The 110,858-nt window shown below is 68.1% G+C and carries 112 protein-coding genes and 1 tRNA gene (2 of these 113 running past the window's edge); 67 read left to right on the forward strand and 46 right to left on the reverse strand.

The window, feature by feature from the left end; all coding sequences use genetic code 11:
* The 4 genes from ACWPOC_RS05780 to ACWPOC_RS05795 form a co-directional block, all read left to right on the forward strand.
* Window positions 1-1,449: the 3' portion of a sodium/solute symporter gene (locus tag ACWPOC_RS05780; RefSeq protein WP_455408180.1), read on the forward strand. The gene continues 348 nt to the left of window position 1, outside the view; only the last 1,449 of its 1,797 coding nucleotides appear in the window; the start codon falls outside the window, past its left edge; the stop codon is at window positions 1,447-1,449.
* Between the two features lie 124 nt (window positions 1,450-1,573).
* A complete protein-coding gene (locus ACWPOC_RS05785; RefSeq protein WP_455408181.1) occupies window positions 1,574-1,939 on the forward strand; it encodes a DUF485 domain-containing protein in 366 nt (121 codons plus the stop codon).
* Window positions 1,936-3,570, forward strand: coding sequence for a solute symporter family protein (locus ACWPOC_RS05790; RefSeq protein WP_455408182.1), 1,635 nt, complete (start codon window positions 1,936-1,938; stop codon window positions 3,568-3,570). The genes ACWPOC_RS05785 and ACWPOC_RS05790 overlap by 4 nt, the downstream gene beginning before the upstream one ends.
* 96 nt (window positions 3,571-3,666) lie before the next feature.
* On the forward strand, window positions 3,667-4,104 hold the full coding sequence (locus tag ACWPOC_RS05795; protein WP_120283979.1) for a type II toxin-antitoxin system Rv0910 family toxin: 438 nt from the start codon (window positions 3,667-3,669) through the stop codon (window positions 4,102-4,104).
* 33 nt (window positions 4,105-4,137) lie between these two features.
* Here the strand turns inward: ACWPOC_RS05795 and ACWPOC_RS05800 are convergent, their stop codons facing one another.
* Both ACWPOC_RS05800 and ACWPOC_RS05805 read right to left on the reverse strand, forming a co-directional pair.
* Window positions 4,138-5,538, reverse strand: a complete 1,401-nt coding sequence (locus ACWPOC_RS05800) for an MFS transporter (protein ID WP_120281594.1) — start codon at window positions 5,536-5,538, stop codon at window positions 4,138-4,140.
* Between the two features lie 182 nt (window positions 5,539-5,720).
* Window positions 5,721-6,731, reverse strand: a complete 1,011-nt coding sequence (locus ACWPOC_RS05805) for an AraC family transcriptional regulator (RefSeq protein WP_120281595.1) — start codon at window positions 6,729-6,731, stop codon at window positions 5,721-5,723.
* A 166-nt stretch (window positions 6,732-6,897) separates the two neighbouring features.
* Here ACWPOC_RS05805 and ACWPOC_RS05810 point away from each other — a divergent pair, with 166 nt between their 5' ends.
* The 8 genes from ACWPOC_RS05810 to ACWPOC_RS05845 all read left to right on the forward strand — a co-directional run bounded on the left by ACWPOC_RS05810 (window position 6,898) and on the right by ACWPOC_RS05845 (window position 15,654).
* Window positions 6,898-7,872 carry a quinone oxidoreductase family protein gene (locus ACWPOC_RS05810; protein ID WP_120281596.1) on the forward strand — a complete coding sequence of 325 codons (975 nt, stop codon included), beginning with the start codon at window positions 6,898-6,900 and terminating at the stop codon, window positions 7,870-7,872.
* A gap of 94 nt (window positions 7,873-7,966) precedes the next feature.
* Entirely contained in the window at window positions 7,967-8,815 is an 849-nt protein-coding gene (locus tag ACWPOC_RS05815) for a TauD/TfdA family dioxygenase (RefSeq protein WP_120281597.1), read from the forward strand.
* Window positions 8,816-8,869: 54 nt separating this feature from the next.
* Entirely contained in the window at window positions 8,870-9,922 is a 1,053-nt protein-coding gene (locus ACWPOC_RS05820; RefSeq protein WP_120281598.1) for a BKACE family enzyme, read from the forward strand.
* Window positions 9,923-9,974: 52 nt separating this feature from the next.
* Window positions 9,975-10,586: an alpha/beta hydrolase gene (locus ACWPOC_RS05825; protein ID WP_120281599.1), complete on the forward strand. Its 612-nt coding sequence runs from the start codon at window positions 9,975-9,977 to the stop codon at window positions 10,584-10,586.
* Between the two features lie 11 nt (window positions 10,587-10,597).
* The gene (locus tag ACWPOC_RS05830; protein ID WP_120281600.1) at window positions 10,598-12,196 is read left to right on the forward strand and encodes a long-chain-fatty-acid--CoA ligase; all 1,599 of its coding nucleotides are present in this window, start codon (window positions 10,598-10,600) and stop codon (window positions 12,194-12,196) included.
* A complete protein-coding gene (locus tag ACWPOC_RS05835; RefSeq protein WP_120281601.1) occupies window positions 12,186-13,250 on the forward strand; it encodes a putative sulfate exporter family transporter in 1,065 nt (354 codons plus the stop codon). The genes ACWPOC_RS05830 and ACWPOC_RS05835 overlap by 11 nt, the downstream gene beginning before the upstream one ends.
* A 190-nt stretch (window positions 13,251-13,440) precedes the next feature.
* Window positions 13,441-14,763, forward strand: a complete 1,323-nt coding sequence (locus ACWPOC_RS05840) for a diacylglycerol kinase family protein (protein ID WP_120283981.1) — start codon at window positions 13,441-13,443, stop codon at window positions 14,761-14,763.
* Between the two features lie 60 nt (window positions 14,764-14,823).
* Window positions 14,824-15,654, forward strand: coding sequence for a class II glutamine amidotransferase (locus ACWPOC_RS05845; RefSeq protein ID WP_120281602.1), 831 nt, complete (start codon window positions 14,824-14,826; stop codon window positions 15,652-15,654).
* A gap of 28 nt (window positions 15,655-15,682) precedes the next feature.
* Here the strand turns inward: ACWPOC_RS05845 and ACWPOC_RS05850 are convergent, their stop codons facing one another.
* The 6 genes from ACWPOC_RS05850 to ACWPOC_RS05875 form a co-directional block, all read right to left on the reverse strand.
* Window positions 15,683-16,303: an Rv1733c family protein gene (locus ACWPOC_RS05850; protein WP_147414380.1), complete on the reverse strand. Its 621-nt coding sequence runs from the start codon at window positions 16,301-16,303 to the stop codon at window positions 15,683-15,685.
* Window positions 16,300-16,713: a PLD nuclease N-terminal domain-containing protein gene (locus ACWPOC_RS05855; RefSeq protein ID WP_120281604.1), complete on the reverse strand. Its 414-nt coding sequence runs from the start codon at window positions 16,711-16,713 to the stop codon at window positions 16,300-16,302. Before ACWPOC_RS05855 ends, ACWPOC_RS05850 begins: the two co-directional genes overlap by 4 nt.
* 101 nt (window positions 16,714-16,814) lie before the next feature.
* Window positions 16,815-17,033 (reverse strand): hypothetical protein, encoded by a 219-nt coding sequence (locus tag ACWPOC_RS05860; RefSeq protein ID WP_060652050.1) that lies wholly within the window; start codon window positions 17,031-17,033, stop codon window positions 16,815-16,817.
* Between the two features lie 568 nt (window positions 17,034-17,601).
* Window positions 17,602-19,203, reverse strand: a complete 1,602-nt coding sequence (locus ACWPOC_RS05865) for an MFS transporter (protein WP_120281605.1) — start codon at window positions 19,201-19,203, stop codon at window positions 17,602-17,604.
* A gap of 132 nt (window positions 19,204-19,335) precedes the next feature.
* Complete coding sequence (locus ACWPOC_RS05870; RefSeq protein ID WP_120281606.1) at window positions 19,336-19,599, reverse strand: hypothetical protein; 264 nt, start codon at window positions 19,597-19,599, stop codon at window positions 19,336-19,338.
* 3 nt (window positions 19,600-19,602) lie between these two features.
* On the reverse strand, window positions 19,603-19,845 hold the full coding sequence (locus tag ACWPOC_RS05875; RefSeq protein ID WP_120281607.1) for a three-helix bundle dimerization domain-containing protein: 243 nt from the start codon (window positions 19,843-19,845) through the stop codon (window positions 19,603-19,605).
* 189 nt (window positions 19,846-20,034) lie between these two features.
* Between ACWPOC_RS05875 and ppk2 the strand changes: the two genes are divergently transcribed.
* The 3 genes from ppk2 to ACWPOC_RS05890 are packed head-to-tail and all read left to right on the forward strand — an operon-like array spanning window position 20,035 to window position 25,470.
* On the forward strand, window positions 20,035-20,934 hold the full coding sequence (ppk2, locus tag ACWPOC_RS05880; protein WP_455408183.1) for a polyphosphate kinase 2: 900 nt from the start codon (window positions 20,035-20,037) through the stop codon (window positions 20,932-20,934).
* Window positions 20,935-20,964: 30 nt separating this feature from the next.
* Window positions 20,965-23,745: a cation-translocating P-type ATPase gene (locus ACWPOC_RS05885; protein ID WP_455408184.1), complete on the forward strand. Its 2,781-nt coding sequence runs from the start codon at window positions 20,965-20,967 to the stop codon at window positions 23,743-23,745.
* A 9-nt stretch (window positions 23,746-23,754) separates the two neighbouring features.
* The gene (locus ACWPOC_RS05890; RefSeq protein ID WP_120281610.1) at window positions 23,755-25,470 is read left to right on the forward strand and encodes a SulP family inorganic anion transporter; all 1,716 of its coding nucleotides are present in this window, start codon (window positions 23,755-23,757) and stop codon (window positions 25,468-25,470) included.
* Here the strand turns inward: ACWPOC_RS05890 and ACWPOC_RS05895 are convergent.
* A complete protein-coding gene (locus ACWPOC_RS05895) occupies window positions 25,455-26,864 on the reverse strand; it encodes a hypothetical protein (protein ID WP_120281611.1) in 1,410 nt (469 codons plus the stop codon). The genes ACWPOC_RS05890 and ACWPOC_RS05895 overlap by 16 nt on opposite strands.
* A gap of 197 nt (window positions 26,865-27,061) precedes the next feature.
* On the opposite strand from ACWPOC_RS05895, the gene ACWPOC_RS05900 reads away from it, so the two are divergent.
* From ACWPOC_RS05900 to ACWPOC_RS05910, 3 genes are all read left to right on the forward strand, one after another.
* Entirely contained in the window at window positions 27,062-27,511 is a 450-nt protein-coding gene (locus ACWPOC_RS05900) for a DUF6325 family protein (protein WP_120283983.1), read from the forward strand.
* A 32-nt stretch (window positions 27,512-27,543) separates the two neighbouring features.
* A complete protein-coding gene (locus tag ACWPOC_RS05905) occupies window positions 27,544-27,834 on the forward strand; it encodes an SHOCT domain-containing protein (RefSeq protein WP_120283985.1) in 291 nt (96 codons plus the stop codon).
* 74 nt (window positions 27,835-27,908) lie between these two features.
* Window positions 27,909-28,118: a hypothetical protein gene (locus tag ACWPOC_RS05910; RefSeq protein WP_120281612.1), complete on the forward strand. Its 210-nt coding sequence runs from the start codon at window positions 27,909-27,911 to the stop codon at window positions 28,116-28,118.
* A 90-nt stretch (window positions 28,119-28,208) separates the two neighbouring features.
* On the opposite strand, the gene ACWPOC_RS05915 is transcribed toward ACWPOC_RS05910, so the two are convergent.
* Window positions 28,209-29,567, reverse strand: coding sequence for an MFS transporter (locus ACWPOC_RS05915; protein WP_455408185.1), 1,359 nt, complete (start codon window positions 29,565-29,567; stop codon window positions 28,209-28,211).
* 208 nt (window positions 29,568-29,775) lie between these two features.
* Here ACWPOC_RS05915 and ACWPOC_RS05920 point away from each other — a divergent pair, with 208 nt between their 5' ends.
* The 3 genes from ACWPOC_RS05920 to ACWPOC_RS05930 all read left to right on the forward strand — a co-directional run bounded on the left by ACWPOC_RS05920 (window position 29,776) and on the right by ACWPOC_RS05930 (window position 32,738).
* Window positions 29,776-31,578: a glycoside hydrolase family 15 protein gene (locus ACWPOC_RS05920; RefSeq protein WP_120281613.1), complete on the forward strand. Its 1,803-nt coding sequence runs from the start codon at window positions 29,776-29,778 to the stop codon at window positions 31,576-31,578.
* A 330-nt stretch (window positions 31,579-31,908) separates the two neighbouring features.
* Window positions 31,909-32,109, forward strand: a complete 201-nt coding sequence (locus tag ACWPOC_RS05925; RefSeq protein WP_120281614.1) for a cold shock domain-containing protein — start codon at window positions 31,909-31,911, stop codon at window positions 32,107-32,109.
* Between the two features lie 32 nt (window positions 32,110-32,141).
* Window positions 32,142-32,738 (forward strand): helix-turn-helix domain-containing protein, encoded by a 597-nt coding sequence (locus ACWPOC_RS05930; RefSeq protein ID WP_120281615.1) that lies wholly within the window; start codon window positions 32,142-32,144, stop codon window positions 32,736-32,738.
* 735 nt (window positions 32,739-33,473) lie between these two features.
* Here ACWPOC_RS05930 and ACWPOC_RS05935 read toward each other — a convergent pair.
* Window positions 33,474-34,196: a GAF and ANTAR domain-containing protein gene (locus tag ACWPOC_RS05935; protein ID WP_120281616.1), complete on the reverse strand. Its 723-nt coding sequence runs from the start codon at window positions 34,194-34,196 to the stop codon at window positions 33,474-33,476.
* A 144-nt stretch (window positions 34,197-34,340) separates the two neighbouring features.
* Here ACWPOC_RS05935 and ACWPOC_RS05940 point away from each other — a divergent pair, with 144 nt between their 5' ends.
* From ACWPOC_RS05940 to ACWPOC_RS05975, 8 genes are all read left to right on the forward strand, one after another.
* On the forward strand, window positions 34,341-36,716 hold the full coding sequence (locus ACWPOC_RS05940; protein WP_455408186.1) for an ATP-dependent DNA ligase: 2,376 nt from the start codon (window positions 34,341-34,343) through the stop codon (window positions 36,714-36,716).
* Window positions 36,717-36,759: 43 nt separating this feature from the next.
* Complete coding sequence (locus ACWPOC_RS05945) at window positions 36,760-37,437, forward strand: response regulator transcription factor (RefSeq protein WP_085469313.1); 678 nt, start codon at window positions 36,760-36,762, stop codon at window positions 37,435-37,437.
* Window positions 37,421-38,644: a sensor histidine kinase gene (locus ACWPOC_RS05950; RefSeq protein ID WP_455408187.1), complete on the forward strand. Its 1,224-nt coding sequence runs from the start codon at window positions 37,421-37,423 to the stop codon at window positions 38,642-38,644. The genes ACWPOC_RS05945 and ACWPOC_RS05950 overlap by 17 nt, the downstream gene beginning before the upstream one ends.
* Entirely contained in the window at window positions 38,641-39,663 is a 1,023-nt protein-coding gene (locus ACWPOC_RS05955) for a hypothetical protein (RefSeq protein WP_120281618.1), read from the forward strand. Before ACWPOC_RS05950 ends, ACWPOC_RS05955 begins: the two co-directional genes overlap by 4 nt.
* Window positions 39,664-39,811: 148 nt before the next feature.
* The gene (locus tag ACWPOC_RS05960; protein ID WP_016692216.1) at window positions 39,812-40,084 is read left to right on the forward strand and encodes a LuxR C-terminal-related transcriptional regulator; all 273 of its coding nucleotides are present in this window, start codon (window positions 39,812-39,814) and stop codon (window positions 40,082-40,084) included.
* The gene (locus tag ACWPOC_RS05965) at window positions 40,081-41,295 is read left to right on the forward strand and encodes an ATP-binding protein (RefSeq protein WP_120281619.1); all 1,215 of its coding nucleotides are present in this window, start codon (window positions 40,081-40,083) and stop codon (window positions 41,293-41,295) included. The genes ACWPOC_RS05960 and ACWPOC_RS05965 overlap by 4 nt, the downstream gene beginning before the upstream one ends.
* Window positions 41,292-42,308 (forward strand): hypothetical protein, encoded by a 1,017-nt coding sequence (locus ACWPOC_RS05970; RefSeq protein ID WP_306297741.1) that lies wholly within the window; start codon window positions 41,292-41,294, stop codon window positions 42,306-42,308. Before ACWPOC_RS05965 ends, ACWPOC_RS05970 begins: the two co-directional genes overlap by 4 nt.
* Window positions 42,309-42,319: 11 nt before the next feature.
* The gene (locus ACWPOC_RS05975) at window positions 42,320-42,649 is read left to right on the forward strand and encodes a YnfA family protein (protein ID WP_006551592.1); all 330 of its coding nucleotides are present in this window, start codon (window positions 42,320-42,322) and stop codon (window positions 42,647-42,649) included.
* Window positions 42,650-42,691: 42 nt separating this feature from the next.
* Here ACWPOC_RS05975 and ACWPOC_RS05980 read toward each other — a convergent pair whose 3' ends face one another.
* From ACWPOC_RS05980 to ACWPOC_RS05990, 3 genes are all read right to left on the reverse strand, one after another.
* A complete protein-coding gene (locus ACWPOC_RS05980) occupies window positions 42,692-43,144 on the reverse strand; it encodes a hypothetical protein (RefSeq protein ID WP_085469317.1) in 453 nt (150 codons plus the stop codon).
* Between the two features lie 94 nt (window positions 43,145-43,238).
* Complete coding sequence (locus tag ACWPOC_RS05985) at window positions 43,239-44,012, reverse strand: amidohydrolase family protein (RefSeq protein WP_120281621.1); 774 nt, start codon at window positions 44,010-44,012, stop codon at window positions 43,239-43,241.
* 55 nt (window positions 44,013-44,067) lie between these two features.
* Window positions 44,068-45,051 carry a helix-turn-helix transcriptional regulator gene (locus ACWPOC_RS05990; RefSeq protein ID WP_455408188.1) on the reverse strand — a complete coding sequence of 328 codons (984 nt, stop codon included), beginning with the start codon at window positions 45,049-45,051 and terminating at the stop codon, window positions 44,068-44,070.
* A gap of 99 nt (window positions 45,052-45,150) precedes the next feature.
* Here ACWPOC_RS05990 and ACWPOC_RS05995 point away from each other — a divergent pair, with 99 nt between their 5' ends.
* Entirely contained in the window at window positions 45,151-45,522 is a 372-nt protein-coding gene (locus ACWPOC_RS05995; protein ID WP_455408189.1) for a VOC family protein, read from the forward strand.
* Between the two features lie 21 nt (window positions 45,523-45,543).
* Here ACWPOC_RS05995 and ACWPOC_RS06000 read toward each other — a convergent pair whose 3' ends face one another.
* Window positions 45,544-46,359: a DUF5602 domain-containing protein gene (locus ACWPOC_RS06000; RefSeq protein ID WP_120281623.1), complete on the reverse strand. Its 816-nt coding sequence runs from the start codon at window positions 46,357-46,359 to the stop codon at window positions 45,544-45,546.
* Window positions 46,360-46,530: 171 nt separating this feature from the next.
* A tRNA-Arg gene (locus ACWPOC_RS06005) sits at window positions 46,531-46,603 on the reverse strand.
* A 235-nt stretch (window positions 46,604-46,838) separates the two neighbouring features.
* On the opposite strand from ACWPOC_RS06005, the gene ACWPOC_RS06010 reads away from it, so the two are divergent.
* Window positions 46,839-47,660: a M23 family metallopeptidase gene (locus tag ACWPOC_RS06010; protein WP_120281624.1), complete on the forward strand. Its 822-nt coding sequence runs from the start codon at window positions 46,839-46,841 to the stop codon at window positions 47,658-47,660.
* A 92-nt stretch (window positions 47,661-47,752) separates the two neighbouring features.
* Entirely contained in the window at window positions 47,753-49,261 is a 1,509-nt protein-coding gene (locus tag ACWPOC_RS06015) for a glutamate-cysteine ligase family protein (protein WP_159416515.1), read from the forward strand.
* A 5-nt stretch (window positions 49,262-49,266) separates the two neighbouring features.
* Here the strand turns inward: ACWPOC_RS06015 and ACWPOC_RS06020 are convergent, their stop codons facing one another.
* From ACWPOC_RS06020 to ACWPOC_RS06030, 3 genes are all read right to left on the reverse strand, one after another.
* The gene (locus ACWPOC_RS06020) at window positions 49,267-51,579 is read right to left on the reverse strand and encodes a M28 family peptidase (protein ID WP_455408190.1); all 2,313 of its coding nucleotides are present in this window, start codon (window positions 51,577-51,579) and stop codon (window positions 49,267-49,269) included.
* Between the two features lie 74 nt (window positions 51,580-51,653).
* A complete protein-coding gene (locus tag ACWPOC_RS06025) occupies window positions 51,654-52,877 on the reverse strand; it encodes a globin domain-containing protein (protein ID WP_120281627.1) in 1,224 nt (407 codons plus the stop codon).
* 54 nt (window positions 52,878-52,931) lie between these two features.
* Entirely contained in the window at window positions 52,932-53,375 is a 444-nt protein-coding gene (locus ACWPOC_RS06030; protein ID WP_159416512.1) for an RrF2 family transcriptional regulator, read from the reverse strand.
* A gap of 146 nt (window positions 53,376-53,521) precedes the next feature.
* On the opposite strand from ACWPOC_RS06030, the gene ACWPOC_RS06035 reads away from it, so the two are divergent.
* The 3 genes from ACWPOC_RS06035 (at window position 53,522) to ACWPOC_RS06045 (ending at window position 56,479) form a co-directional block, all read left to right on the forward strand.
* Entirely contained in the window at window positions 53,522-54,430 is a 909-nt protein-coding gene (locus tag ACWPOC_RS06035) for a universal stress protein (RefSeq protein ID WP_455408191.1), read from the forward strand.
* Window positions 54,431-54,501: 71 nt separating this feature from the next.
* Complete coding sequence (locus ACWPOC_RS06040) at window positions 54,502-55,542, forward strand: LLM class F420-dependent oxidoreductase (protein WP_120281630.1); 1,041 nt, start codon at window positions 54,502-54,504, stop codon at window positions 55,540-55,542.
* Between the two features lie 25 nt (window positions 55,543-55,567).
* Window positions 55,568-56,479, forward strand: coding sequence for a universal stress protein (locus ACWPOC_RS06045; RefSeq protein ID WP_120281631.1), 912 nt, complete (start codon window positions 55,568-55,570; stop codon window positions 56,477-56,479).
* 27 nt (window positions 56,480-56,506) lie between these two features.
* Here ACWPOC_RS06045 and ACWPOC_RS06050 read toward each other — a convergent pair whose 3' ends face one another.
* Both ACWPOC_RS06050 and ACWPOC_RS06055 read right to left on the reverse strand, forming a co-directional pair.
* Window positions 56,507-56,776 (reverse strand): hypothetical protein, encoded by a 270-nt coding sequence (locus ACWPOC_RS06050; protein ID WP_006551566.1) that lies wholly within the window; start codon window positions 56,774-56,776, stop codon window positions 56,507-56,509.
* A gap of 17 nt (window positions 56,777-56,793) precedes the next feature.
* Complete coding sequence (locus ACWPOC_RS06055; RefSeq protein WP_455408192.1) at window positions 56,794-57,750, reverse strand: nitroreductase family protein; 957 nt, start codon at window positions 57,748-57,750, stop codon at window positions 56,794-56,796.
* A 151-nt stretch (window positions 57,751-57,901) separates the two neighbouring features.
* On the opposite strand from ACWPOC_RS06055, the gene ACWPOC_RS06060 reads away from it, so the two are divergent.
* On the forward strand, window positions 57,902-58,549 hold the full coding sequence (locus ACWPOC_RS06060; RefSeq protein WP_033096942.1) for a response regulator transcription factor: 648 nt from the start codon (window positions 57,902-57,904) through the stop codon (window positions 58,547-58,549).
* Between the two features lie 25 nt (window positions 58,550-58,574).
* Here ACWPOC_RS06060 and ACWPOC_RS06065 read toward each other — a convergent pair whose 3' ends face one another.
* From ACWPOC_RS06065 to ACWPOC_RS06075, 3 genes are all read right to left on the reverse strand, one after another.
* Entirely contained in the window at window positions 58,575-60,233 is a 1,659-nt protein-coding gene (locus ACWPOC_RS06065; protein WP_230791958.1) for a sensor histidine kinase, read from the reverse strand.
* A complete protein-coding gene (locus ACWPOC_RS06070) occupies window positions 60,230-60,877 on the reverse strand; it encodes an alpha/beta hydrolase family protein (RefSeq protein ID WP_230791956.1) in 648 nt (215 codons plus the stop codon). The genes ACWPOC_RS06065 and ACWPOC_RS06070 overlap by 4 nt, the downstream gene beginning before the upstream one ends.
* Window positions 60,878-60,979: 102 nt before the next feature.
* Window positions 60,980-61,513, reverse strand: coding sequence for a hypothetical protein (locus ACWPOC_RS06075; RefSeq protein WP_016692195.1), 534 nt, complete (start codon window positions 61,511-61,513; stop codon window positions 60,980-60,982).
* 107 nt (window positions 61,514-61,620) lie between these two features.
* On the opposite strand from ACWPOC_RS06075, the gene ACWPOC_RS06080 reads away from it, so the two are divergent.
* A complete protein-coding gene (locus ACWPOC_RS06080) occupies window positions 61,621-62,115 on the forward strand; it encodes a DUF2243 domain-containing protein (protein WP_120281635.1) in 495 nt (164 codons plus the stop codon).
* A 9-nt stretch (window positions 62,116-62,124) separates the two neighbouring features.
* Complete coding sequence (locus ACWPOC_RS06085; RefSeq protein ID WP_120281636.1) at window positions 62,125-62,931, forward strand: cytochrome c oxidase assembly protein; 807 nt, start codon at window positions 62,125-62,127, stop codon at window positions 62,929-62,931.
* On the opposite strand, the gene ACWPOC_RS06090 is transcribed toward ACWPOC_RS06085, so the two are convergent.
* Window positions 62,900-63,961, reverse strand: a complete 1,062-nt coding sequence (locus ACWPOC_RS06090) for a tellurite resistance/C4-dicarboxylate transporter family protein (RefSeq protein ID WP_183070649.1) — start codon at window positions 63,959-63,961, stop codon at window positions 62,900-62,902. The genes ACWPOC_RS06085 and ACWPOC_RS06090 overlap by 32 nt on opposite strands.
* 1 nt (window position 63,962) lies before the next feature.
* Entirely contained in the window at window positions 63,963-64,829 is an 867-nt protein-coding gene (locus tag ACWPOC_RS06095; RefSeq protein WP_230791948.1) for an Fpg/Nei family DNA glycosylase, read from the reverse strand.
* 73 nt (window positions 64,830-64,902) lie between these two features.
* On the opposite strand from ACWPOC_RS06095, the gene ACWPOC_RS06100 reads away from it, so the two are divergent.
* Genes ACWPOC_RS06100 through ACWPOC_RS06110 form a run of 3 tightly spaced genes read left to right on the forward strand, consistent with a single transcriptional unit; the run spans window position 64,903 to window position 66,550 of the window.
* Window positions 64,903-65,703, forward strand: coding sequence for a thymidylate synthase (locus ACWPOC_RS06100; RefSeq protein ID WP_159416502.1), 801 nt, complete (start codon window positions 64,903-64,905; stop codon window positions 65,701-65,703).
* Window positions 65,703-66,188 (forward strand): dihydrofolate reductase, encoded by a 486-nt coding sequence (locus tag ACWPOC_RS06105; RefSeq protein ID WP_455408193.1) that lies wholly within the window; start codon window positions 65,703-65,705, stop codon window positions 66,186-66,188. Before ACWPOC_RS06100 ends, ACWPOC_RS06105 begins: the two co-directional genes overlap by 1 nt.
* A 35-nt stretch (window positions 66,189-66,223) precedes the next feature.
* On the forward strand, window positions 66,224-66,550 hold the full coding sequence (locus ACWPOC_RS06110; protein WP_059381704.1) for a cupin domain-containing protein: 327 nt from the start codon (window positions 66,224-66,226) through the stop codon (window positions 66,548-66,550).
* An 84-nt stretch (window positions 66,551-66,634) separates the two neighbouring features.
* On the opposite strand, the gene ACWPOC_RS06115 is transcribed toward ACWPOC_RS06110, so the two are convergent.
* Together ACWPOC_RS06115 and ACWPOC_RS06120 are read right to left on the reverse strand one after the other, a co-directional pair.
* Entirely contained in the window at window positions 66,635-68,161 is a 1,527-nt protein-coding gene (locus ACWPOC_RS06115) for a carboxylesterase/lipase family protein (RefSeq protein ID WP_455408194.1), read from the reverse strand.
* A gap of 55 nt (window positions 68,162-68,216) precedes the next feature.
* Window positions 68,217-69,440 (reverse strand): hypothetical protein, encoded by a 1,224-nt coding sequence (locus ACWPOC_RS06120; protein WP_120281641.1) that lies wholly within the window; start codon window positions 69,438-69,440, stop codon window positions 68,217-68,219.
* 59 nt (window positions 69,441-69,499) lie between these two features.
* Between ACWPOC_RS06120 and ACWPOC_RS06125 the strand changes: the two genes are divergently transcribed.
* From ACWPOC_RS06125 to ACWPOC_RS06135, 3 genes are all read left to right on the forward strand, one after another.
* Window positions 69,500-70,135, forward strand: a complete 636-nt coding sequence (locus ACWPOC_RS06125; protein WP_120281642.1) for a TetR/AcrR family transcriptional regulator — start codon at window positions 69,500-69,502, stop codon at window positions 70,133-70,135.
* A gap of 4 nt (window positions 70,136-70,139) precedes the next feature.
* Window positions 70,140-71,762 carry an acyl-CoA dehydrogenase family protein gene (locus ACWPOC_RS06130; RefSeq protein WP_455408195.1) on the forward strand — a complete coding sequence of 541 codons (1,623 nt, stop codon included), beginning with the start codon at window positions 70,140-70,142 and terminating at the stop codon, window positions 71,760-71,762.
* Window positions 71,763-71,858: 96 nt separating this feature from the next.
* On the forward strand, window positions 71,859-72,650 hold the full coding sequence (locus ACWPOC_RS06135) for an FAD:protein FMN transferase (protein ID WP_174246926.1): 792 nt from the start codon (window positions 71,859-71,861) through the stop codon (window positions 72,648-72,650).
* A gap of 19 nt (window positions 72,651-72,669) precedes the next feature.
* On the opposite strand, the gene pgi is transcribed toward ACWPOC_RS06135, so the two are convergent.
* Window positions 72,670-74,307 carry a glucose-6-phosphate isomerase gene (pgi, locus tag ACWPOC_RS06140; RefSeq protein ID WP_455408196.1) on the reverse strand — a complete coding sequence of 546 codons (1,638 nt, stop codon included), beginning with the start codon at window positions 74,305-74,307 and terminating at the stop codon, window positions 72,670-72,672.
* 121 nt (window positions 74,308-74,428) lie between these two features.
* Between pgi and ACWPOC_RS06145 the strand changes: the two genes are divergently transcribed.
* The gene (locus ACWPOC_RS06145) at window positions 74,429-75,880 is read left to right on the forward strand and encodes an NAD-dependent succinate-semialdehyde dehydrogenase (RefSeq protein WP_026061403.1); all 1,452 of its coding nucleotides are present in this window, start codon (window positions 74,429-74,431) and stop codon (window positions 75,878-75,880) included.
* A 36-nt stretch (window positions 75,881-75,916) separates the two neighbouring features.
* On the opposite strand, the gene ACWPOC_RS06150 is transcribed toward ACWPOC_RS06145, so the two are convergent.
* On the reverse strand, window positions 75,917-76,252 hold the full coding sequence (locus ACWPOC_RS06150; protein WP_120281645.1) for a chorismate mutase: 336 nt from the start codon (window positions 76,250-76,252) through the stop codon (window positions 75,917-75,919).
* A gap of 234 nt (window positions 76,253-76,486) precedes the next feature.
* On the opposite strand from ACWPOC_RS06150, the gene pcrA reads away from it, so the two are divergent.
* Window positions 76,487-78,865 carry a DNA helicase PcrA gene (pcrA, locus tag ACWPOC_RS06155; RefSeq protein WP_455408197.1) on the forward strand — a complete coding sequence of 793 codons (2,379 nt, stop codon included), beginning with the start codon at window positions 76,487-76,489 and terminating at the stop codon, window positions 78,863-78,865.
* Window positions 78,866-78,976: 111 nt separating this feature from the next.
* On the opposite strand, the gene ACWPOC_RS06160 is transcribed toward pcrA, so the two are convergent.
* Window positions 78,977-79,966 carry a M23 family metallopeptidase gene (locus tag ACWPOC_RS06160; protein ID WP_420714477.1) on the reverse strand — a complete coding sequence of 330 codons (990 nt, stop codon included), beginning with the start codon at window positions 79,964-79,966 and terminating at the stop codon, window positions 78,977-78,979.
* A 442-nt stretch (window positions 79,967-80,408) separates the two neighbouring features.
* Between ACWPOC_RS06160 and sucC the strand changes: the two genes are divergently transcribed.
* Window positions 80,409-81,578, forward strand: a complete 1,170-nt coding sequence (gene sucC, locus ACWPOC_RS06165; RefSeq protein WP_447815654.1) for an ADP-forming succinate--CoA ligase subunit beta — start codon at window positions 80,409-80,411, stop codon at window positions 81,576-81,578.
* Window positions 81,579-81,594: 16 nt separating this feature from the next.
* Window positions 81,595-82,497: a succinate--CoA ligase subunit alpha gene (gene sucD, locus ACWPOC_RS06170; RefSeq protein WP_006553762.1), complete on the forward strand. Its 903-nt coding sequence runs from the start codon at window positions 81,595-81,597 to the stop codon at window positions 82,495-82,497.
* Between the two features lie 83 nt (window positions 82,498-82,580).
* Here sucD and ACWPOC_RS06175 read toward each other — a convergent pair whose 3' ends face one another.
* Window positions 82,581-83,204, reverse strand: coding sequence for an IMPACT family protein (locus ACWPOC_RS06175; RefSeq protein ID WP_455408198.1), 624 nt, complete (start codon window positions 83,202-83,204; stop codon window positions 82,581-82,583).
* An 83-nt stretch (window positions 83,205-83,287) separates the two neighbouring features.
* On the opposite strand from ACWPOC_RS06175, the gene ACWPOC_RS06180 reads away from it, so the two are divergent.
* The 4 genes from ACWPOC_RS06180 to purH are packed head-to-tail and all read left to right on the forward strand — an operon-like array spanning window position 83,288 to window position 88,321.
* Window positions 83,288-84,385 carry a DUF5336 domain-containing protein gene (locus ACWPOC_RS06180; RefSeq protein WP_455408199.1) on the forward strand — a complete coding sequence of 366 codons (1,098 nt, stop codon included), beginning with the start codon at window positions 83,288-83,290 and terminating at the stop codon, window positions 84,383-84,385.
* Window positions 84,386-84,434: 49 nt separating this feature from the next.
* Complete coding sequence (locus tag ACWPOC_RS06185) at window positions 84,435-86,069, forward strand: cell division protein PerM (protein ID WP_120281650.1); 1,635 nt, start codon at window positions 84,435-84,437, stop codon at window positions 86,067-86,069.
* A 55-nt stretch (window positions 86,070-86,124) separates the two neighbouring features.
* The gene (gene purN / locus ACWPOC_RS06190; protein WP_225623810.1) at window positions 86,125-86,772 is read left to right on the forward strand and encodes a phosphoribosylglycinamide formyltransferase; all 648 of its coding nucleotides are present in this window, start codon (window positions 86,125-86,127) and stop codon (window positions 86,770-86,772) included.
* Entirely contained in the window at window positions 86,759-88,321 is a 1,563-nt protein-coding gene (gene purH, locus ACWPOC_RS06195; protein WP_447815650.1) for a bifunctional phosphoribosylaminoimidazolecarboxamide formyltransferase/IMP cyclohydrolase, read from the forward strand. The genes purN and purH overlap by 14 nt, the downstream gene beginning before the upstream one ends.
* 38 nt (window positions 88,322-88,359) lie before the next feature.
* On the opposite strand, the gene ACWPOC_RS06200 is transcribed toward purH, so the two are convergent.
* The 3 genes from ACWPOC_RS06200 to ACWPOC_RS06210 form a co-directional block, all read right to left on the reverse strand.
* Window positions 88,360-88,602: a hypothetical protein gene (locus ACWPOC_RS06200; RefSeq protein ID WP_006553768.1), complete on the reverse strand. Its 243-nt coding sequence runs from the start codon at window positions 88,600-88,602 to the stop codon at window positions 88,360-88,362.
* A 308-nt stretch (window positions 88,603-88,910) separates the two neighbouring features.
* Entirely contained in the window at window positions 88,911-89,876 is a 966-nt protein-coding gene (locus ACWPOC_RS06205) for an alpha/beta hydrolase (protein ID WP_120281651.1), read from the reverse strand.
* Window positions 89,877-89,888: 12 nt separating this feature from the next.
* Entirely contained in the window at window positions 89,889-90,518 is a 630-nt protein-coding gene (locus tag ACWPOC_RS06210) for a DUF4126 domain-containing protein (RefSeq protein ID WP_120281652.1), read from the reverse strand.
* A gap of 72 nt (window positions 90,519-90,590) precedes the next feature.
* Between ACWPOC_RS06210 and ACWPOC_RS06215 the strand changes: the two genes are divergently transcribed.
* On the forward strand, window positions 90,591-91,979 hold the full coding sequence (locus ACWPOC_RS06215) for an ATP-binding protein (RefSeq protein ID WP_088899247.1): 1,389 nt from the start codon (window positions 90,591-90,593) through the stop codon (window positions 91,977-91,979).
* Complete coding sequence (locus ACWPOC_RS06220; RefSeq protein WP_455408200.1) at window positions 91,976-93,913, forward strand: VWA domain-containing protein; 1,938 nt, start codon at window positions 91,976-91,978, stop codon at window positions 93,911-93,913. The genes ACWPOC_RS06215 and ACWPOC_RS06220 overlap by 4 nt, the downstream gene beginning before the upstream one ends.
* Window positions 93,914-93,917: 4 nt before the next feature.
* On the opposite strand, the gene ACWPOC_RS06225 is transcribed toward ACWPOC_RS06220, so the two are convergent.
* From ACWPOC_RS06225 to rpmB, 7 genes are all read right to left on the reverse strand, one after another.
* Window positions 93,918-95,090 (reverse strand): MFS transporter, encoded by a 1,173-nt coding sequence (locus ACWPOC_RS06225; protein ID WP_455408201.1) that lies wholly within the window; start codon window positions 95,088-95,090, stop codon window positions 93,918-93,920.
* Window positions 95,091-95,093: 3 nt separating this feature from the next.
* Window positions 95,094-95,516 (reverse strand): hypothetical protein, encoded by a 423-nt coding sequence (locus ACWPOC_RS06230; RefSeq protein WP_455408202.1) that lies wholly within the window; start codon window positions 95,514-95,516, stop codon window positions 95,094-95,096.
* A 32-nt stretch (window positions 95,517-95,548) separates the two neighbouring features.
* The gene (locus tag ACWPOC_RS06235; protein ID WP_026061586.1) at window positions 95,549-96,475 is read right to left on the reverse strand and encodes an AEC family transporter; all 927 of its coding nucleotides are present in this window, start codon (window positions 96,473-96,475) and stop codon (window positions 95,549-95,551) included.
* 173 nt (window positions 96,476-96,648) lie between these two features.
* The gene (gene rpsR, locus ACWPOC_RS06240; protein WP_006553776.1) at window positions 96,649-96,906 is read right to left on the reverse strand and encodes a 30S ribosomal protein S18; all 258 of its coding nucleotides are present in this window, start codon (window positions 96,904-96,906) and stop codon (window positions 96,649-96,651) included.
* 10 nt (window positions 96,907-96,916) lie between these two features.
* Window positions 96,917-97,222 (reverse strand): 30S ribosomal protein S14, encoded by a 306-nt coding sequence (gene rpsN / locus ACWPOC_RS06245; protein WP_455408203.1) that lies wholly within the window; start codon window positions 97,220-97,222, stop codon window positions 96,917-96,919.
* Between the two features lie 2 nt (window positions 97,223-97,224).
* Complete coding sequence (gene rpmG, locus ACWPOC_RS06250; protein WP_455408204.1) at window positions 97,225-97,392, reverse strand: 50S ribosomal protein L33; 168 nt, start codon at window positions 97,390-97,392, stop codon at window positions 97,225-97,227.
* Window positions 97,392-97,628 (reverse strand): 50S ribosomal protein L28, encoded by a 237-nt coding sequence (gene rpmB / locus ACWPOC_RS06255; RefSeq protein WP_258259763.1) that lies wholly within the window; start codon window positions 97,626-97,628, stop codon window positions 97,392-97,394. The genes rpmG and rpmB overlap by 1 nt, the downstream gene beginning before the upstream one ends.
* Before the next feature lie 101 nt (window positions 97,629-97,729).
* Here rpmB and mrf point away from each other — a divergent pair, with 101 nt between their 5' ends.
* The 10 genes from mrf to ACWPOC_RS06305 all read left to right on the forward strand — a co-directional run bounded on the left by mrf (window position 97,730) and on the right by ACWPOC_RS06305 (window position 105,799).
* Window positions 97,730-98,947, forward strand: a complete 1,218-nt coding sequence (mrf, locus tag ACWPOC_RS06260) for a ribosome hibernation factor-recruiting GTPase MRF (RefSeq protein ID WP_455408205.1) — start codon at window positions 97,730-97,732, stop codon at window positions 98,945-98,947.
* Window positions 98,944-99,195, forward strand: a complete 252-nt coding sequence (locus tag ACWPOC_RS06265) for a type B 50S ribosomal protein L31 (RefSeq protein WP_120281660.1) — start codon at window positions 98,944-98,946, stop codon at window positions 99,193-99,195. Before mrf ends, ACWPOC_RS06265 begins: the two co-directional genes overlap by 4 nt.
* 33 nt (window positions 99,196-99,228) lie before the next feature.
* The gene (gene rpmF / locus ACWPOC_RS06270; RefSeq protein ID WP_016694296.1) at window positions 99,229-99,402 is read left to right on the forward strand and encodes a 50S ribosomal protein L32; all 174 of its coding nucleotides are present in this window, start codon (window positions 99,229-99,231) and stop codon (window positions 99,400-99,402) included.
* Window positions 99,403-99,471: 69 nt separating this feature from the next.
* Complete coding sequence (locus tag ACWPOC_RS06275) at window positions 99,472-100,161, forward strand: response regulator transcription factor (RefSeq protein ID WP_088899223.1); 690 nt, start codon at window positions 99,472-99,474, stop codon at window positions 100,159-100,161.
* A gap of 8 nt (window positions 100,162-100,169) precedes the next feature.
* Complete coding sequence (locus ACWPOC_RS06280) at window positions 100,170-101,573, forward strand: ATP-binding protein (RefSeq protein WP_455408246.1); 1,404 nt, start codon at window positions 100,170-100,172, stop codon at window positions 101,571-101,573.
* Between the two features lie 167 nt (window positions 101,574-101,740).
* Window positions 101,741-102,985 carry a S1C family serine protease gene (locus ACWPOC_RS06285; RefSeq protein WP_455408206.1) on the forward strand — a complete coding sequence of 415 codons (1,245 nt, stop codon included), beginning with the start codon at window positions 101,741-101,743 and terminating at the stop codon, window positions 102,983-102,985.
* 74 nt (window positions 102,986-103,059) lie between these two features.
* On the forward strand, window positions 103,060-103,557 hold the full coding sequence (locus ACWPOC_RS06290; RefSeq protein ID WP_006553786.1) for a MogA/MoaB family molybdenum cofactor biosynthesis protein: 498 nt from the start codon (window positions 103,060-103,062) through the stop codon (window positions 103,555-103,557).
* Window positions 103,558-103,561: 4 nt separating this feature from the next.
* Window positions 103,562-103,774, forward strand: coding sequence for a hypothetical protein (locus ACWPOC_RS06295; protein WP_106200509.1), 213 nt, complete (start codon window positions 103,562-103,564; stop codon window positions 103,772-103,774).
* Between the two features lie 577 nt (window positions 103,775-104,351).
* Window positions 104,352-105,101 carry an MspA family porin gene (locus ACWPOC_RS06300; RefSeq protein ID WP_455408207.1) on the forward strand — a complete coding sequence of 250 codons (750 nt, stop codon included), beginning with the start codon at window positions 104,352-104,354 and terminating at the stop codon, window positions 105,099-105,101.
* Window positions 105,102-105,154: 53 nt separating this feature from the next.
* Complete coding sequence (locus tag ACWPOC_RS06305; RefSeq protein WP_455408208.1) at window positions 105,155-105,799, forward strand: MspA family porin; 645 nt, start codon at window positions 105,155-105,157, stop codon at window positions 105,797-105,799.
* 91 nt (window positions 105,800-105,890) lie between these two features.
* Here the strand turns inward: ACWPOC_RS06305 and mscL are convergent, their stop codons facing one another.
* From mscL to ACWPOC_RS06325, 4 genes are all read right to left on the reverse strand, one after another.
* Window positions 105,891-106,325 (reverse strand): large-conductance mechanosensitive channel protein MscL, encoded by a 435-nt coding sequence (mscL, locus tag ACWPOC_RS06310; protein WP_455408209.1) that lies wholly within the window; start codon window positions 106,323-106,325, stop codon window positions 105,891-105,893.
* A gap of 145 nt (window positions 106,326-106,470) precedes the next feature.
* A complete protein-coding gene (locus ACWPOC_RS06315; protein WP_455408210.1) occupies window positions 106,471-107,196 on the reverse strand; it encodes an SAF domain-containing protein in 726 nt (241 codons plus the stop codon).
* Window positions 107,197-107,300: 104 nt separating this feature from the next.
* On the reverse strand, window positions 107,301-107,591 hold the full coding sequence (locus ACWPOC_RS06320) for an FmdB family zinc ribbon protein (RefSeq protein WP_106200504.1): 291 nt from the start codon (window positions 107,589-107,591) through the stop codon (window positions 107,301-107,303).
* A gap of 84 nt (window positions 107,592-107,675) precedes the next feature.
* Entirely contained in the window at window positions 107,676-108,278 is a 603-nt protein-coding gene (locus ACWPOC_RS06325) for a 5-formyltetrahydrofolate cyclo-ligase (protein WP_455408211.1), read from the reverse strand.
* A gap of 61 nt (window positions 108,279-108,339) precedes the next feature.
* On the opposite strand from ACWPOC_RS06325, the gene ACWPOC_RS06330 reads away from it, so the two are divergent.
* The 3 genes in view from ACWPOC_RS06330 to ACWPOC_RS06340 are tightly spaced (at most 31 nt apart) and all read left to right on the forward strand, a layout consistent with a single transcriptional unit that may run on beyond the window.
* On the forward strand, window positions 108,340-109,251 hold the full coding sequence (locus tag ACWPOC_RS06330) for a UTP--glucose-1-phosphate uridylyltransferase (protein ID WP_016692916.1): 912 nt from the start codon (window positions 108,340-108,342) through the stop codon (window positions 109,249-109,251).
* 31 nt (window positions 109,252-109,282) lie between these two features.
* Entirely contained in the window at window positions 109,283-110,536 is a 1,254-nt protein-coding gene (gene glp, locus ACWPOC_RS06335; protein ID WP_120281669.1) for a molybdotransferase-like divisome protein Glp, read from the forward strand.
* Window positions 110,536-110,858 carry the 5' portion of a GNAT family N-acetyltransferase gene (locus tag ACWPOC_RS06340; protein WP_120281670.1) on the forward strand. Its footprint extends 313 nt past the window's final position, so the window shows 323 of its 636 coding nt (coding positions 1-323); its start codon is at window positions 110,536-110,538; the stop codon falls past the right edge of the window. The genes glp and ACWPOC_RS06340 overlap by 1 nt, the downstream gene beginning before the upstream one ends.

The raw sequence follows: 110,858 nt of genomic DNA on the forward strand, positions 1-110,858 counted from the left end.
GAGAAGTGGCTGCGCACGCTGTCGATGATGGTCGTGGCGATCATCTGCATCCTGTATCTGGTGCCGCAGTTCCAGGGCGCGGGACTCACGCTCAACATCCTTCTGGGAGTGCCCGACTGGGTGGGCGTCGCCGTGGTCGGGGTGATCGTCGTGGCCAACGTGGTCGGTGGCGGGATGCGGTCGATCACCTTCGTGCAGGCCTTCCAGTACTGGCTCAAACTCACCGCGGTCGCTCTGCCCGCCCTGGTCCTCACATTGCACTTCGTCGGCGACGACCGGGGTGTCGACGAACCCGTGCCACCCACCGTCACCGAGACCACCACCGTCGACGTGACGATCGACGTGGTCGTGCAGGTCGCTGAGACGCTCCCCGTCGTGGCGACCGGGGAGATCGACGGCCGGCCTGTCGCGGGTGTCTTCGAACTCGAACCGGGGGAGCACGTCCTCGGGGCCGGAACCGAACTGGTCCTCGATGCCGGGTCACCGGTGCCGGTGGTCGCCGGTGCGCCGACCGACAACGACACCTGGGCGTCGCCGGGGGCGGGGCTGGGGGCGAGCAGTGAACATCCGCTGTTCCAGGTGTATTCGCTGATGCTCGCGACCTTCCTGGGCACGATGGGACTGCCCCACGTGCTCGTGCGCTTCTACACCAACCCCGACGGACGGGCGGCGCGCATGACGTCGTTCGCCGTCATCGGCCTGCTCGGGCTGTTCTATCTGTTCCCCACGCTGCTCGGGGTGTTCGCGCGCCTGTACGTCCCGCAGCTGCTCATCACCGGACGCTCCGATGCGGCAGTGCTGTTGCTGCCGGGGTCGGTGCTGTCGGGATGGGGAGGGCAATTGCTCGCGGCGCTGGTCGCCTCGGGTGCGATCGCGGCCTTCCTGTCGACGTCCTCCGGACTGCTGGTGAGTGTCGCCGGCGTGTTGTCCACGGACGTGCTGCGCGGCCGGGTGCGCGACTTCCGGGTGGCCGCGGTGCTCGCCGGGGTGGTGCCGCTCGTGCTCGCTCTGTCGGTGACCTCCCTCGACCTGTCGCGTTCGGTCGGGCAGGTCTTCGCGATCGCCGCGTCGACGCTGTGTCCGCTGCTGGTGCTGGGAATCTGGTGGCGCGGCCTCACCGCGATCGGCGCCGCGGCGGGGATGGTCGTCGGTGGTCTCGTCGCGGGCGGTGCAGCCCTGGCGACCGTGCTGCTGCCGATCGATCCGTCGGTGGCAGCCGGGTGGCCGACGGTGCTCTCCGCCTATCCGGCGGCGTTGAGCGTGCCGCTGGCGTTCCTCACGATGATCACGGTGAGTCTGCTGACCCGTCGGCGGATCCCGCGCGACGTCGGCAGGACGTTCTCCCGCATGCACGTGCCCGAGCGGCTCGGGATGGGCCGCGACCGTGAACTCGGTGCGTTCGGCGACCGTGGACGGGGACCCGGGGAGAGGCGCCGTTCGTCGCGGTGATGCGACCGTTCGTCGCACGAGGACACCCCTCGTCGTTCCACCTCTTGTCTCCTCTGTTCGTGTGACAGTCGTCTCATTAGCGTTGTGATCATCCTCACCTCACACGACGACCAAGGAGTCGGCAGTGACCACAGCACCACTCAGCGAGAGTGGCGTACCCCAGCAGCGGCGGATACCGACGCCGCAGGAGTTCGTCACGATGCAGGAGAGCCCGGAGTTCCAGGAACTGCGCAGCCGTCTGCGCCGTTTCGTGTTCCCGGTGACGGCGTTCTTCCTGGCCTGGTACGCCCTGTACGTCCTGCTCGCCACCTACGCGGACGAGTTCATGGCGACGAAGGTCATCGGCAACATCAACGTCGGGCTGATCCTGGGTCTCGGCCAGTTCGTCACGACCTTCGTGATCACCGCTGTCTACGTGAAGTTCGCCGGCCGTGAGCTGGATCCGCGTTCCGCCGCGATCCGCGAGGAACTGGAAGGACCCATGCAGTGACCGTTCTCGCGCAGAGTGGGGCCGACGTCGGCAACCCGATCCTCAACATCGCCATCTTCGTCGCGTTCGTCGTCGTGACGATGGGCCTGGTCATCAAGGCCAGCCGCACGACGAAGAAGGCCTCCGACTTCTACACCGGCGGCGGCCAGTTCTCCGGCCCGCAGAACGGCTTCGCCATCGCCGGCGACTACCTGTCGGCCGCCTCGTTCCTCGGTATCGCCGGTGCGATCGCCGTCTACGGATACGACGGCTTCCTGTACTCGATCGGCTTCCTCGTCGCATGGCTCGTCGCCCTGCTGCTCGTCGCCGAACTGCTCCGCAACACCGGCCGGTTCACGATGGCCGACGTGCTGAGCTTCCGGCTCAAGGAACGTCCCGTCCGCATGGCGGCGGCGCTCTCGACCCTCGCGGTGTCGTTGTTCTATCTGCTCGCACAGATGGCCGGCGCCGGCGGACTCGTCGCGCTGCTGCTCGACATCGAGGGCAAGGCCGGCCAGGCCATCGTCGTCGCGGTCGTCGGTGTGCTCATGATCGTGTACGTGCTGATCGGTGGCATGAAGGGCACGACCTACGTGCAGATGGTCAAGGCCGTGCTGCTCATCGCCGGCGCCGGCCTGATGTTCGTGCTCGTCCTGTTCGCGGTACGGGGCAACTTCTCGCAGCTGCTCGCCGACGCCCAGGCGATGGTGTCGAGCTCGTCGAACGAGGCCGTCGCCCAGCGTGACGTGCTCGCCCCCGGTGCCAAGTACGGCATCAGCAACATGTCGCAGATCGACTTCCTCTCGCTCGGCATCGCACTGGTCCTCGGCACCGCCGGTCTGCCGCACGTGCTGATGCGCTTCTACACCGTGCCCACCGCCAAGGAAGCGCGTCGTTCGGTCACCTGGGCCATCGCCCTCATCGGCGCCTTCTACCTGTTCACCCTGGTGCTCGGTTACGGTGCCGCGAAGATGGTCGGCCCCGACGCGATCCTCGGCGCTCCCGGCAAGGAGAACGCGGCGGCCCCGCTGCTGGCCTTCGAACTCGGCGGAACGCTGTTCCTCGCGATCATCTCGGCCGTCGCCTTCGCCACGATCCTCGCGGTCGTCGCCGGCCTGGCCATCACCGCCTCGGCGTCGTTCGCCCACGACATCTACGCCAGTGTCATCAAGCGTGGCAACGCCACCGAGGACGAGCAGGTGCGGGTCTCGCGGATCACTGTCGTCGTGATCGGTCTGGTGGCGATCGTCCTCGGCATCCTCGCCATGGGACAGAACATCGCCTTCCTCGTGGCTCTGGCCTTCGCGGTCGCCGCCTCGGCGAACCTGCCCACCCTGCTGTACTCGCTGTTCTGGCGGAAGTTCAACACGACCGGCGCCTTGTTCAGCATCTACGGTGGTCTGATCAGCTGCCTCGTCCTCATCGTGTTCTCCCCGGCGGTATCCGGTGCACCCTCGGCGATGTTCCCGAACGTGGACTTCTCCTGGTTCCCCTTGTCGAACCCGGGCATCGTGTCCATCCCGCTCGCGTTCGCCCTCGGCATCGTCGGCACCTACGTCGGACGCCGCAAGCAGGAGGATCGGTACAAGCAGGCGGAGATGGAGGTCCGCTCGCTCACCGGTGTCGGTGTGGAGAAGGCCGTCTCCCACTGATCCTCTGCGCCGCGTGGCCCGCTCCCGATCCGGGGGCGGGCCACCGTCGTGTCGCGGGGCCCCGCCCTCGGAGCCGACCGTCTACTGTTGCGGACCATGGCGAAACTCGAAGTGTCCACCGACCTTCCGCTCGACCCGCACGCAGCGTGGGAGCACGCCTCCCGCCTCGAGTCGTTCGGGGAGTGGCTGAGCATCCACGACGGGTGGCGCAGCGACCTGCCGGACACCCTCGCCGAGGGCACCACCCTGCAGTCGGTGGTATCCGTCAAGGGCATGCGCAACCGCGTCACGTGGACCATCGTCGAGCTGGACGCGCCGCACCACGTGGTGCTGAAGGGAAACGGCAAGGGCGGCACGAAGTTCTCGATGCGGCTCGCCGTCGCCGCTCGCGGGGACGGTTCGACGCTGTCGATGAAGATCGACCTCGGTGGTGCACCCCTGTTCGGTCCGATCGGGTCGGGGGTGGCGCGTGCCCTGCACGGCGACCTGCAGTCGTCGCTCGACACCTTCGCGCGCCGTTACGGCGGGAACTGACGCCCCGGCGCAGCGTGACATGACGCCCCGGTCTCATCGAACAGGTAGGTGAGAATCCGATGCGGCCGTGCTCCGACGGTGCAGCCGTTCCACGCCGCTTGCATACCAACGCTTACCGAAGAGCAGCGCCACGATCGCGAGTGCGTACACGAGCGGGGTCAGTTGTAGTGCGGCGAGCAGGCCGAGACGGTCGGCGAGGATCCCGACGACGAACGGTCCGGTCGCCAGCCCCAGGACATTGTTGGCGACGGTGAGAGTGCCCAGCGCGGAGGCCCGCACCGACTCGTGGGTCAGTCGTGCCACCATGGCCGCCGTGGGACCTGAGGACCCGGCGGCGAAGAAGGCGCCGATCCCGATCAGGGTCAATTGCGCCGGGCCGGGTGCCAGCTGGAATCCGATTCCGAGGGACACGAGCGAGACGATGCAGAACGCGACGGCGCTGGTCCACTTCGCCGACGGGTTCGTGCGGCTGACCCGGTCGGTGATCATCCCGCACACCACCATGCCTGTGCCGATCAGCAGTACGAAGATCGACGCGACCATCCCGGCCTTGTCGGGGGCGAGGCCGTACTCGCGGTTGAAGAAGCTGGGCGTCCAGGCCAGCAACACGGCAGCGGTGAACATCTGCAGGCCGCCCCCGAGGTAGGCGCACCACACGGCGGGGCTGGTGAACAGTGTGGAGATCGGGACCCGGATCGGGGGTGACGAATCCGGACGAGGAGACGATCCGGTCGGTACCGTGTCCTGACCGGCCTTGTGCGTTGCCAACCTGCCTTCGGTGACGAGGGCGCGGAACAGGGCGACGAGGATCAGGCCCAGCACCGCCATGGCTGCGAACGACCACCGCCAGCTCAGGTGCACCGCGATGACGCCACCGAGCGCAACGCCGATGACCGAACCGAACGAGCCGCCGGCCATGAAGGCGCCGCTGAGTGCGGAATGGACCCGTGGGACGAAGACACTCAGGATCACGGCGATTCCGACGCTGCCGTAGGCGGCCTCGCCGACCCCGACCAGGAAGCGGGCGACGAGAAGCTGTTCGTAGTTGGCTGCCACGGCGCAGAACAGCGTCGCGATACTCCAGATCACCGCCATCAGGGTGAGGCTCCGTACCCGGCCCCACCGATCGGCGAGGAGCGACAGTGGGAAGGTCAGCAGGCCGACCATCAGGGCGACGATGCTGGTGAGCGACGCGAGTTGCGAATCCGACAGTGCCCAGTCCGCTTTCAGGAACGGGAAGACCGCGCTGAGTACCTGGCGCGACATGTAGTCCGAGAGCAGCAGTGCGAAGGTCAGCGCGAAGACCAACCAGGGGTATGCGATCCGACGGCGTGGACGCTTCTCGTGCGCCGGATCGACGAAATCCGTTGTATCGTCCGGAGATTCGAGGGAGAGTGCGGCGGAGGTGTCGATCGGGGTGGGGAGAATTCCCATAGGAGCTCCTCGGAGGAAAGGGGGGTGGGGCAGGACCCGAGCAGTTCCACGACTCTCACGCGGAGAAGGGGGCGGCGGGGCGTGCACGCCGGTTTGCCATCGTCGTGGTGCACATCACAGTAGTGGGTGTGCGAGGTGTTCACTTATCCCGACGGGACACAGCTCTGTCCAATTCGGGACACTCAGGCTTCGGAGCGTTTGCGCCACTCTCGGGGAGTCATGCCGAATCGGCGGGTGAACCAGCGTGAGAACCCGCTCGGGGCCGAGAACGACAACATCTCGGAGATCTCGGCGAAGGTGTGACGCCCGCTCGCCACCAGTCGCTGGGCGAGTTCGGCCCGGGTGTCGTCGACGACCCGGGTGAAGGTCTGCCCCGACCTGGCCAGGTGCCGGTGAACGGTGCGGCGATCCACACCGAGGCTTGCCGACACCTGGTCGACCGAACAGCGCCCGGTCGGTAACAGCAGTTCGACGAGTTCCCGGACCCGCCGCTCGAGCACGGGGGTCTCGGATGCCGAGAGGTCGTCGAGGACCTGTTGCGAATAACTGCGGAGGACGGGATCGGAGAGGCGATTGGGTAGATTCAGATCGCCGGTGTACACGACGATTCCGGAATAGTTGCCGTCGAAGACGAGGGGCGCATCGAAGACGCGACGGTGCATGCTGTCGTCGCCGGGCCGGCCATGTTCGAAACACACCGACACGGGACGCCAGCGGTCACCGAGCAGGTACTGCAGAAGTTGGTGGATGACGGCTACCGCGAGTTCCGTGGCTTGGCGCACGGGCATGGGTTCGCCCGGTTCGACGCGTAGGGCGATCGTCGACAGTCCGTCACGTTCGGTGATGTCGATGAACAGCGCCTCGTTGTACGTGTGCTGAAAGCGGATCAGCATGCGCAGGGCGCTGCGGGCGTTCGGCTCGTCGCGGATGGCCACGCTCAAGGGTCCGAGGGTCGACAGGCGTCGCCGTTCGGCGAGTCTCAGCGCGAAATCCTGGTGGGCGGTAACCGCAGCGGACAGTTCCAGCAAGCGGACGATCGACGCTGCCGGTACCCATCGGTCCTGCAGGTCGAGTCCGGACGGATCCAACTCGACGCTGCGCAACAGTTCGATCGGGTCGACCGAGAGCGAGCGGGTCAACTCCACGAATCCCGTCAGTGTTGCGTAGCGCGCCAAGGGTTTCGGCAGCGTCATCGCGCGTCTCCTGGATCTCTCGGCGATCGGGGAACGGTTGTCCCCGAATGGCAACGAATATGTCCCGTAGGGATAAGTATTTCGGATACCCGCTCGTTAATGTCGTGTTATCGGCGTCACACCCTCCCCGCGGTAGCAGAACGCCCGACATCCAAGGAGAACACAGATGGCACACGCGATCCGCTTCCACGAGACGGGCGGACCCGACGTCCTCGAATGGGAAACCGTCGAGGTCGGCGACCCCGGCCCCGACGAGGTGCGGATCCGGCACGAAGCCGTCGGCCTGAATTTCGCGGACACCTACTTCCGCACCGGGCTGTACCCGGCACCGTTGCCGGCGGGAATGGGTGTCGAGGCAGCCGGCGTGATCGAGGCGGTCGGTCACGGTGTCACCGACTTCCGCGAAGGCGACCGCGTCACCTACACCGGAAGTCCGCTCGGGGCATACAGCACCGAACGGATCATGCCGGCCGAACACCTCATCGCACTGCCGGACGCGATTCCCTTCGACACCGCGGCCGCGATGACCATGCGCGGCCTGACCGCGGCGTACCTCCTGCGCCGCATCCACCCACTCGAAGCCGGCGACACGGTCCTACTGCACGCCGCAGCCGGGGGCGTCGGCCTGATCTTCTGCCAATGGGCGAAACGGTTGGGAATCAACGTCATCGGAACCACGTCCACTGACGAGAAGGCGGAGGTCGCTCGGTCCTACGGTTGTGCCGAGGTCATCGTCCACACCCGTGAGGACATCGCAGAACGAGTGCGCGAGCTGACCGACGGAGCGGGTGTGCCGGTCGTGTTCGACAGCGTCGGGGCCTCGACCCATCGTTCCTCGCTCGATTCCCTCGCCCGCCGAGGCCTGCTCGTCGCGTTCGGAACGGCCTCCGGCCCGATCCCACCGATCAGCGCCATGGACCTCGCGGTCAAGGGCTCGCTGTTCGTCACCCGGCCCGCGCTTGCGGACTACATCGCCGATCCCGTCGAGCGAGCCGAACTGGCGAACGAGCTGTTCGCGCAGGTCGCGGCCGGAGACATCGATATCGAGATCAACCAGAGATACGCACTCGCCGACGCCGAACGAGCACACCGCGACCTCGAAGCCGGCATCAGCGTCGGCTCGTCGGTGTTCTCACTCTGACCTTCGGCCCGATCCACCCCCTCACGCCCAGGAGACCGTCATGACCACCACCCACCACGCTCATGTCCGGGACGAGGCACGTCGCCGATTCCCAATGGACGCACAACCGCTGACCGGCAGTATCGGCGCAGAACTGCACGGCGTAGACCTCGCCGAGGTGACTCGCGACGACGAACGATTCGCAGAACTGAAGGCGCTGCTGCTCGAACACAAGGTGTTGTTCTTCCGGAACCAGGAGATGAGCAGGGCCGAGCACGTCGCCCTCGCCGAGCGTTTCGGCTCGCTCGAGGACCATCCGGTACTCGGCAGCGATCCGGAACATCCCGGCCTGGTCCGCATCTACAAGGACCTCGACAGCCCACCCGAGGCGTTCGAGAACTCCTACCACTGCGATGCCACCTGGCGGGAGAACCCGCCCATGGGATCGGTGCTCCGATGCGTCGAAGGTCCCGCCGTCGGTGGCGACACGATCTGGGTGAACATGGCACTCGCCTACGAGCAACTCCCGGGGCACGTGAAGGAACAGATCGCCGGGCTGCGCGCGCGTCACAGCATCGAGGCGTCGTTCGGTGCGCGAATGCCGATCGACAAGCGACTCGCGCTGAAGGACCGGTTCCCGGACGCGGAGCACCCCGTCGTCCGCACCCATCCCGAAACGGGGGAGAAGGTCCTCTTCGTCAACAGCTTCACCACACACTTCACGAATTTCCATACGGCACAAAACGTCCGCTGCGGTATCGACTACGCCCCCGGGGCGGGCGAGCTGCTCCGGTACCTGCAGAGCCGGGTGACGATCCCCGAGTACCAGGTCCGGTGGCGATGGACGCCGAACAGCGTGGCGATCTGGGACAACCGGTCCACCCAGCACTACGCGGTCCAGGACTACTGGCCTGCCGTCCGGAGGATGGAGCGCGCCGGAATCGCCGGCGATCGTCCCTTCTGACCTTCGAGAACTTCCTTCCCTCATCACGCACGACCCGATCCACAGGAGACCACGATGCACTTCCACGACGATGCCTTGTTCCCCGAATGCCAGGAGAAGCTGGTCATCACCGCGGCCCCGTACGGACCCGAATGGGAACCGGAGGATTTCCCGGAAGACCTGCCGCTGACGATGGACGACCACGTCCAGCAGGCGGTGGACTGCTACGAGGCCGGAGCCACGGTGCTGCACATCCACGTTCGCGAACTCGACGGCAAGGGCAGCAAGCGACTGTCGAAGTTCAACGAACTGCTCTCCCGCCTGCGCGAAGCGGTGCCGGACATGATCCTGCAGGTCGGCGGATCGATCTCCTTCGCGCCGGAAGGCGAAGGTGCCGAAGCGAAGTGGCTCTCGGACGATGTGCGGCACATGCTCGCCGAACTCGATCCCAAGCCGGACCAGGTGACCATCGCAATCAACACGAGCCAGATGAACATCATGGAGCTCATGACCGCGGACGACGTCGCCGGCACGTCCATGGAGCGTCCGGAACTCGCGGTGACCTACCGGGAGATGACCGTGCCCGCTGGGCCGGAATGGGTCGAGGAGCACCTGCGTCGCCTGCAGGCCGCCGGCATCCAACCGCACTTCCAGCTGTCGTCCATCCCGCAGCTCGAGACCGTCGAACGCCTGATCCGCCGCGGCGTCTACACCGGTCCGCTGAATCTGACCTGGGTGGGGATCGGCGGCGGTTTCGACGGACCGAACCCCTACAACATCATGAACTTCATCCAGCGTGTCCCGGACGGTGCCTGCCTGACGCTCGAAACCCTCATGCGTTCGGTGCTGCCGGTCAACACCATGGCCATCGCCATGGGGCTGCACACCCGCTGCGGCAACGAGGACACTCTCTGGGGGCGCAAGGGCCAGAGGATGACCTCGGTCGAGCAGATCCGGCAACTGGTTCGGCTCGCCGACGAACTCGGCCGGGAAGTCGCCACCGGTAAGGAAGCCCGCGAGATCTATCGGATCGGCGAAACCTACCGCGACGCCGACGAGACGCTCGCCAAGCTCGGCTACGCCCCCAACCGCCGCCCCGGTCAGGTCGGCTTCACCCACCACAGCTGACACCCGGCGGCCCCCGCTCGGAAATGCACTGCGCCAAGAAAGTTTCGGAGAGATGAACGACGACACCGAACCGACCGTGATCATCGTGCCCGGTCTGCGCGACCACGTCGCCGACCACTGGCAGACACTGCTCGCCGATCGGCTCGACCGGGTGCGCACCGTACCCCCGCTCGACTACGACCGGCTGAGCCTGGACGCACGGATCGCCGCTCTCGACGCGGTTGTGAGCGACGTGGACGGACCGATCGTGCTGGTCGCGCACAGCGCCGGGGTCCTGATCACCGCGCACTGGGCGCACATATCGGCCAGGCCGGTCCTCGGTGCGTTGCTCGCAACCCCGGCCGATATCGAACAGCCGCTCCCCGCAGGCTATCCGAGTACGGACGACCTCGATCGAGGCGGTTGGCTCCCGATATCACGTCACCGTCTTCCCTTTCCGAGCATCCTCGCGGCGAGCAGCAACGATCCACTCGCGGACCGGCGCCGGGTCGCGGGATTGGCAGAGGCGTGGGGCAGCCGGTTCGTCGACCTCGGTGCGGTGGGACATCTGAATCCTGCCTCCGGCTTCGGCGACTGGCCTGCCGCCGACGTCCTCCTGCGGGAGCTACTCGGGCGTCCTGCGGCAGCACCGTCCGAGATCACCTCTGTACCGTCCGAACTCTGAAAGCGAGCACGATGCTCAATCTGTCCGTTCTCCTGGAAGATTCCGCCCGCCGGTATCCCGACCGGGACGCCTTGGTGCTGGGGAACACCCGGATCGGCTACGGCGAACTCGACGCCCGAGCGAACCGGGTGGCCAACCTGTTGATCGCGCGTGGAATCGCGCCGGGCGACACCGTGGCGATGTCGATCCCCAACGTGCCGGAGTTCGTGATCGTCTACTACGGCATCCTCAAGGCCGGCGCCGTCGTGGTGCCGTTGAACATCATGCTCAAGGGACATGAAATCGCCTACCATCTGCAGGATTCCGGCGCCCGGGCGTTCTTCTGCTCCGAAGGTGGACCCGACCTGCCTATCGGTGAATACGGTCGTGCCGGTTTCGCCGCAGCACCGAAGTGTCGCGACATGTTCGTCGTCGGCGGACTCGATGGTGCGGACAGTCTCGATACTGCGCTGGGGGAAGTATCGGATGTCCGTTCGTCGGTGGTACGTGATCCGCAGGACACGGCGGTGATCCTCTACACCAGCGGAACCACAGGAAAACCGAAGGGAGCCTGCCTTTCCCACTCGAACATGGTGACGAACGCGCTCACCGCGAACCGTCTGTTCGACAGCAGTCCGATGTGTACCGACACGTACCTGGTGACCTTGCCGCTGTTCCACTCCTTCGGTCAGACCGTGACCATGAATGCGGGACTGTCGGTGGGAGCCACGCTGGTTCTCCTACCGCGTTTCGATGCCCGCACCGCACTGACATTGATGATCGAGCAGGACATCACCGTCTTCGCCGGGGTCCCGACGATGTACTGGGCTCTGCTCGATGCGGTGGACGAGACGGTCGACGTGCAGCGGATCGCCGCGACGATGCGCCGGGCGATCTCCGGTGGCGCCGCCCTGCCCGTCGACATCCTCACCCGCTTCTCCGAGCGCTTCGGTGTCCGGATCCTCGAGGGCTATGGGCTGTCCGAGACGTCTCCGCTCGCGTTGTTCAGCGATCCGGAACGTGACCCACGTCCCGGATCGATCGGAGTCCCGGTGTGGGGAGTCGAGGCCCGCCTCGTCGACGCCGACTGGAACACCGTCACAGCTACCGACACGATCGGGGAACTCGCCCTGCGCGGACACAATGTCATGTCCGGATATCACGGCCGGCCGGATGCCACCGCCGAAGTGATGCGGGACGGCTGGCTGCGTACAGGCGACCTCGCTCGCAGGGACGCGGACGGCTTCTACTACATCGTCGATCGAGCGAAGGATCTGATCGTGCGCGGGGGCTTCAACGTCTACCCCCGCGAGATCGAGGAAGTACTGATCACCCACGAGGCAGTGTCGCTCGCAGCGGTCGTCGGCGTCCCCCACGAGGTGTACGGCGAGGAGGTCGGCGCATTCGTCATCCTCGAGGCAGGGGAGCAGACCACGGAAGAAGAGTTGATCTCCTGGTGTCGAGACCGGATGGCAGGATACAAATATCCGCGCTCGATCGAGATCGTCACGACGCTTCCGACGACCGCGACGGGAAAGATCCTGAAGCGCGAACTCGTCACCACGGTACGGACAGGCGCGGTATCGACGGGCACGGTGTCGACGAGTCAGGGTTCGCCGGATGTCGGGTGAGGTGACGTCGGCGCCGCAGGACGTCGTGCGGCCGGAGTCGACGCCGAGGGGTGCGCGTCCCCGCGCGGCTGCCCTCGTCGCGGGTATCGGGGTGTGCGCGGCCGGCGCTGCAATCGCGATCGTGCTCGGCCGACTGCTCCCCGCCGTGAACCCGATGCTGATCTCGATCGTGCTCGGAGCGCTGGTGGCCAATCTGATCCCCGTCCCGGCGTGGATCGGCCCCGGCGTGGACTTCTCGGCCAAGCGGCTACTGCGCCTCGGCATCGCCGTGCTCGGCCTCCAACTGGTCTTCCACGACATCCTCGCCCTCGGGTGGGGTGTCATCGCCCTCGTCGTGATCATCGTCGCGGCAGGGATCACGGGGACGATGTACCTGGGCCGGGTCCTCGGGTTGTCGTGGACGCAACGTGTCCTCATCTCGTGCGGATTCTCGATCTGCGGCGCCGCGGCGGTGGCTGCCGCAGACGGAGTCGTCGACGCGAAGCGCAAGGAGGTGATCACCTCGATCGCGTTGGTCGTCGTCTTCGGCACACTGATGATCCCGGGGATTCCGCTGCTGGTGGGAGTTCTGGGGATGGACGACCTGCAGTCCGGCATCCTCGCCGGTGGGTCGATCCACGAGGTCGCGCAGGTGGTCGCTGCCGGAGGCATGATCGGCGGCGGAACTCTCGCGGTCGCCACCGTGGTCAAGCTTGCCCGTGTCCTGATGCTGGCCCCGGTGATGGCATATCTGGGCGTGGTCCGCCGACGGCGCAGTCGCGAGACGGGCGTCCACGAGGACACGGTCGGCCGGCAGCCGCCTCTGGTGCCGGTGTTCGTGATCGGATTCCTGGCAGCGGTGGCGGTGCGGTCCTCCGGCGTGCTGCCCGACGTCGTGCTCGAACAGGCCGCGCTCGTGCAATCAGCGCTGTTGACCACGGCCATGTTCGGGTTGGGTCTCGGGGTCCGGGTCGGACTGCTGCGCTCGATCGGGCTGCGACCGTTCGTGCTCGCTGCTGCCTCCACGCTGTGGGTGGTGCTGATCGCCCTCGTCGGCGCCCTCCTGCTGAGCTGAACGGTCCGCGCCCGGCTTGCCGGCACAGCGGAACGTTCGGTGTCGCAGAGTTCTCTACCGGCAAAACACCTCTCACCCGCGCACGATCGTGCCAAGCTCGGAAGTGGTGGTCGGTCCTCGACCCGAGAAGTCCGTCCGGCCCGCGAGGTCGGCTGCCCGGGCGCGCAGGAACGATTGCGAGGTCGAGTCGATGGCCGAGGAACACGAATCGCACCGGGGCCCGGTATCCGCCGACTCCCGCTGGTGGGCGTGGACCGCTGTCGTGGTGCTGATCGTTGCCATCGTGCTTCCGATCGCCGAAGCCGGTCTGCGTGGTGTCCTCGCGCTGCTGCTGGTCGCGGTGGCCGGTGCAGCCCTGGCCGTTGCCGGGGCCTACTGGTTCCTCACCCACCGGGGGGTGGTCCGCGCGGTGGCTCTGACCGTGACCGTCCTCGTGCCGGTGGTCGTGGTGGTCGTCTTCGCAGTGTCGGGTCACCTGTGGGTCGCTGTTGTGTCGGTGCTGCTCGTCGCCGTGGCGGTCGCATGCGGACGCCGCGCCCTACGAGGCGATCGCGTGAATCCGCAGCCGGAATTCCCGGCCGTTTCCGTGCACCATCCGTTCTTCGTGATGAATCCACGCTCGGGCGGGGGCAAGGTCGTCCGTTACGACCTGCAGCGCAAGGCCGAGGAACTCGGCGCCGAAGTGGTGTTGCTGAGCGGACCGCAGCAACTCGACGTCACCGAACTGGCGGAGAAGGCCGTCGAACGAGGGGCGGACCTGCTCGGCGTCGCGGGTGGCGACGGAACACAGGCCCTCGTCGCGGCGGTCGCAGCGGAACACCGACTTCCGTTCGTGGTGATCAGCGCCGGAACCCGGAATCATTTCGCTCTCGACCTCGGGCTCGACCGGGAGGATCCCGCTGCGGGTCTGGACGCCCTCCGTGACGGGGTCGAACTGCGCGTCGATCTCGGCCGTATCAACGAGCGGCCGTTCGTCAACAATGCGTCCTTCGGGGTCTACGCAGAGGTGGTGCGGAGCCCTCAGTACCGTGCCGACAAGACGGCGACGGTGCTGCAGATGCTGCCCGATCTGCTCGGTGAGCAGGGCAGGCCGGGTCTGCGGGCGCACATCGACACCGAGACCGTCGAGGGACCTCAGGCGGTGTTGGTCAGCAACGGTCCGTACGCCTTCGACGACCTGGCAGGAATGGGCCGCCGGCCCCGCCTGGACAGCGGCCGGCTCGGTGTCGTCGCGATCTCGGTCTCGAACGCACGCCAGGCGGTCGGCCTGTTCCGTCGCACCCACAACCGAGGCCTGTTGCAGCGCACCGCCGCAGAAGTGGTCGTCGATGCGGATGTACCGGAGATTCCGGTCGGAGTCGACGGTGAGTCGGTGATGCTGTCGACACCCGTCCGATGCACGATCTCCACCGGAGCGCTACGAGTTCGTGTTCCCCGCAACCGTCCGGGAGCGCGTGTGCCGCCCCCGCACCTCGATTCCGTTCGGTTGCGGAAGATATTGTGGCCGAATTGAACTCTTCGGATCTCACATTCCGGCGCATCCTACGACTTCAATGAAGGGATGTGCAGATGGATGGCGTATACCGGTGATCCCGTCCTGATGGACGACCTCCTGTTCCGGCCGGTGCACTCCCTGATCGACCAGAGCCTGCATTCCAAGATGGGCGCAACTACCACGAACGGGGACGGCTTCGGCATCGGCTGGTACGGAGAGGGCCCGAGGCCCGCATTGTTCAAGTGCATCGAACCCGCCTGGAACGAGAGCAACCTCCGCGAGCTCGCCACGCAGATCCGTACGCCGTTGATGTTCGCGCATGTCCGCGCCTCGACCGGAACTCCGGTGCAGCGCACCAATTGCCATCCCTTCCGCTACGAGAACAGGTTGTGGATGCACAACGGGGCGGTGCACGGATTCCATCTCATGAAACGGGACCTGGCGATGGCCGTCGACGCGAGCCTCTACGACGCGATCCGGGGGTCGACGGATTCCGAGATGCTGTTCTACCTCGCGCTGACCTTCGGCCTCGCCGACGACCCGTTCACCGGCGTGGCGAAGGCCGTCGGTTTCGTGGAGGATATCGGAGCACGCATGGGCATCGAGAATCCCATGCAGGGAACGATCGCCACCACCGACGGCAGCAGCGTCTGGGTGTTCCGGTATTCGACGGAGCGGAAGACACGCTCGTTGTTCTACTCGGCCGACATCAAGGCGATACGGGCGCAGCATCCCGAAGTGGAAGTGCTGTACCAGCTGGGAGACGACACCCGCTTCGTGGTGTCCGAACCCCTTCGGGATCTCGAAGGGGCCTGGCTGGAGGTTCCCGAGTCGAGCGCGGGTGTCGTTCGGGGGAGCGACCAGGAGTTCCGGCCGTTCGCGCCGATCTCACCCGTGCGCTCGATGTGATCACGACGAATTTCTCGCTACCGGTCGGTCAACCGACGGACCACCCGGGGGTGTGGTGCGCCCGGCGCCATTCATGTTCCCATTCCTGCATTCGGTGGTGCTCGTTGTACCGATGTATGCCGTACCAGAACCCGACCCCGCCCACCAACGCGGCCGCCCACACGGCTATCGCTGTGAGCACGGCCGTAGTGGCGCTGTCCGTCCCGCTGTGGGGAGCATCGACCGGGACGCCGCTGGGGTCCACCCACAGGTCGATCGTCGCGCCGGGTTGCGCGTCGAGCGGCCGACTCAGCCGGCCGGTGTGGGTGTGCCCGTCCACATTCCACCGCACCCACCGGAGTTCGGTCTGGTCGACGGCCGGCGGGAGCGGTGGGGCGGTCTCCGGCGCCGCGGCAACGGTGGGGGCGCTGTCCAGAACGGTTGCTTCGACCTGACGGTGGGTGTGGATGTCCTGGCGGGCCTGCTCGACCAGCGTGCCGTAGGTGACGGTGCCGACGGTGGCTGCCAAAGGCACCATCATCACCACGAAGACGACCACCACGAGAGCTGCCGTCGACTCGAGCCGGTCGCGACGGCGCAGCAGCGGGCTCCGGTGCCAGGGCGCGCGCCGCCACAATCGCACGGAGCACGACGGCCCGGTGGTCATCATCGGCTCGGCATCTCGCCGCGCCCCGGGGTGTCTTGTTCCAGGGCACGAGTCTGGAGCTGCTCGAATTCGACTGCGGTGATCGCCCCGGACTCGTGCAGCGCCTTCGCGTCGGCGATCTGATCGACGGCGGATCTGCCGGCTGCCTGCCGGATGTACTGGTCGGTGGCGTGTCGGGCCTCGAGTTGAGCCTCTCGGGCCCGGATGGCCATGTCCTGTCCGCGCACGATCAGGTAGAGCAGAGCGCTGAAGAAAGGAATCAGGATCAGGGCGATCACCCAGACGGCTTTGCCCAGCCCGGACACAGTGTGGTCGCGGAACAGATCCGTCAGGATCAGGAAGAACACGAGCAGGTACGCCACGAAGGCGAACACGATGATCGTGTACCACAGGAGATCCCAGAACGAGTCCATGATGTGCACCTCCGGTGAAGGGACCGGCGAGACAGGCCGAGAAGTTCGGAGCGGTCTGGCCGCGGGGGAGAGTACGTCTTTCTGCCACCGCACCGCCGTAGCTAGGGCACCGCGGCTTTCGGCTTTTCGACCAGGTCGAGCAGACGTTGGCGGGCGAGGCGTTCGCCCAGCTCCGGCAGAGCCGGCGCCGGAATTCCTCGCAGGTCCTCCAGGCAGCTCGCAACCACTGCCTCGATCCGATACCGCGGGAGGTGGCCCTCGAACTCGGCGGCAAGCCGATCCGCGATCTGACTGTCGGGTGTGGCGCGCACAGTGCTCATCTCGAGTCCTGCGTTCTCTGGTCGCCGAAGTCGAGAACGACGGTGTCACCGCGTTCGATCGTCCGGTCACCGACCTCGTGGTACGGGGCAGCGCTGTCGGTCCGGACTCGACGACGGTGAATCGTCCTGCTCGTGCCCGAATCGGCGTGACAACGCTGCCGGCTCCGCTGCAATCACAATTCTGCGAGGGCGTCGCGCAAGGGCTCGCCGCTCGATCGGTCCCCCAGCATCGATATCATCGACACGGTCACTTCCCACACGGGGCGCTCATCGCCCTCTTTTGCCGAATTGTGCGCCTGCTCGGTCGGACACCGCAACATATTCCGGTAAATTCGATCGTCGATTCAGCAACGAGCGGGGGCCTCCGCACGATGGACGGGTTCCGGACCCTGCGACGGTCTCACCTGCCGCTGGCTACGGCGTGGGCCCGCATTGCCCGGTCCATCCACTATCCGCCGGTGGCGGACATCGTGACGCGTGTGGCACCGATCTTCTTTGCCTATCCCGGGTCTCGCGGAACGGCTTTCCTTGTCACGCCGGCGCCGACGGGTGCAGTGCGGAAGCGGTGTCAGAGCAGTCCTGGTGCGGCTCCCGGTGCCGCGGGCGGTGCGTCGGGTTCACGCATCATCCGGAAGGAGTTCAGCAGTCCGAGCAGTCCCGTGAGGATGGGCACGAGCAGCGCGGCCTGCAGCGCGACGGGCCGGGCGTCGGTGTTGATGCGGATGATCTCGTCGCGGATCTCGGGTGGCCGGCCGGCGAGCAGGTTCTGGAGTTGCGTATTGCTCATGACTTCGGCGTCCTCCTCGAGGACCTGCGCGATGTGTTGCTTCTCGTCGGGCGGCAGGACGGTGCTCGACTGCGTCATGGCGGTGAACGTGAGGGACAAGGTGGCCAGCATGACGGCCCCGGCGAAGGCCAGTCCGAACGACAGCCCGAACGACCCGGCCGCGGAATTGGTGCCCGCGGCCTCACTGACTCGCTCCTCCGATATCGGGGCGAGGGTGTAGTTGTTCAGTTGCGAGACCAGCAGCCCCAGCCCGGCACCGGCAACGACGAGTGGTGCCAGCAGCGCCCACCCGAAGTCCGCGCGGGGTACCAACGGGAGCAGCACGGCGACGCCGACGGTGACGAGCGCGAACCCCCACCGAATGATGACTGCGGGACGGCGATTGCCTGCCTTGTTCCCCGCGAGCAGAGCGACGGCGAACATGCTCAGCGACAGCGGTGCGAGTGAGAGACCGGCCTGCATGGCGTTGTACTCGAGCACCATCTGCAGATAGATGGGCAGCGCGATCATCGTCCCGCCCAACGCGATCTGCTGAAGCATCTGCCCGGTGACGCCGAGCCGGAACACCTTCGACCGGAACAGACCCGGGTCCAGCAGGGCAGGCTCGCCGCGCCGTGTGCGGCGGATCAACCAGTAGGTGAGAGCGGTGAGCGCGGCAGCTCCTGTGAGCAGCAGTGCCGCGACCGCGTCGCCGCCCTCCTGCCACACCAGGATCCCGAGCACGATCCCACCCATGCCGACGACCGACAGCACGGCTCCGATCGGGTCCACGCCGCGCGGCCCGGTGTACGGCACGTCCCGGACGAGCCCGATGCCGGCCAGTACCACCGCGATGATCACCACTTCCAGGGCGAACCCGACCCGCCACGACAGATAGGTGGTGACGAAGCCGCCGAGTAATGGGCCGACTGCAGCGGCGATCGCAGCTGCCGCGCCGACGAGTGCGTAGACCTTCTTCTGAGCGGCGCCGTGGAAGTTGCCGTGTACCAGTGACTGCATGGCAGGCAGCAGCAGTGATGCGCCGATCCCACCGACCACCGCCCACAGGAGGATCACCACGGTCAGTCCCTGGGCGAGGGTCATCGCCGCAGCGCCCGTCGCGTAGCCGAGCAGTCCCAGCACGTATGCGCGTTTGCGACCGATCAGGTCACCGATCTTGCTGCCGATCAGAATGAACGCCGCCGAGACCAGCGCTTCGAGCGCGATCGCGGACTGCACACCGCTGACGGTGGTGCCGAGGTCGCGCACCACCGCCGAGATCGACACGTTCATCAGTGACGTGTCGACGACAAGGACGAACATCGCCATCGCGAGAAGCACGGCGAGCAACCGACGTCGGCCGGAGAGCTGACCTTCTTCGGCGGAAGAGATCCCGTCGGCCATGGCAGATCACCACCTCACTGTCGTGGACCGGCGGCGATCCGACCGGTCGACCAGTGCTGATCAGACAGTAGGCCACCCGAGCGCCCCTCACATCGGGAAGTCGACAGCGCGGCAAACTTGAAAATGCAGCGCCTACAGCAGATCGGACGTACAACCCTTTACGGTGCGCCGCGTCGCGTCGGCAACCACCTCGGTGAAGGAACCCTGCTCTCGAGAATGCGACGTTGTCTGATCGCGCCATTGCCCGAGCAGTGCTCCGAGCGCCGTTCCGCCGGCCGTGGGGCCGACGAGGCCGATGCCCACCGGCGGGAAGAGTGCGGCCACCACTCCCGCAGACAGACCCCAGCCGAGACCGACCGCCGCGCCCTGACGGGTGGGGTGCTCGTGCTTGCTCACGTCCTACCTTCGGACCTCCGGAATCGTGGGCGGAAGAACGGAATCGAGAAGCGTAGGTTCGGAAAGTTCACGTTTCACCGCCTTCTCGACGAGGAGCGGAACGAAGTCTCGTACCCTGCTCGTGGCGAATCGGCGATAGACGCCGTGCACCGCACGTGCGATGTCGTCCGGGGGAACGAGCGGATATCGAACGATCAGGCGTTCGGTCACCTGCTGGATCTGACGGAACTCGTCGTCACCGCTCATCGGCCAATCGTGACGTCGGTCCCGAGATCCGTCAAGGCTCGAAACGGCGTCGGATGCACCGCTTCCGGGCACGATTCGGCAACATCTGCGGTACGTGGTGGCCGGTCCGCGTCCATCGCTCCGAACTGATCGTTCTCCCACGAACGTGGGGTCGGAGGCGGACAATGGGTGGACGTCCGAGGGAGAACCGTGGGACACAAGACGGGGCACGAGAAGCACCGGAAGAGATCGCCGGAGAAGTCGCTCACCGCGCGTTCCGATTCCGGCGCCCTTCGTCCCCCCGGTCCACCGCAGCAGGGCGCATCGCCGGTCCGCGAACCCATGAAGAACAAGGAGTACCGTCGCCTGCTCCGTCTGTTGCACGCCGAACTCGTCGCCGTGCAGGAATGGGTGAGATCGTCCGGAGTTCGTATCTGCATCCTGTTCGAGGGCCGCGACACCGCAGGTAAGGGGGGTGTCATCAAGGCGATCACGGAACGATTGAGTCCCAGGGTCTTCCGCGTCGTCGCGCTGCCCGCACCCACGGAGCGTGAACGGTCTCAGATGTACATCCAGCGCTACGTACCCCACCTGCCGGCCGGAGGCGAGGTCGTGATCTTCGATCGCAGTTGGTACAACCGCGCCGGCGTCGAACGAGTGATGAACTTCTGCACGGAGGAGGATGCACAGCATTTCCTCCAGATGATCCCGACGGTCGAACGCGCGATCGTGGACTCCGGCATCATCCTTCTGAAGTACTGGCTGGAAGTGAGCCAGGAGCAGCAGACGCTGCGCCTGCAGAGTCGCATCGACGATCCTCGGAAGATCTGGAAGCTGTCGAATCTGGATCTGGAGTCGTACACACATTGGTACGACTACTCCCGGGCACGGGACGAGATGTTCCACTTCACCGATACCGGCTGGGCCCCTTGGTATGTCGTCGAAAACAACGACAAGAAACGTGGCCGGCTCAACGTCATCGCCCATCTGCTCGACCGGATCCCCTACGAGCCGCTCGAGCGCCCCGATCTGGTTCTGCCGCCGCGACAGGACGCCGATGGGTACACGGCGCCGACCCAACCTCTTCACTGGATACCCACGCTCTACTGAGGCTCTTCCGGTAGGGAAGGACGAACCGCGATGGCCACTACGAGATCCGGACCGGACCGAGCGAAGATCCTCGTCCCCAATCGAGAAGAACCGTCCTGGTATGCCACGGACGCCGCCGACGTGATCGCAGCGCTGTCCTCCGACGAACGATCCGGTCTCACGACGGCCGAGGCGGACGAACGTCGCCGACGTTTCGGACCCAATACGATCGTGTCCGAACCCGCACCGTCCACGTGGACGATCGCACTGCGGCAGGTACGGGATCCGATGAACCTGATGTTGATCGCCGTGACGGCGGTGAGCATCGTGATCGGGGAGATCTCCACCGCCCTTGTCGTCGTCGTCCTGGTCGCACTCAATGTGGTACTGGGCACGCGGCAGGAAGTGAAGGCCCGTGCAAGCGTGGACGCCCTCGCGAGAATGCAGACTCCGCAGGCGCGAACGATCCGCGACGGACTGTTGAGCGAGATCGAGGCCACCGACCTGGTGCCGGGCGACATCGTGCAACTCGAAGCCGGCGACCTCGTGCCCGCGGACGGACGTGTGATCACGTCGGCGACACTCGAGACGCAGGAAGCAGCGCTCACGGGAGAAAGTGCGCCGGTTCCGAAGGACCCCGCGACCCTTCCTGTCGGTGACGTCCCCCTGGGCGATCGCTCCGACATGCTGTTCCAGAACACATCCGTCACTCGTGGTACCGCCAGGATGGTGGTGACGGAGACGGGCATGGACACCGAAATGGGCCGGATCGCATCGATGCTGTCGGCCGTTGCTCCGAGCAGGTCACCGTTGCAACGCGAACTCGACTCGCTGACCCGGTTGCTCGGGGTCATCGCCTGGACCGCGGTTGCCGTCATCGTCGTCATCGGCGTGATCCGCGGGCAAGATCTGACCACGGTGCTGTTGCTGGGCATCGCCATGGGGGTGTCGGCGATCCCGACCGGCCTGCCGACCTTCGTGCAGGCGATGCTCGCTTTCGGTGCCCGGCAACTCGCCGAAGCGAAGGCCGTCGTCAAGAACCTTTCCGATGTCGAGACCCTCGGTGCCACGAACGCGGTCAACTCGGACAAGACCGGTACGCTCACGATGAACCAGATGACCGTGCGCTCGTTGTATTTCCACACCCGGTGGTACACCGTGGACGGTGAGGGATACAGCAAGGCCGGGCGGATCACGCGTGCCGCCGGCGACGAGCTGCCCGACTTCACTCTTCTCGCATACGGATTGTGCCTCGACAGCGATGCCACGGTCTCCGACAGCGGAGTGGTCGTCGGAGATCCCACCGAGGCAGCTCTGGTCGTGCTCGCCGCCAAACTCGGCATCGACGCTCCGCTCACCCGCCGGTCGTATCCCCGCGTCGCCGAAGTGCCGTTCGACTCGGCGTACAAGTTCATGGCGACGTTCCACCACCTGCCGGTCGACGGTGCCACGCGATTCGTCGAGCTCGTCAAAGGCGCTCCGGACGTGGTTCTGGCACAGTGCGGCAGCGCCTTCCGTCCGGGACGACGAGCGGCGCCACTCGACGAGGCTCGTGACGAGATCGTCGCGGCGAACCGAACCCTGTCCGAAAAGGGACTGCGGGTCCTGGCATTCGCGGCCCGTATCGTCGACGGGCAGGAGGAAGCGGTGCGGGCCGACCCGATGTCGTTCGTGGAGGATCTCACCTTCGTCGGGATGGTCGGCATCATCGATCCGCTTCGGCCCGAAGCGATCGAGGCGGTGCGCACCGCGCACGCGGCAGGTATCGATGTCCGCATGATCACCGGTGATCATGCGATCACCGCGTCCGCGATCGGCGCCGAGCTCGGTCTCGGCCCGGGGGTCGTCAGCGGACCCGACCTTCGAGCGATGTCCGACGAGGCTCTGACGGCACAACTTCCGAACCTGCACGTGTTCGGTCGGGTCACTCCCCAGGACAAGCTCCGCCTCGTCGATCTCATGCAGAAGAGTGGTGCGATCGTCGCGATGACCGGAGACGCCGTCAACGACGCCGCAGCTCTGAAGAAGGCCGACATCGGAGTTGCGATGGGGTCGGGCAGTGAAGTGACGAAGCAGGCCGGAAGAATCGTGCTGACCGACGACAACTTCGGGACGCTGGTCACTGCGATCCGCCTGGGACGCAACATCTACGAGAAGATCGTGTCCTACATCCGGTACCAGATGTCGAAGCTGTTGTCGCTCGTCCTGCTCTTCCTCGTCGCGAGCATCTTCGACATCAACGACGGCGTCGCCCTGACCCCGTTGATGGTGCTGTTCCAGCACTTCTTCATCACGTTGTTCCCGGTGGCCGTCATCATGCTCGACCCGCCCTCGCCGGAACTGATGAGCAAACCGCCTCGCGACCCGAACACACCGATCGCCAACAGGGCAGCCTTCGTGCAGTGGTCGTTCTACGGAACCCTCCAGTTCGCCGTCGCACTCGCGGCGATGCTCCTCGCTCCCGGTGGGATGAGCACGACGGAGCCGACCGTGGCGATGACGACCGCGTTCGTCGTGTTGTCGTTCGGATCCGTTCTCGCAGGGTTGTCCATGCGACGCGATCCGGAATCCGGATTCTCCGCGCCGATCGTGGGCGCCGTCCGGATCCTGTCGATTCCGGTGGTGGTCACGGTGTTCGCCGTGGAGTTGGGATTCCTTCAGGACCTCCTCATGACGACGTCGCTGACGGGTGCTCAATGGCTGGTCTGTATCGGCTGGTCGGTGATCATTCCGGTCGTGGTGGAAGCGGAGAAGGCGATTCGACGTCGCCGACGCTCGCCGGACCTGTCGATTCCCGCGCCTGCGGCGGTTGCTCCTGCGCGGGCCCACTGAGGCGGGGTCATGCCGCGGATCGAGGGGCCGGGGGCGCTTCCCGGAATCGCCACGGCTCGTGCCTACCGTCGCGAGTGGGTGCGACCCGACATCACCGCCGGCCTCGTGCTCACCGCACTGCTCATCCCGGCCGGGATGGGCTACGCCGAGGCGGCTGGATTGCCCGCCTATGCCGGGCTCTACGCGACCATCGTTCCGCTCCTGGCCTATGCGGTGGTCGGCCCCTCGAAGATCCTCGTCCTGGGCCCGGATTCCTCGCTCGCACCGCTCATCGCTGCGGCCGTCCTTCCGCTCGCCGTTGCGGACGATCCGGAGAGCGCGCTGGTCTTCGCCGGGGTACTCGGCGTACTCGTCGGCGTGATCCTGCTCGTCGGAGGTTTCCTGCGCCTCGGTTTCGTCACCGAACTGCTGTCCAAACCGATCCGGCTGGGTTACCTGAACGCCATCGCCCTCGTCGTCGTCGTCGGACAGCTTCCGAAACTGCTGGGCTTCTCGGTCGACGCGCCCGGTCTCCTCGGAGAGATCCGAGAGATCGCAGAGACCGTCGTGAACGGTGGGATCGACCCCGTCGCAGCGGCTATCGGGCTCGCCTCCCTCGCGGTCATCGTGGGCTTCCGCTTGTGGTTGCCACGGATCCCGGGAGTCCTGGTCGCGGTCGTCGCAGCCATCATCGCCTCCGCCGCACTCGATCTCACCGACGACATAGGGATGGTCGGTGCGCTACCCGACGGACTTCCGCTCCCGTCGTTCGGCGGTGTCGAGTGGTCGGACGTGGCCCGGCTCGTCGGACCGGCAGCCGGCATCGCGCTGATCGCCTTCGCCGACACCGGAGTGCTCTCCCGCACCTTCGCCGCGCGACGGGGTGAGAACGTGAACGGGAGCACGGAGATGAAAGCGGTGGGCGTCGCGAACATCGCCGGGGGACTGTTCGGAGGGTTCCCGATCTCGGCGAGCGGATCTCGGACGCCGGTCGCCGAGCAGAGCGGCGCGCGAACCCAATTCGCGTGTGTCGTGGGAGCGGTGGCAGTTCTCGTCTTCGTACTCGTCGCTCCGGGGTTGACCACCTATCTACCCGATGCGACGCTCGGCGCCGTGGTGATCGTCGCCGCCACCGCCCTGGTCGATGTCCGGGGAATGGTCCGGATGTGGCAGATGAGCACGGTCGAGTTCGGGCTGGCCGCCGCGGCCTTCCTCGGGGTCGCTCTGGTGGGCGTGCTGCAGGGCATCGTCGTCGCGATCGGTCTGTCCTTCGTCTCGGTGGTCGCGCGCGCCTGGCAGCCGTACCGCACCGAGCTCGTGCGGACCGCCGATCGTCCGGGATTCCACGACGTCGAGCGTCATCCCGAGGGCAGTCGCATCCCGGGTCTGGTGATCGTCCGGTTCGACGCCCCGCTGTTCTTCGCCAACGGGGAGATCTTCGATCTGTACGTGCGGTCGGTGGTGGCCCGAACCGAAGCGCCTGTCGAATGGGTGGTCATCGCGGCCGAACCGATCACGGGACTCGACACGACCGCCGTCGACGAACTCGTCGACCTCGACGCCTATCTGGAAGGAAACGGCATCCGCCTTGTGTTCGCCGAGATGAAGGGGCCGATCAAGGACCGGCTCATCAGATTCGGGGTGGGCGACAGATTCGACCCGAGCCGGTTCCATCCGACCCTCGAGGACGCTGTCGACGCCTTCATCGGCAGGACCGGTCGCGGCAACGATCAGGTCGTCGGTTGATCCTCGGTCGCCGGTCGGTCCTCCACGGTGCGGGCCGGCCTGATCACCAGCTCGAGGGCGAGCAGTACCAGAACAGCACCCAGCACGGTGAACGCGACCACCAGACCGGTCGGGTAGCGCCAGAACATCACGAGCAGTGCAGCCACTCCGATGACGACCGCCCGGATCGCGACGCGGGCACGGAAGGCCGCTTCTTCGAACGCATTCGGCGGGCGGGGCCGACGTAGCCGCTGGACGGCATCGAGGCTGCGGCCGAACCCACGCCGAACAGTCCGGGCGGAGGACGAGCCACCGGTGAGGTAGGCACCGAGAGCGATCACCAGTCCGAGCACCGCGACCGCCCGAAGGCTGGTCCGCAGCGGCATCAGCACGGCATCGATGATGGCTGCTGCCGCCTCCGGCGACAGGACGTCGGGCGGGACATCGTCGAGATACAGCGACCGGACGATGATGAGCGCGACCGCCAGAACGAACATTCCTACGACCAGTGCGAGGCCGACGAAGGCGAGTGCGCGCAGGCGCCGGCCGGTCGGCGCGACTGCGACTGCGGCGGCAGCGGCAGCAAGGGTGATCCAGGGCAGCACATCCGAAACATTGTCGAGAGTGTTCACGGCTCGCTGCGCCCGGACCAGTTCCGGTGATCGGAACAGGACCAACTGCTTGTCGACACTCGGGACCTTCTCGGCGAACGTGAAACCGCGGTCGAGCAGGCGGGCCTTCACGTTGTCGATCACGGTGCCGAGCGAGATGCTCACCGTGCCCGAATCGTCGACCGTCACGGACGACGGCCCGACATTCCCGGTCACCACCGCGACCAATGCGTTGTGTGCGGCGCGGTGGGCCTGGATCCACAGATCCTCGAACTGGTCGCTCTGCACGAGCGACAGCACGGTCTCGTTGACGAAGTTCCGCGCCTGCCCGGTGATCACCGGCGCCAGTCCCTCGACCGCGCGGTCGACGCGGGGTGCATTCTCCGTGGCCGGAACGGCGTCGGTGAGAGCAACCAGAGCGTCGGTCGTCAGGCCTTCGATGTCCACGCGTGTGAAGATCTCGTCGGTGACGGAATTCGCGATCTGTGTCTGGATGGCGGGATCCGAGCCCAGCGGGGCGACCGTCGTCACGTAGCGATCGGTGTCGAGGATCTCGCTGCGCACGAACCGCGCGGTGACGGACAGGACGGCCAGAACGGCGACCAGCACGGTGAGCAGTGCAACCGCGGCCCAGCGCCATCCGTGTCTCGCGGGACGCGGTTCGGAAACGGGCTTCACCTCGGGAGCGGTTCGTTCCCGGAGTGTGGCGACTTCCGCGCGCAACCGATCGAGTTCGGCGCGTTCGTCGTCGTCCAGACGATCCGCCCGAAGATCTTCACCGTCCGCGCCGGTGTTCGTGGTCATCCCTGCATCGCCCCCTTTCGGGGCCGGATCCAGTATGCGCCGCTGCGGATCACTCGGGCAGGAATTCGGACCCTATTCGCTTCAGAATTTGCCCTCGGGTGGTCATACTCGACAAGGGGGGATCTGTGCTCGAAGGCATCGACGGAAGTCGGCTCGTCGGCTTCCTCGGACGCTCTTTCATCGAAACGAGGCTCCAGGTGACCGATTCGAATATCGACGAGATGGGCCCGGTCGACTATCTCGTCATCGAATTCCCCGCCGACCGACCGCCGAACGGTTCTGCTCTCCCGTTACTGCTCGACCTCGTCGAACGAGGCATCATCCGGGTGCTCGATCTCGCGTTCGTCCGTAAGGACAGCGACGGTTCGGTCGCCGGGATCGACATCTCCGAGGTCGGACTCGAAGGCGAAGTCGACGTGACATTGTTCGCGGAGGCGTCCTCGGGTCTGCTCGACGACACCGATTTCGACGAAGCGGGGGCCGCGCTCGAGCCGGGCTGCTCGGCCGCCGTGCTCGTCTACGAGAACACCTGGGCTGCTCCGCTGGCTCGGGCGCTGCGTCGCAACGGTGCCGAACTCGTCGCGTCCGGGCGTATCCCGGTGCAGAGCATCCTGGCTTCACTGGAGAAGCTCGATGTCGAAATGTGATCCGAGCGAACAAGATACATGAGGAGATCGTCATGCCAGGATTACTCCGCGGGGTGGCTCGCACCGCAGTCGTAGCGGGGACGGCTACGGCCGTCTCGAACCGGGTCTCCCGTCGTCAGGGAGCGCGGTGGAGCACGCAGGAACAAGCCCAGTACGGCCGGCCCGAACAGTACGCACCCGAGCCCGCGCCGGCCCCGGCGGGCCCCCCTCCGAGCGGGACGGACCGCATCGCGGCGCTGAAGGACCTCGCAGAACTGAAGGCGCAAGGCGTGCTCACCGAGGCCGAGTTCGAGAGGGAGAAGGCGAGAATACTCGCGTCCTGAACTCCTGCCCGCCGTCTGCGTCCAGTGGGCACGACCGCTGCAACGCGACGACGGGTTCGACGGGACGAGCGCTGATGAGCGACTGGAGGTGCACGGTACACCGGATCGACGAGCCGACCGACTGCGTGGCGAGGCTGTCGCTGGTACTCGCAGACGAACTCACCTCGGAAGAGGTGCAGGACCGCGCCCGGGTGCTGGCCCGTGAACTCTTCGGACAGAACGTGGACGTCGCGGACGTCGAGCCGGAATCCTGGTCGACTCCCCGTCGACCACCGTCGGCGTGAACGGACGCCGTCCCTTCGGGTACCATATCTGTTGCCGTGAGCGGCATGTCGTTCTGTGCGCACCCGGTGCACCCGCCCCCGATACAGTCGTCACTGTGCTTCGGAGGTGGAACGTGTGGCGGCCGAGGGGAGAAGCGCGGACGCCACGAGTCCGACGAGTCCGATGACCGCCAGGACGACCATCGCGAAAGCGTACGCACGATCCGGCGTGGCCAGACCCACGACGAGGACCGTGCCCGCGACGGCGGTGCCCAGGGACGACCCCAGATTGGACACGCACCGCGACAGGCCGGAGATCTCGCCCTGTTGTTCCTCCGGGAAGGCCGACTGCACGACGTTCACGGAGGGAGTGAGCATCGCGCCCAGGCCGATACCGATGAGCAACAGACCGGGGGCGAACGCCCATGCACTGGTCCATGCACGCACCAGAAGGAGCAGAACCACGATGCCGGCGAGGGTGACGGCGAAGCCGCTCATGATGAGGGCGCGTTGTGAATGCCTGTCGGCCAATCGCTCCGCCAGCAGTGAGGCACCGAGGATGCCGGCGGTGGCAGCGGTGAAGATGACACCCGTCTCGATCGCGTTGTAACCCCGCACCACTTGCAGGAATGCCGAGACGACGAATGCGACGCCCATCAGCAGGAGCCACTGGATGTTCTGCGTGACGAGCGCGAGATTGGACGCGCGATTACGGAACAACCCGGTCGACAGCAACGGCACTTTGCCGGCGCGTTCGAATCTCCGTACGTGCAGGAAGAATCCCACGATGAGCAGGATTCCGATGCCGATGAGTGCCGCCGACACCGAGAGTGCGTTGTCCGCCTGAAGAATTCCCATGACCACGCAGACGAGACCTGCGGCGGACAGTGCGGCACCGATTCCGTCGAACGGTGTGGTCGGATCCGGGGGCAGAGGATCCTCGAGGCCTCGGCTCAGAACGACGATGACGGCGACGATCAGCGCCTGGAAGACGAAGGCGGCCCGCCAGTCGATCGCGGTGGTGATCAACCCGCCGATCAGCGGGCCTGCCGCGGCACCTATCCCGCCCATCCCGGTGATCACGCCGAAGGCCCGCGCCCGAGATTTCATGTCGGTGAAGAGCATTGTCGTGAGGATGTACACGGGCGGGATCAGCAGTGCGGTGCCGATCCCTTCGAGAATCGAGTTGCCCACGATCAGGATGCCCAGCCCGGGTGCTGCCGCGCTGAGGAGTGCGCCTGCGCCGTACAGGACGAGACCGGCGATGAAACATCGCTTGCGACCCCATCGATCCGTCAGCTTCCCACCCGGAATCATGAACGCCGCCATGACCAGAAGGAACACGGTGATCGCGGTCTGGACGCCCTGCACCGTGGTGTCGAGATCGACGCTGATGTCGTTGATCATCACGTTCATGTTCGAGCCTGCGAAACTGCAGATGAACTGAGCGAGGGCGAGCGGAAGCAACATTCGCCGTATGGGGGCGGACGATCCCGATGCCGGATTCTCGGTCATCTCGTACTTTCCGTCGCGAAAGATGTCGCCTTGACTCTGCTGGTCATGATCCACCGCGGGGATGCACAGTGGCACCGCCGAGTCGAAACCGTGACCTTGACCCGGCATCTGTGAGCAGAGGAGGATCGAAGAACTCGACTCCTCTTCTCGCGGAGGTACCGTCATGCTTCTCGAGGACTACGGTTTCATCGGCGATCTGCAGACCTCCGCGTTGGTCGGGCGTAACGGCTCCATCGACTGGCTGTGCCTGCCCTCGTTCGACTCCGGTTCGTGCTTCGCGGCTCTACTCGGTGGCCCGGAACACGGACGCTGGCTCGTCGCGCCCGCAGCGGAGCCGGTCGAGATCACCCGTCGCTATGTCGACGGCACCCTGGTGCTCGAGACCGATTTCGAAACGGCGGACGGCGCCGTCCGGCTGATCGACTTCATGCCCCGCCGCGGAGCCGGCCCGCCTCGGCTGATCCGCATCGTCGAGGGTCTGCGGGGCCGGGTGCCGATGCGCATGCACCTGTCGTTGCGACCGGATTACGCGGCCGTCACACCGTGGATCGAGGCGGTGGCCGACGGCGCTGTCGCCACGGCCGGTCCCGACGCCTTCCATCTGTGCACGACGGTGCCGTTGGACATCCGGGCGGGAACCGTCGAATCCGAGTTCGTCGCCGTGGAGAGCGGCCGGTACCGGTTCGGTCTGGACTGGCATGCGTCCTTCGAACCGGCTCCCGTCGTCGAGGATGCCGAATCCGCGCTCGCGCGAACCGTGGAGTGGTGGCGCGACTGGACGGGGCGGTGCACCTACGACGGGGCGTATCGCGAGGAGGTGATGCGGTCCCTGATCGTTCTCAAGGGAATGACCGACGAGACGACCGGTGCAATCGTGGCGGCTCCGACCACCTCGCTGCCCGAAGCGCTCGGTGGGGTACGCAATTGGGACTACCGTTACTGCTGGTTGCGCGACTCGGTACTGGCACTCGAAGCACTGCTCGCCGGCGGGTACACCGGTGAGGCGCTCGCTTTCCGCGACTTCATGCTCAGGGCGGGAACGGGTGATCCGGCGGATGTGCAGATCATGTACGGCATCAGAGGCGAACGCCGACTGACCGAGTTCGAGGTGGCATATCTACCCGGCTACGAAGGGTCGGCGCCTGTCCGTGTCGGGAACGCTGCGGCAGAGCAGTTCCAGCTCGATGTCTACGGCGAAGTCCTCAGCGTTGCCTACAAGGGCGCCGAGGCGATCGGCAGGATCGAGCCGCGCATGTGGCCCCGATGGCAGGCCGTCATCGAGCACGTGGAGAAGATCTGGCGGGATCCCGACGACGGCATCTGGGAAACGCGCGGCCCTCGCCGGGATTTCACTCAGTCCAAGGTCATGGCCTGGGTCGTCTTCGACCGGGCGGTACGGCTCGCGGAGAGGTTCGGGCTCGAGGCTCCCGTCGAACGATGGAAGCGGACTCGTGACGACATCCATCGCGAGGTCTGCGAGCGGGGATACGACCCGGTCCGTGGCACCTTCACGCAGTACTACGGCTCCGCGGAACTCGATGCCAGCGTGTTGCTCATCCCGCTCGTCGGCTTCCTTCCTCCGACCGACGACCGGGTCACGTCCACCCTCGATGCGCTCCGGGACGAACTCGGTCGCGACGGCTTCGTCTCCCGGTACTCCACGTCGAAGACCGACGACGGGCTTCCCGGTGACGAAGGGCAGTTCCTCGCCTGCTCGTTCTGGTTGGTGAGCGCGTTGGCCCTCAACGGCCGTGTCGACGACGCTCGTGCCTTGTTCGAACGGTTGCTCGGGCTCACCAACGATCTCGGGTTGCTCGCCGAGGAATACGACGTGCAGGCAGGACGACAGGTCGGCAACTTCCCGCAGGCCTTCAGTCATCTCACCCTGGTCGGTGCTGCATGCGCGATCACCGCCGCGGAACAGGCCGGAGCGTCCGATGCGGCGGACGAAGAGCGGACCACCTGAGCCGTTCTCGTCCGGACTGCCGACGCGACCCGAATATCAAGTGTCCGTTGGGACTACGCGGACGGACATGCGGTGTGTAGGTACGCCGGCGACGACGAGGCGTGGGATACACCTCCCGACCCGTCGGTGTCTGTCCTTCGGACGAACTACATTGGCACGCCGACGAATCGGAAGAAATGGTACGAATGTCACCGATTCGGCGTGGGTGCTTCCCCGGGCCTGCGGATCAGGATTCAATGACAGGTGCAGAGGGGTGTCGGGAGCGCAGGGGATACGCTTCCGCGTCGCTGCTCCGTCGGGACGATCCGCGAACGGTGGCAGGGGAACAAGATGGAACAGGGTGTTGTGCTGTGGTTCGACGCCGGTCTGGGGCACGGGTTCATCCGTGACGACGACGGCATCGAGATCCTGGTGCATTATTCACAGATCGACGGGAGCGGTTACCGCTTCCTGACCGGTGGCCAGCGCGTCCGATTCGAGGTGGGTTACGGAATCTTCGGTCGGCAGGCGGTCAACGTGCAGGTGTGCTGACATGCGGACCGTTCGGATGGTGTGATCGGGTCATGGACACACGGGCGAACGAGCGGGCGGGGGAGATCCATGCTTCTCCTACCGAGGAGCAGGTGTGGGCATCGCGGGCTGCGATCGAACGGGCGACGGGCGTGCTGATGGAACGGTACGGACTCGATTCCGACCGTGCGAAGGAGTCGTTGCTGCAGGCCTCGCGTCGCATGGCTGTGCCGATGCTGCAGCTCGCGGAGGACGTGCTCACCTCCGGTCGAGCAGGCGAACCACCCGAGATCCGGGAGGTACTGGACGTCGTTTCCGTGCCCTCGGCTCTGCGGAAGGCCGTCGCCTTCATCGAGTCCGAAGCGTCTCGTCCGATCAGGCTCGCGGACATCGCAGCTGCCGCCGGCATCGGGGGTCGCGCCCTGCAGTACGACTTCGTACGCCACTACGGCACGACGCCCATGCGGTACCTGCGTTCGGTACGCCTCGAACGGGCGCACCGGGACCTGCAGGCCGTCGGCCCGGACAGCGACGAGACAGTCGCCTCGATCGCTGCCCGGTGGGGCTTCTCCTCGCCCGGACGATTCGCGACGCAGTACCGGTCCGTCTACGGACGAACCCCTCGCGCGACCCGGTCGGGGCTGGTGTGATCCGATCAGATCACTGACCTTCGTGCAGAAAAAGAATAGACTGCACGAGAAGCGAACAATGTGCTCGCTGTCGAGACTGTCGACGGGGTGCGAGACTTCCGGCGCAGGGGGTCGGATACGTCGATGTGCCCCGTCGACAGTGTCTCGAGCGTGCAGATTCCTTCTCCTGGCGCGTGTTCGGCGGTATGCTCAGGTATCGGTGATCGCCTGTCACCCCCTGCATGGACGATCACCGCCGCCGGGTGGGTCCGAGGTCGGCCACTCAGGCGATGCCGAACCCTGTCGCCCACCCCCCTGCTCGGGCGGCAGGGCTTCGGCGCGCCGCCATCGCCTCACCGGTCGGAATCCGACCCTGTACCTCGTGATCCTCCCGGACCTTCGTCGGCATCGTTCCTCGAGACTTCCTCGTTCGCATCATGCGAAGTGTTGTCGCCCGCACCCCTCCCGCGTTCACCGTTTCCTTCGGGAAGAGGAGCGGGGAGCTCGGCCGAATACGGCGCACGTGGTGGGGCCAGTTCGTCGAGACGCTCGTTGATCGCGTGCGCGAGCAGATCGTGCTGCAGGCGAGGAAGGGGTAACAGGCCGTTCAGATACGCTTCGATCTCGACCTTTCCCACCTCGCCGCCGAGGGCGAAGTAGCGGAGCCACAATTCCTCGAACCCCAGTCCGGAGGCGCGAAGGGCAGCGAGGAATCGGTGGCGGTGTTCGCCCTCGGGCAGATAGTGCATCGCGACCTCACACCGTTTCGGTATCGGTCGACGCGACTATCTCCGCTGCCACCTCCCGTACCGGGATGCGTCGCTGTGCAGACAACTCGAGCAGTCGCTGCACCGCACGATCGGCATCGAGGTTCTCGCGCAGCATCACGATTCCCTTGGCGGTAGCGATCAGGTCGCGGTCTCGCAGAGCCTGGAGCAACCGTTCGTTGAGTGCTTCGGCTTCGGTGAGGGTGTGCATGTTCGCCAACAGGATCGCCGCCTGGTCGGCGAAACGGCTCAGAATGTCCTCACTGTCTGCGGTATAGATGTACGGACGAGTGGAATACACCTTCAGTGCGCCCAGGGTTCGCCCCGCATACTGCAGGGGAGCGCTCAGCGTCGCATGCATTCCTGCGTCCACTGCCCGAGCAGACCACGCCGGCCAGCGCTCGTCCTCTTCCAGGTTGTCCACTCGTACCATCACGGCATCCCGGATCGCCGTCAGGCAGGGGCCCTCGCCGAGTTCGTACTGCAACGCGTCGAGACGCTCGACCATCTGTCCGGTTGCGGCGGAGGAACGGTTGTTCGTCTCGTCGACGAGAGTGATCCCCGCGCCGTCCGATCCGGGCAATGTGTCCTTTGCCAGCGAGGTGATCAGTTCCAGCACGGTGGTCACCGTCTGCTCGGACAGCAACACTCCCGCCATGCGGGCGAACATCGCGGCCCACGACTCGGGAGCCGGACCGTGTGACTCCGTCATGTCCCACCTCCCACCCCGCACGTCGTGCACTACCGATGCTTCGAACCTACCCGCTCCCGAGCTTCGGCGTTCACGGACGTGCCGTACCGATCGCCCCGTTCGACACCGCACCGGAATCGTCACGGGATTGGCAGAATCCGAAGTATGCCGACCCGGACGATCGACGGTCACCGCATCACCCTGACCAACCTCGACAAGGTGCTGTATCCGAGCACCGGGACGACGAAGGGTGAGGTCGTCGAGTACTACGAAGCCGTCGCCGAGGCGATGCTTCCCCATATCGCCGGCCGGGCAGCGACCCGCAATCGGTGGCCGAACAGTGTCGGCGAACAGTCCTTCTTCGAGAAGAACCTCCCCGACCACGCACCGGCCTGGATCGACCGTCGCACCCTGCACCACAAGGACCGCCGGGTCACCTACCCGCTGTTCGATTCCGCCGCCGGGCTCGTCTGGCTCGGGCAACAGGCCGCCCTCGAACTCCACGTGCACCAGTGGCGTTTCGACGGAGAGAAGGCCGGGCCCGCGACCCGCATCGTCTTCGACCTCGACCCGGGCCCCGGCGTGGGCCTGGCCGAGTGCGCGGAGGTCGCCCGCCACGTCCGCGACACGGTCGCCGAACTCGGATGGACGGCCTATCCGGTCACCAGCGGCAGCAAGGGCATCCACCTGTACGTCCCGCTCGATCGGATGCTGTCGTCGTCGGGGGCGTCGAAGGTCGCGAAGCAGGTCGCACGCAATCTCGAGACCATCCTTCCCGACCTGGTGACCGCAACGATGGCGAAGTCGGCGCGCGAGGGCAAGGTCTTCGTCGACTGGAGCCAGAACAACAGTTCCAAGACGACGGTCGCGCCGTACTCGCTGCGCGGTCGCGACGAGCCGTGGGTGGCGGCGCCGCGCAGCTGGGACGAGCTCGACGACCCCGACCTCGCGCAACTGCAGTTCCGGGAGGTCCTCGCCCGCATCGACGAGTTCGGGGACCTGCTCGCCGGTCTCGACCCGCCCCTCGGCAAGGCTGTGTCCGGAGACAAGACCGGGTCCGGAGACAAGACCGGGTCCGGAGACAAGACCGGGTCCGGCGGAGATGCTCTGGACACCTACCGCGGCAAGCGCGACGCGTCGCGCACCCCCGAGCCCGTACCCGACCGCGTCCCGGACGACGCTCCCGACAACAGGTTCGTCATCCAGGAACACCACGCGCGTCGCCTGCACTACGACCTGCGGCTCGAACGCGACGGTGTGCTGGCCTCGTGGGCGGTACCGAAGAACCTGCCGGAGACCTCCGGGCGCAACAACCTGGCGGTACGGACCGAGGATCATCCCATCGAGTACCTGACCTTCCACGGGACGATCCCGAAGGGCGAATACGGTGCCGGCAGCATGACCGTGTGGGACACCGGCACCTACGAGACCGAGAAGTGGCGGGACGACGAGGTGATCGTCCGTTTCCACGGCGAACGGGTCGAGGGACGGTATGCGTTGATCCGCACCGAGAAGAACCAATGGCTGGCGCATCGCATGAAGGACCAATCGGAGGCGCTTCCCGAACCGTCGCCCGACGGCGGATCCTCACGGTCGAAGGCCTTCCCGCACGACCTGGCGCCCATGCTCGCGACCCCCGGTGACGTCTCGGGTCTCGACGCCGAGCACTGGGCGTTCGAGGGCAAGTGGGACGGCTACCGGGCAATCGCGGAGATCGAGGACGGCACGGTGAGGCTCCGCAGCAGATCCGGACGCGACGTCACCGGCGACTACCCCAAGCTCGTCGAACTCGCGACGATCCTCGACGGTCACCGGGCGGTGCTCGACGGGGAGATCGTCGCCGTCGACCGCTCCGGGGTGACGAGCTTCTCGATGCTGCAGCGCGGCGTGAACTACGAGTACCGCGTGTTCGACGTGCTGTATCTCGACGGGGTGTCGCTGCTGCGCAAGACCTACGACGATCGCCGACGGGTCCTCGAGGCGCTCGCCGCTGCCACGGACGGACTGATCGTCCCGGATCTGCTCCCGGGTGACGGCTCGAAGGCGCTCGAGCGCAGCCGCGCGAAGAACTGGGAGGGCGTGGTCGCCAAGCGCCGGGACTCCGTGTATCTGCCGGGCAAGCGCGGTGCCGGATGGATCAAGTCGAAGAACTGGCTCACCCAGACCGTCGTGCTCGGCGGATACCGCCGTGGCAACGGCAACCGTGCCTCGACCTTCGGCTCCCTGCTGCTCGGCGTCTACGACGACGACGGTGAGTTCGTGTACGTCGGCAAGGTCGGCACCGGTTTCGACGACGAGACACTCCTGTCGGTGGCGAAGGCTGTGAAAGGGCACACGAGCCGCACGAACCCGTTCGCGAACGAGGTGCCGGCCGCCGAACGCCGCGATGCGGTGTGGTTGCGGCCCGAACTCGTGGGGGAGGTGCGGTTCGGGGGATGGACGGAAGGAGACCGGGTGCGGCACGCGAGCTGGCGTGGTCTGCGCGACGACATGGACGCGTCGAGCGTGGTGCGAGAAGAGGAAACAGGCACTGACTGCTAACGTTCGTCCGAAGTCGGGTGATCGGGCATTAGGGGAGGCATCAATGGCCGAGGGCTCGCGTGGCGTCGTCCGTCGGATCGGTTTGGTCGAGGATCACGAGTCGGTCGCGCTCGGGTTCGCAGCGATGCTCGCCGATCAACCCGATCTCGAGCTCGTGGGTACCGCCCCCACCGTCTCGGGTCTGCTCGAGCAGGTCACCGACCTCGACCTCGCCGTTCTCGACCTGCGCCTGTCCGACGGATCCTCCCCGAAGAGCAACGTCGAGCAGCTGCGCGCGGCGGGCCTCGAGACCCTGGTCTTCACCGGCGCCGAGAATCCGTATCTGCTGCGTTCGGCCGCCCGCGCCGGTGTGCTCGGGGTGGTGCGGAAATCCGAGCCCGCGGCCGTGGTGATCGAGGCGATCCGCGTGGCCGCCGCGGGAGGGCAGGTCGCCAGCACCGAATGGGCCGCGGCGATCGACGGTGATCCCGAACTCGACGACGTCGGTCTGAGTCCACGGCAGCTCGAAGTGCTCGAACTGTATGCGTCGGGGGAGAAGCTCGACCGGGTCGCCCGGCTGACAGGCCTCGCTCCGCAGACCGTCAACGACTACCTGCAGCGAATCCGCCAGAAGTACGCGGAGGCAGGTCGTCCCGCGCCCACGAAGACGGATCTGTACAAACGTGCCGTCGAGGACGGATGGCTGCCGATGCCCGAACGGTCGGATGTCCGCCGTCGCTGACGAGCCGGCCGCGGGCGCCGGGGAGAAGTCGCACGATCGCAGCACGGCGGCTGCCGACCGACTTCTCCGGATGTTCGCGCGATTCGTCGCGATCGGATATCTCTGCTACTTCGCGTTGCTCGTGCCGGAGATCCTCGAGGCGTCGGCACTCGTCGAGTGGTGGTGGACTCCCACCGCGGCCGTCCTCATGTTCGGATCCGGGGTCGCGCTCGGCTTCGCCTCGTTCCGCGGCACGGTGTGGATGCAGCGGACCGCAACCGTCAATGCGCTCGCCTACGCCGTGATGGTCGCATTGTGGTTCGTGGCGTGGAACGGGACGCAGATCCCGCAGGACCAGTCGTTGTGGTTCACCGCCTTTCCCGGCCTCGCGTCGCTCGCGGCGGCGGTCGCGTGGAGACCCCGGCGGGCGTTCGTCCACATGATCCTCGCGGTTCTGCTCGCGCAGTGCGCGAATCACCTCGTCCGCGACGCCCCATTCGGATACTTCCTGGCACCCGACCTGGCGTTCGCGTTCGTCTTCTGCACGGTCTTCCTCGCGGCTGCGGTGGTGGGCCTCGGCACCGGCCGCACCCTCGACGAGACCATCGCTGCCACCCAGGCCACGGCGGCCGCCGCGGCCGCAGCGGAGGCACGGAACGCCGAGCGCGCACGGTTCGATGCCCTGGTCCACGACCGCGTGATGTCGACCCTGCTGGCGGCGTCACGTAATGCACCCCGGGAGTCGCTCGTCGAGCAGGCCGAACGAGCGGTCGCCGAACTCGACGAGTTGCGGCGCGGCACCGATCGGGAGTCGGCGCTCGACGCCGCCGCGGTCGTGGCGCGGCTCCGATCGGCGGCGACCGAGGTCGACGAGGACGTCGTCTTCACCGGCCGTGTCGCCCCGGGATCCGGCGACGTTGCGTTCCCACCCGAACCCGCACGCGCGACCGCCGCTGCCCTCGCCGAGGCGGTACGCAACAGCGTGCGGCACGCGGGTAAGGACGCGTCCCGCACGGTCGAGGTCGACGTGGCACCGAGATGGATCTCCGTGCAGGTCGTGGACGACGGCAGAGGTTTCGAACCCGACGCCGTCGACCCGCACCGGCTCGGTCTCGAAGTGAGCATCCGCGGACGTATGCGCCGACTGTCCGGTGGACGGGCGGTCGTGCAGTCCGCGCCGGGGGCCGGGACCCGGGTGTTGTTGTACTGGCGGGATCCGGCCGCATGAACACTGCGAACTCGACCGTCTCCGATCTGCTGCGGATGCACAGCCGGCCCGCGCGGGCCTTCGCCGTCCTGTACGCGGTGACCTGCGTGGTGCTCGCCCTGAACACCGCGCCCCGTGCCGAGGTCCGCTGGCCCGTCGCGATCGCTGTGATCGTGTGTGTGGCCGCCGCCTACGCGCTCGTCGTGGTCGAGGGGGACCCACTACCGGTGCGACCCGCACTGGCGATGACGTTCTCGGGCGCGATCGCGTCGGCGTCGGTGCTGTGGGTGGTGCCCGCCGATCCGGCACCGCACCCCATCGAGCTGTGGCCGTTCGGGATGTCCACGACGATCCTCGTGTTCATGTGCGTGCGGGGACGCACGGCGTTCGCCTGGTGCGGGATGCTCCTCATGCTCGTCGTCGCCGCGCTGTGGTCGCATCTCACGGGCCCAGGGATGGGCTACGGGCTCGGCCTGACGATCACGAGTGCCGGACCGGTGCTCATGGGCACCGTCTGCGCCTACACGATCCGCCCCCTCGCGCGGTCGATCTACCTGCTGCGCGCCCGGTCGATGCAGCGGATCGCAGCGGAGTCCGCAGCTGCCGCGGCCCTGGAGGAACGCGACGCTCGTCTCGGCAGCCTCGATGCGTCGGCGCGGCCGTTGCTCAAGCGGATCGTCTCGGGCGAACCCCTCGACGAGAACGAACGGATCGAGTGCGGACTCGTCGAGGCACGACTGCGCGACGGTCTGCGTGCGCCCGTACTCCAGGTACCCGAGGTCGACCGGGCTGCCGCTGCGGCCCGCAGGCGCGGCGTCGAAATCGTCATGCTCGACGACCACGCCATGGACTCGGCATCTCCCGAGGTCCGGCGCGCCGTCTACCGGGAGGTGGTGGACGCGCTCGATTCGGTGAGCGAAGGGTCGGTGACCGTGCGTGTGTTGCCGCCGGCCCGCGCGGCGATGGTGACGATGCTTGTGAAGGGCGAGGATGTGCGCCGAATCGAGATCGGGCACGACGGCCGGCGCACCGGTAATTAGGCGAAACACCGATGCCCATACTTTCTTGGGCAGAGAAAAATCTGTCTGGGTAGTTGTCGGTTTCAACCGTTACGTTGTAGGCACTCGAAACGGAGTTCGTCGGGGGACTCGGTTCGATCCCATGTATTCATCTCGGTAGGGACGCGCTATGACGACGATGCTCGAACATTCCCCGGCACAGAAGCCTGCGCCTCAGAAGCCCGCACTCTCGGCTCGCGAGATCGAGATCCTGCGGGCCTGGCTGCTCTGCGAGTCCAAGTCCGAGGCGGCTGCGAGCCTGTTCGTCACTGCAGCAACGGTCAGCACCCACATCGTCCGCATCCGCGAGAAGTACGCCCGCGTCGGGCGTACGGCGACCACGAAGACGGCACTGCTCGCCCGCGCTCTGCAGGACGGTGTGGTCTCCATCGACGAGCTGTGACCCGTCGGCCTGCCACCACACAGGGTGGACACACGACGGATCCGACGAGCGCGGCCGACCGGATCCACCGGGTCTTCGGCCGGTTCATCAGCGCGGGCTATGTGTTCTACCTGCTGTTCGTCGTCCCCACAGCGGTGTCGCAGGCCCACCTCACGGCATGGTGGTGGTTGCCGACGGCACTGCTCGCGATCTTCGGCACCGGGATTGCGCTCGGGGTGGCGACCTTCCTGAGCGATGTCCGGTGGGTCGGACGACTCGCAGCCGCCAACGCCGTCTCCTTCCTGGTCGCGGCGGTCCTGTGGTTCCCGGCCTGGACGGGTGAGGTCTCCACGAACACGGCCTGGCAGGCGCTCTTCCCCGGAGTGGCAGGACTGTCCGCGGCGGCAGCGTGGCGGCCGCGGACGGCGCTCGCCTACCTCACGGTGGTGGTGTTCGTCGTGCAGGCCACCAACTATCTGCTGGTGAACACCACGACGGGGTACCGCTTCGTCCCGGAACTCGCGTTCGCACTCATGTTCTGCGGGGTCTTCGCCGCTGCGGCGATCGTCGCCTTCCGCACGGGCGACGTCCTCGATTCCACCGTCGCGGCCACCGAGCGATCCGTTGTCGCGGCGGCCGCGGCCGCGGCCAGGACGGTCGAACGCGAGCGGTTCGACGCGCTCGTCCACGACCAGGTGATGTCCACCCTGCTCGCCTCGGGTCGCGGCGCATCCGACGGCCCCGTCGCAGCCCAGGCCCGTCGTGCGCTGGAGATGTTCGACTCCCTGCGGCGCGGCGACGACACCGAGAGCAGCTTCGACGCCGACCGGGTGGCGGCCCAGTTCCGTTCGGCGGCCTCCGAGGTGGACGAGGACGTCGAGTTCACGACCGCGACGAGTGCCGATGCCGGGCCGCACTACCCGGCCGACGTGATCAGGGCGGTCGGAGCCGCACTGGCCGAGGCCGTGCGGAACAGTGTCCGCCACGCCGGCCCGGGCACACAGCGGGCCGTGCACGTCGACCTCGGGCCCGGATCGGTCCGGGTGGTCGTCCGCGACGACGGCCACGGATTCGACCCCGCCCAGGTCGATCCCTACCGGATGGGCATCCGCGCGAGCATCCACGGACGCATGCGCGGCCTGCCCGGAGGCGACTCGCAGATCACCTCCGGCCCCGGAGGTACGACGGTGACGTTGTTCTGGTGCGATCCGGCCGAGCGTCGCGCACCGTGACGACCACCGAATCGACCCGCGACGTGCGCGACCTGCTGGGGATGCGCACCACGGCCGCACGTGTACTCGTGAGCCTCTACGCCCTGGTCTGCCTCGTGCTGGCGGCATTCGGCGCGGAGCACACGTCCGCGAGCTGGCCTCCCGCCCTCGCCGTGCTCGTGTGCACGTTCGCGGCGTTCACCCTCATCACCGTCCCAGGCGACCCGCTGCCGATGCCGGCGACGATCCCGCTCGCCGCCACCGGGACGGTCTCGTCGGCGCTCGTCTTCTCGGTGCTGCCGGTGCCCTCCCCGGGAGGCATCGCGACCTGGCCGCTCGGGATGTCCACGGTCGTCTTCACCTTCATGTGCGTGCGCGGACGCACCCTCGCGGCGTGGATCGGGTTGGCCTGCATGATCGCGACCGCGACCTTCTGGACCTACGCCACCGGACAGGGGATCGGCCCCGGCCTGTCACTGTCGCTCGTCAACGCCGCCCCGGTCCTCATGTCCACCTTCTTCGCCTTCACCCTGCGACCACTCGCCGGATCCATCTACCTGCTGCGTGCGATGTCGTTGCAGCGCAGCGCCGAACAGGCCGCCTCGGCTGCAGCGCTCGAGGAACGCGACGCGCAACTCGACCGGCTCGACTCCCTGGCCCGGCCCCTCCTCGAACGCATCGCGACCGGGGAGGTACTCGAGGCGGGGGAGCGACGCGCCGGTGTGCTGCTCGAAGCACGTCTGCGGGACGGGCTTCGAGCACCGGCCCTGCAGGATCCCCAGGTCGTCGAGGCGGCCGACGCTGCGCGCCGACGAGGCGTGGACGTGGTGATGCTCGACGATCACGGCCTGGACGGGGTGCCCCCGGACGAACAGGCCCGCCTCCGACGTGCGGTCGCCGACGAACTCGACTCGGTGTCACACGGTTCCGTCACGGTACGGGTCCTGCCCCCGGGACGCCGGGCCCTCGTGACGATCCTCGTGCGGGGGGACTCCGTGCGCCGCATCGAACTGGGCAAGGCGCCGCAGGGCTAGAGTCACCTTCCGTGACCGTGCTGAAGTCGTTGCTGCTGTTCGCCGTTGCCGCCCTGTTCGAGATCGGTGGTGCGTGGCTGGTGTGGCAGGGCGTGCGCGAACACCGCGGCTGGATCTGGATGGGGCTGGGCGTGATCGCTCTCGGCGCTTACGGTTTCGTCGCCACACTCCAGCCCGACGCGAACTTCGGTCGCATCCTCGCCGCGTACGGTGGTGTGTTCGTGGCGGGTTCCCTGGTGTGGGGCATGGTGATGGACGGCTTCCGGCCGGACCGGTGGGATGTCGCGGGCGCGCTCGTGTGCCTCGCCGGCGTCGCCATCATCATGTATTCGCCTCGGTGACGGGGCATCCGGCACAGAGGTGCCGGATGCCTCGTCCGGACATCACGGAACCACGACACCGCCGACTGCGGGGGTCGAGTTGCACAGCGGTCCACTGCCGAGATTCACCGAACCGAACACCGTCGCCACGACCTCACCCGGACCGGTGTCGACCAGTGTCGACAGGTTCGGGTACGCACCGCCCAGATCGACGAGGCCGGTGCGGCCGTTGTTGCGGTTGAGCCATGCGACGCTGACCTGTCCGGCTGCCGGGACCGGCCACAGGGCCTCCCGCGTAGAGAACAGGACGTGGCCGCCGGGGATGCCCTCGTCCGGTCCGGGTTGCGCCGTGACCGAGGTGAACGACGCCAGGCTGCCCTGGTTGATGCAGCCGATGGTGATCGCCGTGCCCAGGGGCTGAGGGGGTGCAGCGGTGGCCACACCGGTGAATGCGATTGCGGCGGCGACGGGTGCCGCCAGGGCGAGAACTCGACGTGGAATTCGCAGTGCAGGCATGGTGCTGCTCCTCGGAAAGGGAAGGTCACGTCCGGGAGCCGACCACAGCGAGGAACACCGCGGCGCGTCCCGCGCACCGATGACGAGCGTGAGTCTATCGAGACACCGAAGTCCCAGGAGCGGTTTCGGTCTCGATCCGATACAGCTCGGAAGCATTGCGGCGCAGCACCGCGTCGGCGAGCTCGTCGCCGAGGACGTCCTCGACGAGGGTGATGTCGCTGTCCCGGAACGGTCGCGGTGCCCGTGTCGACGGCAGGTCGGTGCCGAACACGAGTGCACCGGGATCCACATCGGAAACGGCGCGCAGCGTGTCGGCCACGGGCAGGTCGACGCGTCCGAACCCCGTTGCCTTCACGTGGATACCGCTCTCCACCAGCCGCAACAGAGACGGCAGGCCCTCCTGCGACAGGCCCAGGTGGTCGACGGAGACGGCGGGCAGTGCGGAGAGCGTCGTGTGCAGTTCGGCCAGATCGCGCGAATCGATGTACAACTCGGCGTGCCAGCCGACGAGATCGTGGACCCGCCGGGCGAGGCGGTCGAGGTCGGACAGCGTCGCCGATCCGCCACGTCTGACGTTGAACCGCACGGCGCGCACTCCCGCCGCGTCGAGCCGCACGATCTCGTCGTCCGAGGCGGTGGCCGGAAGTTGTACGACGCCGACGAAAGTGGGCCCGAGCCGGTCGAGCGCGTCGAGGAGATAACTGTGGTCGAAGGCCTGGAACGAGCCCGACACCACCGCGCCGCCGGTGACACCCAAATGCGCGACCCGCGCGAGATAGTCGTCGACGGTGAACGGTTCGGGCAGATAGCCGTCGTTCTCGACGAGAGGGAAACGCGGATCGATGATGTGCAGGTGGGCGTCGAACATCTCCCCACGATAGGAAGCCGGGTCCGGTCGGGACAGGGTTCGGCTCGACGGGAGTTCACTCGCCGCGGCGATGCGCGGTATGACGGCGGAGGAGCGACTCGGCCAGTCCCGCCACGAGGTCCCGTGCCTCGGGAGGCCCGACGATCTCGATGTGCTCGCCGAACTGCAGCAGTTGCCGCACACCGTCGATCGAGTCGTAGGCCACCGTGATCCGCGAGACGTCCGGTCGCGGCCCCGCGCTGCTCCCGCGCAGGCGGGCGCCGAGGATGCGCCGGGCGAGGTCGAGGCGGTTCGTCGCGAGATCGGCGGTGACGACGACGTCCTCGCGTCGTTCGAGCGCGTCGCCGAGTTCGCGTGCCAGGGCGGGCAGGGTCCGGCCGGGGGACAGGTGTCGAGGCCGGTCGAGCACTGTCCACGCATTCAGGCGGGTCAGCGCGAACAGTCGTGGTCGTCCCTGATCGTCGGCCACGAGATACCAACGGCCCGCGCGGGAGAGCACACCGTAGGGATCGACGACGATCTCACGTTCGTCGCGGTGCCCGCTCGAGCGGTACGTGATGGCGAGTTGCCGGCCGCGCCGCAGGTCGCGGGTGAGCGCCGCGACGTCGGCCCGGTCCTCGGTGGCGAACCATCCCTGGTTGTCGACGGTGACCACCTCGGTCAGCGGCAGCAGGTCGTTCTCGCGTGCGGTGGAGGGCGTGCGCCGGGCGCGTGCGGTGAGCTTGTGGACGGCGTCCCGCGCGGCGGCGTCGACACCGAGTTGCCGGGCCCGGCCCATGTCGACCCCCAGGGCGCGCAGGACGTCCACCTCGGACGCGTTGAGCCGGTTCAGGTCGGTCTGCCGGCCGGGGAGCATCACGATGCCGCCGTACCTGCCGCGTTCGGCGACCACCGGAAGATCCGCGGCAGCAAGCGTTTTCACATCACGCAGCACGGTGCGCTCGGAGACGCCGAATTCCTCCGCGAGTTCGGCGGCCGTGACCCGTCTGCGGGCCTGCAGGACGACCAGCATGCTCAGCAACCGCTGCGGCCGGTTCATCGACTGTCCGATCTCCTTCAGAAAACACGACAGGAACTGTCGGGTTTCGGTGTCACGGTAGTCCTCGAAGCCTTCACCGCCTACCGGAAGGAGATGTCGATGACCGTGTCGTCGCCCAATCTGTTCCTGATCTACGTGACCGACGTCGACCGCGCGACCCCCTTCTACAGCGAGCTGTTCGGCATGATCCCGCAGATGACGACCTCGCGCTACGTGTCCTTCGAAGTGGCGCCGGGAGTGCTGTTCGCACTGTGGTCGGGTCACGCGGAGACGATGGATGCGAACGCGCCGCGGTTCTCGGAGGTGGGCCTGATGGTGCCGGGATCGGCCGCCGCAGTCGATGCGATCCACGACGAGTGGGTAGGAAAGGGGGCGACGGTCGTGGAGGCGCCGCACGACGAGGTGTTCGGGCGGACGTTCGTGGTGTCGGACCCGGACGGGAACCTCATCCGTGTCTCCCCGCTGGACTGAGTCCCCGTTCGGCCGACCGGTCTACGACGCCTCGCGCATCGTGAGCCCGCCGAGTTCGACCGTGTACGTCTGCGACGCCTCGTCCCACCACACGGAGTAGGTGGTGGGGTAGAGGCCTCCGCGCTGGTACGCCTCGGGCAGGCGGAGTTCCTCGTGGTGCGCGGGCCGCGTCGCGAGCCACTCGCGGCTCAGCATGGGTTCGATGAACGCCTGCCGTCCGTCCCACGTGCCGTAGAGCACGGTCTCGGTGAGGTGGTGTCCCGCCGCCGGATCGTGCTCCGCCTCGGTGGTGTCCACCCAGTGCAGTCCCATGCCCGCGACGGTCGACGTCAGCGGATCCCCGGACGGTGCGTACCCCTCCGGTATGTAACGCGGGTCGGGCACGCGGACCGCGGCCGGGATGTAGCCGGGGGCGAAGGGATGGATCGACTCCACCGTGGGCCGATCCAGGAGATAGAAGTGGACGTCGAAGTGCGGGACGTCGAAGCCGTGCTGGGGATCGTGGCCGTGCGAGTTCCAGTCGACCGTGACGTGGTCGAACGCGGTGGCGGCCGCCTCCTCGGGCAACTCGAGCACGTAGGCCTCGGTGACCGGCATCAGGGCACTGGGTAGGTCGTCGAGGGCGGCCGCATCGAGTCGCACCCCGATGGTGGCCGGCGTGCCCTCCTCGTCGACGGTGACGTACGTGCGGGCGTTGCCCGCCCCGACGGGATGAGCGGGTCCTTCGACGAGGCCCGAGACGCCCCCGGCGACCGCGGGGGCGGGAGGGACGAACAATCCGAGGACCGCCGCCGAGACGATCACGGCGAGATGTCGGGCACGAGGCCGAATGTTCATGTGGGGTCCTCGATTTCCGTCGTCGTCGAGCGGCATCGTTGTGGATGCTAACTGTCGCGCGGACGGTGGATGGCCGACTAGATCGAACCGTGATGCGTGGGCGGGAAGATGCCCGTGATGTTCGAGGAAGTGGGTCCGCCAGTGCTCCCGGATGCGGCGGAACCCGATCTGTGCCCCCGGCAGGATTCGAACCTGCGACACCCGCTTTAGGAGAGCGGTGCTCTATCCCCTGAGCTACGGAGGCGTCCGGCCGGGCGGAGCCGACCTTGGCGCGTTGTGAGTGTAGCCGCCGGGCACGTGCCGTAACCAAGCGCCCGCTCTCGAGGCTCTCGAGGCGATGCGTACGACCTGCAGGTTCCCGCCGATTGAGATCAAGGAAAGGTAACACTGGCCTTTCCCTATACCGTTTTGTTACCTTGGGTCGCCAGGAGCGGCCGGGGGATACCCGGTCGAAGTCGGGACGAAACAAGGGACACACTGTGGGACGCCATCAGCGCACACGCGAAGACGCAGCATTCGACCTCGAGACGATTCGCGTGCCGTCCCCCGGCAAGGGCCGTCACCGCGTCGAGCCCACCGGTACGTCCGCTCCGGTCAAGGCCGCCACCGTCGCCGCTGCCACGGGTGCCTTCTTCGCCGTCGGCTCGCAGATCGGCGCCGGCACCGCTGCCGCGCATCCCGGCCACGACCACGTCCAGGCCGAGGCTCCCACGCCCAGCCTGCCCTTCGAGCTTCCCGCGGGCCTGCTGCCCGAGGGTGTCGAGATCCCGGCCATCCCCGGCATCACCACCCCGGCCGAGCAGGGCGCGCCCGAGCTTCCGGCCGAGGTCACCGGCTTCCTCGATCAGTTCTCGGGTCCCAACTGGCTCGATCAGCTCAACCCGGCTTCTCCCTCCGCCGTCCAGCCCGTCTCCGGCACCCTCACCTCCGACTGGGGTCCGCGCTGGGGCGCCCACCACGGCGGCATCGATATCGCAGCCCCGATCGGAACGCCCATCAAGTCCGCGGCCAACGGCACGGTCCTCGACGCCGGACCGGCTTCCGGCTTCGGCCAGTGGGTCCGCGTCCTCAACGACGACGGCACCACCGCCGTCTACGGTCACGTGAGCACCTACCAGGTCTCGGCCGGTCAGCGTGTCAACGCCGGCCAGCAGATCGCCACCGTCGGCAACGAGGGCTGGTCCACCGGACCGCACCTGCACTTCGAGGTGTGGGACACCGACGGCACCAAGATCAACCCCAACGCGTGGCTGAGCGATCGCGGCGTCGTCACCGACTGGGGCGGCTACCGCGCCGTCTGATCCCACCCCACGGCACGCCGTCTGATCCCACCCCCGGCGTGAGCGCGCGCTAGGCTTGGCTCGACAGACCGCGCGCCGACCCGGGGGTTCCATTGGGAGCTGAGATATCCGCTCGTTCGTTCACCGGGGAAGACCGGCGGATGTTCCGGAGCAAGGTTCGCGACTGCATGAAGGCTCTCGAGCGGATGCTTCGAGAGGACGTCTTCGTCGACGTGCACTCGTCACCCGAACCACATCTCGGCATGGAGATCGAGTTCAATCTCGTCCGCGACGACATGTCGCCCGCGATGTCGAACCTCGAGGTGCTCCAGGCGATCGACGATCACGCGGTCTTCCAGACCGAACTCGGCCAGTTCAACGTCGAGATGAACGTCGAGCCGCGACGTCTCACCGGCGACGAACCCTTCGAACTCGAAGAGTCGCTGCGGTCGTCACTGCGGCGCGCCGACGAGCGGATGCACCTGCACGACGCGCAGCTGGTCATGATCGGCATGCTGCCCACACTCGAACTCGACGATCTCGAACGGGGCCGGATCACCGCCAATCCCCGCTACGAAGCGCTCAACGAGCAGATCTTCGCGGCGCGCGGCGAGGACATCGAACTCGATCTCGACGGTGTTCCGCTTCCTGGCAGGGATGCCGTGGAAACCCTTCGGGCAGATATGAATTCGGTGGTCCCCGAGGCGGCTTGCACGTCCCTGCAGCTGCATCTGCGGATCGCTCCCGAGGATTTCGCGACGCATTGGAACGCCGCCCAGTGCCTGGCCGGAGCGCAGGTCGCGCTCGCGGCGAACTCGCCCTTCCTCGCCGGCAAGGCGCTGTGGCACGAGAGCCGGATCCCGTTGTTCGCGCAGGCAACCGACACGCGTCCGCTCGAACTGCGGAACCAGGGTGTCCGTCCCCGCGTATGGTTCGGTGAGCGGTGGATCGACTCCGTCCTCGACCTGTTCGAGGAGAACTCCCGCTACTTCACGGCTCTCCTGCCGGAGGTCTCGGACGTCGATCCGATGGCCGAACTCGACGCCGGCCGGATTCCCGAACTGCGCGAACTGCAGATGCACAACGGCACCATCTACCGGTGGAACCGGCCCGTCTACGACATCAGCGACGGCCATCCGCACCTGCGCGTCGAGAACCGTGTGCTCCCTGCAGGACCGACCGTCCTCGACACCATGGCCAACGCCGCCTTCTACTACGGGACGCTGCGCGCCCTCACCGACGCCGACGAGCCGCTCTGGCGCGACCTCAGCTTCGACGCCGCCGAGCGGAACCTCGTGCTCGGTGCGAAGTTCGGTCTCGACGCGAAGCTGTACTGGCCGCGCACCGGATGGGTCGGCGCCGACGAACTCGTGCTGCGGTGCCTGTTGCCGCTCGCGCACGAGGGCCTCGAGGCATACGGACTGTCGGCGGCGGTCCGCGACCGCTATCTCGGCATCGTCGAGGGGCGTGCACTGACCCGGCAGACCGGGGCGGCGTGGCAACGACGGCAGGTGGCCCGGCGCGAGGCTGCCGGCGAGAACCGTCGCACCGCCCTGCTCGGGATGATGAGGGACTACGTGCAGAACATGACCTTGGGCACTCCCGTCCACGAGTGGGAGTGACGGCCCTACAGTTGCAGGGTCCGCGTCACGGCCACCGTCGGCTGGACGACGACGCGATCCGCGGGTGGCTCGAAGCCGGGTACTTCGCCGAGATCGTCACCGAGATCGGCGACGCGGACGCCGAGGCGGCTCTCGAGCATGCTCAACGTCAGCTCGACCTCGATCCCGTCGGGGCCGGGAGCCCAGAACAGGAAACCGAAGTCGTCGGACGGTTCGGCGCGGAAGCCGTCCACCGTCGCGCCGTGGACGTGGGCGGTGGTGTTGTCGATCCACAACCCGACGGCCTGGGCGTTCCTCGGTGAGCTCAACCGCAGTCGTATCTTCCGGGCGCTTCCGCCGGTCGTGTCCTCGAGGATCTCGACCTCGGGCGCCTCGAGGTCGGCAACCGGAGCGGGCCCGTGGTACATCGGACGGTGCTCCCGCCACGGGAAGGCGGTGGGGAGCGATTCGGGACCGGTGGTGAGCAGCCCTTCGCTCCAGTCGGATCTCGGGCCGTCCGGCGATCCCCACACCGCGGCACCCCGATCGGCGTCGAGCGAGTACCAGAGGTATTCCTGCCGGGGATCGGTCGCCCCGTCCCGGTTGAGGTAGCCGGCGAGCAGCGTGCCCACCAGGGCGATCGCGATCGTGCCCGTCGCGGAGACGGCGAGCCCACGGGTGGTCGACGCGAACGGCTCGCACAACGGGAGCACCGCGGCGAACGTGAAGGCGACGAACAGACCGGCCACCGGCGCCCCGTAGAGGAGTCCCGCGTCGAACGACACCAGCACGGCGGGCAGGCCGAAGATCAGCGAGCCGAGTGCGCCGAGGGCGATCGTGACGAGCGGCCACACCGTGTCGCGCTGCGGGAGGAGCAGCGCCACCAGCAGACCCAGCGCTGCCGGCAGAGTGAGCACGAGCAGAGTCAGCGGCACACCGGCGAAGGGGATACCGGCGAGAGCGAGCACTGCGACGAGCGTGAACGCTCCGCACGTGAGGGCGGCAGCCGGACGGCCGCGGCCCCACCACGATCGCGCGACCAGCAGTACGCCGAGGGCCGCGGCGACCGCCGCGAATTGGAAGACACCCGGCCGGTAGGGCTCGTCGGCGACCGGGGCGGCCATGCCCGGATCGACGGTCTGCACGATCCACCACGGCAGCCACGCCGCGCCCGCCGCGAGGACGGCGGCGAGCAGGGACACGCCCACGGCAGCGCCGGACTGCCAGGCCGACGTCTCGCCGCGGCGCACCCGCAGCACGACGATCGCCGCCGCGATGCCGGCCAGCACGATCGCCCCGACGACCTCGGCCCACCTCGGCATGTGGAGGAGTCCCCAGGGCGCGGTCGTCACGACCTGGTCGCCGCCGTCGTCGACCGTGGTGAGATCGGATCCGGCGAGCGTGCGGGCGGTCGCGAGGGAGGTGTCGCCCATGTGCTGCAGCGACGTCCGGCTGAGACGGTCGGGGGTGTCGAGAGGGCTGTGGTAGTACGCCGATCCCGCGGAGATCGCGGTGTCGAGGGCGTGGTGGCCGTGCTCGGCGAAGCGGCGGAAATCGGTGTCGTTCGGCAGCGCCTCGAAGATCAGCTCGGTGAGGGAGTCGGCGTTCGCGCCCGGTGCCCCCGCGAGGCTGTCGATCAGGACGCCGTTCGGTGAGGTGATCCGGAAGGTCGTCGGCGTACCGGCGTTCCCGCGGGCTTCGTGGTTGAGCACGACGACCGGGCCCGCCCGGACGGACTCCGTGCCCACGAACCGGTGGGCGCCGAGCAGACCGTTCTCCTCACCGTCGGTGAGCAGGACGACGACGTCGTTCCGCGGGGGAGGACCGGACTCGATGGCACGAGCGACCTCGAGGACCGTGCCGACGCCGATCCCGTCGTCGCCCGCGCCGGGGGAGCCCCGGACCGTGTCGTAGTGCGCGGCGAGCACGACGGTGCCGGTGGGATCGGTACCCGCTCGGGTCGCCACGATGTTCTGCACGCGGGCGCCGCGCTGGGTCGCCTCACCGGACCGCGCCATCCATCCGACGCCCGAGTCGACGCGGGTGGACCACCCGAGTTCCTCGAGGACTGCGACGAGATGGTCGCGGGCATCGGCGTGGGCGGTCGATCCGAGCGGTCGTGGACCGGTGGCGATCGCGTCGATGTGTTCGCCGGCGCGGGCGGCGCTGAAGACGTCGGCGGGAGCATCGGTTCCGAGCGGCTCGTCGGACCCGGGGAACAGGGCGACGAGGCCCGCCACGAGAAGGACTCCGATCAGCGCGAGGACACTGTTGCCCAGTGCCTGAAATCGGCTACGCGGGGACGGGGCCGGGTCGCGAACAGCCGCGGCGGAGTCCATGGTTGCAGCCTAGCCGCGAATGCGGCGGTGCCCCGGCAGACTCGGCCGGGGCACCGCGATCGGATCGGGTCGGATCAGGAGGCAGGCGCCCAGCTGTCGGGTCCGAACACCTCGTAGTGGATGTTCTCGGCCGGGACGTTGCGCTCGATCAGAGCCTCGCGCAGCGAGAGCATGAACGGCAGGGGACCGCACAGGTAGGCCTGGGTCTTCGGATCGAGCGGCAGATCCGAGATGTCGGCCCGTCCGACGCGGACCGTCTCGAGCGGCCGGCGGTTGCCGAGGTCCTCGTACCAGCGGTACAGCTGGGCCGACGGGATCTTCTCGGCGAGGGTCTCGAGCTCGCGACGGTGGGCGTGGCTCGCGACCGACCGGTCGGCGTGCAGGACCGCGACGGGACGCTCGTCGCCGACGCCGGCGAGGTGATCGAGCATGCCGATCATCGGGGTGCATCCGATGCCGGCGGACGCCAACAGGATCGGGGTGTCGCCCTCGGTGAGCACGAGATCGCCGAAGGGAGTGGTGACCTCCAGCTCGTCGCCCTCGAAGAGGTTGTTGTACAGGAAGTTCGACACCTCACCGGCGGGAAGCACGGTGCCGTCGGGTGCGGTGGTCTCGAGGACCCGCTTGACGGTGATGCGCCAGTCGCCCTTCGCGGGTGCGCTCGACAGGCTGTACTGACGGATCTGGCGGGCGCCGTCGGGGAGGTGGACGCCGACCGAGAGGTACTGGCCCGGACGGAAGGTGGGCAGCGGGGAGCCGTCGAGCGAGGTGAGCACGAACGAGACGGTGTCGGCGGACTGGTGGACGCGGTCGGCGACGCGGACGGTGCGCCAGACGTCGCCGGCCTCGACACCCGCGGCCCGGTACAGATCGGCCTCCATCGAGATGAGGGTATCGGCCATCAGCCAGTACAGCTCGTCCCATGCTTTTGCGACCTCGGGAGTCACTGCCTCGCCGAGGATTTCGACGATCGCCTCGAAGAGGTGCTTGTGGACGATCCAGTACTCGTCGGGCTTGATGCCGAGCGAGGCGTGCTTGTGGGCGACGCGGGACAGGATCGCCTCGACACGGGCGGGGTCGGGATCGAGCTGGAGCGTCGCGAAGGCCGCGATCGATCCGGCGAGTGCCTTCTGCTGCTCACCCTGCTTCTGGTTGCCGCGATTGAACAGGTCGCGTTCGAGCTCGGGGTGGGCGGCGAACATCTTGCTGTAGAACAGCGAGGTGATGTCGCCGATGGCGGCTCCCACCGCCGGGAGGGTCGCGGCGATGACATCCTTGGATTCGGGTGAGAGCGGCATGGTGTGTCTCCTCGTGTGTGTCGTGACAGGCTGCACCGGCGGCCTCGCCGTGGGTCAGCGGCCGGTGGGTGGTTCGAGGGTGAGCAGGACCGGACCGGCGTCAGGGGTCGCCAGGTCGGCGATCGTGACGTCGTCGAGGGCGGCGTAGAAGGCGTCCTGTGCGGTGCGGAGCTTGGAGCGGAGGCCGCAACCGCGACGCATGGGGCACGGCTTCGCTCCTTCGCACTCGACGACCTCTTCTTCACCCTCGAGGGCTCGGGTGAGCCAACCGAGGCTCGCCGTGCGGCCCAGTTCGGTGATGGTCAGTCCTCCGCCGCGTCCGCGGCGGGTGGTGACCACTCCGAGCTCGCCGAGTCGGGCGACGACCTTCGTCGTATGTGCGTACGACAGATCGAGCTGGTCTGCAATCGTTCTGGTACTGGGCATACTCTCCGCCGGGCCGGCGACGAGATGCATCACAACTCTCAGTCCTAGATCGGTGAACCGGGTGAGTTGCATGACCTCACGGTAGTAAATTCGCATCCCAAATGACAATTTGATGTGACGCAGATCGCTGTTGCCCGAATGCATTGCGATCAAAGGAATCTCGACGCGATGACCAAAGTCCGTATCCGGACGTAGCGGATCCGACTAGCCTCGGAGGCGTGAAACCACTCGGTGAAGCACCCCGCGACCACAATCACGTGACCGTCGGTGTGGACGGTTCCCCGGCCTCCGAGCGGGCGGTGAGATGGGCCGCGACCACCGCGGCCGGCCGGAAGATCCCACTGCATCTCGTCCACGCGGTGGACTTCGCCCCGTCGGGCTGGACGAAACTTCCCTTCTTCCGTCCCTCGCAGGTCTTCGAGTGGAGCGAAGCCGAGGCTCAGGCACTCCTGAAGGAGGCCGCGGAGACCGCCGAGGCGGTGGCGCCGGATCTCGAGATCACCGCCGAACTCGCCCTCACCGGAAGCGCCAAGTGGCTCGTCGAGCTGTCCCGCACGTCGCGGATGATCGTCCTCGGTGCCACCGGGAGCACCAAGTTGGGGGAGGCATTTCTCGGTTCCACCCCGGTCTCCGTCGCCGGTCATGCCGAATGCCCGGTCGTCGTGGTGCGGGGGCCGGAGGGATCCCTCCCCGACGAGCGGCCCGTCGTCGTCGGCGTGGACGGTAGTCCCGCGAGCCGCCAGGCGGTCGACCTGGCGTTCGAGGAGGCGTCCTGGCGCGGGGTCGACCTCGTCGCCGTCCATGTCTGGAGCGACCTGAAGGTCGGGGAGATCGACGAATCACCCCTCGATTTCGATCCCCGCGCGTTCGAGGAGTACGAGCACTCCCTGCTGTCCGAGTGCCTCGCGGGCTACGGCGAGCGCTATCCGGACGTGACGGTCCACCGGAAGGTCTACGTCGACGGCCCCCGCGCCCACCTGCAGTCCTGGAGCGGGAAAGCCCAGCTCGTCGTGGTCGGTACCCGAGGAAGGGGCGGCTTCAAGGGGATGGTGCTCGGCTCCACCGGAAATGCGCTCATGCGCGAGGCGCACTGCCCGGTGATGGTGGTGCGACCGGTCACCTCCTGACGGCGGTAGTGTTCGGGGCACGTGGACGAACGCGCCCCGAACGGGGTGTGCAGCAGGAACGAAGGTGGCGCATGCGCATCGGAATGGGACTGAACTACAGCGGAGGTTTCGCGGAGACCGCGGCGGAGGTGGCCGACCTGGAAAAGGCCGGCCTCGATATCGTGTTCGTGCCCGAGGCCTATTCGTTCGATGCGGTGAGCCAGCTCGGCTATCTGGCGGCGAAGACCTCCCGCGTCGAGCTCGCCTCCGGCATCCTCCAGTTGTTCACCCGGACACCGACGCTCACCGCCATGACGGCCGCCGGCCTGGACTTCGTCTCCGACGGTCGCTTCGTGCTCGGTATCGGCGCGTCCGGCCCCCAGGTCATCGAGGGATTCCACGGTGTTCCCTACAACGCGCCGCTGGGCCGCACGCGCGAGATCGTCGACATCTGCCGACAGGTGTGGCGCCGCGAGAAGGTCGACCACCAGGGCAAGTACTACCAGATCCCGCTGCCCGCCGAGCGTGGCACCGGGCTCGGCAAGCCGCTGAAGATCATCAACAAGCCTGTGCGCGAGCGCATCCCGATCATCATCGCATCGCTCGGTCCCAAGAACGTCGAGATGACCGCAGAGATCGCCGAAGGGTGGCAGCCGCTGTTCTACTACCCGGAGAAGGCCGCCGAGGTGTGGGGCGAATCGATCGCCAAGGGCAAGGCCAAGCGCGATCCGGCGCTCGGCGACCTGCAGATCTACGCGCAGACCGCGCTGGCGATCGGCGACGATGTCGACCACATGCTCGACTGGGTCCGGCCCATGGTCGCGCTCTATGTCGGCGGCATGGGTGCCAAGGGCAAGAACTTCTACAACGACCTCGCGATCCGGTACGGCTACGCGAAGGAAGCCGAGACCATCCAGGAGCTCTACCTCGCCGGAAAGAAGGAGGAGGCGGCCGCGGCGGTGCCCGTCGATCTGCTCCGCTCGATCTCCCTGATCGGTTCGGAGGGCTTCGTGCGCGAGCGGGTCGCGGCCTTCGCGGAGGCCGGGGTCACCACCCTCAACGTCACCCCGTTCGCGGCCGACACCGCAGGTCGCGTGCGACTGATCGAACAGCTGCGGCAGATCTGCGGCTGACCCACCGAGAAAGGTTCCACGTACGATGACCGAGAACAAGCCGATCGTCGTGGCCGTCGACGGATCCGACGCGTCCACGACCGCGGTGAACTGGGCGGCACGGACGGCCGGGATCCGCGGCCTGCCGCTGCGCATCGTCACCGTCGTGCACATCCCCGCCTTCTACTACTCCGAGCCCTACCTCGCGCAGAGCTTCCACGAGGAGATGAAGGCGACGGCCCGCGACCGGCTCGACAACGCGGCCGTGCTCGCCCGGCAGATCATCGACGAGAACCGTCACGGGAACGTCGAGGTCACCACCGAGCAGCTCGAAGGCAAGGTCGTTCCCACGCTCATCGCGCAGGCCGAGCACGCCGACCGGCTCGTGGTCGGATCGCGCGGCCTCGGTGAGGTGAAGGGCCTGCTCGCCGGTTCGGTCTCCACGGCGGTCGTCTCGCACGCGACGGCGCCCGTCGTCGTGGTGCGGGGTCGCACCCTCGACGGTGCGCCGCCGGCAAAGGGGCCCGTCGTGGTCGGTGTCGACGGATCGGTCTCGTGCCGCGACGCGGTGGAGGTCGCGTTCGAGGAGGCCTCCGCACGCGGCGCGACGCTCGTCGCGGTGAACGTGTGGAGCGACGTCAGCGTCCAGCCCTCGCTCGGGGCCGTCCCCGAGGACCCGCACTGGAGCCGGATCCAGACCGGCGAGGAGATCGTGCTCGCCGAACGTCTCGCCGGTTACCAGGAGCGGTACCCGGACGTCACCGTCGAACGTGTCGTCGCCCGCGACCGGCCGGTGCGGGTGCTCAGCGAATATGCCGAGGCCGCACAGCTTCTCGTGGTCGGAACCCGCGGACGCGGCGGTTTCAAGGGGTTGCTGCTCGGCTCCACGAGCAACGCGCTCATCCAGACCGCGGACTGCCCGGTCCTCGTCGTCCGGTCGAAGGAGACCGAGGACTGATCCCGGACGAGGGAGCGAGACGGGGCGTCACCCGAAGTCGTCGACGCCCCGCTCGCGCAGTTCTCTCCATGCGTCGGCCGGATGCACGCCCCGGCTGATCGCGCCGTTCTCGATGAGCACCCCGAGCATCTGCGAGAGCACGAACGCGACATCCTCGACACGCCCGCACTCGTAGCGGGCGGACAGCCACCCGGAGACGTTGCCGGCCTTGGCGGCCTGCGCCATGTCCAGGGCCGTGCGGAACAACTCGCGGGTCGGATCATCGATCGGATCCTCGGTCGGTGCGCTCATCGTCACCTCGATCTCTCTTCTCGTCAGAAACCCACGCGCAGGATCACCAGCGGCACGACCGGCAGGTCGAGCATCTCGGCCAGGCGCGAGCCCGCGTCCTCGACGCGCAGGGGATGGGTCATGACCGACGCCGACAGTCGCGCGTCGATGGCCGCGAGCCAGCACCGCTCCACCGCCGCGCCGACCCGGACCAGATCCGCCGGCGATGTGGACGCGGCGGAGAACAGGAGAACCGATTCGCGCGCGATCGCCGCAGCCAGCGCATCGACGTCGGGGATCCCCGTCGTGACCATGGCCTCGCCGGCCGCGCCGTGTTCGTCGAGGCTCGCGCTCCAGGTGGTGACCACCTCGGCGTTGCCGCGCGGCTGCCAGTGGGAGGTCCACGAGAACATCTCCCGCTGGTAGTGCGGGTGACGCCGGCGGGTCTCCGCCGCGTAGGCGAGCACCTGGGCCAGGGCGACGGCCTCGTCGGTGGCGAGCAGGCGCACGTCGACGTCGGGTACCGCCCCGGCCGCGGCGACGACGTCGGCGAGCGTCTCCGTCGGCACCGGGATGTCGGTGAACGATTCGCGGTGGCTGCGCCGGTGCGAGATGGCGGCGTACAACCGCAGGTCGCGGCTGCTCGGGGTACCCGAGCCGAGAGTCTCGATCCGGGCGATGAGCTCCGGACGTTGCGGATCGGGCAGCACGGAGGTGCGCGAGCGGTTGCCGAGGACCCGGATCGCGAGCTCGAGATTCGCGAGGGCCGCACCGCACGAGATCAACCGGTCGACGCGCAGCGGGTCCGGCCCCGGTTCCGCGAATTCGAGGCGTTCCTCCAGTTCGGCGCTGTGATCGGGCAGGCGCAGATTCCACGGTTGCGTGTCGTGCACCGAGGGTGCCTCCACCACCGCACGCGCAATGATCTCGGTGTCACCGAGCGACCAGGTTCCGGCATCGACAGTCACGAGATCCTCCTCGTCGGCTCGTTCGTCCCACATGTCCACCTCTGCCTCTCCAGCGTCTCCCGAACGGTGCCCGCGGGGCAGGGGGAGAAGGTCCCCAGATGGGTGTCGAACGGCCCCGAGGACGTGGGTATCGCGGTACACCTGGGACAATGACGGAACAGCATGTCAACGAAAGGTGTCCGAGATGACCCGCGTGTTTCTCGTCGACGATCACGAGATCGTGCGGCGCGGCCTGGTGGATCTGCTGAGCAGCGTGCCCGACTTCACCGTCGTCGGTGAGGCCGCCTCGGTGGGGGAGGCCCTGGCCCGCGTGCCCGAGAGCGGCGCCGACGTCGCGGTGCTCGACGTGAGGCTTCCCGACGGCAACGGGGTCGAACTGTGCCGCGAGCTGCGTACCCGCATGCCGGGTCTGCGCGCCCTGATGCTCACCTCCTACGCCGACGACGAGGCACTCTTCGACGCGATCATGGCGGGTGCCTCGGGGTTCGTGCTCAAGCAGATCCTCGGCACCGACCTCGTCTCGGCGATCCGCACCGTCGGCGAGGGCGGCTCGCTGCTCGACAGCCGTGCCACCGCCGCCCTCATGGAGCGGATCCGGGCGTCGCGCACGGCCGATCCGCTTGCCGAGCTGTCGGAACAGGAACGCGCCGTCTTCGAACTCATCGGTGAGGGCCTGACCAACCGGGAGATCGCCGAGCGGCTGTTCCTTGCGGAGAAGACCGTGAAGAACTACGTCTCGCGGCTGCTGGCGAAGCTCGGCATGCAGCGCCGCACGCAGGCTGCGGTGCTCGCCACCGAGCTGCGCAACGAGCGCGGCAAGCCGACGTCCTGATCCGACGGGGGCGGGACCCGTTCCGTCAGAGCGGGACCGTCCACAGCACCCGGGTGCCGCGCGGGTGGGCCGGACCGATCTCGCACGACCCGCCGCACTGCACGGCGCGCCGCTCGAGGTTCGCCAGCCCGCTGCGGCGAGGCGTGTCGGGCAGACCCGTGCCGTCGTCGAGGATCTCGATCCGGAAGTCGTCCTGAACCGAGACCGACACCGAGATGTTGTCGGACTGGGAGTGGCGCAGCGCGTTGCTCAGCCCCTCGCGGAGCACGGCTTCGGCGTGCGGGTGGATCCGCATCGGCACCAACGTGTCGATGGGGCCGACGAACTGCACGTTGGGTGCCACCGAGGAGTGGATGCTCAGGTCGCCCACGACATCCAGCAGTCTCCGGCGCAGACTGTTCGACGCCGCCGCGCCGGTGGTGTGCAGATCGAAGATGGTCGTGCGGATCTCGCGCACCGTCCGGTCGAGCTGCTCGATCGCGTGGCGGATCACCTCCACGACACGTTCGGTACCCACACCTTCCGCCGTCGCACTCTGCAGACTCATGCCGGTGGCGAACAGGCGCTGGATGACGTTGTCGTGCAGGTCCTGTGCGATACGGTCACGATCGGCCAGTACGTCGAGCAACCGCTTCTTGCGTTGCTGTTCGGCGAACTCGAGGGCCACGGCGGCGAGGTTCGCCATGGATTCGAAGCGGGCCACGTCCTCGTCGTCCCACGGTTCGGTACCGGCCTCGCGGGTCGCGACGAGCACGCCCGTGACGGTCGACGTCGCCGACAGTGGCAGCACCACCGCGTGGCCCTCGTCGCCCTGCTCCGTCGGCGGCAGTCCCTCGAGCGTATCGAGATGCATCGGCTGCCTGCTCTTGAGTGCTTTGAGCACAGGCGATCCGGTGAGATCGAAACGCTTGTCCTTCCCGCACGGGATCGCGGGGGACGCGGCCTGCAGGCGGCCCTGATGACCCTCGACGAGCACCACATAGGCACCCGCACACCGGGCGAGTTCGCGGACCTGACCGGTGAGCATCGACAGCGTCTCGTCCACCGACCCACCCATCAGCAACCGCGAGTTGATGGATGCCATTGCGGTGAGCCATCTCTCGCGGGCGAGAGAGCCCTCGAACAGGCGCGCGTTCTCGACGGCCACACCGGCGGACATCGCGAGTACCTTGAGGATCACCTCGTCCTCTTCGGTGAACTCGGGTGCCCCCAGCTTCTCGGTGAGATAGATGCTGCCGAAGACCTTGCCGCGCACCATGATCGGAGTTCCGAGGAAGCTCTTCATGGGCGGGTGGTTGGGCGGGAAGCCGATCGATGCGGGATGCTTCGACAGGTCGGCGAGGCGGACCGGCCGGGGATCGTTGATGAGCAGACCGAGGATGCCCCGGCCCTCGGGCAGATGGCCCATCACCTCGCGCTGCGTCGGGTTGATCCCGACGTACACGAACTCCGACAGACCACCGTCGGCGGCGCGCACGCCGAGCGCGCCGTAGCGGGCGTCGAGAAGGGCGATCGCGGCGGTGACGATGCGCTGGAGCATGGAATCGAGTTCGAGACCCGATCCCACGACGAGCACCGCTTCGAGCAGGCCGCGCAGGGTCGTCGGGGCGTCGACGGAATCGTCGAGCCGGTCGCGGAGCTCGGCGAGCAGCGTGTCGATGGCGACGTCGGTGGGTTCGATCATGAGTTCTTCTCTTCCAGCAGGTGCAGCGCGGCGGACACGGCGGATTCCGAGGGATCCGTCTTTGCGCGGCTCAGGTCGTGTGCGGCCCCGGTGACCTCGACGAGGGTCGTGGCCGCGGGCAGAAGATCGAGTGCCTCCCGCAGTTCGTCGAAGGTACCGAAGGGGTCGCGGTCGCCGTGGACGAACACCGTCGGCATCGAGATCTTCGGCAGGTGCTCGGTGCGCAGCTTCTCCGGCTTGCCCGGCGGATGGAGGGGATAGGACAGCAGGACGAGGGCGTCGGCGATGCCGGGTTCGTCGGCCGCGAGCATCGACGTCTGCCGGCCGCCGTAGGAGACGCCGCCGAGCAGCAGGGGGCCGGGCACACGTTCACGCAGCTCCGCGGCCGCGGCGGCCACACCCTCGCGGTCCTCCGCGGCGCGGGACGGCTGCGGGGGACCCTTGGGCTTGCGACGGCGGAACGGCAGGTCGTAGCGCAGGGCGAGGAAGCCGGCGTCGGCGAACCGGGAGCACATCAGCTGCAGGATCCGGGCGTCGCAGTTGCCGCCGGCGCCGTGCGTCAACGCGACGGCACCCCGCGGACTGCCCGCGGGAAGATGCAGGTGACCGGCCACGGTGCCGGTGTCCAGCGGTTCGACACTCACACCGATACGGTAACCGCCGCGTCGGCGACGTTTCCTCGGCCCTCCGTGCTCCGCCGCAGGTCGCCTGTGCTCTGTGTCGCAGGTCGCCTGTGCTCCGTACCTCTACCGGCCGGCGGCCGCGCTGCGGGGGATCGGGCCGATGTCGGAGTGACGACCGGGCACGAGCGCGGCGTGCCGCCCGCCCGGACCGGGACCGCGGCGGGCGGCCAGTGCGTCGGCGACGGCACCGGTGACGAACCCGTAGACGCTCTTGTGGAGGACGTCGATCGCCAGTTCGGAACGGGGCCACGTCTGCGGCGGTGCTCCCACGCCGGTCGCGTTCTCGAGGATCTGGTCGTTGGTCAGCCGGACGACGGTGAACTTCGACGAGGCGAGCGGCCCCCGCAGGCCCACCTCGGCCATGACTGAACGCAGGACGCCGAGGGCGATGCCCTGCCCGAAGTGCATCGCCCAGTTCAGGGCGGTCGAGTGCTGCCCGGCCGATTCGGAGGCGCCCGTCAACCGTGCGAGTACGCGGCCCGGCACGTGGGAGTTCGGTCGCCCGGTGACGGCCTGCTCGATCTTCTCCCCGACGGTCATGGCGGCCACGCCGGCCGCACCGGCGACCAGCCCTTCCCACAGTGCGTTTCTCAGCATGGTCGCTCGGGTACCCGCCGCGGGATCGGAACAACCCGCATTCCCGGACGGAGCACTTCGGGCGACACGGTGAAGGAGCGTCCTTCGGGCGGCACGGTGAGGGAGCGATGACCGGAGCGACACGACCCCGAGACACCCGCGACGGAATCTCGGTGCGGCACTCCGCGATCAGCGGTGCCCTCCTCGGTGTGGCGCTCATGGCCGCGATCGACGAGATCGTCTTCCACCAGATTCTCGGCTGGCACCATTTCTACGACCGCTCCACACCCGCGGTCGGTCTCGCCTCCGACGGTCTGCTGCACACGGCCGAGTTACTCGTTCTCGTAGCGGGATTCGCGTTGCTCGCCGACGTGCGTCGCAGGCACGCCCTGGCCGTACGGCACTTCTGGGCGGCGCTCCTCATGGGAGCGGGCGCGTTCCAGTTGTTCGACGCACTGGTGAACCACAAGGTGTTCCGCGTCCACCAGATCCGCTACGACGTCGACGTGTGGCCCTACGACCTGGCCTGGAACGCAGGGGCTCTCGTGTTCCTCGTCGCCGGTGCGATCCTGTGGTGGTCGGCGCGACGGAACGTGCGCACCACCGGGCTCTCGGACGGATAGGAGCCGCCGGTGCACGATCATCCGACGCACACGGGACCGGGAGCACTCGCCCTCGTCGTCCTGCTGGTGGCGGCTCTGGGGGTCGCGCTGTACCTCGGGGCGGCCGTGCGGCTGCGTCGCCGTGGCGACGCGTGGCCGTGGTGGCGTGACGCGAGTGTCGCTGCGGGTGCCGGCGCCGTCGCTGCCACGGCGGTAGTTCCTCTGCCCGGTGGGCCGTTCACCGCGCACATGGCCGGGCATCTGCTCGTCGGCATGGTCGGGCCCCTGCTGATCGTGCTGGGGCGGCCGGTGACGCTGCTGCTGAGGACCGTCCCGGTGGGAGGCGCACGCACGGGCCTGCTCACCGTGCTGCATTCGCGCCCGGCCGCACTGCTCACGGCGCCGGCGGTCGCGGCCGTGCTGGACATGGGTGGGCTGTGGGTGCTCTACCGGACGCCGCTGTTCGCTGCGATGCACGATGACACGCTCGTCGCGGCCGTGGTCCACCTGCACGTCTTCGCCGCCGGGATGCTGTTCACCATCGCGATCTGCCGGCTCGATCCTCTCCGCCGCAGGTACGGTCTCCCGCATCTCGCGGTGGTGTTGCTCGTGGCCGGCGCGGTCCACGCGGTGCTGGCGAAGACGCTGTACGCGCAGTCACCTCCCGGCACGATGTTCGCCGCGTCCGATCTGCAGGCGGGTGCCCAGCTGATGTACTACGGCGGCGACGCGGTCGGTGTGGCCCTGGCCGTCGTGCTCGCCGTCCGCTGGTACGGCGAGATGGGGCGTGCCCGCGCGCGGGCTGTCACTGTCGGTCGCGCTCGACCGGCCGCATGAGCCGGACCCACATGCGGTGCAGCATCGCGGCGAACACCACGGCCCAGGCCGCCACCGCGACCCACAACTCGGCGGCGCCGATCGCTCCGACCAGCGGCAGATCGTCGGCGCGACCCAGATACATCCCCGCGACCGCGTACATGCCGAGCGGGAAGACGATCGACCACAGGGACGAGTCGTAGGTCAGCGGAACCCGGTGGACGCGGTGACGCCACCAGCCGGCCGCGACGAGCGGCGGCAGCAGCCACGTCGCGAAGGCCCAGATGACGACGGCGAGGCCCGCGATCAGGCCGCGGGTCGCGTCGACCATCGGTGCGTCGTCCATCTCGACGATCCGTGAGCCCGCCACGACGGTGATCGAGCACGCTCCCATCGACACCCAGTACGGGGCGGTCAGGTCGGCGGGACGCAACGGGTACTGCAGCATCCGCGCCGCGACGAAGATGCCCGCCGCCGCGTACAGGAACAGCCCCACACCCCAGGTGAACACCGCGACGGCGGCGAGGAGCCGGTCCAGTTCGCGGTAGACCGGTTGGAGCGTGGCCGCGGCGATGGCCACCGACTCGCTGGCGACGACCCAGATGAACCACGTTCCGTTCGCCTTCGCGAGGACGGGACGCTCCGCCGTGCCGAGCACGGCGGTCCACGGGACGACATATCCGAGCACCAGCCACGTCGCCGCCGCGCCCACGAGCAGTACGGCCGCGGTGGAATGCCGGCCGTCCATCATCAGGCGTACGCCGAGCACGTTGCTGCCCGCGACGAAGGTGAAGAAGCCGAACGCCCGTCCGGAATCGGCGAGATCGGCGCGGACTTCGTCGCGGAACGCGAAGAACCGCCACACCGACAGGGCCACCAGCGTCGCGTATCCGATCGCGGACACGATCAGCAGCACGGCCGATGCGAGGTGGAAACCGCGGAGGTGGAGTCCGGTGGAGACGATGCCGCCGGCCATGACGAAGGCGAAGTAACCCGGTGCGAGGGTGCGGACTTCTTCGCGGAGACGGGAACGGGCCTGCACGGCGCGCACGCTACTTCAGCAGGCGGGACATCCGCCGGTCGGCGAGGACCTTCCCTCCGGTCTGGCAGGTCGGGCAGTACTGGAACGAACGATCGGTGTAGGAGACCTCGCGGACGGTGTCGCCGCACACCGGGCACGGCTCACCGGTGCGTCCGTGCACGCGCAGCCCCGACCGTTTCTCGCCCTTGAGGCGCGCCGCGTCCTGCCCGACCGAGCGCGTGACGGCATCGGTGAGAACCGACCGCATCGCCCCGTACAGGGCCGTCACCTCGTCGTCGGTGAGCTTTCCGGCGGTCGCGAACGGCGACTGCTGAGCGACGTGCAGGATCTCGTCGGAGTAGGCGTTGCCGATGCCCGCGAGAACCTTCTGATCGGTGAGCAGCGTCTTGAGGCGTGAGGTGCTGTCGGTCAGGAGCTCGGCGAACTCGTCGCGGGTGAGGGCGAGCGCGTCGGGGCCGAGGCGGGCGATGCCGGGCACCTGCTGCGGATCGTCGACGACCCAGACCGCGAGGCGCTTCTTCGTGCCGGCCTCGGTGAGATCGAAGGCCGGTGTCGTCGCGTCGGGGGCGAACAGGTGCACGCGGAGGGCGAGCGGACCGCGACCGAGTTTCGGGGGAGTGTGCGACGGTTCGTCGAGCCAGCGCAACCAGCCGCCGCGGGACAGGTGCGTGATCAGGTGCAGCCCCGAGCAGCCGATCGCGAGGAACTTGCCGAAGCGCGCCGCTCCGGTGATGTCGCGTCCCTGCAGCGCCGTGATCGGCGGGTCGGCCGTCTGCAGCACGCTCAGCGCCGCGACGTCGATGCGTCCGACGACGCTGCCGACCGCGTGCTCGCGCAGGAACACCGCAAGTGCTTCCACCTCGGGGAGCTCGGGCATGGGAACAGGCTACGGTCGCCGGGCCGTTCGCGGGTGGCGACGGACACCATCACGTCACCGATAGACTGCGCTCGTGACTGTGTCGACGCCCTACGAAGACCTGCTGCGCCTGATCCTCGAGACCGGCGCGGAGAAGGCCGACCGTACCGGAACCGGCACGCGGAGCCTGTTCGGCCACCAGATGCGCTTCGATCTGTCCGAGGGCTTCCCGCTGATCACCACGAAGAAGGTGCACCTGAAGTCCATCGTCTACGAGCTGCTGTGGTTCCTGCGCGGCGACTCCAACGTCAAGTGGCTGCAGGAGCACGGCGTGACGATCTGGGACGAGTGGGCCGCACCCGACGGCGATCTCGGCCCGGTCTACGGCGTGCAGTGGCGCTCGTGGCCGACCCCCGATGGGCAGCACATCGACCAGATCGGCCAGGTGATCGAGACCCTGCGCAACAATCCCGACTCGCGGCGCATCCTCGTCTCGGCGTGGAACGTGGCCGAGCTCGACAGGATGGCGCTCATGCCGTGCCACGCCTTCTTCCAGTTCTACGTGGCCGACGGCAAGCTCAGCTGCCAGCTCTACCAGCGCAGCGCCGACATGTTCCTCGGCGTGCCGTTCAACATCGCCAGCTACGCGCTGCTCACCCACATGGTCGCGCAGCAGACCGGACTCGAGCCGGGAGAGTTCATCTGGACCGGCGGCGACTGCCACATCTATTCGAACCACATCGAGCAGGTCACCGAGCAGCTCACCCGCGATCCGTATCCCTACCCGACGCTGAAGCTACACCCGCGCGACTCGATCTTCGACTACCGCTACGAGGACGTCGAGGTCGTCGGTTACCGGCACCACCCGGCGATCAAGGCGCCGGTGGCCGTCTGATGGGGGATGTCACCCTCGTCTGGGCCCAGGCACACGACGGTGTGATCGGCCGCGACAACACCATTCCGTGGCACATCCCCGAGGACATGGCGTTCTTCAAGGACGCCACGATGGGCAAGCCGGTGATCATGGGCCGGCTCACCTGGGACTCGCTCCCGGTGAGATTCCGGCCGCTGCCGGGACGCCGGAACATCGTCGTCACCCGCAACGTCGAGTGGTCGGCCGAGGGCGCCGAGACCGCGATGAGCCTCGAGGACGCGTTGACGCTCGCCGGTGAGGACGAGGTCGTCGTGATGGGCGGGGGCCAGATCTACGCGCAGGCGATGCCGTTCGCGACTCGGCTGCTCGTGACCGAGGTCGACCTCGACGTCGTAGGAGATGCGACCGCACCTCCGATCGGGCCCGAGTGGGCGGCGGAACCCGGGGAATGGATGACGTCCACCAAGGGAATCAGGTTCCGCTGGATCCGGTACGCGCGAAGCTGAGTTCTCGCGGCGGCATCTGAGCGATACTGCGGTACATGGACAAGCTCTCGTTGACCGCCCTGGCACGGCAGCAGCTCAAACTCGCAGCGGCGTCCAGCAGCGGACGCAGCTCCCAGACGGTTTTCGGTGGGCATACCAAGCACCTGCGGCAGACCGTCGTCGCGTTGCTCGCCGGCCACGAACTCGGCGAGCACGACAGCCCCGGCGAGGCGACCCTGCAGGTGCTGTCGGGTCAGCTCCAGCTCGTCGCGGGCAACGACGTGTGGAAGGGTTCGGCGGGCGACATGATCATCATCCCGCCGGTCCGGCACAGCGTCAGCGCCATCGAGGACGTCGCCTTCCTGCTCACCGTCGCCAAATAGCGGCGCTCACTGCACGCACCGAGTAGCGGTGCTCACTGCACGCACCGAGTAGCGGTGCTCATTGCACGCACCGAGTAGCGGTGCTCATTGCACCGGTGCCGGAGCGGTGTACCCGCGGTAGCCCTCCCACGCGAGTCGGCGCTCGCGGCGCGGATCGTGCTCGATGCGCGTGGCCTCGTCGAAAATCACTGTCGCGCGGTCCTTCTCGTCGTAAGGCGGCCACGACGGCAGTGGTTCACCGTGCCGGGCCACGTTCAGCCACTGGCGCTGCATCGCCTCGGCGACCGTGCGCAGGCCGCGTCGCCCACCGAGTGCCGTGAGCGCCCGCCCGAGCGGTTCGCCGGTCTGGTCGAAGACCGCGAGCAACTCCACGGCGTGCGTCGCGTCGAAACCCGTCCACCGCAGCAGTCGCGGCGCGAGATCGAAGCGGTACATGAAGGTCGGCGCGAAACGCGAATGCGCCTGCGCGATCTGCACGGACGGATACCAGAAGGTGAGGTCGCCGCCGAGATCGATCGCGGCACGCTCGTCCGGATATCCCGGATAGACCGCCGTGATGCGATCCTTCGCCTCGGGATCGGTCGCGGCGAACAGTGCGTCGATCCGCCGCGGGTTCGTCGGCAGCGCGTCGAGGAACTTCGGGAACAGTGCGCCCTCGCGGTCGTTCGTCCCGAGCACGAGCGGAACGGGATGCGCCACGCCCGTCTCGTACGCCTCGAGCGGCTGGAGCGGAACGAAATCGCCGTCGACGACCGGACCGAAGGGATGCAGACCGGGGGTCGCGCGCAGCACCTGCGCCCCGAGTCGCGATCCCACCCGCCCGAGTTCGACGGGGGAGGCGTCGAGCAGCGCCCGCGCCGCGGTATCCGGGTCGGCACCGAGCAGTTCGACGAACTTCCGGCCCCATTCGGCAGAGCGGTCGGAGGTGACGACGAGATTCGGCGCCGGGCTCTGTGCGATCGCGGCGGAGAACAGTCCGCGCGCGGCGGGTGTCGCGAGCAGGGTCGTCACGGAGGTGCCGCCGGCGGACTCGCCGAAGATCGTCACGTTGTCGGGGTCGCCGCCGAAGGCCGCGATGTTGCGCTGCACCCATTCGAGCGCCGCCACCTGGTCGCGCAGACCGAGATTGGAATCGAATCGGACCGAATCGGTGGAGAAGGACCCGAAGTCGAGATAGCCGAGCGCTCCGAGGCGGTAGTTGATCGACACGTAGACGACGTCGCCACGTCGGACCAGCGACTCGCCGCCGTAGACCGACAGGGCACTCGTGCCGAGGGTGAAGGCGCCGCCGTGGATGAACACCATGACCGGTCGCGGTGCATGGACCCGACCGGCGGGGGCGAGCACGTTGAGGGTCAGGCAGTCCTCGTCGGGACGCACGCGCACCCCGCGACGACCGGTCTCGGCGTAGCGCGGACGCTGCGGGGCGGCATTGCCGAACTGCGTCGCATCGCGCACCCCCGTCCAGGGCTCGACCGGTTGCGGCGCGCGCAACCGCAGCGGACCGACCGGGGGAGCGGCGTAGGGGATGCCGCGCCAGGCGAGGAGGTCGCCGAGCCGGGTGCCGCGGACGGTCCCGTCTGCGAATGTGACGTGGGTCTCGGGCGTCATGCTCCGCACTGTACGTGACGGCGCGTCACGGTAGCCGTCGCATCCACCGTCGAGGTCACCAGGAGTAGGCCTCGAGTCCCCGATCTGCGAGCTCGGCCCGGACGTAGGTGCGCAGCGTCGCGGCGTCGGGGAAGCGGTCCTCGTCGAGGGCGACGAACGCGAGGGTGTACCGCTCGTCGGTGTGGCAGGCGTAGACCGACAGGCGGGTCGCGGTGCGGGCCGGCCGGGTGTCGAGTCCCGGGTGCATGGCGCGCATCGCGATCCCGGTGGTGCGGTACGGGCCCAGCGTGGTGAGTTCGCGGGGCACTGCGCCGATGTTGGAACACAACAGGTCCCGCTCACCGGCACCGCGCGCGACGCGGGCGGCGATCCGGTCGGGGAGAAGCTGCAGGATATCGGCCGGCATGTTGTGCGGCGCGCCCTCCCGCGGCTGCGAGTAGGCGTGCGCGGCGCGGGCACGGATCGACGCGACGGTGTCGCCGTCGTCGACGGTGATCCCCACCATCGACACGCCGTTGGAGACGGTTCCGTCCTTCCGGTCGTCGACCGGAACGGAGATGCGCACGGGGAACGGGATCCGGGCGCGTCGGGCGACACCGGCGGACACGGCGATCAGCAGGGCGTTCGGGCTGCCGTCCTCCGCGGCGGCGACGGCCTTCCACTGCGCCGCGTCGACGTCGACGAGCGCGGTGCGCGGTCGCGAGCGCACCGTCTGCGGAGCGGACGGTTTCTCCGTGCGGGGCGTGTACTTCACGCGGCGCAGCCCGCTGCCGACCTTCCGGAACAACTGCATCGCATCGCGCAGGTCGGACTGGCGACCGGGGTCGGGTCGTCGCGGCCGGTCGGCGAGCGCGTCGGCGACCGCGCGGACGAATCCCCGCGCGTCGGTCAGCACGTGCGAGCACACGATCGACAGTGCGGTGCCGCCGCTCGTGAGTCGGGTCGCGGCGAGGGCCCAGCCGGGACCGAGCTCGGGATCGACGTCCACGTTCGCGTGCTCGTCGGCCCAGGCGAGGAGCTCGTCGTCGGGGATGGGGGTCGCGGGATAGCGCAGCGGATGGACGTGCGTGTTCGGTTCGAATCGGGGGCGTGCGCCGGGAACCCGGGGACGGACCACGCGACGCCCGAGCGGGCCTTCGGACAGCACGTCGTGAAGGGACAGCAACAGGGTCGCGTCCACGGTCTCGTCGGTGCGCCACAGACCCTGCATCACCGACGGCAGGCCGGTTCCTTTGTGGCGGTGGAGGAACATCTCGTCCACGACGCTCAGGCGATTCACAATCCCGACCGTAGCGCCGACCGTTGACCGAAGCACTGAACCGAGGTTCAATTCTTGGTGTGGCGTACCGGCGGACACCCGCAGTGCAGGAGCGACTCGACGCGCAGCGCGAGGCGATCGCCGCTGCCGCCGTGGCTCTGCTCAGCGAGCGCGGATACAGCGGATTGTCCGTCTCGGCAGTCGCCGAACGGGCCGGTGTCGCCACCGGCAGCGTCTACCGGCACTACGTCGACAAGTCCGATCTCATGGTGCGGATCTTCCGGGAACTGTGCGGCCGGGAGGTCGAGGCCGTGACGTCCGCGGCCGCAACCGGATCCGGTGCCGACCGGGTGACCGCGGTGGTCGACACCTTCTCCCGCCGTGCGCTGCGCAATCCCACCCTCGCCTACGCGCTGCTCGCCGAACCGGTCGACGCCGCGGTCGACGTCGAACGGCTCGTGCTGCGCCGCGCCTTCGCGGCGGCCTTCGCGAACGCCGTGCGCCACGGCATCGCAACCGGTGAATTTCCCGAACAGGACGTCGAACTCACCGCCGCCGCGCTCGTCGGGGCCGTCGGTGAGGTGCTCACCGGCCGCCTTCCCGGCGCGGCCGATGGTCGCCATTGCGACAGCGCGGCCAGATCCACTGTCCCCGACCTCGTCGCGCTCGCACTGCGCGCGGCGGGGTACCTGTCTTCCGGAACGACCCAGGAGTGAAGCCGTGAATTTCCCCGCCACCCACGAGGTGTTCAATCAGGTACCGGACCTCGAGCCCTACCGGGCCGCCGACGACCCCGCCCTCCTCGAAGGACTGCGCCGCGAAGGAGCGAGCTGGGCCGAGGACGAGGTCCGCGAACTCGGCGCCCTCGTCGGCACTGCCCGTGCCCAGGACTGGGGGCGGCTCGCCAACGAGTACCCGCCCGTGCTGCACACCCACGACCGCTACGGCCACCGCGTCGACGAGGTCGAGTTCCATCCGCACTGGCACGACCTGATGACCGTCGCCGTCGAGAACGGCCTGCACGCGGCACCCTGGCGCGACTCGCGTCCCGGCGCGCACGTCGCCCGCGCCGCGAAGTTCTACGTGTGGGGCCACACCGACGCCGGGCACATGTGCCCGATCTCGATGACCTACGCCGCGGTCCCGGCGCTGCGCCACAACGCCGAACTCGCCGAGCGCTACGAGCCGCTGCTGGCCGCGCCGCACTACGATTTCGGGCTGCGCGAACCCTCCACGAAACGTGGTCTCATCGCGGGGATGTCGATGACCGAGAAGCAGGGTGGTTCCGACGTCCGCGCCAACACCACCACCGCGACCCCCAACGCGGACGGTTCGTACACGATCGTCGGGCACAAGTGGTTCACCTCCGCGCCGATGTCCGACCTGTTCCTCACGCTCGCGCAGACCGAGCACGGACCGTCGTGCTTCCTGCTCCCGCGTGTCCTGCCCGACGGCACCCGCAACGCCATCCGCATCCAGCGGCTGAAGGACAAGCTCGGCAACAAGTCGAACGCCTCCTCCGAGATCGAGTACGAGAACGCGATCGGCTGGCTCGTCGGCCCGGAAGGTCGCGGCATCAACACCATCATCGAGATGGTGAACATGACGCGACTCGACTGCGTCATCGGCTCGGCCGTGAACATGCGGGTCGCGACGCTGCGCGCGGTCCACCACGCCCGCCATCGGAAGGCGTTCGGCGCGGTGCTCGTCGACCAGCCGCTCATGCGCAACGTCCTCTCCGATCTCGTCGTCGAATCCGATGCGGCGACGACGATGATGATGCGCCTGGCCGGAGCCACCGACCGCGCCGCCGGAGACGAGCAGGAGGCCGCCCTGCGCCGCATCGCGCTGGCCGTCACCAAGTACTGGGTGTGCAAGCGGGCTCCCGCGGTCGCCGCCGAAGCTCTCGAATGTCTCGGCGGCAACGGCTACGCCGAGGAGTCCGGCATGCCGCGGCTCTATCGCGAGTCGCCGCTCATGTCGATCTGGGAAGGATCCGGCAACGTCGCGGCACTCGACGCATTGCGCGCCATGGCCCGGCAGCCCGACACCGTCGAGGCGTTCTTCACCGAGGTCGGGCTCGCGGAAGGAGCCGATCCGCGGCTCGACTCGGCCATCGCCCGGGTCGGCAAGGAACTCGCCGATCTCGAGGACGCCGAGTACCGGGCACGGCGGGTCGTGGAGCTCATGGCCCTGGTCCTGCAGGGCGCGCAGCTCGTCCGGCACGGGCATCCCGCCGTCGCGGAGGCCTTCTGCCGCAGCCGGCTCGACGACGACTGGGGCATCGCGATGGGCACACTGCCGACCGGCGTGGACACCGCCGCGATCCTCGACCGGGTCTGACGGCGCGGGTCCGATCGTGCGGCGCTGTCACCTGTCTCAGGTCGCGGGCATACTGGAATACGTCCTGCGAGGAATCGACCACGGGTGGAGCCCGTCATGATCGGCAGCAACGAATGGTGGGAGTGGGGTCGGCAGATCGCACTCGCGGTGACCGAGCCGCATGCACTGCACCGTGCCCGCATGATCGTGCGCGGCGTCGTCGCCGAGTCCGAGGCGGTGAGCGACAGCCGCCGGGGCGACGCCGAGATCCACTCCGTCAACCTCGCGCAGGGCACTCCGGTCACGATGAGCCCCCGACTGGCCTCGATGGTGCGGTCGGCGCTGTGGGCGGCCCGCATGACGGGCGGGGCCATCACCCCGGTCGACTCCGACGACGCCTCCGTCGATGCCGGAGCCATCCCGCCGATCCATCCCATCCCCACCTACCGCGACGTGCAGATCGACGGAGACGTCGTGCTCGCTCCCTTCGGGGTGAGCCTCGAACTCGGTGCGACGGCCGTGGCCGATACCGTCGACTACTCCGCGGCGCTCGTCGCGAACCTGCTCGAATGCGGGGCGCTCGTGCGCATCGGCGACGTGATGGCCACCGCGGGGCACGCGCCGGCCGGGGGATGGCAGGTGCCGCTCCCGGATCGAGGGTCGGTCGAACTGCCGGCCGGATCGGCCATGGCGTCGCACACCAGCGACGTCGCCGACCCCGAGCGGTGGCGTCTCGTCAGCGTCATCGCTCCCGACGCGGTGTGGGCCGATGCGGCCGCGGCCACGGCGTTGCAGCGGGGGATCGGAGCCCTGTCGTGGCTCGAGCAGTACGACCTGCCGGCGCGTCTCGTCGATACGCACGGACGGGTCCGGACCACCACGGCCTGGTCCGATCCGAAGGCTGCTTGATCTCTCGAGCAGGATGCGGTCAGGCTCCGTCGCGGAGGCGGCGGTAGACCTCGATCAGATGGTCGGTGGACGCGTCCCCGGTATCGGGGGTCTCCTCACCTGCGAGCACCGCCTGCAGGGCGGTGGCCTGGGTCTTGCCGAGCTCGACACCCCACTGATCGAACGAATCGATCCCCCACACAATGCCCTGGACGAAGGTCTGGTGCTCGTAGAACGCGATGATCTGCCCGACCACCGACGGGGTCAGTTCCGGGGCGAGGATCGTCGTCGACGGCCGATCGCCGGGCATCACCTTGTGCGCCACCACCGCCTCGTCGACGCCTTCGGCACGCACCTCGTCGGCATCACGGCCGAAGGCCAATACTTTGGCCTGGGCGAACATGTTCGCCAGCACCAGCACCTGCATGCTGGTCTGCCCATCGCGGGCCGGCAGATCGTCGCCGCAACGGGCCAGGCCGAGGAAGTCGACGGGGACGATCTCGGTGCCCTGGTGCAGCAACTGGAAGAAGGCATGCTGACCATTGGTACCGGGCTCACCCCAGAACACTTCTCCGGTCGGACACGAGACCGCGGTGCCGTCGGCGCGCACGGACTTGCCGTTCGATTCCATCGTCAGCTGCTGCAGATAGGCCGGCAACCGCGCCAGATCCTGCGCATAGGGCACCACCGCGCGCGAGCGATAACCGAGGACGCTCGCATTCCACACCCCGATCAACCCCGCCAACAGCGGTGCGTTCTGTGCCGGGTCGGCGGTGGCGAAGTGTTCGTCGATGGCGTGCATGCCGGCGAGGAACTCGCCGAACCGCTGCCGGCCGATGGCGCACATGACCGCCAGCCCGATCGCCGAACCCACCGAATAACGCCCACCGACCCAGTCCCAGAACTCGAACATGTTCGCCGGATCGATGCCGAACTCGACCACCCGCTCCGTGTGCGTCGACACCGCCACGAAATGCTGGGCCACCGCATCCTCGCCCAATGTGTCGACGAGCCAGCGGCGCGCGGCGGTGGCGTTCGACAGGGTTTCGAGGGTGGAGAAGGTTTTCGACGCGACGATGAACAAGGTGGTGGCCGGGTCCAGATCGGCCAGCGCCGCGGTCAGATCCGCCGGGTCGACGTTGGAGACGAACCGCGCCGCCGGCCCGTCGTGAAAACGCCGCAGCGCGCGGGTGACCATCGCCGGGCCGAGATCGGAGCCACCGATGCCGATGTTGACCACCGTGGCGATCTTCTCGCCGGTGGCGCCGCGCCAGTCGCCGCTGCGGAGGCGGTCGGTGAACTGGCCCATCCGGTCGAGCACGGCGTGAACGTCGGCGACGACATCGACCCCGTCCACGATCAGTGCCGCATCGCGGGGCAGGCGTAGGGCGGTGTGCAGCACCGCGCGGTCCTCGGTGACGTTGATGTGCGCACCCGAGAACATCGCCTCCCGAGCCGCGGCGATCCCCGCGGTGTCGGCGAGTTCCAGCAAGGCCTGCAGGACGGGGGTGTCGAAACGCTGCTTACTGAAATCGATGACCAGATCCCCGGCAGGGATCGTCAACGCCGAGACCCTCTCGGGTTCGGAGGTGAACAACTGCCGCAGCGACACCGATTCGAGCCGGTCGCGATGGTCTTCCAGAGCTTTCCACGGTGCCGTTGCGGTTATGTCGCTCATGTCGTCGACAGTAGTGCGCCCCGACACGGTGCGCCCGGTGTGCGACTGTGTGCCCCGGTGTGTGACGAAGGGATCCCTCGGTTTCCCGCAGCGAGCGACCGCGGCGCGCATGATGGGGCATATGGATGCTGCAGAACTGATTCGGTCCGTCCCCACCGACCTGTTCCTCGGCGGTGAATGGGTGGCGGCCGAGAACGGAGCCACCTTCGGAGTCCACGATCCTGCGACCGGCGACGAACTCACCCGCGTCGCCGATGCCGCGCCCGGTGATGCCCTACGGGCCCTCGATGCGGCCGTCGCAGCCGGTCCGGAATGGGCCGCGACCCCGCCGCGCGAACGCGCCGAACTGCTGCGGGCCGTGTGGCAGAAGATCACCGAGCGCGCCGACGACTTCGCGCTGCTCATGACGCTCGAGATGGGTAAGGCGCTGCCGGAGAGCCGATCGGAGGTGACCTACGGTGCCGAATTCCTGCGATGGTTCTCCGAGGAGGCGGTTCGCATCGCCGGTCGCTACACGCCCGCCCCGGCCGGCACCGGACGCGTTCTCGTGACGAAACAACCGGTCGGTCCCTGCCTGGCGATCACGCCGTGGAACTTCCCCCTCGCGATGGGAACCCGCAAGATCGGTCCCGCCCTCGCCGCGGGATGCACGATCATCGTCAAGCCCGCGTCCGAGACACCCCTCACGATCCAGCTGCTCGCGCAGCTCTTCGACGAGGCAGGACTGCCCAAGGGTGTCCTGTCGGTGCTGCCGTCCTCGCATGCCGGGGAGGTCACCGGTCCGCTCCTCGAAGATCCCCGGCTGCGCAAGCTCACCTTCACCGGCTCCACCGAGGTCGGGCGCATGCTCGCCGAGAAGGCCGGTCGTTCGCTGCTGCGCACCTCGCTCGAACTCGGCGGCAACGCGCCGTTCGTCGTCTTCGAGGACGCCGATCTCGACGCCGCGGTCGAGGGCGCGGTGGCAGCCAAGCTGCGCAACGGGGGAGAGGCCTGCACGGCCGCGAATCGCTTCCACGTCCACAATTCGGTGCGCGACGCCTTCGTCGCCAAGCTCACCGAACGCATGGCGTCGTACAAGCTCGGGCCGGGAACGGACCCCGACGCGACGCTGGGCCCCCTGGTCAACGAGAACCAGAAGAAGACCGTGATCGAACTCGTGCAGGACGCGGTGTCGGCGGGCGCTTCGGTGCGCCTGGGCGGTGAACCCGCGGACGGACCGGGATGGTTCTACCCGGCCACCGTCCTCGACGACGTGCCGAAGCAGGCCCGCATCCTGCAGGAAGAGGTGTTCGGGCCGGTCGCGGCCGTCACCGGCTTCGACACCGAGGAGGAAGCGCTCGCGGCGGCGAACGACACCCGCTACGGGCTCGCCGCCTACATCTTCACGCGCGACCTCGACCGGGCACTGCGCGTGTCGCATGCGCTCGAAACGGGCATCGTCGGTGTGAACCGCGGCGTCGTCTCGGATGTCGCGGCCCCGTTCGGCGGAATCAAGGATTCCGGGCTGGGACGCGAGGGCGGTACCGAGGGCATCGAGGAATTCCTCGAGACCAAGTACATCGCCCTGCAGTAAGGAGCGAGTTCAGCGATGGGCTGGACGGCCTCGCCGTCAGTGCCCCAGGCGGCCACGCCCGAGGCGGAGCAACAGCATCGCCAGGGTGTGGCCTTCCTGACCCAGCTCGCTGAACCGCTCGAGGACCTTCATCTCGCGGCTGTGCACGAGACGGGTACCGCCGGACGCCATGCGGGTACGCCCGATCATGCGGGAGACCTCGGTGCGCCGCTTGACCGCGGCCAGGATCTCGGCGTCGAGACGATCGATCTCCTTGCGGAGTTCCTCGATCTCGGCCTCGGTGGGCACTCCGGTGTCGTCGGCCGCGGCCGGTGTTCCGGCGTTCGCCTGGCCCGGCTCGCCGGAAAGGGAAGAATCGATGTGCGTGCTCATGTCGTCTCCTCGCATCTGCTCTGAAGGATCGCCCGTATGGGAGCGGCTGTTACCGGTATCGGGTCGGGCCGGCGGTCGGGAATCGACAGCGACAACCGGAACTCGATCCGAGCCTGCAAAGGACAGAAGACATGGCCTCCAGTTTGCCACTCACCCTGCAGGCCCTGCCACTCGGCTCGATCGACTGTGTGGTCCGGATCCGTTGTCCGAACGGTCCGGTAGTTTGGTGAAACGATGAACACTCCCGTCGCGCTCGCAAACTCCCGCCCCGGATCCGATGCTCTTCTCGAAGGGCTCAATCCGCAGCAGCGGGAAGCGGTCACGCACGAAGGGGCCCCGCTGCTGATCGTCGCGGGCGCGGGCTCCGGCAAGACTGCGGTGCTCACGCGTCGCATCGCCTATCTGTTGGCCGAGCGCGGCGTCGTCCCTGGTCAGGTGCTCGCCATCACGTTCACCAACAAGGCCGCGGCCGAGATGCGCGAGCGGGTGGCGGCCCTGGTGGGGCCGCGCGCGAATGCGATGTGGGTCTCGACCTTCCACTCGAGCTGCGTCCGGATCCTGCGCGCGCAGGCGGGTCTGCTGCAGGGCATGAATTCGAATTTCACGATCTACGACGCCGACGATTCCCGTCGTCTGCTCACGATGATCGCGAAGGATCTCGAACTCGACAGCAAGAAGTACTCCGCCCGACTGCTGTCCACGCAGATCTCGAACCTCAAGAACGAACTGATCGGGCCGGAAGAAGCCGCCCACGAGGCGGAGACCGATTCGGCGGCCACCGAACTCACCCGTGTCGTCGCCCGGGTCTACGCGCACTACCAGCAGCGCCTGCGCACGGCGAACGCCTTCGACTTCGACGATCTCATCGGCGAGACGGTGGCGCTGCTGCAGGCTCATCCGCAGGTCGCCGAGTACTACCGGCGCCGGTTCCGTCACGTGCTGGTCGACGAGTACCAGGACACCAACCACGCGCAGTACGTGCTGGTGCGCACCCTCGTGGGCGATCCGGAGGAGGAATCCGCGGTTCCCCCGAGCGAACTGTGCGTGGTGGGCGACGCCGACCAGTCGATCTACGCCTTCCGCGGAGCCACGATCCGCAACATCGAGGAATTCGAGCGCGACTATCCGCAGGCCCGCACGATCCTGCTCGAACAGAACTACCGCTCCACCCAGAACATCCTGTCGGCGGCCAATTCCGTCATCTCCAAGAACACGGGTCGCCGCGAGAAGCGGCTGTGGACCGATTCGGGCGAGGGCGAACTCATCACCGGCTACGTCGCCGACAACGAGCACGACGAGGCGCGGTTCGTCGCCGCCGAGATCGACCGGCTCGTCGACGGCGGCGACACCACCTACTCCGACATCGCGGTGTTCTACCGCACCAACAACGCCTCCCGCGCGTTCGAGGACGTCTTCATCCGGCACGGGGTGCCCTACAAGGTCGTCGGCGGTGTGCGGTTCTACGAGCGCAAGGAGGTGCGCGACATCGTCGCGTACCTGAAGGTGCTCGACAACCCCGACGACACGGTGAGTCTGCGCCGCATCCTCAACACCCCTCGCCGCGGTATCGGCGATCGTGCCGAGGCGTGCGTGGCGGTGCACGCCGAGCGGCTCGGTGTCAGCTTCGGGCAGGCCCTCGCCGACGCCGCAGCCGGCAAGGTCGCGTTGCTGAACACGCGGGCGCAGAAGGCGATCGCCGGTTTCGCCGAGATGATGGACGATCTGCGGGCGATGCTCGTCGCGAGCGACGCCGACGGCAACGACATGGTCGACATCGGCGACGTCGTCGAGGCGATCCTCGAACGCACCGGATACAGCGCCGAGTTGTCGGCGAGCGACGATCCGCAGGACGGCGCCCGCCTCGACAACCTCCACGAACTCATCAGTGTGGCAAGGGAATTCAGCGCCGACGTCCGTAATGCGGCCGGGATCGTCGACGACGAACGCGAAGAGGGCGATCCCGAACCGGGATCGCTCGCGGCCTTCCTCGAGAAGGTTTCGCTCGTCGCCGACGCCGACCAGATCCCGGAGAACGAGGCCGGTGTGGTCACGCTGATGACGCTGCACACCGCAAAGGGCCTCGAGTTCCCGGTCGTCTTCGTCACCGGTTGGGAGGACGGCCAGTTCCCGCACATGCGTGCCCTGGGTGATCCGGCCGAACTGTCCGAGGAACGGCGACTCGCGTATGTCGGCATCACGCGCGCCCGGCGTCGTCTCTACCTCACGCGCGCCGTGCTGCGGTCGTCCTGGGGGCAACCGCTCACCAATCCGGAATCCCGCTTCCTGCAAGAGATTCCGCAGCACCTCATCGACTGGCGACGCCTCGAGCCCACACCCGCGCGTGGGCAGGCGATCGGCTCGGGCACGGGTTCGCGCTTCGGTGCGGGCGAGCGGCGCGGTTCGTCGGGAACACCGAGTTTCGGTGCGGCGCGCGGACGCAACAATCAGTTGGTGCTCGATGTCGGCGATCGCGTCAGTCACGACAAGTACGGTCTCGGAACGGTTCTCGAAACCCGGGGGTCGGGACCCACGGCCACCGTCGTGATCGACTTCGGAAGTGCCGGCAAGGTACGGCTGATGCTCGTCGGCGGTGTGCCGATGATCAAGCTGTGATGCCCTGAAAGCCTGTGGCAGGCGCGGATTCGCATGCAGAAGCGGGTCCGCGCCGAAGCGGGAAAGAGGGTGGAGCGGGACGCAGCGCCGAACGTACGGCGGCGAGGTCGGTCAGTCGCGCTGGATGCCGAGGGCGATACCGCGGGTGGCGAGCCACGGGACGGGGTCGATCTTGTCGACGCCGTTGAGGTGCACCTCGAAGTGCAGGTGCGGGCCCGTGGAGAAACCGCGGTTGCCCATGGTGGCGATCTGGTCGCCGGCCATGACGTGCTGACCCACGGTCACCAGCGACTGGTCGATGTGCCCGTACACGGTGACGGTGCCGTCGGCGTGGAGGAGCCGGACCCACATGCCGAAGCCGGAGGCCGGGCCGGAATCGATGACCTCGCCGTCTGCGACCGCGAGGATCGGGGTTCCGATGGGGCCTGCGATGTCGACGCCGGCGTGGAGCGTGCCCCAGCGGGCGCCGAAGTTCGAGGTGAACGACCCTACGGCGGGGAGAACGAAGAGGGGGCGGCGGGCCGCGGCCTCGCGCGCAGCGCGTTCCTCGCTGAACCGCTGGCCCTTGGCCAGGAGATTCGAGAACTGCGACAGGTCGTTCGGGTCGGCGATGTTGAGCACCTGCGGGGCCTGCGAGGGCTCGGCGTCGGCGCTCGGCGCGAACTGCGCTGCCTGGGGCACTGCGGTGGCCGTGATGATCGAGGAATCGGCTTCGCCGGCGGCGAGAGCGACCTCGGAGTGCTCGGTGTTCTGTCCCGGACCACCGTTGGCTGCGGCCTGGCCCGCGGCGACCACGGCGCCTGCGGCGACCGCGAAGACCGCGGCGCGACCCTTGAGGGCGGTGGGGGGAGTGGGAAGTCGATGGGCTCCACCGCGGGATGCGGGAGCGGTGACGTCGGTGCTCTCGTCGGGACGATCCTGCGCGAAGCGGTCGTCGCGGACGGCGTGGCCGAAGGAGTCGGAGTAATAGGTGGGCTCGGGACCGGGGCCGGTGTTGCGGAAGTCCATCGTGGCGGCTTCCCAGGCGTTCCAGTCTTCGGGTGCCGATTCGGGACGGCGGGTTCGGCTCTCGGCACTCGGATTACCAGAGCGCATCGCCATCCTCCGTTCGTGACCTCATCGTTACTTCGACCAGGCGACGGTAACGAAGCGATCGCAGGGGTGGCAAGCCGTAGTTCGTCCGGCGGACGTTATGTGAGTGGCATCACAGTGCAAACCGGGGCAAATTGGGACATGCCCCAGCCGGCGGCGTCCCAAACACTGTTTTCCGACATGTCACGAGTCCGTTGCGTCGCGGCAGCGTGGGATCCGGTGTCGGAGGGCGAGTGGGTACCTGTCATTCTGAACCGAGTGCTCCGCTCGAACGTGGCGTCCGCCACGTTCCGGGAGGGGAACTGCGAAGTCGTTCCCGGACCTACGCGCGCGTGACCTGTGCCACATGGGACTGCCGCGCGTGATCCGCGGCCCGGCCGAGAAACTAGAGTCCGAAACGACCCGCTCGATACCCCGGAGCGGGCGTGAACGCAGACGAGACGGTGAGCAGATGGATCTCTTCGAATATCAGGCGAAGGAACTCTTCGCCAAGCATGACGTGCCGACGTCGGCCGGCCGTGTTACCGACACTGTCGCCGGTGCCCGCGAGATCGCGGAGGAAATCGGCAAGCCGGTCATGGTCAAGGCCCAGGTCAAGGTCGGCGGCCGCGGCAAGGCCGGTGGCGTGAAGTACGCCGCCACCGCAGACGACGCGCAGACCCACGCCGAGAACATCCTCGGCCTCGACATCAAGGGTCACATCGTCAAGAAGCTCCTGGTCGCCGAGGCCAGCGACATCGCGGAGGAGTACTACATCTCCTTCCTGCTCGACCGCACCAACCGCACCTACCTGGCCATGTGCTCGGTCGAGGGCGGCATGGAGATCGAAGAGGTCGCCGCCACCAAGCCGGAGCGCCTCGCCAAGGTCCCCGTCGACGCCGTCAAGGGCGTCGACCTCGCGTTCGCGCGTGAGATCGCCGAGAAGGGCCACCTGCCCGCCGAGGTCCTCGACGCCGCGGCCGTGACCATCCAGAAGCTGTGGGAGGTCTTCGTCAAGGAAGACGCTCTCCTCGTGGAGGTCAACCCCCTCGTCCGCACCCCGGACGACCAGATCCTCGCCCTCGACGGCAAGGTCACCCTGGATGCCAACGCCGACTTCCGTCAGTCCGGCCACGCCGAGTTCGAGGACAAGGACGCCACGGATCCCCTCGAGCTCAAGGCCAAGGAGAACGACCTCAACTACGTCAAGCTCGACGGCGAGGTCGGCATCATCGGTAACGGCGCCGGCCTGGTCATGTCGACCCTCGACGTCGTCGCCTACGCAGGCGAGAAGCACGGCGGCGTCAAGCCCGCCAACTTCCTCGACATCGGTGGCGGCGCCTCCGCAGCCGTCATGGCCGCCGGTCTCGACGTCATCCTGAACGACGCCCAGGTCAAGAGCGTGTTCGTCAACGTCTTCGGTGGCATCACCGCGTGCGACGCGGTCGCGAACGGCATCGTCAAGGCCCTCGAGATCCTCGGCGACGAGGCCAACAAGCCGCTGGTCGTCCGCCTCGACGGCAACAACGTCGACGAGGGTCGCCGCATCCTCGCCGAGGCCAACCACCCGCTGGTCACGGTCGTCGCCACCATGGACGAGGCTGCCGACAAGGCGGCCGAACTCGCCTTCGCAGCGAAGTAAAGGGACACACAGAACAATGGCAATCTTCCTTACCAAGGATTCCAAGGTCATCGTCCAGGGCATCACCGGCGGCGAGGGCACCAAGCACACCGCGCTCATGCTCAAGGCCGGCACCCAGGTCGTCGGCGGCGTGAACGCCCGCAAGGCCGGCACGACGGTCTCGCACACCGACAAGGACGGCAACCCGGTCGAGCTTCCCGTCTTCGGCTCCGTCGCCGAGGCCATGAAGGAGACCGGCGCCGACGTCTCGATCGCGTTCGTTCCCCCGGCCTTCTCGAAGGACGCCATCGTCGAGGCCATCGACGCGGAGATCCCGCTGCTCGTGGTCATCACCGAGGGCATCCCCGTGCAGGACTCCGCCTACGCCTGGGCCTACAACGTCCAGAAGGGCAACAAGACCCGCATCATCGGCCCCAACTGCCCCGGCATCATCACCCCGGGTGAGGCGCTCGTCGGCATCACCCCGGCGAACATCGCCGGCAAGGGCCCGGTCGGCCTCGTCTCCAAGTCGGGCACCCTGACCTACCAGATGATGTTCGAGCTGCGCGAGTACGGCTTCTCGACCGCCATCGGCATCGGCGGCGACCCGGTCATCGGCACCACCCACATCGACGCCATCGAGGCGTTCGAGAAGGACCCGGAGACCAAGGTCATCGTCATGATCGGCGAGATCGGCGGCGACGCCGAGGAGCGCGCGGCCGACTACATCAAGGCCAACGTGACCAAGCCGGTCGTCGGCTACGTCGCGGGCTTCACCGCTCCCGAGGGCAAGACCATGGGCCACGCCGGCGCCATCGTCTCGGGCTCCTCGGGCACCGCTCAGGCCAAGAAGGACGCCCTCGAGGCGGCCGGCGTGAAGGTCGGCAAGACGCCGTCCGAGACCGCTGCGCTCGCTCGCGAGATCCTGCAGTCGCTCTGACAGCAGCGTCGCCTTCCGTGCGCGCCTTCCGGTGGCTTTCGCCAGCGGAAGGCGCGCACGCGCTTTTTCCGGCGTAGACCCGGTCAGATGTCGATCCAGTCGACTCCCGCGGGTTCGAGTTCGCCCGCCCCGGACGTCAGCGACGCCACCCAGCCCTCCAGTTCGCTCCGCTCACGCCCCGCGACGGTGAGGACCACCCGGTCCGCATAAGCGACGTCGAGCACCGCGACCCCGCGCCCGCGCAGTTCCGCCTCCACGCGACCCGCCTCGCCGTGATCGATCGCGAGGGTGAACTTCTCCTGCTGCCTGCGCTCGACGAGGGGTGCCTCGTCCAAGGCCGTCGCGACCGCACCCGAGTACGCGCGCACCAGCCCGCCCGCGCCGAGCTTGATCCCCCCGAACCACCGGGTCACCACCACCGCGACGTTCACGAGATCCCGGTGGTGCAGAACCTGCAGCATCGGGATGCCGGCCGTGCCGCCCGGCTCCCCGTCGTCGCTCGACCGCTCGGCGCGCGCCGCCGGGTCGTCACCCACCACGAACGCCCAGCAATGGTGTCGGGCATCGGGATACAGTCGGCGTTGTTCGTCGACGAAGGCGAGCGCGGCGTCGGCCGTGTCGACACGACGAACCGCCGCGAGGAAACGCGAGTGCTTCACCTCCGTCTCGACCACGACGTCGGGGCCCGGGGCGAGAGTGTGCGGCATGGACCCCATTCTCTCGGGTAGTCCCTAGGCTGTTGACTGCAGGACGAGTGACCGACACACACCGATCGACGGCAGGAGAATCGATGACATTCCCCGCAGGCGCATCCGCCCAGAGCAAGGTGGTGCCGTTGCTGCTGCCACTCGCGGTGGCCGTGCTCGGTGCCGTGAACTTCCTGCTCGGCCTCACACCCTTCGTGAACATCACCTTCGGCTCGCAGGTGGCGCTCACGTCCTTCGACTTCGGCTTCGCCGTCGTGCCGCTGGCCTTCCTGCTCTTCGGCGGTGTGAGTGCGGCACTGTCGTTGCTCCCCGGCCAGGACCTGCGTGCCGTGGCCGTCGCGGCGTCGGGCGTCGGTTTCGTGACATCCCTGTTCCAGCTGTTCCATCTGCCCGAGGACACCGGGATCGCGTGGGGCGGCGTGACGATCCTCGTCCTCGGTTTCCTGCAGTTCGCGCTGGCGCTCGTCGCGCTGCTGTTCGGCCTCGGCATCCTCGTGTCCGGCCGGTCGGGTGAGCGGAGTTCCTTCGGGTCGCCACAGGGTGCCGGGCAGTACCAGGGATTCGGGACCGGTGCGGGAACCGGTCAGCCCCAGGGCTCGGGTTCACCGCAGGGTTACGGCTCGCCGCAGGGTTACGCCCCGCAGGGATACGGCCAGCCCTACGGCTCGCAGCAGGGAGTCACCGGAGGGCAGTCCCAGTTCGGTGCGCCGCATCCCGGCCACCAGGCGTATCCCGGGCAGCAGACGTCGGGGGAGTACTCCGGCGCGCAGCAGTATTCGGGGTCGCAACAGTACAGCGGGTCCCAGCAGTATCCGGGCGCCCAGCAGTACGGCGGGCAGCAGTACAGCGGAGCCCAGCAGTTCCCGGGCGCTCAGCAGTACGGCGGGGGAGCACAGTATCCCGGTGCCCAGCAGTATGGCGCCGGCCAGCAGTACACCGGTGCGCAGCCGACCCAGCAGTACCCCGTCCAGGAACCGCACGGCGCTCAGGACTCGACGGACCACACCGACACCCGAGCGGACGGCACAGCCACCCGAGCGGACGACACAGCCACCCGAGCGGACGGCACAGTGTCCGATGACGACACGGCGGGCACGGAACGTCGCGAGGAGACCGGAACCACTGCGGCCGGCGACCAGGACGCCACGCAGGCCTTCCGCGCACCGGACGACCAGCGGTGATCGGCGCGCCTGACACCACGATCGCCGTGTCGGTGACACTCTCGAACCGATGACTTCGACGCTCGGCCGGTCCACCCGGCACGTTCCCACCGACGACGACAGCCTGGACCCGGAGCGGTTCCGCATCCTGCTCGGCACCGCGGCCCGCGTTCCGGCGGTGACGCTCGCCGTCGTGGCCACCATCGTGGTGACGACGATGGTCGTCGCCAACAGCGATCTCACCGGCATCTACGCCGCGATCGCCGGCACGTGGCTCGCACTGCACCAGGTGACGCTCACGATCGACGGCACGTCGCTCGGCGTGCTGCCGCTGCTGCCCACCGCGGTTCTGGTGTGGCAGGCGGCGCGGGGATGCGCGTCCGCGGCCGACGCGCTCGTCGAGAACAGTGGGTATGCCCTCGATCGTCAGGACGTCTCGCGCATCACCGTCGCCGTCCTCGCCGGCCCGCTGCTCGTGACCGCGGCGTCGCTGATCGTGCTGCAGGATGCGGCGAGCGTGCTGCCGGTGACGCCTCCGAATGCAGCTGCCGCGCTCACGTGGGTGACCGGCATCTACCTCGTCGCGGCCCTCATCGGCATCGGCTCCCGTGTGTGGAAGCCGCTGGTGCGGTACTACTCGGCGCCCGATTGGCTCGTGCTCGCCTTCCGTCCGGCGCTGCGGGTGCTGCTGGGGATGTTCGCCCTCGGCGGGGTGGTGGTCGTCGCGGGACTGCTGTGGTCGTGGAACGTCGTCGGTGAACTGCTCGCGCGCGGGGACCACTGGACCGGTGTGCTGGGTCTGACGGTGATGTCGATCCTGTACCTGCCCAACGTCATCATCGGTGCCGCGGCCGTCCTGGCGGGCAGCACCGTGCACTTCGGCGACATCCACCTGAGCCTGTTCGAGGCGACGGGCGGCGACCTCCCGGCGCTGCCGGTGCTCGCGGCGGTCCCCTCGGGCCCGGCCGCAGCGTTCTGGCCGGTGCTGCTGGCCGTTCCGGCGACGATCGGTGCGCTGCTCGGACGTTTCGCCGCGCAGCGAACCCTGCAGGCGAAGGCCGACGGTGCCCCGGTGGGCAGCGCCGACGCTTCATGGACGGTGCTCGCTGCCGCAGCGGGCGCCGGACTCGTCACGGCGCTGGCGACCTGGGTCGCGGGCGGCCCGCTCGGCGTCTTCGGCACGGTCGGCGCCAACTGGTGGCTCGCCGGAATCCTCGTCTTCGCCTGGTCGGGCCTGCTCGGCATCATCACGGCCCAGCTGCTCGTGTGGCGCGAAGGTCGACTGGCCGCGGCGGCATTGCGCGCCGACACCGAGGTGGCCGAGGAGACCTCGGAGGACGCGGCGGACGACACCGCTGATGCAGGAGCCGACACAGAACTCGAGGCGCCCGAGGGCGAGACCCCGGCACTCGAGGCTCCTGTGGCAGAGGACGCCGATGACGCGGATGCCGACGACGAGGAGGAATCCTCGGTCGAGGACACCACCGCCGCCGAGCGCGAGGTCGCAGAAGTCGACGGGGACGAAGCCGCCGCAGTCGATGAGGACGAGGCTGCCGAGGACGACGCGGAGAGCCTCGAGGACGATGCGGACGCCGACGACGTCATCGACGCCGAGGTGGTCGAGGTGGTCGACGAGGATGACGCCGAGGACGAGGGCGAGCCCGACGAGGAGGTCGCGAACAAGGCCGAAAAGGGCGCCGACTAGGCTCTCCTACGGCCGGTCGATCGGCCGACCCACCTCGACTTCACAGGAGTGGACCCTGACTGCCTCGCGTGACCAGCTGCCGCCCACCGCGCCGGCGCGGCTCGTCGTCCTCGCCTCGGGCACGGGCAGCCTCTTGCGTTCGCTGCTCGACGCCACCCGAACCGACGGATATCCCGCGACGGTCGTCGCTGTCGGTGTCGATCGCCAATGTCCCGCCGAAGGGCACGCCGCCGACGAAGGCATCCCGTCGTTCCGCGTCGCATTGCGCGACTTCGAGGACCGCACTTCGTGGGACCGCGCGCTGACCGACGCGGTCGCCGCCCACGAACCCGACCTCGTGGTGTCCGCGGGCTTCATGAAGATCCTGGGTTCGGCCTTCCTCGAGCGGTTCGCCGGCCGCATCATCAACACTCATCCCGCGCTACTGCCGTCGTTCCCCGGCGCGCACGCCGTTGCCGACGCCCTTGCCTACGGCGTCAAGATCACCGGTTCGACGGTGCATCTCGTCGACGGGGGCGTCGACACAGGCCCGATCCTCGCGCAGGAAGCCGTGCAGGTGCTCGACGACGACGACGAGGACACCCTGCACGAGCGCATCAAGGTTGTGGAGCGACGGCTGCTGGCCGAGATGGTCGCCGCCGTCGCCACCCGTGGAGTTGTTTCCGATGGACGAAAGGCCGTGATCCCCGGTGACCGAACGTAAGACTGTGCGCCGCGCGCTGGTCAGCGTGTACGACAAGAGCGGGCTGGTGGAGCTGGCGACAGGGCTCCACGCGGCAGGTGTCGAGCTGGTCTCGACCGGCTCCACGGCCAAGACCATCGCCGACGCAGGCGTGCCGGTGACGAAGGTCGAGGAACTGACCGGCTTCCCCGAGTGCCTCGAAGGCCGGGTGAAGACCCTGCACCCGCGCGTGCACGCCGGCATCCTCGCCGACACCCGCAAGCAGGACCACCTCGACCAGATCGCCGATCTGGGCATCGAGGCGTTCGAGCTCGTCGTCGTGAACCTCTACCCGTTCACGCAGACGGTCGCCTCGGGTGCGAGCCCCGACGAGTGCGTCGAGCAGATCGACATCGGTGGCCCGTCGATGGTGCGCGCCGCGGCGAAGAACCACCCGTCGGTTGCGGTCGTCGTCGACCCGGCTGCCTACGGTGACGTGCTCGCCGCCGTCGAGGGTGGCGGTTTCACCCTCGAGCAGCGCAAGCGTCTTGCCGCGCAGGCGTTCCAGCACACCGCCGCCTATGACGTCGCGGTGGCGAGCTGGATGAACAGCGGTTACGCGGCGCCCGAGGGCGACGAGTCGCAGTTCCCGGCGTGGACCGGCGCGACCTGGACCCGCTCGAACGTCCTTCGCTACGGCGAGAACCCGCACCAGGCCGCGGCCCTGTACGTGAACGAGGCGGGCGAGCCGGGGCTCGCGCAGGCCGAGCAGTTCCACGGCAAGGAGATGTCCTACAACAACTACCAGGACGCCGACGCCGCTTGGCGCGCCGCGCACGATCACAGCGAGCCGTGTGTCGCGATCATCAAGCACGCCAATCCGTGCGGCATCGCGATCGCCGACGACATCGCCACCGCGCACCGCAACGCGCACGAGTGCGATCCGGTCTCGGCCTTCGGTGGCGTCATCGCCGCGAACCGTGAGGTGAGCGTCGAGATGGCCGAGCAGGTCGCCGAGATCTTCACCGAGGTGATCATCGCCCCGTCGTACGCCGACGGTGCCGTCGACGTGCTCTCCCGCAAGAAGAACATCCGCATCCTGCGCGCCGATTCGCCGAAGTCGGCTCCGGTCGAGATCCGTCAGATCTCCGGCGGACTGCTCCTGCAGGAGCGCGACGTGCTCACCGCGGACGGCGACTCCACCGCCAACTGGCAGCTCGCGTGCGGCGAGGCCGCCGACGAGGCCACGCTGCGCGATCTCGAATTCGCCTGGCGCGCATGCCGTGCCGTGAAGTCCAACGCGATCCTGCTGGCCTCGGGCGGCGCGACCGTCGGTGTGGGCATGGGTCAGGTCAACCGCGTCGACTCGGCGCGACTCGCCGTGACCCGTGCGGGCGATCGTGTCGCCGGGTCGGTGGCCGCGTCGGATGCCTTCTTCCCGTTCGCCGACGGTCTGCAGGTGCTGACCGAGGCCGGCGTGAAGGCGATCGTGCAGCCGGGTGGCTCGGTGCGCGACAACGAGGTCATCGAGGCCGCTCGCGAGGCCGGCGTGACGCTGTACCTCACCGGCGCACGGCACTTCGCGCACTAGTCACGAACACCACGCGCGGCACCCGCGCGCACCGTCGCTCAGGCGGCGTGCGCGTGGGTGCCGTTGTCGTGTGCGGTGGGTTCGACGGTGCGCTTGCCGCGGCCCTCGGAGATGACCAGCTTGGCGGCGCCACGGTCGAGCAGTTCGCGGATGAGATCCGCGGAGGCGGCGCCGCTCTCGGTACCGCCGACCCGGCTCAGGTCGATGGTGATGGCGTGACCGGTGAGGTCGTCGGGCAGTTCGGTCGACACGGTGCCGCCGGATTCGATTCGCAGTTTCATGGTGTTTCTCCTGTCGAGGTGATCTTGTACGGGTCGCGGTCGGGGATAGAGAAAGGGCACCCGGGGCGTATGTGCCCCGAGTGCCCGAGAACGAGTCGTCGTGTGACTTCTATTCTCGGGATCGCTCCGCCGCGAAGTGGAAGAAGAAGTGAGAAAACGGTACGGAACAATCGGCTACGTACATGTGCTTGTATCGCATCGGACCGTACCTTTCTCATGTGAACCAGTTGGTTAACGGATGACCATACACGAACAACGCGGAATGGACATTTGTTATTTCCGCGTCGTCCGTGCGTAGGGGCGGGTGCTCAGCCCCTCAGCTTGTCGACCCAGGCCTCGAAACCGGACGTGAACTCGTCGGAGAAGGGCAGGTCGGCGACGTAATCGGCGCCCGTCGACTGCTGGTCGCCGATGTCCTTGAGGACGTGGTTGGTGCGTGTCATGCGCAGCGACGTCAGGCGGGTGTGGACGAGTGCCGCGTCGAGCGCGTCGACGTCCTCGACCCGCACCTGGATGTCCTTCGACGAGACCGCGGTGAGCACCGGCAGGTCGCCGGCGACCTGTGCGGCGAGCATCCGCGGATCGAGCGCGTCCTCCTCGGCGAGTGCCTTCGCGTTGGCGGGGACGAGCCCGGCGTTGCGCAGCGGCTCGGGGAGAGTGTCGCTGAGGGTGCCGTCGGCGCGGAGCGACTCGACCGCGCCGGTGAGCGCGACCCGCAGTTCGTCGGCGATCTGGACGGGAAGTTGTCCCGCGGCGACGACGGCGTCGAGCTGTGCGTCGATCTGGGCGGTCAGCAGGTCGAGCAGGCGCACGGCGAGCGGTTCGAGCAGGCCGAGTCCGGCGATCGAGTCGTTGTCCTGGGCGAGCGACAGCGCGATCAGCGCGCCTTCGCTGTGCCCGACGACGTAGAGCCGCTCCGGGTCGACCCCGCGCTGCGAACCGAGGAAGGCGAGCGCGTCGGCGGCACCGTCGATGAACGTCGAGAAGCCGAGATCGGCGACGTCGTCGACGCTGTACGGGCCGAGCCCGGTCACGCCGCTGCCGAACTTGTCGTACCGCAGGCTCGCGAAGCCCTTTCGTTCGAGCACGTCGGCGAGGTGCCGCAGGGTGCCGATCGATCCGGGGAGCAGTGCGCTGTCGCCGTTGCGGTCGGTGGGACCGCTGCCGGCGAGCAGCAGCACGGCGGGCACCGGACCCCTCATGGAGACGGGGACCCGCAGGCTGCCGTGCAGGGTCACGTCGCCGCTGGAAAAGGTGATCTCGGTGTCCGACATGTCATGTGTCTATCAGAAGTCGCCGGACCGACCCGTATCGAGGGCGCCGCGGTGTGGCGTCGGTTTCGTGCGCGACGAACGGGCCCGGCGCACCCTGCGGTAGCCCCGTACGCCGAGCCATCCGAACAGCGCCAGCAGCGGGACGACGAGCAGGGGAGCGAGCAACGCGATCAGCGACGTGACGAACGAGGTGACGCTCTCGACGATCGACAGCACCGGGTTGCCGAAACCGGCGGTGGTCGCCGTGCTCGCGACCCGCGTGCCCGTCTGCGCCGTGCTCACCGCCAGGGCGGTCGGGGCGCCGATGACGATGCCCGCGAGTGCCGCCATCGCGGGATCGAGGCTCGCGAAGGCCGCCCACGCCGCGAGCGCACCCGCGACCGGCCGGGTCACCGTGCCGAGGGCGGACAGTGCGTTGTCCACGAACGGCACGAGGTCGGCGACGACCTCCACGGCGGTGGCGATCGTCAGGGCGACGAGCGCCGAGGTGGACCCGAGCCACTGCATCGATTCGTTGAGGACGACCCCGAAGAGTTCGAAGTGGACCGCGGCCGACAGGAGCAGCAGCGGCAGGAAGGTGCGCAGCCCGGTGGCGGCCGCGAGCCCCAGCCCGAGCAGGGCCGCCAGGATCCAGGTGTCCATGCGGCGAGTGTAGGCGGACCGGTCGCGGGATCGCGGATGCCGAAACGGCGGTTCGGTCGTACCTTGGGTGAGGTGACGTCACCCACACCGCGCCCCTCCACGGTCGGCGAGCTCCGCGCCTCCGGCCACGTGCAACGGTCCGTCAAGGACGAGATCCGGCACAACCTGCTCGCTGCGCTGCGCGACGGTACCGATCCGTGGCCCGGCATCCTCGGTTTCGAGGACACCGTCGTCCCGCAACTCGAACGCGCCCTCATCGCCGGCCACGACGTGGTCCTGCTCGGCGAACGCGGCCAGGGCAAGACGCGCCTGCTGCGTACCCTGCCGCTGCTGCTCGACGAGTGGACCCCGGTCATCGCCGGCTCCGAACTCGGCGAGCACCCCTACGAGCCCATCACCCCGGCGTCGATCCGTCGTGCCGCCGAACTCGGCGACGACCTGCCCGTCGCGTGGCGGCACCGCAGCGAGCGGTACGCCGAGAAGCTCGCGACGCCCGACACCTCGGTCGCCGACCTCGTCGGCGACGTCGATCCCGTGAAGGTCGCCGAGGGTCGCAGCCTCGGCGACCCGGAGACGATCCACTTCGGTCTCGTGCCCCGCGCGCATCGCGGCATCGTCGCCGTCAACGAACTGCCCGATCTCGCCGAACGCATCCAGGTGTCGCTGCTCAACGTCATGGAGGAGCGCGACATCCAGGTCCGCGGCTACACGCTGCGTCTGCCTCTCGACGTGTTGCTCGTCGCGAGCGCGAACCCCGAGGACTACACGAACCGCGGTCGCATCATCACCCCACTCAAGGACCGTTTCGGCGCGGAGATCCGCACGCACTATCCGACGCGGCTCGAGGACGAGATCGCCGTCATCGAGCAGGAAGCGCACCTGCAGTCCCGCGTGCCCGACTATCTCTTCGAGATCCTTGCCCGGTTCACGCGGTTGCTGCGCGAATCGACCTCCGTCGACCAACGTTCCGGTGTCTCGGCACGGTTCGCCGTCGCCGGTGCCGAGACCGTCTCGGCTGCGGCCCTGCACCGCGGTGCGGTCCTCGGTGAGGACGATCCGGTCGCGCGTCCCGTCGACCTCGGCACGGTCGTCGAGGTGCTCCGCGGCAAGGTCGAGTTCGAATCCGGGGAGGAGGGAAGGGAATTCGAGATTCTCGACCACCTCCTCCGGCGTGCCACGGCCGAGACCGCCCGCTCGCGGCTCGCGGGCGTCGACCTCGGGCCGCTGGTCGCCGCCGTCGAACAGGGCGATCCGGTGGTCACCGGTGAGCGGATCACTGCGAAGGTGCTGCTCGACGAACTCCCCGAACTGCCCGTCCTCGACGCCGTTGCCGAACGGCTCGGTGCCACCGACACCGGAACCCGCGCCGCGGCAGTGGAACTCGCCCTCGAGGGTCTGTATCTGGCACGGCGCATCGCCAAGGACACCGGCGACGACGGCTCGGCGGTGTACTCCCGATGAGCAGGTCGGCCCGCTACGGTCCGTATACCGGGGGCGATCCGCTCGCCCCACCGGTGGACCTGCGCGACGCGCTCGCCGCGATCGGCGACGACGTCATGGCCGGCGCGTCACCCAAACGCGCCCTGCGGGAGTTGCTGCGTCGCGGGCAGGACGGCATGCGTGGCCTCGACAAGCTTGCCGCGCAGGCGAACCGGCGTCGGCGTCAGCTGCTCGATCGCACCAACCTCGACGGCACCCTGCGCGAGGTGCGCGAACTCCTCGACCGCGCCGTGCTCGAGGAACGCAAGGAACTGGCCCGCGCCCTCGACGACGACGCGCGGTTCGCGGAGATGCGGATCGAGGAACTGCCGCCGTCGACGGCGCAGGCCGTGCAGGAACTCGCCGACTACGACTGGCGCAGCGCGCAGGCCCGGCAGGACTACGAGAAGATCCGCGACCTGCTCGGCCGAGAGATGCTCGACCAGCGCTTCGCCGGGATGAAGCAGGCGCTCGAGCGGGCCACCGACGAGGACCGGCAACGCATCTCGGAGATGCTCGACGACCTCAACGAGCTGCTCGACAAGCACTCCCGCGGTGAGGACACCGAGGAGGACTTCGAGCAGTTCATGTCCGAGCACGGTGAGTTCTTCCCGGAGAACCCACAGAACGTGGAGGAACTGCTCGACTCCCTCGCACAGCGGGCAGCGGCGGCGCAGCGGCTGCGCAACTCGCTCACCCCCGAGCAGCGCGACGAACTCGATGCGCTCGCGCAGCAGGCGTTCGGATCCTCGGATCTGATGAGCCGGCTCGACCGTCTCGACGGTCACCTGCGTGCCGCGCGTCCCGGCGAGGACTGGACCGGCTCCGAGCAGGTGCGCGGCGAACAGGGCATGGGTCTCGGTGAGGCCACCTCGGCGCTGCAGGAGCTGTCCGAACTCGACCAGCTCACCGAGCAGCTGTCGCAGCAGTACGCCGGGGCGTCCCTCGACGACATCGACCTCGACGCGCTCGCCCGGCATCTCGGGCCCGAGGCCGCGGCCGATGCCCGTACTCTCGCCGAACTCGAGAAGGAACTGCAGCGGCAGGGCTTCTTCGACCGGGGTGCCGACGGGCAGTGGCGACTGTCGCCCAAGGCCATGCGCCGACTCGGCGAAGCGGCCCTGCGCGACGTCGTCAACCGCATCTCGTCGCGTACGGGGCAACGCGAGTCGCGGCGGGCGGGTGTGCTCGGCGAACCCACCGGCGCGTCGAAGACGTGGGAGTTCGGCGACACCGAACCGTGGGACGTCGTGCGGACCCTCACCAACGCGACCCTGCGCAGTCCCGGCCTGCCGGTGCGGATGTCGGTGCAGGACGTCGAGGTGATCGAGACCGAACAGCGGACGCAGGCGGCGGTCGCGCTGCTCGTCGACACGTCGTTCTCGATGGTCATGGACGGTCGCTGGGTGCCGATGAAACGCACGGCCCTCGCGTTGAACCACCTCGTGTCCACGCGCTTCCGCGGGGATGCGCTGCAGCTCATCGCGTTCGGCCGGCATGCCCGTGTGGTGTCGGCGCCCGAACTCGCCGGGCTCGACGGCGTCTACGAGCAGGGCACCAATCTGCACCACGCCCTGATGCTCGCGGGTCGTCATCTGCGTCGTCATCCCAACGCGCAGCCGGTGGTCTTCGTCGTCACCGACGGTGAACCCACCGCGCATCTCGAACCGGACGGCTTCGCGGCTTTCGACTACCCGCCGAGCGCACGCACTCTGGGGCTGACGGTGCGCGAACTCGACCACGTTGCGCGGCTCGGCACCCAGGTCACGATCTTCCGGCTCGGCAGCGATCCGGGGCTCGCGCGGGTCGTCGACGTGCTGGCGCGTCGCGTCGGGGGACGGGTGGTCGCGCCCGACGTCGACGGTCTCGGGGCAGCGGTCGTCGCCGACTACGTGCGGGCCCGTCGGCGGTCGTAAGCACTCAGCGGCGCACCGATCTCCAGGTGGTCGTCGCGGCGGCGGACAGCAGGGCAGCGGTCACCCAGAAGATCGACGCGACACCGGCGACCCCGGCGATGGCGCCGGCGGCCATGGGCACCGCGACCTGCCCGAGACGGTTGCCGGTCAACCGTACGGCCAGCGCCGACGCGCGGTCGGACGGTGCGACGAGTTCGACGACCCACGTCATGGTCAGGGGTTGGCCGACGCCCCAGAACATTCCGCACACGGCGAGCAACGCGCCGATGACCCACGGGTTCGGCACGAGCGGCAGCAGCGCGACAGGCACGATGGTCCCGGCGGTCGCGGAGACGAGCAGCCACCTGCGCGGAATCCGGCGCAGCGCCCACGGCAGCAGGGCGCGCGAGACGATCGACGCCACGGTGCGGGCGGTGAGCAGGATCGACACCAGGAGGACGCCGAACCCGAACTGCTCACCGAGCAACGGCAGGTAGGCCACGACGAGGTCGACCGAAGCGAGGACCACCAGGCTCGACAACATCGCGGGCTTCATGCCCTTCGTGGCGAGCATCGACAGGATCGACTGGGGCGCGCCGTCCTCCGCGGTGCGACCGGAGCCGGGCGGCTCGCGAAGCCCCAGCACCAGCGGCAGGGAGAGCAGCGAAACCACCGTCATGACCAGCAACGCTCCGGTGGTCTCGACGGATCCGCTGCCGTCGCCGGTGGTCGCGGCGATCACGCCGGAGACGGGCACACCGACGGCCTGCCCGACCGACACACCCAGCGTCAGACCGGCGAACCCGCGATCCAGCCGGCCCGGCGGCGACAGGATCGACACGAACGCTTGCCCCGACACCGTGACGAGCAACTGCCCGAGACCGAGCACGACGTTGCCGGCGGCGAGCACCAGCAATCCCGAACTGAGAGCGATCAACCCGGCGCCGACCGTGGTGACGACGATGCCCGAACGGAGAATGGCGGTCGCGTGCCCGCGGTCCACGGCACGTCCCATCCGCACCGCCGCGATCAGCGGAACGACGGCGTAGAGCGCCGTGACGGCGCCGATGGTCGTCGCGTCACCGCCGAGAGCGAGGATCCGGTAGGAGACCAGGACGCGGATCGACTGGAATGCCGCGTGCAGCAGGGCCGTGGACAAGCACAGATACAGCAGCCAGTGACGCGGAGGATGCGGCATATGTCAGGCGCCGGCCGTCACGACCCGGTCGCCGAGCGGCGACTGCAAGGAGACCTCGAGGATGCCGACGACGGCGACCATGATGCACATGCGGTCCTGCATCTCCGGCAGCGTGCCGCCGAGGAGCGTCACCGTCACCGTGTCGTCCGTTTCGGTGACGGTCGCGTCGACGCCGAAGCACTCGGGGGTGCCCGTCTCGAAGTGCAGGGCGATCCGGTCGTCGCTCACCCGCGACCACGACAGGATCGTCAGCGGATGCGCGTCGACGATGTCGGGTCGCGGCGAGAACACCGTCGCCCCTGCCGGAACCGGTTCCTCGGGCAGCGCCGGTACGTCCGGTGTACTCGAACTCGACCCGCAGGCTGCGATGAGCAGGCACATCGCGAGGACGGTGATTCCCCGGCAGGCACGGACGACGGAACGCATGGTTCCCACGGTATTCCCGTGTCGCGTGTTCATCACGCCAGCAGGGCGGCGGTCACGCCGATCGCAGGGATGGAGGCGAGGGTGGTGACGAGTGCGGCGTCGCGGGCGAGCACCGTGCCGCGACCGTAGGCACTGGCGTAGACGAAGACGTTCTGCGCGGTCGGCAGCGCGGCGACCACCACGACGGCGAACAGTGCGTGGCCGTCGAGTCCGAACACGAATCGCCCCATCAGATACGCGAGCACGGGCTGGGCGAGGATCTTGAGCACCGAGGCGAGCGCGATGTCGCGACGCGGGCTCGTTCCCTTCTCGAGCACCCGGACGCCCTGCAGCGACAACCCGAACGCGAGCAGCGCACCGGGCACCGACGCGCCGCCGAGCAGATGGAACGGCTGCAGCAACGCCTCGGGAGGCGTCCATCCGCTGATCGCGATGGCGAGTCCGGCCGCGGCGGCCAGGACGATGGGGTTCTTGAACGGCGCGAGCAGGGTGTCGAGGCGCGAGACACCGGCGCGCATCGTCGACAGGTCGAGCATCGTCAGCGCGATGGGGGAGAGCACGACGATCTGGAACAACAACAGGGGCGCGACGAACGACGCGTCGCCGAGCACGAACACGGCGATGGGGATGCCGAGGTTCGCGGAGTTGACGTAGCCGGCGCACAGCGCGCCGATGGTCGCCTCGGGAACTGCACGTCGCAGCCAGAGCTTCGCGACGACGAAGTGCACGATCGCGACGGCGAACGCCGTGGCCGCCGCGATGTAGAGATTGGGAGAGAAGATCACCGACAGGTCGGACGTCGCGAGCACGTCGAACAGCAGCGCGGGGGTGGCGACGAAGAAGACGAGCCGGCTGAGCACCGTCTGCGCCTCGTGCCCGAGAGTGCCCAGGCGCCCCAGCGTGAAGCCGATGGCGATGATCACGAAGATGACACTGAACCCCGCGATCACACCCGACACGGTTGCCTAGTCTAAGGACTCTGGGACGTCTCCTCGTCATCGGACCGAAGCGAGGGTCGGGACCGATGTTGTTTGCGGTTCTCGGCAGATTTTCGCGAACAACGTCGGTCTCGGGTGCACACATGACGACGCCGCCCCTCCCGATGGGGAGAGGCGGCGTCGGAAGCTACGACCTACTTGCTGCTGACGTAGGGGAGCAGAGCCATCTCGCGGGCGTTCTTCACCGCGACGGCGACCTGACGCTGCTGCTGCGGGGTCAGGCCCGTGACGCGACGGCTGCGGATCTTGCCGCGGTCGGAGATGAAGGTGCGGAGCAGGTTGACGTCCTTGTAGTCGACGTACTCGATCTTCGCCGCGAAGAGGGGGTTCTTCTTGGGTTTGCGTCCCTCTACGGCACGCGACTTCTTCGACGGTCCTCGCTTGACTGCCATATCTCGCTCCTCACCAGCTCGACTTGTGGACGCCGGGTAGTTCCCCGCGGTGGGCGAGTTCACGCACACGCACTCGTGAGAGCCCGAACTTTCGCAGGTGGCCGCGCGGGCGGCCGTCCGCAGCGTCTCGATTGCGCAATCGTACCGGACTGGCGTCGCGGGGTAGACGCTGCAGTGCCCGCTGGGCTTCGCTGCGCTCCTCGGGCGAGGACGACGGTCGGCGCACGACCTCCTTCAGTTCCGCGCGGCGCTCGGCGTACCGGGCCACGATCGCCTTCCGTTGCTCGTTGCGTGCGACCTTCGATTTCTTCGCCACGACTACTTCTCCTCGCGGAAGTCGACGTGTCTGCGCAGCACGGGGTCGTACTTGCGCAGGACGAGACGGTCGGGATCGTTCCGGCGGTTCTTCCGGGTGACGTAGGTGTAGCCGGTCCCGGTGGTGGAGCGAAGCTTGACGATGGGCCGGATCTCGCTGCGTGCTGCCATCAGAACTTCTCCCCACGGACACGCAGACGTGCGACGACGCTCTCGATGCCGTCGCGGTCGACGATCTTGATGCCCTTGGTCGACAGGTTCAGCGTGACCCGGCGACCGAGTGAGGGCACGAAATAGGTTCTGCGCTGGATGTTCGGGTTCCACCGCCGGCTGGTGCGGACATGGGAGTGCGATACGGATCTCCCGAAACCGGGACGCCGTCCGGTGAGTTGGCACGTGGCCGACACGTCGGCTCCTTTCATAGGTAACGACAATCATTTTCGACAAACTGCGTTGCCGACTGTACGCTTTGATGTCGTTAATGACAATCGTTATCGAAAGGAGTCCTGTGGACACCAGGACGCCGCTCGTCATCGTCTGCGGATGGCGCGGACGGACTGCGCAGGCCGCGCGGTCGCTCCTGCGTCCGGGCACCGCGGTCGTCCACCACGACCTGTCCGGTCTCGACCAGGGCGTACTCCGCCGCTCCGTGCTCACCGTCGAGGGCGAGCGCAGCGAGATCCTCGAACTCGCGCACGGGTGCGTCTCCTGCACGCTGCGCGAGGATCTGCTGCCGCTTCTGCGCCGCATGCGCGACTACAGCAGCGTCGACCGGATCGTGCTGCACCTCGACCCGCAACTCGAACCCGAGGCACTGTGCTGGGCAGTCGAACATGTCGTGGTGAGCGGGATCGTCGGTCGTGTCGACGGACCCGCGTCCCTCGATGTCCGAGTGGACGGCGTCGTGACCTGCCTCGACGCCGCGACCTGGCTCGAGGACGCGACGGGCGACGACGAACTGAACGAGCGTGTCGACGACGACCGCACCCTGGCGCAGGTCGTCGTCGGCCAGGTCGAGTTCGCCGATGCGTTGGTGGTGCTTCCGGGAGCGGACGGCTGGCAGCAGGCACGCCTGCACGCGGTGCTCACCCGACTCGCCCCGGACGCGCCGATCGCGTGGGCGGGGGAACCGGACGTCGAGCGGCTCCTCCGCGAGATACCCGCCACCGCCCGTCGGGGGACGGTCGACGGGGCGCACTCGCCTCTCCTACGAGGTCAACCGCCCCTCGACGACGACTGCGGAATCCGCCTCGTCGAGTTCTCCGCCGACCGGCCGTTCCATCCGGAACGTCTCCACCACGCGATCGACGTGCTGCTCGACGGCGTCGTGCGCGCCCGAGGGCGACTGTGGGTCGCCACCCAACCCGACAATGCGCTGCTCGTCGAATCCGCCGGTGGCGGACTGCGGATCGCTCATGCCGGGCCGTGGCTCGTGTCGATGACTCCCGAGCAACAGCGCGAGATCCCGGCGGAACGCCGCGCGATGGCGTCGCTGCGCTGGGACGAACGCTACGGCGACCGGGACACGAGCATCGTCGTCCTCGTCCACGACGCCGACCCGGATCTCATCGACCGCACCCTGCGTGAGGCAGTCGTGACCGACGACGAGTTCGACCGCCCTGACCTGTGGCCGACCTGGCACGACCCCTTCGGTCGATTCCACGAAGACCCATGTGACGACCTCCCGGCAGACCGCCGCGACAACGAGAGAGAGGAACACCGATGAAACCGGCCCTGCATCCCGACTACCACCCCGTGGTCTTCCGGGACGCCAACAGCGGCGCCACCTTCCTGACCCGCTCCACCGCGACATCCGAACGCACGACCGTCTGGTCGGACGGCCTTGCCTACCCGCTGATCGTCGTCGACGTCACGAGCGACTCGCACCCGTTCTGGACGGGCGCCGCCCGCCTGCTCGACACCGCCGGTCGCGTCGAGAAGTTCGAGCGCAAGTACGGCCGGCGCCGACCCTGATCCCCGAACCTCCCGATATCGAAGGAGAACGACATGGCAGTCCCCAAACGCAGGAAGTCCCGCTCGAACACCCGTCATCGCCGGTCGCAGTGGACGGCGAAGGTCCCCGATCTCGTGCCGGTCACGGTCGACGGAACGACCGTGAAGGTGCCCCGCAGGCTCGTCGAGGCCGTGCACAGGGGTGAGGTCGATCCCCGGACCGACTGAGTCGTAGAGCCCGCCGGCCACCGCGGGTTCTCAGCGCGCTCTCAGTAGGGGCAGGCCACAATGGTGATCATGCGCATTCTGGTGGTCGACGACGACCGTGCGGTGCGGGAGTCGCTGCGCCGGTCACTGAGCTTCAACGGATACACGGTCGACCTCGCGACGGATGGGCAGGACGCCCTCGAGCAGGTCGCGGCGTCGCGTCCGGATGCGATGGTGCTCGACGTGATGATGCCGCGCGTCGACGGTCTCGAGGTGTGCCGCCGGCTGCGCAGCACCGGCGACGACCTGCCGATCCTCGTCCTCACCGCGCGCGACTCCGTGTCCGAGCGCGTCGCGGGTCTCGACGCGGGCGCCGACGACTACCTGCCGAAACCGTTCGCGCTCGAGGAACTGCTCGCGCGGCTGCGGGCGCTGCTGCGTCGTGCCGCGCCCGACCCGGACTCGTCCGCCGACGAGGTGCTGCGGTTCGCCGACCTCAGCCTCGACCCCGCGACCCGCGAGGTCACCCGCGGTGACCGGCAGATCAGCCTCACCCGTACCGAGTTCTCCCTGATGGAGATGCTCATGGCGAACCCGCGGAGGGTGCTCACGCGCAGCCGCATCCTCGAGGAGGTGTGGGGTTACGACTTCCCGACCTCCGGCAACGCCCTCGAGGTCTACGTGGGGTACCTGCGACGCAAGACCGAGGCCGGTGGAGAACCGCGCCTGATCCACACGGTGCGCGGCGTCGGGTACGTGCTGCGCGAAACCCCGCCGTGAGCGACCCGATGCGACCACCTCTTCTTCTGACCCGCTCGGTGCCGCTGCGCACCCGCGTCACGCTCCTCGCGGCCGGCGCGGTGGCGCTTGCGGTCGCCGTCACCTCCATCGCGGCCTACGCCGTCGTCTCGCGGGCGTTGTACTCGGAGGTCGACACCCAGTTGCGGGCGCGGGCCGCCGCGCTCGTCGAGTCGAGCACCCTCATCACCTACGACCCGCGCTATATCGGCGGGGCCCAGCTCTACAGCTCCGACATCAGCGTCGCCCTGATCTACCCGGATCTCGGCAGGTACGTGCCGCCGGGCTCGTCGGTCCCCATCGGCGAATCCGAACTGGCGGTGGCCGAGGGCGACCGTGAGGCGTCGCTTCGCACCGTCGCCCAGCAGCGCGTACTGGCCCAGCGCATGCCCGACGGCAGCACGGTCGTGATCGCGCAGCGACTGCGTCCCACCGTCGAGATCCTCAACCGCCTGGCGAGTGTGCTGTTCATCGTCGGCGGTTGCGGGGTGGTGCTCGCCGCCGCCGTGGGTGCGACGGTCGGCCGCACGGGTCTGCGTCCCGTCGCCCGGCTCACCGCCGCCGCCGAGCGGGTCGCCCGCACCGACGACCTGCGGCCGATCCGGGTGACCGGCCACGACGAGCTCGCCCGTCTCACCGAGAGCTTCAACATGATGCTGCGTGCGCTCGCCGAGTCGCGGGAACGGCAGAGCCGGCTGGTCGCCGACGCCGGTCACGAACTGAAGACACCGCTGACCTCACTGCGGACCAACATGGAACTGCTCATCGCGGCGAGCCGTCCCGGTGCACCGAGCCTGCCCGACGAGGACATGGCCGAGTTGCGGGCCGACGTCATCGGCCAGATCGAGGAATTGTCGACGCTCGTCGGTGATCTCGTCGACCTCGCCCGTGAGGAGGCGCCGGAGACGGTCTTCGAGGTCGTCGACGTCGCCGAGGTGGTGGACCGCAGTCTCGAACGCGCGCGTCGACGGCGTACCGACATCGAGTTCCGGGCGACCACCGAGCAGTGGTTCGTCTTCGGCGACCAGGCCGGACTCACCCGCGCCGTGGTCAACGTCCTCGACAACGCGGCCAAGTGGAGCCCGGCGGGGGAGGACGTCGTCGTGAACATGCGGCAGATCGCCAGTGGCCTGATGGAACTGACCGTCGACGACGCCGGCCCGGGGATCCCGGAGGAGGAACGTGAGCTGGTGTTCGAGCGGTTCTACCGGGCGACGACCGCGCGGTCGATGCCGGGATCCGGTCTGGGACTGGCCATCGTGCGACAGATGGTCACGAAGCACGGCGGGACGATCGCCGTCGAACGGTCGGATCGTGGTGGCGCGCTGATCCGCATCGTGTTGCCCGGCACACCGACCCTCGACGGAGAGACGCACCCCACCGAGATCGGATGAATTCGACAGCAAAATCGCGGGTACTTCTGAGGCGACTCTCAGCTGCCCGGTCCATGCTGGACGAAGAAGCGCGGAGGTGCTCGACGCACCCCGCATGATCGGCCACCGCACGCCGACGTCGACCCGTATGCGTCCGGTGGCCCCGGCGGACGAAGGCGAAGTGACGAATGAGTGAGGACCCCACCCGCGGCGCGGGAGCACCGCAACCGCAACCCCATCCGTACGGCCCCGGTGGATACACCGACCCCTACGCGCAGGCCGCCCAGCAGTCGGCACCTCCGCCGCCGGCGCCGGGATCGAATCACACGGCACCGAATCACACGGCATCGAATCGCATGCCCGGCCGTTCCGCCCTCGTCGTCGGTGCCATCGCACTGGCGCTGGTGAGCGGCGGCATCGGTGGCGCGGTCGGCGCGTGGTCGATGCGCGACTCCTCCGGACCGGTCGTCAACTCCCTCGACGCCCCGCGGCCCGAGACACAGACGATCGCCGCCGCTCCCGAGGGCAGCGTGCAGGCCGTCGCCGACAGGGTCGTGCCGAGCGTCGTGCGGATCGAGGTCCTCGGTCGCACGGGTGCCGGTGAGGGTTCGGGTGTGGTCCTGTCCTCGGACGGATTGATTCTCACCAACAACCACGTCGTGGCGGGCGGCGGGCAGGGCGCGCGCCTGACGGTCTACTTCTCGGACGGTTCCACCGCACCGGCGACGGTCGTCGGCGCGGACGCGGTCTCGGACATCGCCGTCATCCGGACGGAAGGTCGCACCGACCTCACGCCCATCGAACTCGGCAGCGCCGAGAACCTGGCGGTCGGCCAGGAGGTCGTGGCCGTCGGCTCGCCACTCGGACTCCAGAGCACCGTGACGGCGGGTATCGTCTCGGCCCTCAACCGTCCCGTCTCCACGAGCGGGGACACCGCCAACCAGGCGTCGGTCATCGACGCGATCCAGACCGACGCGGCGATCAACCCGGGCAACTCCGGTGGCGCGCTCGTCGACATGGAAGGTCGCCTCGTCGGCATCAACACCGCGATCGCCACGGCCGGCGGACAGTCGGGCTCGATCGGCCTCGGCTTCGCGATCCCCGTCGAGCAGGCCCGGCGCATCGCGCAGGAACTCGTCGACACCGGGCAGGCGACGCACTCGATCATCGGTGTCCAGGTCCCGTCCCGGGACAACGCCTACGGCGCGCGCGTCGTGGAGGTCGTACCCGACGGGCCGGCCGATCGTGCGGGCATCCCGAACAACGCACTCATCGTCCGCGTCGACGAGCGGGTCATCACCGATGGCGACTCGCTCATCGCCGCGATCCGCTCCCGCGCTCCCGGCGAGACCGTGAAGATCACCTACCGCACGGCCGACGGTGAGGAGAACACCGTCGACGTCGTGACCACCGCAGATTCCGCCGGACGATGAGGGACGACATGGACATAGCTCACATTTCGGTACAAGAGCCGCATGCTCTCGACCCGCAAACTACCGTGGACCTCATGGAACTCGAAGCTCCCAGAAAAGGCCGCGCGCTCGTCGTCGTCGTCGACGACCGCGTCTCCCACGGCGACAGTCCGGACTCCGCGGGCCCGCTGGTCACGGAGCTTCTCGTCGAAGGTGGCTTCGCGGTCGACGGTGTCGTGACGGTCGCGGCCGACGAGGTCGAGATCCGAAATGCACTCAACACCGCAGTGATCGGCGGTGTCGACCTGGTGATCTCCGTCGGTGGCACCGGTGTCACCCCGCGCGACGTGACGCCCGACGCGACCGAGGACGTGCTCGATCACGAGATTCGCGGCATCGCCGAGGCGCTGCGTTCGTCGGGCCTGGCGTCGGGTGCCGTCGACGCCGGCCTCTCCCGCGGTCTCGTGGGCGTCTCCGGATCGACGCTCGTGGTGAACCTCGCGTCGTCGCGTCCCGCCATCCGCGACGGGATGGCGACCCTGCTTCCTCTCGCGGCGCACGTCATCGAAGAGCTGTCCTGGATGGAGGAGTGACGCCATGTCCGGCGACCCTGCGGACCCGCAGGAGCCCGACGAGGTGACCGAAGCAAAGCGTGAGAGCCGTGCCCGGATCGACCGGGCACGGCTGGCGCGCATCTTCGGCGACGTGCTTCCCGAAACCACTCGCGACGAACGGCGGGACAACGATCCGCGCGAGGGCGGATCGGACGAATGGCTGCGACGTCAGGTACCACCACACCATTCGGGCTAGTGATGTGTGTCACATTTGTCGCGTTGCTCTCGAGGTGATTCGAACTCGTTGTCGGCTGTGAAGAAACGGCGATGCAACATTTCGTTCAACTCCGCATGATCCACCATGTGGGACGCGGAGGCGCCAAGCGGTCGCTGAGGGCACCCTTCGAGGCATGGCGGGCGAAAGCCTCGAGTCGCCCTACCTGGGCAAACCGAAAAATGCGCCATACAGCGCGCATGTTCTCCGGCGTGTCGGCGTGTATTGCCGACGTGTCCGTTTCGTGAACATTTTGTGTGTTCCCACGCGTCTCACGAGCCGTCTCGAGCCCTCGGCGTTACATTTCCGAGCCGTTGCTCTGGGAAAGGTCACGGTCTAATCTCCCTCTCAGGTTCAAACCGGTCGAGCCCGGGCCCAGCGGCCCGGGCTCGATCACGAATCGGTAACGCAAGACCGTGCGGACGATGGACGTAACCGACACACCGACGGCTGATCCGCCGGTGTGTTCGCTGTGGACAGCGACCCGCGGGCGACAGGGCGACCACTTGTTGTCGGACGCGGTGCGCAACCCGGCACGCAGAGAACGGATGAGGCATTCATGAAGATTCAGACGCGACGTGGCTTTAGGGCCGCCCGCAACGCCACGGTGGCGGCAGCTGCTGTGGCCGGTCTGGTTCTCGGATCGGCCGGCGCCGCAGGTGCCGAGGTCAACGACCAGAACCGGATCGTCTCCAACGGCCACGAGGTCATCGTCACGCAGGAGGACACCTTCATCAACGGTGTGCCCCCGATCGGCGGCAGCCCGCTGAGCCGTGAGTGGTTCCACAACGGCCGCGGCATCGCCAACATCGTCGGTCCGGAGGCTGCGGACTTCGAGGGCTCGACCTTCCAGTTCGGCTACCAGGTCGCGTGGACCGCGTCGATCGACGGCGGGATCGCCTTCGGCTGGGAATCGCCGGATCCGTCCTTCACTGTCGACGCTGCACCCCCGGAGCAGTTCGAGCGGGTGCTCGACGCCGACGGCAATCCGGTACTCGATGCCGACGGCAATGAGCTCTACCGGTCGACCGGGGCCGGGGACGGCCTTGAAGTCACGGGCGTCGAGACCGACGTCAACGGCGGGCTGCCCGGTATCGCGGTCGGTATCGAGCTGACCCAGGCGCCCGGTATCGCCGAGGTCGTCGTCGCAGAGTCCGAGTTCGACGGTGATTTCAAGGAAGTCCAGATCGCCAACGTGCACGGTGCCGCCACGGGCGTCATCGGCCCGGTCTCCGTCCGCCCGTTCGTTCGTGTGATCACCGGCAACGGCGACAACGTCACCACCTACGGCCAGGTCTGGACCCTCTAGTCCTGCTTCGCGCCATCCCGCAAGAAGTCCCCACCACCACAAACGGAGTAATCATGGGAATCAAGTCGCGTGGCTTCAAGGCCGCTCGTAACGCCGCCGTCGCCGGTGCCGCCGCCTTCGGTCTGGTCCTCGGTGCCTCGGGCGCCGCTTCGGCCGAGGTCAACGACCAGAACCGCATCGTCTCCGACGGCGTCGAGGTCGTCGTGACCCAGGAGGACACCTTCATCCAGGGTGTTCCGGCTCTCGGTGGCAGCCCGTTCAACCGCGAGTTCTTCCACAACGGCCGCGGCACCGTGAACCTGGTCGGTGACGGCGCAGCCGACGCCGAGGGCACCACCTTCCAGTTCGGTTACCAGTTCGCATGGGCCGGCAGCATCGACGGTGCCATCGGCGTCACCTACTCGACCCCGCAGCTCGAACTCTCGGGTATCCCGATCGGCGGCGATGGCGGATCTGTCAAGGTCACCGACATCCTCCCGCAGGCCTACGCCGAGCTCGAGCTGACCCCGGCTCCGGGCATCGAGGAGCTCGTCGTCGCCGAGGGCGAGTTCGACGGTGATTTCAAGACCGTTCAGTTCGCCAACGTCCACGGCACCGCCTCCGGCGTCCTCGGCGCCGTCCAGGTCCGTCCGTTCGTCCGCGCCATCACGGCCAACGGCGACAACGTCACCACCTACGGCGCTCCCTGGACCGTCTAAGTAGTAGACGTCCGGCTCACGCCGAACACGGCACGGAAGACCGGGCTCGCTCGAATCTCGAGCGGGCCCGGTCTTTTTCGTCGTCGGGCACCTACTCGATCCCGGGGCTGGGCTTGGCGTGCGCACCACCCTGACCCGACTGCGCGGCCTGGGCTTCGAGGATGTCGCGGATCTGGATGAGCAGGTCCTCGGCGCTGGCCTGCTTGTCCTCCGGTTCGGTGACGAACTTCTTCTTCGCCGCGTTGGCGGGGACGATGAGCACGAAATACACGACCGCGGCGATGATGATGAAATTGATCGCCGCGGAGATCACCGCGCCGATGTTGACGAAGGTCTCCGGGTTGCCGCTGACGATCTGGAAACCCCAGCCCATCTCGTTGTCGCCGCCGATCGCGCTGATGAGCGGCTCGATGATGTTCGCGGTGAACGCTGTGACGATCGCCGTGAATGCCGCACCGACCACAACCGCGACGGCGAGATCGAGGACGTTGCCCCTCAATATGAAGTCCTTGAAGCCCTTCAGCATGGTGTGCTCCTTCTCGCGGCCTGTCCGCCGGAGCCGCGCACATGAGGTGGGTCACACGGACGTCCACACGATAAACCGCGAGGTCGGTTCCTCGTGGCGATTGTGCAGGGGAAACGACCGGGACACTCGGTAACCACCGGGACATTCAGTGCAGCGTGACGGTCAGCGCGCTCACGAGCGACGCCGCAGCGACCGCCGTGGCCGGTTCGGGTTCCAGCGCGACCAGCACGACCCTCTCGTTCCGATCCCGCGCCGACCCGGCGGATTCGGCCAGCACCACCACCGCACCCCGGGCGAGGACGTGTGCGCCGGGCAGGGGGCCGTCGTCGGTCTCCGTCACCGTGAGGACGTCGACGCGGTCGCCTTCGCGGAGCAGTTCGCTCACGCCGGCATCGGCGAGCCGGATGGGCACCACGCGGGCGTCGGCGAATCCGGTGGCGGCCACGGCGAGACGGGGACCGAGAAGGCGGGTATCCACGAGGGGTTCACCGGCCGGCACGGGGCCGGCGAGCGTGTGGCCCACGGCGTCGTCGATGTCGTGCAGGGTCCCGGCGACCAGAGCGGACCGATCGCGCTCCACGTGCGCAACGTCGTCGGCTGTGAGGGTGTGCCCGGGTGCGAGCTCGCGAGCCGCGACGACGACACTCACACGATCGGTGTCGGGGTCGCCGCGCAGCGCGAGGATCACCGCCAGGACGGCGAGGAGTCCGGCCGCGATCCGGCGGGCCCGGACGATGCGCGACCAGCCGGGGCGGAGGAGTTCGACGAATCGGTCGGGGAGCGTGGGCTGCAGCGAGGCACCCGCAGAAGAGCGCGAGCGGTGCGGACGCGCGCGCTCACGCTGGAGGAACGAGAAAGGGCCGACGGGCATGCCCCGAACCTAGAAGGTGGGGATGCCCTGTCGGCCCCGATGAGCTCTCGGAAACGGCGGTCTGTGGATGACTCGACCGCCTGTGGACAAAGGAGTCCGGAAGGTCAGCTCGCGGCGGCCGCCGGAGCCGAGGACGTGCTGCTCGACGACGACGAGCTGCTGTCGCTCGACGAGGAGCTGCTCGAGCTCGTCGACGCGGATTCGCTCGCGGTGCTGCCGCTGCGGGAGTCGGTGCGGTAGAAGCCGCTGCCCTTGAACACGATGCCGACCGAGTTGAAGAGCTTGCGCAGCTTGCCCTCGCACTGCGGGCATTCGGTCAGGGAGTCGTCGCTGAAGGACTGCACGATGTCGAACTTGTTGTCGCAGGCCGTGCAGGCATATGAGTAGGTGGGCACCGGTTGATCCTCCGCCAGTTCGTCGAACCGCAGTATTCGTCGTACTGCAGTTTTGGCACTCTACCGCCGACAGTGCCAACAGCGCTAGGGAGTGTGTTGTTCCGCACGGTCGTCGCTACCGAGCCGGACCAGCCCTTTCCCGGGTGTCAGCGCCCATCCCATGCGGATGTCGTGGGGGTCCTCGGGGAGTTCGTCGACGAGCTCCTCGTCGCGGACCACCGCGATGATCACGGCGTCGGGCGAGGCGAGGTGCAGGGTGCGGTCGTAGAAGCCGGCGCCGCGGCCGAGCCGCACGCCCCGCGCGTCCACCGCGAGGGCCGGGACGAGCACCGTGTGGGCCTTCGCCACCGCCTCGGGCGGGAGGATCTCACCACCCGGCTCGCGGAGCCCGAAATTCGCCGCCATCAGTGTCTTCTCGCCCATGTAGCGGGCCCACGACAACGGTTCGTCGGTGCGTGTCACCGGGACGAGCACTGTCGTGCCGGCCTCGGTCAGAGCATCGAGGAGCGCGATCGATCCGGGCTCCGAACCCACCGGCACATATGCGCACACCACAGACCCTGCCGGGACGAGCGTCGAGGCCACCGTGGCGAGCGCGGTGTCCTCGATTCTGCGCCTCGCGGCACTCAGCTCGCGCCGAGCTGTAAGAATGCGGTCACGCCAGACCGCTTTCGGGGGTGGGGGCATGTCTGAGCCTTACGATCGCCGAACCACCGTCCTCGGTGGCCGAAGTTTAGGGTGGGAGTCTATGACGAACAGTACGACCGGAGGCACGCGGCATTTCAAGACCGCGGTTGTCCCCGCAGCAGGTATGGGGACGCGGTTCCTTCCCGCGACCAAGACGGTTCCGAAGGAACTCCTTCCGGTGGTCGACACGCCCGGTATCGAGCTCGTGGCGGGTGAAGCCGCGGAGTCGGGCGCCGAGCGCCTCCTCATCGTGACGGCGCCGGGCAAGGACGGCGTGGTCGCGCACTTCGTCGAGGACCTCGTCCTCGAGTCCAAGCTCGAGGAGAAGGGCAAGTACGAGCTCCTCGCCAAGGTCCGCAAGGCCCAGGGGCTGCTCGAGGTCGAGTCCGTGGTTCAGGAGAAGCCGCTCGGTCTCGGTCACGCCGTGGCGTGCGCCGAGGAGGCGCTCGATCCCGACGAGGACGCGATCGCCGTGCTGCTGCCCGACGACCTCGTGCTGCCGGTGGGCGTGCTGGAGACGATGCAGCGTGTCCGCGCCAAGCGTGGCGGTTCCGTGCTGTGTGCGATCGACGTGCCCAAGGATCAGGTCAGCGCGTACGGCGTCTTCGACGTCGAGGTCGTGCCGGACGCCGCCAATCCCGACGTGCTCAAGGTGCTCGGCATGGTCGAGAAGCCGGCCGTGGAGGACGCACCGTCGACCTTCGCCGCCGCCGGCCGCTACCTGCTCGACCGGGCGATCTTCGACGCACTGCGTCGCATCGAGCCCGGAGCCGGGGGAGAACTGCAGCTCACCGACGCGATCGCTCTGCTCATCTCCGAGGGTCATCCCGTCCACGTGGTGGTGCACCGCGGCACCCGACACGACCTCGGAAATCCCGGGGGCTATCTGCGCGCTGCGGTTGACTCGGCGTTGAACACGGAAGAGTACGGGCCCTCGCTGCGCGAGTGGCTCCTCGAGCGCCTGAAGCGCTGACTGCAGGACGGGCTGGAGGACGAGAAGCGGTATGCGGTCGGTTGAGGATCAGCAGGCCAGGGTCACGGCGGCGGCAGTCGCACCCCGGCCGGTCCGGGTGGCCATTTCCGAGGCGCAGGGTCTGCTGTGTGCGGAGGAAGTGGTCACCGAGCGACCCCTACCCGGATTCGACCAGGCGGCGATCGACGGATACGCCGTGCGCAGCGTCGACCTCCAGGCCCCGGCCGAGACCGACGGCGGGTCCGCGCCCGCCGAGGTGACGCTGCCGGTCGTGGGCGAGGTGCGTGCCGGTTCGCGTCAGCCGATCCGTCTTCAGCCCCGTCAGGCGGTGCGCGTCGACACCGGTGCGCCGCTGCCGACGCTCGCCGACGCGGTGCTGCCGCTCGACAACACCGACGGTGGTGCCGCGCGTATCAAGGTGCTCGAGCCGGTGCGTTCGGGCGACTACGTGCGTCGCACCGGCGACGACGTCCAGCCGGGCGACATCGCGGTGCGCGCCGGGACGATCATCGGGGCGGCCCAGGTGGGTCTGCTCGCCGCGGTCGGCCGTGACAAGGTGCTCGTCCATCCGCGGCCGCGACTGTCGGTCATCTCCGTCGGCGGCGAACTCGTCGACGTCGATCGCACGCCCGGGCCGGGACAGGTCTACGACGTCAACTCCTACGCGCTGGCCGCGGCTGCGCGCGACGCCGGAGCCGACGTCAACCGGGTCGGGATCGCCAGTACCGATCCGAAGCGGCTGCGCGAGGTCGTCGAGGGCCAGTTGATCCGCGCCGAGATCGTCGTGATCGCCGGTGCCGTGGGCGGTGGTGCGCTCGAGGAGGTCCGCGAGGCACTGTCCGATCTCGGTGAGCTGGGCGTCGAGCGGATCGCGATGCATCCCGGTTCGGTTCAGGGCTTCGGACGTCTCGGCCGCGACGAGGTGCCGACCTTCCTGCTGCCCGCCAACCCGGTGAGCGCGCTCGTCGTCTTCGAGGTGATGGTCCGGCCGTTGATCCGCATCGCGCTCGGCCGGCGCCAGCCGATGCGCCGCGTCGTCTCGGCTCGCACGGTCGCCCCCATCACCTCGATCCCCGGCCGCAAGGGTTTCCTGCGCGGCCAGCTCATGCGCGACGAGACGACGGGCGACTACCTCGTGCAGGCGCTCGGCGGCGCCGCGGGCTCGTCGTCGCACCTGCTCGCGACCCTCGCCGAGGCGAACTGTCTCGTCATCGTCGACCCCGAGGTCTCCGAGATCCGCACGGGAGATCCGGTGGACGTGGCGTTCCTCGGGCAGCGTGGTTGATGTCCCGTCATCCCGGCTGGCCGGCCGAACTGGGGCCGCTGCGGGTGGCCGGGGGCGTGGTGACCGTCCGATCGATCCGACTGCGCGATGCCGCGGCATGGAGCCGCCTGCGTCTGCGTGATCGCGCGCATCTCGAGCCGTGGGAGCCGACCGGTGAGGCGCCGTGGGACATGCGGCACCACATCTCGGTGTGGCCGGGGCTCTATCGGAGCCTGCGTACGGAGGCCCACAAAGGCCTGATGCTGCCGATGGCCATCGAGCTGGACGGCAGGTTCTGCGGTCAGTTGACGGTGGGCAACATCGTGCGCGGAGCGCTGCGCTC

The sequence above is a fragment of the Rhodococcus sp. 5G237 genome (assembly GCF_053764735.1).

Excerpts from the sequence above, each read along its gene's own strand:
- ACWPOC_RS06330 (WP_016692916.1), top strand. The coding sequence starts at position 108,340 with ATGACGAACAGTACGACCGGAGGCACGCGGCATTTCAAGACCGCGGTT.
- ACWPOC_RS05885 (WP_455408184.1), top strand. The coding sequence starts at position 20,965 with ATGGCCACTACGAGATCCGGACCGGACCGAGCGAAGATCCTCGTCCCC.
- rpmF (WP_016694296.1), top strand. The coding sequence starts at position 99,229 with ATGGCAGTCCCCAAACGCAGGAAGTCCCGCTCGAACACCCGTCATCGC.
- ACWPOC_RS06265 (WP_120281660.1), top strand. The coding sequence starts at position 98,944 with ATGAAACCGGCCCTGCATCCCGACTACCACCCCGTGGTCTTCCGGGAC.
- ACWPOC_RS06115 (WP_455408194.1), bottom strand. The coding sequence starts at position 68,161 with ATGACGCCCGAGACCCACGTCACATTCGCAGACGGGACCGTCCGCGGC.
- ACWPOC_RS05940 (WP_455408186.1), top strand. The coding sequence starts at position 34,341 with ATGCCGACCCGGACGATCGACGGTCACCGCATCACCCTGACCAACCTC.
- ACWPOC_RS05865 (WP_120281605.1), bottom strand. The coding sequence starts at position 19,203 with ATGGCCGACGGGATCTCTTCCGCCGAAGAAGGTCAGCTCTCCGGCCGA.
- ACWPOC_RS06275 (WP_088899223.1), top strand. The coding sequence starts at position 99,472 with ATGCGCATTCTGGTGGTCGACGACGACCGTGCGGTGCGGGAGTCGCTG.
- ACWPOC_RS06230 (WP_455408202.1), bottom strand. The coding sequence starts at position 95,516 with ATGCGTTCCGTCGTCCGTGCCTGCCGGGGAATCACCGTCCTCGCGATG.
- ACWPOC_RS05845 (WP_120281602.1), top strand. The coding sequence starts at position 14,824 with ATGGCGTATACCGGTGATCCCGTCCTGATGGACGACCTCCTGTTCCGG.
- ACWPOC_RS06160 (WP_420714477.1), bottom strand. The coding sequence starts at position 79,966 with ATGGCGATGCGCTCTGGTAATCCGAGTGCCGAGAGCCGAACCCGCCGT.
- ACWPOC_RS05895 (WP_120281611.1), bottom strand. The coding sequence starts at position 26,864 with ATGACCACGAACACCGGCGCGGACGGTGAAGATCTTCGGGCGGATCGT.
- ACWPOC_RS06200 (WP_006553768.1), bottom strand. The coding sequence starts at position 88,602 with ATGAAACTGCGAATCGAATCCGGCGGCACCGTGTCGACCGAACTGCCC.
- ACWPOC_RS05985 (WP_120281621.1), bottom strand. The coding sequence starts at position 44,012 with ATGTTCGACGCCCACCTGCACATCATCGATCCGCGTTTCCCTCTCGTC.
- ACWPOC_RS06080 (WP_120281635.1), top strand. The coding sequence starts at position 61,621 with ATGACCGGAGCGACACGACCCCGAGACACCCGCGACGGAATCTCGGTG.
- ACWPOC_RS06210 (WP_120281652.1), bottom strand. The coding sequence starts at position 90,518 with ATGGACACCTGGATCCTGGCGGCCCTGCTCGGGCTGGGGCTCGCGGCC.
- ACWPOC_RS05950 (WP_455408187.1), top strand. The coding sequence starts at position 37,421 with ATGTCCGCCGTCGCTGACGAGCCGGCCGCGGGCGCCGGGGAGAAGTCG.
- ACWPOC_RS06020 (WP_455408190.1), bottom strand. The coding sequence starts at position 51,579 with ATGGACTCCGCCGCGGCTGTTCGCGACCCGGCCCCGTCCCCGCGTAGC.
- ACWPOC_RS05820 (WP_120281598.1), top strand. The coding sequence starts at position 8,870 with ATGCACTTCCACGACGATGCCTTGTTCCCCGAATGCCAGGAGAAGCTG.
- ACWPOC_RS05915 (WP_455408185.1), bottom strand. The coding sequence starts at position 29,567 with ATGTTGCTTCCGCTCGCCCTCGCTCAGTTCATCTGCAGTTTCGCAGGC.
- ACWPOC_RS05945 (WP_085469313.1), top strand. The coding sequence starts at position 36,760 with ATGGCCGAGGGCTCGCGTGGCGTCGTCCGTCGGATCGGTTTGGTCGAG.
- ACWPOC_RS06040 (WP_120281630.1), top strand. The coding sequence starts at position 54,502 with ATGCGCATCGGAATGGGACTGAACTACAGCGGAGGTTTCGCGGAGACC.
- ACWPOC_RS06285 (WP_455408206.1), top strand. The coding sequence starts at position 101,741 with ATGAGTGAGGACCCCACCCGCGGCGCGGGAGCACCGCAACCGCAACCC.
- ACWPOC_RS06045 (WP_120281631.1), top strand. The coding sequence starts at position 55,568 with ATGACCGAGAACAAGCCGATCGTCGTGGCCGTCGACGGATCCGACGCG.
- ACWPOC_RS06060 (WP_033096942.1), top strand. The coding sequence starts at position 57,902 with ATGACCCGCGTGTTTCTCGTCGACGATCACGAGATCGTGCGGCGCGGC.
- ACWPOC_RS06105 (WP_455408193.1), top strand. The coding sequence starts at position 65,703 with ATGGGGGATGTCACCCTCGTCTGGGCCCAGGCACACGACGGTGTGATC.
- ACWPOC_RS05960 (WP_016692216.1), top strand. The coding sequence starts at position 39,812 with ATGACGACGATGCTCGAACATTCCCCGGCACAGAAGCCTGCGCCTCAG.
- ACWPOC_RS06135 (WP_174246926.1), top strand. The coding sequence starts at position 71,859 with ATGATCGGCAGCAACGAATGGTGGGAGTGGGGTCGGCAGATCGCACTC.
- rpmG (WP_455408204.1), bottom strand. The coding sequence starts at position 97,392 with ATGGCAGCACGCAGCGAGATCCGGCCCATCGTCAAGCTTCGCTCCACC.
- ACWPOC_RS06150 (WP_120281645.1), bottom strand. The coding sequence starts at position 76,252 with ATGAGCACGCACATCGATTCTTCCCTTTCCGGCGAGCCGGGCCAGGCG.
- ACWPOC_RS06145 (WP_026061403.1), top strand. The coding sequence starts at position 74,429 with ATGGATGCTGCAGAACTGATTCGGTCCGTCCCCACCGACCTGTTCCTC.
- ACWPOC_RS05825 (WP_120281599.1), top strand. The coding sequence starts at position 9,975 with ATGAACGACGACACCGAACCGACCGTGATCATCGTGCCCGGTCTGCGC.
- ACWPOC_RS05925 (WP_120281614.1), top strand. The coding sequence starts at position 31,909 with ATGGAACAGGGTGTTGTGCTGTGGTTCGACGCCGGTCTGGGGCACGGG.
- ACWPOC_RS05990 (WP_455408188.1), bottom strand. The coding sequence starts at position 45,051 with ATGAACCGGCCGCAGCGGTTGCTGAGCATGCTGGTCGTCCTGCAGGCC.
- ACWPOC_RS06295 (WP_106200509.1), top strand. The coding sequence starts at position 103,562 with ATGTCCGGCGACCCTGCGGACCCGCAGGAGCCCGACGAGGTGACCGAA.
- ACWPOC_RS06220 (WP_455408200.1), top strand. The coding sequence starts at position 91,976 with ATGAGCAGGTCGGCCCGCTACGGTCCGTATACCGGGGGCGATCCGCTC.
- ACWPOC_RS06280 (WP_455408246.1), top strand. The coding sequence starts at position 100,170 with ATGCGACCACCTCTTCTTCTGACCCGCTCGGTGCCGCTGCGCACCCGC.
- ACWPOC_RS06065 (WP_230791958.1), bottom strand. The coding sequence starts at position 60,233 with ATGATCGAACCCACCGACGTCGCCATCGACACGCTGCTCGCCGAGCTC.
- ACWPOC_RS05955 (WP_120281618.1), top strand. The coding sequence starts at position 38,641 with ATGAACACTGCGAACTCGACCGTCTCCGATCTGCTGCGGATGCACAGC.
- ACWPOC_RS06290 (WP_006553786.1), top strand. The coding sequence starts at position 103,060 with ATGGAACTCGAAGCTCCCAGAAAAGGCCGCGCGCTCGTCGTCGTCGTC.
- ACWPOC_RS05920 (WP_120281613.1), top strand. The coding sequence starts at position 29,776 with ATGCTTCTCGAGGACTACGGTTTCATCGGCGATCTGCAGACCTCCGCG.
- ACWPOC_RS05800 (WP_120281594.1), bottom strand. The coding sequence starts at position 5,538 with ATGGGAATTCTCCCCACCCCGATCGACACCTCCGCCGCACTCTCCCTC.
- ACWPOC_RS06180 (WP_455408199.1), top strand. The coding sequence starts at position 83,288 with ATGACATTCCCCGCAGGCGCATCCGCCCAGAGCAAGGTGGTGCCGTTG.
- ACWPOC_RS05910 (WP_120281612.1), top strand. The coding sequence starts at position 27,909 with ATGAGCGACTGGAGGTGCACGGTACACCGGATCGACGAGCCGACCGAC.
- ACWPOC_RS05875 (WP_120281607.1), bottom strand. The coding sequence starts at position 19,845 with ATGAGCGGTGACGACGAGTTCCGTCAGATCCAGCAGGTGACCGAACGC.
- ACWPOC_RS06300 (WP_455408207.1), top strand. The coding sequence starts at position 104,352 with ATGAAGATTCAGACGCGACGTGGCTTTAGGGCCGCCCGCAACGCCACG.
- pcrA (WP_455408197.1), top strand. The coding sequence starts at position 76,487 with ATGAACACTCCCGTCGCGCTCGCAAACTCCCGCCCCGGATCCGATGCT.
- ACWPOC_RS06305 (WP_455408208.1), top strand. The coding sequence starts at position 105,155 with ATGGGAATCAAGTCGCGTGGCTTCAAGGCCGCTCGTAACGCCGCCGTC.
- ACWPOC_RS05815 (WP_120281597.1), top strand. The coding sequence starts at position 7,967 with ATGGACGCACAACCGCTGACCGGCAGTATCGGCGCAGAACTGCACGGC.
- ACWPOC_RS06000 (WP_120281623.1), bottom strand. The coding sequence starts at position 46,359 with ATGAACATTCGGCCTCGTGCCCGACATCTCGCCGTGATCGTCTCGGCG.
- rpsR (WP_006553776.1), bottom strand. The coding sequence starts at position 96,906 with ATGGCAGTCAAGCGAGGACCGTCGAAGAAGTCGCGTGCCGTAGAGGGA.
- ACWPOC_RS05930 (WP_120281615.1), top strand. The coding sequence starts at position 32,142 with ATGGACACACGGGCGAACGAGCGGGCGGGGGAGATCCATGCTTCTCCT.
- ACWPOC_RS06185 (WP_120281650.1), top strand. The coding sequence starts at position 84,435 with ATGACTTCGACGCTCGGCCGGTCCACCCGGCACGTTCCCACCGACGAC.
- pgi (WP_455408196.1), bottom strand. The coding sequence starts at position 74,307 with ATGAGCGACATAACCGCAACGGCACCGTGGAAAGCTCTGGAAGACCAT.
- mscL (WP_455408209.1), bottom strand. The coding sequence starts at position 106,325 with ATGCTGAAGGGCTTCAAGGACTTCATATTGAGGGGCAACGTCCTCGAT.
- ACWPOC_RS05830 (WP_120281600.1), top strand. The coding sequence starts at position 10,598 with ATGCTCAATCTGTCCGTTCTCCTGGAAGATTCCGCCCGCCGGTATCCC.
- ACWPOC_RS05795 (WP_120283979.1), top strand. The coding sequence starts at position 3,667 with ATGGCGAAACTCGAAGTGTCCACCGACCTTCCGCTCGACCCGCACGCA.
- ACWPOC_RS06110 (WP_059381704.1), top strand. The coding sequence starts at position 66,224 with ATGGACAAGCTCTCGTTGACCGCCCTGGCACGGCAGCAGCTCAAACTC.
- ACWPOC_RS06025 (WP_120281627.1), bottom strand. The coding sequence starts at position 52,877 with ATGCCGCTCTCACCCGAATCCAAGGATGTCATCGCCGCGACCCTCCCG.
- ACWPOC_RS05855 (WP_120281604.1), bottom strand. The coding sequence starts at position 16,713 with ATGGACTCGTTCTGGGATCTCCTGTGGTACACGATCATCGTGTTCGCC.
- ACWPOC_RS06175 (WP_455408198.1), bottom strand. The coding sequence starts at position 83,204 with ATGCCGCACACTCTCGCCCCGGGCCCCGACGTCGTGGTCGAGACGGAG.
- sucD (WP_006553762.1), top strand. The coding sequence starts at position 81,595 with ATGGCAATCTTCCTTACCAAGGATTCCAAGGTCATCGTCCAGGGCATC.
- ACWPOC_RS06315 (WP_455408210.1), bottom strand. The coding sequence starts at position 107,196 with ATGCCCGTCGGCCCTTTCTCGTTCCTCCAGCGTGAGCGCGCGCGTCCG.
- sucC (WP_447815654.1), top strand. The coding sequence starts at position 80,409 with ATGGATCTCTTCGAATATCAGGCGAAGGAACTCTTCGCCAAGCATGAC.
- ACWPOC_RS05840 (WP_120283981.1), top strand. The coding sequence starts at position 13,441 with ATGGCCGAGGAACACGAATCGCACCGGGGCCCGGTATCCGCCGACTCC.
- ACWPOC_RS05850 (WP_147414380.1), bottom strand. The coding sequence starts at position 16,303 with ATGATGACCACCGGGCCGTCGTGCTCCGTGCGATTGTGGCGGCGCGCG.
- ACWPOC_RS05905 (WP_120283985.1), top strand. The coding sequence starts at position 27,544 with ATGCCAGGATTACTCCGCGGGGTGGCTCGCACCGCAGTCGTAGCGGGG.
- ACWPOC_RS05805 (WP_120281595.1), bottom strand. The coding sequence starts at position 6,731 with ATGACGCTGCCGAAACCCTTGGCGCGCTACGCAACACTGACGGGATTC.
- ACWPOC_RS05860 (WP_060652050.1), bottom strand. The coding sequence starts at position 17,033 with ATGAGCACTGTGCGCGCCACACCCGACAGTCAGATCGCGGATCGGCTT.
- ACWPOC_RS06325 (WP_455408211.1), bottom strand. The coding sequence starts at position 108,278 with ATGCCCCCACCCCCGAAAGCGGTCTGGCGTGACCGCATTCTTACAGCT.
- ACWPOC_RS06205 (WP_120281651.1), bottom strand. The coding sequence starts at position 89,876 with ATGTCGGACACCGAGATCACCTTTTCCAGCGGCGACGTGACCCTGCAC.
- ACWPOC_RS06055 (WP_455408192.1), bottom strand. The coding sequence starts at position 57,750 with ATGTGGGACGAACGAGCCGACGAGGAGGATCTCGTGACTGTCGATGCC.
- ACWPOC_RS06030 (WP_159416512.1), bottom strand. The coding sequence starts at position 53,375 with ATGCAACTCACCCGGTTCACCGATCTAGGACTGAGAGTTGTGATGCAT.
- ACWPOC_RS06095 (WP_230791948.1), bottom strand. The coding sequence starts at position 64,829 with ATGCCCGAGCTCCCCGAGGTGGAAGCACTTGCGGTGTTCCTGCGCGAG.
- ACWPOC_RS05995 (WP_455408189.1), top strand. The coding sequence starts at position 45,151 with ATGACCGTGTCGTCGCCCAATCTGTTCCTGATCTACGTGACCGACGTC.
- glp (WP_120281669.1), top strand. The coding sequence starts at position 109,283 with ATGCGGTCGGTTGAGGATCAGCAGGCCAGGGTCACGGCGGCGGCAGTC.
- ACWPOC_RS06075 (WP_016692195.1), bottom strand. The coding sequence starts at position 61,513 with ATGCTGAGAAACGCACTGTGGGAAGGGCTGGTCGCCGGTGCGGCCGGC.
- ACWPOC_RS05810 (WP_120281596.1), top strand. The coding sequence starts at position 6,898 with ATGGCACACGCGATCCGCTTCCACGAGACGGGCGGACCCGACGTCCTC.
- ACWPOC_RS05890 (WP_120281610.1), top strand. The coding sequence starts at position 23,755 with ATGCCGCGGATCGAGGGGCCGGGGGCGCTTCCCGGAATCGCCACGGCT.
- ACWPOC_RS05980 (WP_085469317.1), bottom strand. The coding sequence starts at position 43,144 with ATGCCTGCACTGCGAATTCCACGTCGAGTTCTCGCCCTGGCGGCACCC.
- ACWPOC_RS05935 (WP_120281616.1), bottom strand. The coding sequence starts at position 34,196 with ATGACGGAGTCACACGGTCCGGCTCCCGAGTCGTGGGCCGCGATGTTC.
- ACWPOC_RS06225 (WP_455408201.1), bottom strand. The coding sequence starts at position 95,090 with ATGCCGCATCCTCCGCGTCACTGGCTGCTGTATCTGTGCTTGTCCACG.
- ACWPOC_RS05835 (WP_120281601.1), top strand. The coding sequence starts at position 12,186 with ATGTCGGGTGAGGTGACGTCGGCGCCGCAGGACGTCGTGCGGCCGGAG.